Here is a 115,343-nt window from a genome sequence, read left to right on the forward strand (position 1 = left end):
CGCGGGCGGGTGGTCCGGCCCCCCGCGGCCGGTGTGCGGCGATCGCCGGACCGGAGGCTGCCGTGCGGGGGCGGGGGGGCGAACCGCTACGGCCGGTCGCCGCCATGGCCGCAGGCCCGGTGCCGTCCGCCGTGCACCGCCGCGTACGCCGCCGGGCGCGGCGCGGCGGTGGCCCGGTCGAGCCGCGCGACCGCGGCCCGTCCCGCCGACGAGTGCGCGTCATGAACGACCCGGCCGCCCACCAGGGTCAGCTGGACACGGGTGTCGCTGATGTCGGCCACGGGGCATTGCGTCACGTCACGGTCGAGGACGATCAGATCCGCCGCCAGCCCGGGGCGGACGGTTCCCGTGAGCCGGTCCATGCCCAGCTGCCATGCCGTGCCGTGCGTGTGCATGCGCAGCGCCGACGTGCGGCTGAGCCCCTCCGACTCCCGGTACAGCGGCCCCTCGCCCTCCGCGCCCGTGCGGTCGATCGCCGTACGGATCTGGTTCCACACCTGGAGCGGGTCCACCGGCCAGTCCGAGCCGCCCGAGAGCCGCGCCCCGTGCCGCTCCAGGGAGCGGGCGGGGTACATCCACCGGTGCCGCTCGGGCCCGATGTACGGCAGGAGCGCCTCCATCGTCCAGGTGTCCTGTGCGGCCCACTGGAGCTGCATGCACGCCACCACGTCCAGCGCGGCGAACCGCCGCAGGTCCGCCGGGTCCACCAGCTGGAGGTGGGCGATGGTGTTCCGGGCGCCGCGCAGCCCGGTCGCGCGCCGGGCGTACGCGTACCCGTCGAGCGCCGTGCGCACCGCGCGGTCGCCGAGCCCATGCGCGTGCATGCGCCAGCCGGCCCGGTTGAGCACGGCGGTCAGCCGCCCGTAGTCCTCTCCGGAAACGTACAGCTCACCGCGGTTGTCGGTCGGGTTCCCCGAACCGTCCAGATACGGCGTCAGGAGCGCCGCCGTCTGCGCCGGGTACTCGATCACTCCGTCGAGGAACACCTTGACCGTTCCGAACCGCAGCCCGGGAACGTTCCCGAAGGAGCGCCGCAGCCCGCGCGCATGGGCGAGGGCTGCCTCCGGGTCCTTGGCCAGGTCCGAGTCGATCCTGATCGCGGGCACGATCCGCTGCGGCAGTGCCCCCGCGTTCGCCAGGGCCTGGTAGAGCGCCAGCTCGCCGTGCCCGACGAGCGCGTCCATCATGGTGGTCACCCCGCAGGCCGCTGCCTGGGCGAGAACCCGGGAGCAGGCGGAGACCAATTCGGCCTCGCCGGGCTCAGGAATGTGACGGGTCACCAGTGGCTGGGCGTCGTCCTTGAGTACCCCGCTGGGCCGGCCGTCCGGCCCCTTCACGATCTTTCCCCCCACCGGATCGGGGGTCGCCGCGGTGATGCCGGCGATCTCCAGGGCGCGGGCGTTGACCCAGATGTTGTGTCCGTCGCCCCCGACGAGCGCGACCGGGCGGCGCGTGGGAAGGGCGTCGAGCAGGGAGTGGTGCGGGAGGGTGCCGTGCGGCAGCAGCCCGATCGGGTTCCAGTCCGAGACCACCAGCCAGCCGTCGGGCTCCTGGCCCGGCGTGTCCTGGAGGAAACCGGTGAGGATCGCGAGGAGTTCGTCGGCGGTCGTCTCGGCGCCCTCCAGGGAGGGGCGCAGTGAGCGCTCGCCCGCGGAGAGCGGGTGCACATGGCCGTCGTGGACGCCGCTCATCACGGTCGCCCCGTGCGCGTCGACGACCTCGGTGCCCCGTCCGGCGAGACGGCGCAGGTCGCGGCCGCGGCCGGTGGCGAGGATCCGGCCGTCGTGCCCGACGGCCACGGCCTCGGCGGGGCGGGCGCCGGGGAGTCCGGTGAACACCCGTGCGTTGTGGACGACGAGGGCCGCGGCACTCCGGTGCGCGGCGGCCGCCGGGCCGGCCGCCGCACCCACGAGTCCGGCCGCGCCCGCGGCCAGTACGGACCGCCGGGCGAGAGAGGAAGTCATGACCACTCCAGGGGTTGGGCTGCTTTTCGCTGTGGCCGGACCCTCTTTGATCAACGTCGTAACCAGAACCCCTCCCGGACGACGGAATCCGTAGGATGACGCCATGTCAGGGCCAACTCTCGTGGATGTGGCACGCGCCGCAGAGGTCTCCACCGCCACCGTCTCGCACGCCCTCAACGGAACGGGCAGGCTCTCCGACTCCACGCGCCGCCGGGTCCGCGAGGTGGCCACCGCGCTCGGCTACGGCTCGCGGCGAACCCCGCGGGCCGGGAAGATCCTGGGCGTGGCCGTCACCACCTATGCCGGATCGGCCTGGAACTTCCTCGACGTCCCGTACTTCGCGCGGCTGCTCACTGTCGCCACCGCCACCGCGCACGCCCACGGCTACGCCCTGACGGTTCTCCCCGCCGCCTGCGGGGCCGACACGCCCTGGCACACCCTGGCCGTGGACGGCATGCTGCTCCTCGACAGCCCCAAGGACGACCCGGTGCTGCGTGCGCTGCGCGCCCGGGGCATCCCGCTCGTCTTCGACGGCCGGCCCGTCGATCCGAGGCCCGGGGACATCTGGGTCGACAACGACCACATCGCCACCACCCGCGAGGTCCTCGACCATCTGGCCGCCTCGGGCGCCCGGCGGATCGCCCTGCACGCCGGATACGGCGACGAGCACTACACCCGGGCCGTGACCCGCGCCCATCGGCAGTGGTGCCAGGAGCGCGGCCGGACTCCGCTGGTTCTCGCCTTCGACCCGCACGACGCCTCGGGTCACGGCTTCGACGCCGCTTTCGCCGCCGGCGGGTGCGACGCGGTCTACTCGGTCTACGACCCCGGCGGCCGCCAGGTCCTGGCCGCGGCGGCCCGTCACGGCCTGCGGATCCCCGACGACCTTCTTCTCGTCTGCGCCAGCGAGGACCAGTCCTACGCCGCGAACGATCCGTCGGTGAGCACCGTGACGCTGTGCCCGGAGACGATCGCCGAGATCGCGGTGACGGCCCTGGTCTCCCGCCTGTCGCCCACCGGCCCGCCACCACGGCCCGGCGCCCTGACGGTCCCGGCGGTCCTCCGTCCCCGCCGCTCCTCGCGCCGGGTCCGGCCGGGAGGCTGACACCCCGTTCCCGTCGGTCGTCGGGGACGGAAGGGCCTCGGGGCGAGGGGTCTCCTCGGCGCCGGGGACCGTGCGCCGCCTCCTCACGTCGCGTTCAGGGCCACCGTCGGGTGGAGACGGGAGGCGCGGATCGCCGGATAGAGGCCCGCGACGACGCCGATCAGGAGGGTGGCGGCCAGGCCGCCGGCCAGGGACCAGGGCGGGACCACCGCGGTCCACCCCTGCACCCGCGCGAAGCCGTACGTCGCCGCAGCTCCCAGCAGCGCGCCGGTCACCCCGCCCAGCGCCGACAGCAGCAGCGACTCCGCCAGGAACTGGAGACGGATCGCGTTGCGGGTCGCGCCCAGCGAGCGGCGCAGGCCGATCTCCTGGCGACGCTCCAGGACGGAGATGACCATGGTGTTCGCCACGCCCACCCCGCCCACCAGGAGGGCCACCGCGCCCAGGCCGAGCATCAGGGCCGTCAGGCCCTCGTCGGTGGCGGCCTTGGCGGCCAGCGCGTCCGAGGGGCGCGAGACCTTGACGCTCGCCTCGTCGCCGGGGCTGATGGTGCGGGCGAGGACCGCCCGCACGTCCTCCACCGAGGCGTCCGTGGAGCGTTCGAAGACGGTGGTGGGGTGGCCGTCGAAGCCGAAGTAGCGCTCGGCGGCGGGGAACCCGACCAACGCCACCCGGTCCAGGGTGGGCACCAGTTCGAGCGGTTTGAGGATGCCGACCACGACCACGCGAGTGTCGTTCATCATGATCGTCTCACCGGTGCGGGTGATGCCCAGGCGCTCCGCCGCCACCGCGCCGAGGACCGTCGTCGGCAGGCGTTCGCCGGCCGGGTCCAGCCAGGCGCCCCGGTCGACCTCCCCGCCGAGTGCGGAGAGCAGGTCGAGGCGGGCCGCCTGCGTGGTGACTCCGGCGGTGCGTTCCTCGGGGACGACGTCGCTGCGGCGGATCCGGGCGTCGACGTCGGCGGTGGCCGTGGCGTGCAGCACCGGGCCGACGCGCTCGACCATGGCCACCGCGTTCTTGGGGAGTTCGGCCTTCTGCCCCGTGGCGTCCTTGCCCGCCTCGGCGGTGAGGAGGTTGGTGCCGAGGCGGTCGAGCCGGGCCATCAGGTCGGCGCGGCTCGACTCGGACAGGCCGACGACCGCGACCATGGTCGCGATGCCGATGGCGATGCCCAGCGACGAGAGCACCACGCGGGCACGGCGCGCGCGAAGGCCGAGCGCGCCGACGCGCAGGATGTCGGAAAGGGAGAGGCGGGGCGGCCTGAGGTCGTTCTTCACCAGCGGGCCTCTTTCTCACGGGAGGCGGACCCCGCGCCGCGCCCGGCGCCGGACCGCGAGTCCGCGACGATCTCGCCGTCCTTGAACCGGACCCGGCGCGGCAGCGTCTCCGCGATCTCGTTGTCGTGGGTGATCAGGCAGACGGTGGTGCCGGACGCGTTCAGCTCGTGCAGCAGCTCCATGACGATCCCGCCGGAAGCGGTGTCCAGCGCCCCGGTCGGCTCGTCCGCGAGCAGCAGCCGGGGGGCTCCGACCAGGGCCCGGGCGATGGCGACGCGCTGTTTCTCGCCGCCGGACAGCTCGTTCGGCGTATGCGCGCGGCGGTGGTCCAGCCCCACCCTGGCCAGCGCCTCACGGGCACGCGCACGCCGTCGTCTCGACGGCACGCCCGCGTACAGCAGTCCGTCGGCGACGTTGTCCACCGCGTCGCGTCCCGCCGCCAGGTGGAAGTGCTGGAACACGAAGCCGATGTGGCGGGCGCGCAGCGAGGAGAGCCGGGAGTCGGAGAGCTCGGACACGTCGTACCCGGCGATCCGGACGGTGCCCGTGGTGGGCTTGTCGAGGGTGCCCATGATGTTGAGCATCGTGGACTTGCCGGAGCCGGACGGGCCGACCACGGCGAGCAGTTCTCCTTCTTCGACGGTGAGGTTCACCCCGCGCAGCGCGTGGACGCCGCCGGGGTACGACTTGGCGGCGTCGCGCACTTCGATCACCGGGCCCGATGTCATGGCTTCGCCACTCCGACCTTCATGCCCTCGCGCACGTCCGGGCCGCTGACCTCGATCAGCCCGTCGGCGGTCATGCCCGTCTCGACCCGCACCATCGTCGAGGACGCGCCCCGGACCACTTGGAGGCCGTAGCCGCCGTTCTCGCCCCGCAGCGCGACGACCGCCTCGACGGGGACCGCGAGGACCCCCTTGCGCGCCTCGCTGACGAACTTCACGCTCGCCGACACCGCGGTGTCCTCGCCGGACGCGGCCTTCACCCCGCCGTCCAGGACCACCTCGACGGTGATGCCCTCCTGCGCGCCGCCACCGCCTTCGGTTTCCTCCGGGCGCACCGTCCCGGCCACGTTGCCGGCCACGGTCTTCCCGCTCGGCAGGGTGACCTCGACCCGGGTCCCGCGCGCGGTGAGCGGGCCGTCGGTCTGGTCGAGCTGCGCTCGTACGACGGGCTTGGTGGAGGCGACCGTCAGGACCGGCGTGTCCGGGCCCACCTGGTCGGCGAGCGCCGCGTCGGCGGAGACCACCTTGACCGGGCCGGGCTGGAAGACGACGTCGCCCCGGCCGACCCTGCCGGTGGTGTCACGGTTCAGGGACTTCTGCCACCGCTTGACGGCGGCCTCGGTGTCCGCGTCGTACCGCGTGTCGACGTACAGGTTCGCCCCGTATCCCAGGTCGCGCAGACCGCGCTCCAGTTGGAGGACGTCGCTGCCCCGGTCGCCCGCCTTCATCTCGCGGAACATCGGGACGGGTCCGTAGAGCAGGGTGACGGGCTTGTCGTTCAGCTCGTACAGGGCCTGTCCGGCGGTCAGCGTCTTGCCTTCGGAAGCGGCCACCGTGACGGTGCCCTCGACCGCGGACTTGACCGCACGGCGCCGCGCGAAGTCGAGCTTACCGTCGACCGTCTTGGACCGCACGAGGTCGGTGCGCACCACGGCCGCCGTGGCGGGCGGCAGGTCGCCGCCCCTGCCGGAGGCGCCCGCGTCGCCCCCGTCGAGGGGGAGCAGGAAGCCCGCGGCGACGGCGGCGACGACCACCGCGCCGAGTGTGATCGAGAGGGTGCGGCGCCTCACTGCATGCCGTCCAGACCGTCGAGCAGCTTCGACTCGCACGCCTCGCGGGCCTTCTTGTACGCCGGCGAGTTCGAGTCGATGGAGGGGGACATGGGGTTCGGGTCGCCGCCCGGCTGGGCGTTGCCGCCGCTCATGGTCGGGTTGGTGAACCTGGAGACGCCGTTGTCCCGCATGCACTGGGCGTGCGCGAGCATCGACTCGTAGTCCTTCTGCTGGTCGCGCTCGGGCTCGGCCGCCATGGCGGCCCGCAACTCGTCGACGCAGGCGCCTCCCTTGCCGCCCTTGATGCCCTCGTTGGCACCGGGCTGGGCGCCGATCTCGTTGATCTTGTCCCAGTCGAGGTATCCGCTGAGCTTGGGATCGGGGAAGTCCTTGTAGCCGCCCTTGGCGCGCATGCACTGGACGTACGTCATCTGGGCGTCGTAGAAAGCGCTCTTGCCCGCGGCCGGGCCGCCCGGGTTCTTCTCGTCCTTCGCGCCGCTCCCGGTCGGCGTGCCCGGCGCGTCGGGCACGTCGACGACCGTGTCGCTCTTCTTCGTCCCGCCCGCGCTGTCGTCCCCGCCGCCGCAGGCGACGCAGAGGGCGAGCACGGGCGCTGCCACGAGGGCGGCCGTCCGCCACCGGGCGGCGGCGCGGGGTTTCGTCCTGAGGAAGTTCATGCACCCCACGTTCGCCACCGCCGGTGATGGCCCGTCCATGGGCACGTGATGGGAACGTAACAATGCCCCCGACCTGCGGCTCCGTCCCCGTTCGGACTAGGGGGTGTCTGATGGATGAGTGCGGGAGAAGGAGCGGGGGCCGGTGCGTGCGATCGCAAGGCGCCGGAGCGTCTGCGTGGCGGAGCCACGTGGGCGGTTCGGCAACGCCGCGAGCGTGCGTGCCGGACCCCGCGACGCCGCAGGTATTGTCAGACCCCCCTAGGGCGGAAGGGGCCCGGGCGTGCTCATAATCGGCCCCATGCCGCATGTGCTGCTCATCGAGGACGACGTGTCCGTACGGGACGGAATGGAGCTCGTGCTGCGCCGGCACGGGTACGGCGTGGACACCGCCGCCACCGGCGAGCAGGCGCTCGCCCTGCTGGCCGGGGAGCAGGGCGCGCGCGTCGAGCTGGCCGTCGTGGACCTGATGCTGCCCGGCATGGACGGCTTCGAGGTGTGCCGCCGCATCCGCGCCCGCTCGGCGACCCTGCCGGTCATCATGCTGACCGCGCGCGGCGACGACCACGACATCGTGACCGGGCTGGAGGCGGGCGCCGACGACTACGTCGTCAAGCCCGTCACCGCGCCCGTGCTGCAGGCCCGTATCCGGGCCGCGCTGCGGCGCGCGGAACCGTCGGCACGGCAGGGGCCGGGCGCCGACCTCGCCGGTCTGGTGATCGACCGCGCCGGGCTGACCGTCACCAGGAACGGCGCCCCCGTCCCGCTTCCGCCCACCGAACTGCGGCTGCTGCTGGAGCTGTCGGCCTCCCCGGGCCGGGTCCTCAGCCGCGAGCAGCTCCTCGAATCCGTCTGGGACCACAGCTTCCTGGGCGACTCCCGGCTGGTGGACGCGGCGGTCGGGCGGCTGCGGGCCAAGATCGAGGAGGTTCCGGCCAAGCCCCGGTACATCCAGACGGTGCGGGGCTTCGGCTACCGTTTCGGTCCCCTGTGAACCGTGGGGACCGGAAGGACGGGACGGGCCCCCGCGAGGGCGGGCGCCGCGCCGCCGCGCCGAGACGCCCGTGGCGGCCCCTGGGCGGGCTGCGCGCCCGGCTCGTCGTCACCTTCGTCTGCGTCGCCCTCGTCAGCGCGGTGACCGCGACCGCCCTGGCCTACCGGGACGCCCGCACCGCCGTCCTCCGGCGCACCCAGGACACCGCCGTGGACGGCCTCCGGGAGCGGGCCACCGCGGTCGCCGCCGACTTCGACCTGCCGCCCGACCAGGAGTCGCTGTCCCGGTTCGCCGCGAAGGTCTCCGACGGTCTCGGCGCCCGCATCGTGGTCGCCCGCTACCAGGACCTGGTCGCGGTCTCCGACTCGTTCGCCGACACGAAGGAACGGATCACGGTCGAACTGCGCGCCGCCGTCACGACCGGGGGCGGCGCCCGGTTCCAGCGGGTGACGTGGCGGGACGAGCCCTACCTGGTCGTGGGCATGCCCGTGACATACGCCGACGGGGACCGCGGCGCCTCGGGTCTGGAGGTCTACGCGATCACGGATCTGCGGGCCGAGCGCGACGACACCGCCGCCCTGCTGGACTCCGTACGGGCGGGCACCGTGCCGGTGGTGCTGCTGGCGGCGGTCCTGGCGCTGCTGGCCGCGAGGACGGTCCTTCGGCCGGTACGGAAGCTGGGCCGGGCCACCCGGGAGCTCGCGTGGGGAGATCTCGGCAGCCGGGTCGCCGTCTCCGGGCACGACGAACTCGCCGACCTGGCCCGGACGTTCAACGAGACCGCCGACGCGCTCCAGGCCTCCGACGCGGAACTGCGGGGGCAGGAGGCGAAGGCACGCCGCTTCGTGGCGGACGTGTCGCACGAACTGCGCACGCCCCTCGCGGCGATGACGATGGTGGCGACCGTGCTGGAGGAGGACGCCGACCAGCTGCCGCCGGACACCGCGCGGGCGGCCCGCACCGTGGGCACGGAGACGGCCCGGCTGTCCCGGCTGGTCGAGGATCTGATGGAGATCTCCCGCTTCGACGCCGGGGCGGTACGGCTCAACGCGTCCGAGACGGACCTGGCCGACACCGTGCGGGCGTCCCTCGCGCTGCGCGGCTGGACGGACCGGGTGGAGACGCGCCTGCCCGAGGGGCTGCGGGCGGTGGTGGACCGGCGCCGCGTCGACGTGATCGTCGCGAACCTGGTGGGCAACGCGCTGCGGCACGGCGGCCCGCCGGTCACCGTGACCCTCGGAACGGCCCGCGCGGCGGACGGGGGCGGCGGGGAGTGGGTGACGCTGGAGGTCGCCGACCGCGGCCCCGGGCTGCCGCCGGGGGCCCGGGAACGAGTCTTCGACCGGTTCTACAAGGCGGACACGGCCCGTACCCGCGGCGCGGCCGACGACAGCGGGCAGGGCAGCGGGCTCGGTACGGCGATCGCGCTGGAGAACGCGCGGCTGCACGGCGGCACGATCGACGTGGCCGACGGGCCGCGGCGCGGCGCGGTGTTCACGCTGCGGCTGCCGCTGCGGCGCGGGGAGGAGGAGACGGGATGAGGGGCCGGTCGGCGGGCGTGGTCGCCGCGCTGGGAATCGTCCTCGCCGGCTGCGGCGTCCAGCCGACCGGGGTGGTGGGCGCGGGCGAACCCGCGTCCGGGCTGACGCACGGGGCGCGGCTGTACTTCGCGTCCGCCGGTGGACTGCGCGCGGTGCCCGTGGGCGACAGGGAGATCAAGAATCTCAGCGCGGTGGTGAAGCTGCTTCTGCTGGGGCCGCCGCCCGGCGACCGGGCCGACGGTCTCACCTCGTTCGTCGAACTGCCCGGCTTCTCCGCGACCGGAACGGGGACCCGGGTGACACTGCGCCTCGACGGCGTCTACGCGGGGACGGGGCGGGACCAGGGCACGGGTCAGCTGGTGTGCACGCTGGCCCGCGCCCAGTCCGTGCTCGCTCCGGACGTCAGGACCGATGACGTGGAGGTCACGCTGCGGCCGTCCGGAAGCCCCGCGCTGGGCCCGTACCGGTGCGCGGAGTTCCTCAGCAGGTGAGGGCGCGTTCTCCGGGGCCGCCCGCCGCCCGACGAGCACCGGGCGTTCCGCTGCACCCGGCCCGGCCCTGCCCGGTCCACGCGTCCGCGCCGGGCCGGCTCGTGCGGAGCGTCAGCCGGCCCGGTGCTCCCATCCCCGCGTCATACGGGACAGCACCTGGAAGCCGTACCGGCTCAGCCGCTCGATCTCCTCGGCGTCGTCCGCGGAGGCGTACGCCAGCAACCGGTCCGTCCCGGCCATCCGCAGCCACTGCGCGACGTGCGCGAGGAGCCGTTCCTCCAGCCCGGAACCCTGGTACGGCTCGGCGACGTGGAGTTCGGACAGGTCGGCCAGGCCGCCGTTGCGGGCGTGCCGCTCGGGCCGGTCGAGAGACGTGTCCACCTCGGCGAATCCGACCACGTCCGTGCCCAGCCGGGCGGAGAACCGGGTCCCGCACTCGCCGAGGGTGCGCCGGATGACCGGGCCCGGGGCGGCGGCCCCGACGGCCTGCCGGAGGTCGGCCACCGTGGCCATCAGCAGCACTTCCGTGTGCCCGGTCCGTGCGAAGCCGGCCCGTTCGTAGGAGGCGCGGATGTGCGGCCACTGGTCCGGGAGACCGCAGATGCCGGGCGCGGGGAGCTGTCCGTCGGCATGGCACCGCGACACCCCCCAGCGCGTCAGCTGCGCGAGGCAGGCCGCCATCAGGAGGTCGGCGGCCTGTTCGGAGTCCGGCCAGAAGGGGGCCGGGGGCCGGAAGAGGAACCACTCGATCACGCCGGCGTTCCGGTAATCCGCCCCGGTCGTGTCGTCGGCGCGGTAGCGCAGCAGGTGGGCGGCGGCGGCGATGTGCTGCCTCTGCTCGGCCACGAGCGTGACGCGCTCGGCCACCCACGGATCGGTGATGAACTCGTCGGGACGCCGCTGCAGCTGGTTCAGCACCGTGTTCACGGACACGGAGAGGCCGGGGACGACGGCTGAGATGTGGGCGTTGACCAGCTCCGTCAGCTGATCGCGGTCGTCGCGGTGAAAGGAGCGCACCTTCAGAGAGGACGACATGACAAACCTCCGAGTTGTGGGTTTCGGGAGGCCGCCAAGAGGTGCGGTACGCCGCGACTGTAGCAGAGGCGCGCCGCGGGACCCGGGGGACGATCGTGTGCTGCTGGATCCCGTGGTCGTTCCACGGTCGGGCCGGAGAAGTCGTCGGTCATACGACTGACACAATTCCGCGCGCCGCCTGATGCGCGGCCACAACTGCCCGGATGCGCTCCCCGCCGAGGGTGAGGGGGTGTGCGCGGCCCGTCGCGCACGTGTCCTGGAGGGGTGGTCGCCGGTGAGTGCGCGTGAGACGAGTGCGCGGGGGTCGGGCGCACGCGAGGTGAGTGCGCGGGAGGTACGCGGTACCGGGGCCGAGGGGGTGCGCCGCCGGGGGCGGTCCCGGGTCGGCAGGGTGTGCGCTGCGGCCGCGGCGCTGATCGCCGTCGGAAGCGGAATCGCCGTCGGGGTCGGGGGCTGCCTCGCCGGGAGCGGCGCGGACGAGGACGGAGCCGCGTCCGTGTCCTCGCGGGCGATGGATCTGCTCGGGCCCTCGCTGCCGTGGCCGCGCGAGGGCCAGACGAGCATCGCGGTGGAGGGGCTGGGCCGACTCGGAAGCGAGGGCGGGCGGCGGCCGGTTCCGATCGCGAGTCTGATGTGGGCCGCCGAGGCGGGTTCCGGTGCGAAGCGGCGTCTGGTGCTCGGCGTCGTCCTCGGGCAGCGGGCCGGCACCACGCCCGAGGCGGGTCTGCAGGCGGCGCTGGACCGGAGCGGTGCGCTGATCAAGGCGGTGCGCGAGGCGCTGCCCGCGGTGCTCGACGGCCGGGGAGAGGTGCGGGCATGACCACGAGCCTCGCGCGTACGACCAGCGCTCCCGGGCACGCGCAGGGGCGCGGCCCCGGACACAAGGACGGCCACGGCCACGAACACGGGCACGGTGGCGAGGAGGGCGGCGGGGCCGGGACGCGGCGCGGGCGCCGGACCGCGGCGGTGGCCGTGGTGACGGGGGTCGTCATGCTCGCCGCCGCCCGGCTGCCGTCCGGACCCGGCCATCTCGTCGGCCTGGCGCAGACCTTCCTGCCCTGGCTCGGCCTGAGCGTGCCCCTTCTGCTCGTCCTGGCCGTCGTCCGGAGCGCGCGGGTCGCCGCCGTCGCCGTCCTGGTTCCCGCGGTCGCCTGGTGTTCCCTGTTCGGCGGCCTGCTCGTCGACGGACGCGGCGACGGCGGGGACCTCACCGTGGTCAGCCACAACGTCCGCGAGGCGAACCCCGACCCGCGCGGGACCGCCCGCGCACTCGCCGCGTCCGGCGCCGGTCTGCTGGCGTTGCAGGAGCTGACGCCGCAGGCCGCCCCCGTGTACGAGAGGGCGCTGGCCGGCGCGTATCCGTACCATGCGGTGCGCGGCTCGGTCGGGCTGTGGAGCGCCTATCCGCTGCGGGACGCGGAACCCGTTCCGATCATGCCGTGGACCCGCGCGCTGCGGGCCGTCGTCGACACCCCGAAGGGACCGCTCGCCGTGTACGTCGTCCATCTCGCGTCCGTGCGCGTGAGCCTCGAAGGGGGCTTCGCCACGGGACGCCGCGACGAGGCGGCCGCCAGGCTCGCCGAGGCGGTACGGGCCGAGCGGCTGCCCCGCGTGCTCGTGGCCGGCGACTTCAACGGCGCGCCGGACGACACGTCGCTGCGCCCCCTGACCGGGCAGCTGCGGTCGGCGCAGCGCGTGGCGGGACGGGGGTTCGGCTTCACCTGGCCGGCCGCCTTCCCGCTGGCCCGGATCGATCAGATCCTCATGAAGGGCGTCACGCCGACGGCGTCCTCGACCCTGCCGCGCACCGGCAGCGACCACCTCCCGGTCGCGGCCTCCCTGCGCCTGTGAACACCGGGACGACGGCGGTTACGATCGCCCTGCGACAGGGTCCGGCAGACGGCCGGGCCACCAGGAAGGCAACCCCTCAGTGAGCGTGCACATCCTCCTCGTCGAGGACGACGAGGCCATCCGCAGATCCGTCGGGCTGGCCCTGGAGCGGTACGGCTACCGGACCTCGGCCGCCGCCGACGGGCTGACCGGCCTGGAGATGTTCCGCGAAGGGGCGCACGATCTGCTCCTGCTGGACGTCATGCTCCCGCACCTCGACGGGATCGGTCTGTGCCGCCGGGTCCGTGAGACCAGTCAGGCCCCCGTCCTGATGATGTCGGCCCGGGGCGACGCGCTCGATGTGATCGGCGGTCTTGAAGCCGGGGCCGACGACTACGTCGTCAAGCCCGTCGACACCGCCGAGCTGGTGGCCCGTATCCGCACCCTGCTGCGCCGCGCCGGCCCTCCCGTCTCCGGCGGCGGGGCGTCCGGCCCGGACAGCGGCCTGCTCGTCTTCCGGAACCTGACCGTCGACACGCGCGGTCTGGAGGTCCGCAGGGACGGCGAACCGCTCGGACTCACCCCCACGGAACTGCGTCTCCTCCTGGAGTTCGTGGCCGCTCCCGGCATCGCCCTGCAACGGCAGACCCTGCTGCGCAAGGTCTGGGACTACGGGTGGAACGGCGACAGCCGGGTCGTCGACCTGGCGGTGCAGCGGCTGCGCAAGAAGATCGGCGCCGACCACATCGACACCGTGCGCGGCTTCGGCTACCGGTTCCGCCGTTGAGGACCGCCACGACCCCCGCCGTCGGTCCGGCCCGCCGCTCCTTGTGGCGCCTGGCCGATCCGAGGTCCTTCCGCTGGAAGGTCGCCGCCGCGGTCGCCGCCGCCGCCTGCGCGATGGCCCTGGGCATCGGGATCCTGGTGCACCGTTCCACCGAGACCCGCTCGCTGAGTCTGGGCCGCGCCACCGCGGTACGCGATCTCAAGGAGGCCGAAGCCGAATTCCGCATCGAGCACGCCCCGTCGCAGGGGGGCTCGTATCTGATCGGCGACGAGGCGCCGGACGAGCTGCTGAAGCGGCTCGGCTCCGGGCCGGGCCCCGTCACCTGGTACGACACCACCAAACCGGCACAGGGCGCAGCCATGTGGGCGGCGACGCGGACCGACGGCACGGTGATCGCCGTGCGCACGGACATGCTCATCGATCAGCTGAGCCGCCAGGCCCTCGACCGGCACATGCGCTACGCGGCCGTCGCCACGCTCGCCGTCGTCGTGCCCCTCACGCTGCTCGCCGCCGAACTGCCGCTGCGGCGGCTGCGCCGCGTCACGGACACCGCCCGCCGCATCCGCCACGGCGATCTGGACGCGCGCACCGACGACCCGGCCCGCGACGAGATCGGCGAGATCTCCTCGGCGGTCGACCACATGGCGGACGCGCTCCGGGACCGGCTGCACAGCGAGCAGCGCTTCACCGCCGACGTCGCCCATGAACTGCGCACGCCCATCGCGGGGCTGGTCACCTCCGCCTCCCTGCTGCCGGAGAGCGAGCCGACCGACCTCGTCCGCGACCGCGTGCGCGTCCTGCGCGCCCTGGTGGACGACCTCCTGGAGATCTCCCGCCTCGACACGGGCACGGAACGGGCCGACACCCAGCCGGTGCCGCTGGGCGAACTGGCCGAGGAGTCCGTGCGGCGCACGGGACTGGAGGCGCGGCTCACCGTGACCGGACGGCCGGTCGCCGGGACGGATCCCCGCAGACTCGACCGCATCATCACCAACCTGATCGTCAACGCCCACCGCCATGGGGAACCTCCGGTCGAGGTCGTCGTCGCGGGCGCCACGATCGTCGTGCGTGACCACGGCCCCGGCTTCCCCCGGGACCTGCTGGACCAGGGGCCGCGGCGTTTCCGTACCGGGTCGGCGGAACGGGGCCACGGCCACGGGCTGGGCCTGACCATCGCCATGGGCCAGGCGCAGGTGATCGGCGCGCGGCTCACCCTCGCGAACGCCTCCCCGCACGGCGCCGTCGCGACGCTCGACCTGAAGCACGTCGCGGCGGCCCCCGGCCCCGGCCACCCCTGACGCCACGAGGAACGCGGCGGTGCGGGGGTGTGTGAGCGGGGTCGGGGACGCCGACGGTGTCGGGCTCAGGGCCTGAGGTCCCCCGGCCACAGATAGGCGTCTTCGGGAACCGTGTCGCCGCGGAACCAGGCCTGGAAGAATCCGCCGAGATCCTGCCCGGAGATCTCCTCGGTCAGCTTCTCGAAATCGTCCCAGGAGCGGCTGGTCCCGGCGTAGCGCTGCGGCCACTGGCGTATCACCTGGGAGAAGGCGGTGTCACCGATCGTGCGGCGCAGCGCGTGGAGCGCCAGCGGTCCTCTGTCGTACGCGCCCATCGCCGAGGTCTCGTGTTTCTTCCACCAGTCCTCGTCTTCCTCGGTCTTCTCGATCCGGTCCCGGTATTTCGCGTCCGTGTCCTGCCCTTGGGCGTGCTCCAGCCAAAGCCACTGCGTGTACGAGGGAACACACTCGTCGGCGCACATGTCGGCCGCGCCGACGGAATTCCCGTACCACTGGTGGGCGAGCTCGTGCACGAGTACGTCCGTCCGAAGCCCGCCGTTGCCGGCCATCAGGACGACTCTGCCCTGACCGGCGTAGTTCGGCACGTCTTCTCCGGCCGCTTCGACGACGACGGCGCCGACGGAAGCGTAGGGATACGCGCCGAACTTCTCGCGTTCGTACGCCATCACCTCGGGAAGTCTCTCCGTCATCGGCTCGGCCTTTTCCTTCAGGCCGGCGCCGAAGACGTTCACGACCTGGGTTCCGTCGTCGAGCCGGGAGCGTTCCACGTCCCATTTGCCCACTCCGAGGACGGCCGCGTTGCTCCGCAGCGGCTCGGTGGTCTGCCAGCGGAAGGTCGTCGAGTCGTTCCCCTGCCGGGGGGGTTGTTCCAGGCCGTTGGAGACGGCCACCCAGCCCGGGGGGACACTGGCGCTGACCCGCAGGTTCGCGCTGTCGCTCACATCGGTGTTCGTGGGGAACCAGGTGCCCGCGGACGCTCCCGTGACGGCGACCGCGCCGCCGTCCTCGGTCGGCACCCACGCGGGGCTCTCCTTGCCGGGGTCACCGGCGTAGCGAATGCGTATGCGGGCGGTCTCTCCCGAGCCGATGCTCTTTGCCGGCACCACCGTCAGAGCTTGGTCGGAACTCGTGAACGACTTCGCCGGCGTGCCGTCGATTTCCACGGATTGGGCGGGCAGGACGAGCGTGAAGGAGAGTTCCCGGAGATCGGCGCGGGCGGTCAGCTCGATGGTCGTGTCACCGGTCAGTTTCGTGCCCTGCGGGGTGTAGCTCACATGGACGTCATAACGATTGACGTGGTAGCCGGAATATCCATCGACGTGGTAGCCGGAATCATTCTTATTCTTGTTCGCCTTGAAGTCGTTCGTGTTCGTCTTGGATACGTCGCTTCCGGCCTGCGGTTCCGCCATGACCGGCGTCGTGTGGAGCCCCAGTGCGGTCAAGACGGTGAGCGCGCCTATGGAGGCGTTCCTGGTCCACATTTTTTCCTCCTCCTGTGAAACCAGCACGACCGTAGGATCCGGAATTGATGGAACACACACTGTCGTGTGACCGTCGTATGACAGGTCCGGAGTCCCGGGGGCTCCCGGGGGCTCCCGCCTTCTCCTCTCCCCCTCCCCCGCCGTTCCCCTCCCCCGCCTACTGGCCCTGTTCCGGACGGGGGACGGCCGTGCCGTTGGGGCCGCAGCGGATGGTCCAGGGGTTCCGGGAGGGCGTGAGGTTCTCGTGGACGCGGATGTCGACCTCGGTGGCGGGGCGACCGCCGGGGACATCGGCGTGGGCGGCGGTGCAGGTGAGCTGTGAGACGGCGGTGATGTCCAGCTCGCCGCTGCTGACGCTGCCCGGCACGAAGACGTCGACGGCTCCGTCGGCGGCGGTGGCGGTGAGCCGGCCGGCCATCGGGGGGACCTGGGTGACCAGACCGCGGGCGCGTTCGGCGGCGGTGGGCCCTTCCAGCAGGAGGTCGAGGGACTGCTGGGGGTTGAGCGGGCGGTCCGTGGGCCGGGTGACCGCGCGGATGCCGTACGGGCCGGAGAAGTAGAGCTGGACGGTACGGGCCTTCGTGCCGGGCCGCGCGATGCCCGAGGCGGGCGCTCCGGCGGAGGCGGGGCCTTCGGGCGTGATGCCGCAGCCGGCCGCGGCCGGTGCGGCGAGAACGGCGAGCAGGAGGGCTGTGGCGGCGCGGGCGGGGAAGCGGGGTGTCATCGCGGTTCCGGCGGGGTGGGGGCGGCGAGCGGGAGGGTGAGAGTGAAGACGGCTCCGGCGCCGGGGGCGTTGGCGACGGTCAGGGTGCCCTCGTGCAGCAGTGCGTTCTCCAGGGCGAGGGCGAGCCCGAGGCCGCTGCCCTCGGAGCGGGTGCGGGCCGTGTCGGCTTTGTAGAAGCGGTCGAATACGTGGGGCAGGGCGTCGTCGGGGATGCCGACGCCGTGGTCGGTCACGGTGAGGACCGCCCGGTCCTGCTCGGCCCGCACGCGGACGGTGACGGGCGGGCGGCCGTGGCGCAGGGCGTTGCTGACGAGGTTGGCGAGGACGACGTCGAGGCGGCGCGGGTCGGCGTGGACGGGCACGGGCTCGGCGAGGTCGACGGCGACCCGTTCGTCGTCGCTCCAGCCGCGCAGCCGCAGGGTCTTGCCGACCAGCGTGCGCAGGTCGACGTGGTCGGGCCGGAGCCGGGCGGTCTTCGCGTCGAAGCGGGAGACCTCCATGAGGTCCTCGACCATGCGGGCGAGGGCGCGGGTCTCGTCGCTGATGAGGCGTACGGACTCGGCGACGTCGGGCGGCATGGTCCCGGCGGCGGCGTCCTCGTCGAGGAGTTCGGTGACGGCGGTCATCGCCGCGAGGGGGGTGCGGAGTTCGTGGGCGACGTCGGCGGCGAAGCGGCGTGCGCCCGCCTCCATCCGGCGCAGTTCGGCGTCGTCCCGTTGCAGGGTGGCCGCCATGCCGTTGAACGTGCGGGTGAGGTCGGCGAGTTCGTCGTGGCCCTCCGCTTCGAGCCGGGTGCCGAGTTCGCCTGCGGCGATCCGCTCCGCGCCGTCGTGGAGCCGGCGTACGGGGCGCAGGACGCGGCGGGCGGCGAACAGGGCGGGCACCAGCGCGAGGGCGAGCGCGGGGACGGCTCCCGCCTGGGCGGCGGTGAGCAGGGCCGCGATGTCGGCCTGGTCGTCGTCGAGCGGGAGGGAGGCGTAGACGGTGAGGCCGGAGGGCGCGGGGCTCGCGGCGGGTGCGAAAGAGCCGGTGGCGGCGCCCGAAGCCCGCGGTTCGGCGGGCTCGTCGGCGTACGCGACGGGCATCGCGATCGTCAGCCAGGGCCGGCCCCGGTGCTCGACGCGCTGGTACGCGGCCTCGGCGCCCGCCCGCACCGCCCGGCGGAGCTCCTGCGGGACGGCCGGATGGTCGAAGGAGGTGGAGGCGGAGACGAGGGGGCCGTCCTGGTAGGAGGCGGCGGACCGCCAGGTGCGGGCGCCGCCGGCGCGGTCGAGCTGGAGGGCCAGCTCGCGCAGGTCCCCCGCGTTGGGCGGGAAGGGCAGGCCGGGGGCGAGGGAGTCGAGCTGGGCGCGCAGGTCGGCGACGGCGTTGTGCCGGCCGCGGTCGAGGATCGCGGAGCGGGCCTGCTGGAAGGTGAGTCCCGCGGTGAGCAGCGAGCCGAAGGCCACGGCGAGGAGGAACGCGACCACGAGGCGCGTCCTGAGGCCGCGCGGGGCGCGGAGCCGGAGGGTCATCCGAGGGGTCCGAAGCGGTAGCCGAAGCCGCGTACGGTCTGCACGTACACCGGTGCGCGCGGGTCGTCCTCGATCTTGGCCCGCAGGCGCATCACGCAGGCGTCGACCAGGCGGGCGTCGCCGTAGAAGGAGTGCTCCCACACCTGCTCCAGGAGCTGCTGGCGGGTGTAGACCTGCCCCGGCGTGGCGGAGAGGAACAGCAGCAGCTTCAACTCCGAAGGCGTGAGGGCGAGTTCGGTTCCGTTCCGGGTGACGATGAGGGTGGTGCGGTCCACGGCGAGGGCGCCGTGCGGTTCGGCGCCGGTGCGTGCGGGCTCGGGCCGTTCGCCGTCCTGGGCCGGGGCGACCCGCCGCAGGACCGCCTTGATGCGCGCTTCGAGGATCTCTCCGCCGGCCGGTTTGACGATGTAGTCGTCGGCGCCGGCCTCCAGCCCGACGACCACGTCGATGTCGTCGCCCCGGGCGGAGAGGATGATGATCGGGACCTGTTTGCTCTCCCGGATGCGGCGGCACACCTCCAGGCCGCTCATCCCCGGCAGCATGAGGTCGAGCAGCACCAGATCGGGGCGGTGGCGTTCCAGCGCGAAGAGGCCGGTCTCGCCGCTGCCCGCGACCTCCACCTCGTGGCCCCGGCGCCTGAGTGCGAGGGTCACGCCCTTCTGCACGGCGAGGTCGTCTTCGATCAGCAGGACTCTTGGCATGGAGGGTGCGCTCTTCTCCGGTGGGTTTTCGGCAATCTTCGACCAGGGTGCCCGAAACGTGCGACGGGCGGATCCGCTTCTGGTGATGAAACGATGACAGCACTCGGCTTCCGGCGGGCGGAGCGGTTCCGTCGAGGGCATGAGCGACGTACAGCACAGCGATGCACGGCACGGCGACGGGACCGGCCGCCGGACGACGGCCCGCCGGATCGGATCCGTCCGCCGAGAGTTGATGGCGGTGGGCGGTCTGGCCCTGGTGGGGACCGTGGTCCTCGCCCTTCTCGTAGGACACTCCGCGAACGGGACGGACGCCTCGGGCGCGTGGGCCGGGGCCGACTCCTCCCTGCCGCGGCCCCTGGTGGACCCGGCCATCGTCCGGGAGTCCGAGGACGCGGGGAAGACGGTGAACCTCACCCTCGACGACGGCCCGGACCCCCGCTGGACCCCGAAGGCCCTCGAAATCCTCCGGCGGCACGGGGCGAAGGCCGTGTTCTGTCTGACGGGTCCGAACGCCGCGGCCCACCCCGACCTGGTCCGGCGGATCGTGGCCGAGGGCCACCGCCTGTGCGACCACACGGTCGGCCATGACACCGCGATGGACGGGAAGCCGGTCGCGTACCAGCGGAAGGAGATCCTGGACGCCAAGCGGATGATCGACGAGGCGTCCGGCGGCGCACGCGTCTGGTACTACCGCGCGCCCGGCGGCGCCTTCACCCCCGAGAGCCGCCGGCTCGCGGCCGCCCACGGCATGCGCAGCCTGGGCTGGAACGTCGACCCGAGCGACTACGAGCGGCCCGGCGCCGACCGGATCGTCCGTGCCGTGCAGCGGCAGATCGCGAAGGGCCCGACCGTCCTCCTGCACGACGGCGGGGGCAACCGGGCCCAGTCGATGGAGGCCCTGGAGCGGCTGCTGCCCTGGTTCGCCGCGTCGGGGTACACGTTCAGCTTTCCCCGGGCCGGCTGAGCCCGTCCCGCCCGTCCGGGGCCGGTGGGGGCCGGGTCCCGGAGCTCGCCCTCACCGCTCCCCGGTGTGCGCGGCGACGCCGTCGTCCGGCCCGGCGCGTCCGGCCGACCGCCCGGCGCGTCCGGTGTCCGGTGTCCGGTGTCGGAACCTTCGCTGAACGGTCCGGCGCGTCCGGTGTCCGGCCCGGGGCGCCCGTCGGAGGCCTTGGCGGTGGGCGTGGTCGCGCCCACCGCCGGACTCTTCGGCGGACTCGGCGTGGCGGCCGCACTGCGGGCGATCACCGGGGCGCTCGGCGAACACGGGACGGCCGTGGCCCTCCCCCTCACCGCGCGGACGGCCGCGACGGCCCTGACGGTCGGAGTGCTGGTGACCCTGCTCGCCGCGTGCTTCCGGCCCGGGCCGCGACCCGCGTCGCACCCGTCCAGGCGATGCGCGCCTCGTCGGAGGGGGCGTCCGCCCGCGTCGGACGCCCACGGAAGGCGTCCGCGCTCGCGCTGTCGGCGGTGGGGGCCGGCGCCGCCGTGCGCCCGGCTCGACAGCGTCGCCGATCTCGAGGAGCGGTTCTCGGGGCCGCTGCGGGACGCCCCGGACCTGCTGTGGGCGCTGACCGCGCTGGCCGTTCTGATCGCGTTCGCCGGCATCGCCAACACGCTCTCGCTGTCCGTCCTGGAGCGGACGCGTGAGTCGGCCCTCCCGCGCGCGCTCGGGCTCACCAGGGGAGGGCTGAGCGCCGCCCTCGCCGTGGAGGCGGTGTTCGTGGCGCTGCTGGGCGCGGTGGGCGGCCTGTTCCTGGGGGTCGGCGCGGCGTGGCTGATCACGAAGGTGGCGTCGACCGCCGCCGAACCCGTGCTGTTCGCCCTGCCCTGGGGCCGGCTGGGGGTGTTGCTGGGGGCGGCGCTCCTCATGGCGCCGCTCGCCGCCGTGGCCCCGGCCCGCCGCGCGGCCGGGGAGCCGCTCACCGTCGGTATGACGGAACGCTGACGGCGGGCTGACCGGGCCGGGCCGGACGGCGGCATGGCGAGCCGGGCGATGGCCTCGGGGTCTGCCGGGGGCGGCCGGGGCGGGCCGGGGCCGCTGAGGTTTCCGGAGGAAGCCTCGTACGGTGCCCGGCGGCAGCGGGCCGCGGCATCCGTACCCGGTGCCGCGCCCGGTGCCGCGCCCGGATCCGGACCCCACCGGGGCGCGAACCGGACCCGAACCGTCAGCGCCGCAGGCGGGCGTTGAGCCTGGCGGCCCGGAGCGTGAGGTGATTGCGCTCGGCCAGGTTGGACGCCTTGTGGGCGGCCTCGGCGTAGAGCCGTGCCGCCGTCGCCAGGTCTCCGGCGCGCTCATGGAGGTACGCCGCCACCGCGGTGTGACGGGGCAGTGCGTCGTTCAGCGCCGCGAGCGCCGCCAGCCCGGCGCGCGGTCCGTCGGCCTCACCGACGGCCACGGCGCGGTTCAGCCGGACGACCGGGCTGTCGGTCAGTCGCGCGAGCTCGTCGTACCACTCGACGATCTGCGCCCAGTCGGTCTCCTCGGAGGTGGGCGCGTCGGCGTGGAGGGCCGCGATGGCGGCCTGGGCCTGGAACTCGCCCGGCCGGTCGCGGGCGAGGGCCGCCTGCAGGATCCCGACGCCCTCGGCGATCGACGCGGTGTCCCACCGGCCGCGGTCCTGCTCGGCGAGCGGCACGAGGCCGCCGTCGGGCGCGGTCCGGGTGGCGCGCCGGGCGTGGTGGAGCAGCATGAGGGCGAGCAGCCCCGCCACCTCGGGGTGGTCGATCGCGGCCGCGAGCTGCCGGGTGAGCCGGATGGCCTCGGCGGCGAGGTCGACGTCACCGGAGTAGCCCTCGTTGAAGACCAGGTAGAGGACGCGGAGCACGGTGGCGACGTCGCCGGGCCGGTCGAACCGCACACGGGAGACGGTGCGCTTGGCACGGCTGATGCGCTGCGCCATGGTCGCCTCGGGCACGAGATGGGCCCGGGCGATCTGACGTGTGGTCAGCCCGCCGACGGCGCGCAGGGTGAGCGCCACGGCGGACGACGGCGTCAGCGACGGATGGGCGCACAGGAAGTAGAGCTGGAGCGTGTCGTCCAGCGAGGGCGCGGGCCCGGGTGCCGGCTCCTCGTCGACGAGTTCCTCGCGCCGGCGGCGGGCGGCGTCCGCCCGGGTCGCGTCGAGGAACCGGCGCCAGGCCACGGTGACCAGCCACCCCTTGGGGTCCCGCACGGGGTGTCCCCCGCTCGCGGCGCTCGGGGAGGGGTCTGCCCGCCAGACGCGTACCGCCTCGACCAGCGCGTCCTGCACGGCGTCCTCGGCCGCCGCGAAGTCGGCTCCGCGGCGGACGAGGATCCCGAGCACGCTCGGCACGAGGCTCCTGAGCAGGGCCTCGTCCATCGGCGAGGTCACTCCGTGATGGTGGGCGGCTCGGCCAGGAACGGTCGCACTTCGAGCCACTCGTGGATCGGCCTCCCGCCTGCTCCCGGGGCGGCCGACAGCTCCCCGGCCAGCTCGATCGCGCGCTCGTGGCTGTCCACGTCGATCACCATCCAGCCGGCGACGAGGTCCTTGGTCTCGGCGAACGGGCCGTCGGTCACGGGCGGGCGCCCCTCGCCGTCGTACCGGACGAACATCCCCTCGGGGGCGAGTGCCTGAGCGTCGACGAACTCGCCGGTCTCCTCCAGCCGGGCCGCGAAATCGTTCATGTACCGCACGTGCGCCGAGATCTCCTCCGGCGTCCACTGGTCCATGGGCACGTCGTTGACCGGAGCCGGAGCGCCGCGGTAGTGCTTGAGCAGCAAGTACTTGGCCATGGTGTTTCTCCTCGGTGCTGTGCGACCCATTCTCGTCACGTTCACCACGGGGACGGAGACGATCACGGATTCTCGACATCGCCGCCGATCCGGTTTTCCCGGCTCCTCGACCCGCGCGGCGGCGATCGGCGCGAGAGCCCACCACGCCCACCACGCCCACCACGCCCGTCCGCCCGTCCGTCCGGCTGGAGCATGGCCGCCGCGCCGGGTGCGCCGACCAGGGCGTCGTCCCCTCAACGGGGACGGCGGCCGTCGACCGCCTCGTCGTCGTTCCGGCCGCCGTCCCGGTCGTCGTTCCAGAGGACGGGCATGGCGCCGACGGGCTCGAAGCGGATGTGCGGGTCGTCGCTGTGGACCAGGCAGACCAGGCGGCGACGGAGCACGGCCGCCCGGCGGGCCTGGTCGGCGATGATGTCCAGGACCGTCTGCGCCGCTCCGGGGCAGGCCGTGGCGAACCGGTCGTAGTCGGTGAAGGCGAGGACCAGTCCCGTGCTGCCCTGCCCCGAGCCCTTGGGAGTCCCGTCGTAACCGCCGTAGCAGGCCACGTCGCCGAGGCAGTCGTTGAGCGCGTCCAGGTTGTGGCCGTAGTAATCGGGAAAGTCCAGCGCGGCGGCGATCGCGCGGTGCATGTCCCGCTCCGTGGTCCACTCGGCCGCTGCGAGGCGGGCAGTGCAAAAGCCCTGTTCCTCAAGTCGGAGCACGGCTCGCGCGAGGAGTCGCCGGCGCCGGAAAAGGGTGACGAAGGTGTCGAGCATGTAATCGATGCCGGGGCGCCGGGCCGTCACCGTCTCCCGCGCAGGGTCGCAGGTCCCCTCGCGCCGGTAGTCGTCGAGGAGGCGGAAGAACTCGTCGAGTGGCGTGGAATCAGGGGGTGTCCGGCGCTCGATCTCCGCGCACCAGGTCAGAGCGCCGGAGATGCCGTAACGCTCGCGGAGCCACTGGGTGAAGCCCCCCTCGGGCCGGAAGGGGAACGGCTCGTCGACGGCGTGGACCCCCAGCGCGACCCCGTATCCGGTGAGCACGGACTCCAGATGCCGAAGTGAGCGGCCGGGCAGCCAGCTGCCGGGCCGAAGCCGTACCCGGTCCAGGAGGTCGTACACGTCCGTGCAGTCCTGCCAGTGCTCTGCAGCGCCCCGGGGGCTGTTCTCGGTCGGCATGCGCCGAGCCTACGGCGCGGGCGGGAACGGCACCGTCACCGGCCGGTCAGACCCTGTCCGGAACCGTCGGGGCCCTGGCCGGTGCCCTCGGGTCCTGGCCGGGTGGCGTAGCCGAGAGCGGTGTCGCTCAGCATCTCCTCGACCACGTCCAGGAGTTCGAGGACCGCCGAGGCGACGGTGTCCGGGTCCTCGCCCAGCACGATACGGCGGCCGATCTCGCCGTAGACCAGGGAGTGGAACCAGCCGATCTGACCGGCGACCACGCGGGGCGTCTGATCGTCCGGCGCGGCCTCGGTCTCCTCGGCCAGGACGGCGCCGAGCTCGTCGGTCATCCGGCGGCCGAGGTCTTCCAGGCGTGCGGTGAGGGTGGGGGCGGCCCGCATCATCTGGAAGACCTTGCCGAACCCCGAGGTGAGGCCCACCGCCCGGTCGCGGCGGCGCAGTTCGGCCCGGAGACGGGCGAGGACGGCCCGGGCGGCGGACTCACCGGGCGCGCGCTCCCGGACGATGTCGGCGAGCCGCTGCGGGGACGCCTGGTCCGGCGGCAGGACCAGGTCCTCCTTGGACTCGTAGTAGTTGTAGAGGGTGTTGACGGAGACCTCCGCGGCCGCCGCGACCTCGGCGATGGTGACCTGGTCGAAACCGCGCGCCACGAAGAGGTCGACGGCCACCTCGGAGATGCGTTGCCGGGTCTGCCGCTTCTTGCGTTCCCGCAGTCCTTCACCCATGCCGCAAACCTACGGGTTGTCCTCGAACCGGCGTCGTCAGCCCGAAGGCAGGGGCGGGAGCCAGCGGGCGGAGTCCCGCGCGCGGGCGTCGAGGTGGGTGACGTAGGCGTCGCGGACCGCCTGGGCGGAGGCGAACCCCGGTTCGTCTGCGAGCCAGGCGTCCGACACGGCGGAGACGACCTCGCGGAGCAGCCGCACGGTCGATCCCCGGCACGGAACCGCCGTTCCGCGGCGGCTGGACGTACCGCGTGGCGGTCACCGTCCGCAGCACCCCCGACGCCGACACCGCCGCCATCGCTCCCGTCCTCCCGTCCTTCCATGAGACTGCGAGTCCGCGGGTGGGAGCAGCCGAACGCGCCCCGCCGCCCGCCCCTCATTCAAAAGTGAATCCTACTGAAAAAATGCAGTCCACTACACTTTTACTTGGCTTGTCGATGCGCCCGGCCCTCCGGCCGTTCGGCGCGCGCGATCGGGCAGGAGCTGATCTGCTGGAGAGCAGTGGACGTCGCGCGCTTTCGGGAGTGGTCCGGATGAGTACATACCGAGTCGCCCAGGTCGCCACGGCGGGCGGACCGTTCGAGCTCGTCGAGCGCGAGGTGCCGCAGCCGGGGCCCTGCCACGTGCGGATCGCCGTGGACGCCTGCGGGATCTGCCACAGCGACGCCCTCATCGTGGACGCCGGACTGCCCGGCCTACGGTTCCCGCTGGTGCCCGGCCACGAGATCGCCGGCCACATCGAGGCGCTGGGGGAAGCGGCGCAGGACAGCGGCTGGCAGGTCGGCGACCGGGTGGCCGTCGGCTGGTTCGGCGGCAGCTGCGGCCACTGCACGGCCTGCCGGCAGGGCGATTTCATCGTGTGCCAGAACCTCAAGGTCCCCGGATGGGCCTACGACGGGGGCTTCGCCGAATCCGTGATCGTGCCGATCGACGCCTTGGCCCGGATCCCCGACGCGCTGGCGGCGACCGACGCTGCGCCCATGGCGTGCGCGGGGGTGACCACGTTCAACGGCCTGCGGCGCAGCTCCGCCCGGCCGGGCGATCTCGTCGCCGTCCTCGGCATCGGCGGCCTCGGCCACCTCGGGGTGAAGTACGCGGTCGCGATGGGCTTCGAGACCGTGGCCATCGCGCGCGGAGCCGACAAGGCCGACTTCGCCAAGCAGCTCGGCGCCCACCACTACATCGACAGCACCGGGAGCACCGGCGTCGCGGACGCGTTGCGGGCTCTGGGCGGCGCCAAGGTCGTCCTGGCCACCGCTGCCAACGCCGCCGCCATCACGGCGACCGTGGACGGGCTGACGCACCGGGGGGAGCTGGTGGTGATCGGCGTGAGTCCGGAGCCGCTGGGAATCAGTCCGGTGCAGCTGCTCATGAGCGGCAGGATCGTACGCGGCCATCCGTCCGGCACCGCGCAGGACGTGCAGGACACCATGGCGTTCAGCGCCCTGCACGGCATCCGTCCGATGATCGAGGTCGTGCCGCTGAGCCAGGTCGCGGAGGGGTACCGGAAGATGCTCTCGGGTGCCGCCCGTTTCCGTATGGTGCTCGCCGGACGCTGACGGATCCGGCTCCCATGACCACATCACGGGATCTGTTGATCACCAGCCTGGACCGGACGTCGAGCGGGCCGGTGGAGCAGGGCAACCTGTCGCTGGCCCTGGCGGGGGCCGAGATGATCGATCTGCTCGGCGCCGAGGTCGTCGCTCTGGACGGCGATCGGATCGTGCCGGGCCTCCTCCCTGCCCTGGCCGACCCCCTGCTGGATCGGGCCGCGTCGTCGCTGGTGCGTGACGCCCCCTACGAGTCGGTCGGCGACTGGCTGTGGCGCAGGGGGCGGGGCCTGTCCGCGGCCTATCTGGCCGCCCTGGAGGCGGAGGGGAAGCTCAGCCGGCGACACCGTCGCGGGATGCCTTTCGGGGCGGGCCGGATCGTACTGGCCGAGTCATCGGACCGTCGCGACGCGGCGAACCGCTGGGCGTCGAACGAACCCGTCCTGGCCGCCCTCGCGTCGGCCCTCGGCATCCCCCGCGAGGACGGGCACGACCACGAGGACGGGCACGGCCACGAAGGCGACGCCGTCGGCCCGACCGACTCCCCGAGCGCGGACGACGACGTCGTGGACACCGTGCTCGCCGCCGTCCACGACGCGCTGACGGAACTGGAGGCCATACGGCTGCGACGCGCCGTCGAGCAGGCCGCCTTCGACAACATCTGGCGCGGCGGCTGACACGAGCCCTGCGGTCGGCCGGGGCGAACAACCGGGCTGATCGGTCGAGTTGATCGGTTGGTTTGATCGGTTGGGTTGGTTTGATCGGTCGAGTTGACCGGTTGGGTCGACCGGCCGGACCGGGCCGGTCGCGGAGGGGCCCGGGAGGAGAAGGCCGGGGGCAAGCGGCCGGAGGCAAGTCCCCTCACGCTCACCGGACAACGCTTCAGAAGAACGACGAAGCCCTTCCCCCGGCGAGGGAAGGGCTTCGTGAGCGAGCGCTGGGCAGGCCTTGCACCTGCATCTCCCCGCAGGAAGCGGGGCGCCTTTCCTTGGACCACCAACGCATGTGCAGTCGGCGCGAGTTGCGACGAACTGACAAGATCAACTATAGCGCATGTTCACCGTCGGCCCGACCAGAGCCCGAGGAGAGCGGCACGCGGCGATCCGGAGCGGTACGGAACGGCCCGGAGCAATGCGGAACGGTCCGCGGCCTTGGCCGTTCGCCGCCCCCGGGCCGAAGCTCGTCCGCGCGCCGAGGGCCGGGGAACGCCGTCGGCCCTGAAGACGACAGCCGGTTGCCGCGTCCGCCGGCCATCAGCCGTTGTCAGTGCTCGCTGGCAGGATCACCGGCATGACGCCGTTGCTTCTCACCGACATCGAACGAGCCATTCGCAGCAGTTGGAGTGCCGAGACGTGCACGCCCGAGTACCGATCGCGCTGGACCGAGGACAATCCGGCCCGGGACCAGTGCGGAGTGACCGCCATGGTGCTCAACGACCTGGTGGGAGGGGAACTGATCCGGGGAGAGGTCCACGTCGACGGAGAGCGTGTGGACTACCACTGGTGGAACCGCCTGGGCATGGGCCTGGAGATCGACCTCACTCGTGAGCAGTTCGGGCCGGAGGAGATCGTCGTCGGAGGCACGGTGATTCCCCGCCCGCCCGTGACGGAGTGGCGCAGGCTCCGGCAGGAGTACGAGCTTCTCCGCGACCGCGTCCTGGAGAAGCTGAACGAACAGCAGGCGTCGGCCTCTGCCCCCGCGTCTCGTCAGCCGGCCTGAACCTGCTCGACCGGTGCCCGGGGGGGCGGGGAGGCTTCGGCGGCACCGCCATCACACGATCAGCAGTCCCTCGCCCGTCGCAGAGCCGAACGCCCGGCGAGGGAGGAGAGGCGGGTCGCCAGGGGGCGAGTGCGGGACCGAAGGACGCGCCCCCCACCGTCAGCCCCCGCCCGGACGTCGGGATCACCGCCGGCCGCTACGGCGACCAGTCGACCGTGGTGACCTTCGGGCCGGGCCACCCGGTGCACTTCGACATCCAGGTCCCCAACGGCGGTCGCCCCGTCGCCGCCGACGAGGCATCGTTCACGCTCCGGGCCCCGGACGGCGACATCCCCGGCACCTCCGTCGCCGAGGGCAGGCTCCAGGTGGCCGCCGGCACCCTCATCGGTCCGGTGCGGCGCGGCGCCTGACCTCGCCCGCTCCGCCGCGACCGCCCGGCGCCGATGGCGACGTCGGCGCCGGTGTGTTCCAGCGGTCAGAGACCCGCGAGCAGGCCGTCGAGCGGGGCGGGCACGCGGTCGGGGGTGAGGGCCTCGACGAGGACGCGGCCGTAGTGGATCTTGCGTCCCTTCTTCGTGCCGAGGAAGCGCCGCAGCTGCTGTTGCGCGGGACGGCCCTGCTGCGCGGGCTGGCGCTGGAAGGTCTCCAGTGCGCGCAGGTCGCCCTCCGCCCGGACGAGTTCCGTCACCGCGCTCACGCCCAGCGCGCGGATGAGCTCGTCCTCCAGGTCCGCCTCGCAGACGAAGAAGCGCTGCTCCGCGACGCCGGCCCGCTCCCAGCCCCGGGCGTAGTAGCCGCGTTCCCTCGCGTCGCACAGTCCTGTCAGGTGCAGACCCAGGCCGAGCGGCCCGAGGAAGGGGGCGAAGCGGCCGACGCTCATGGCGCCGCCCATCGGCAGTACGCAGACGCCCTCGGTCGCCAGATCCCGGCCGCGGCGTGCGGCCAGTGCGCTGACCGCGGCGACGTCGCTCGGACCTTCGAGCAGGACGACCGCCCGGACGGACAGCCGTGCGGCCAGTTCGCGCGCGGGGTCGTCGGGGCCGCCGGCCGCCCACGCGGTGACCGACTCCTGGAACGCCCGCATGTCAGCCATGAGACTCCTCCGCCGTGGACAGCCATGACCGCGCCGCTGCGGCCTTGCAAGGCGCGGCGCGGGGGCCGCGCTCCTGACTGTACGTCATGGTCATCGGCCCCGAAGGGCACCGCCTCGACGCCAACGTCTGCACCGGTGGCAGGGGTTGCCCTCGGCCTTCGCCCAACCCGCCGACGGACAACGACGTTGACTACCGGTGACGGTCGTCCGCGCCGGTACGTCTCGCGTACGCCGTGGGACCGGAGCATGGGACCTCTGACGTACACGCACGGTACTGCCAGGCGATGATGACGCGACGTCAGTCGGGGTGGGAGTGTGGCCGGTGTGACGAGAACGCCCGGGACGGAGGGGGCCGAGGAAACGTTCCACGTTCCCTCTGGCCGACCGTCGGCCTTTCCGCCGCCCAGCCCCGTCGGCCTTCCGCCGCCGCCCGTCGGCCCGGTTCCGCCCATCGCGGACGGGCCCGGTGCGCCGGTGCGCGGGCACACGGCCCGGCCGCGGCCGCGGGTCCTCGGGGTCGCCGCTCCGGTGCGGCCCCGGCCGGACCGGGCCGGGACGGCCGCCCCGCTGTTCTCCGCCTTCCGTACCACTGCACCACTGCCTCATGCACTGACCCGAGGAGACCGTGTGACCACCATCAGCGCTGCCGTGCGCCGCGCCTCGGCCGTGGGCCTCGCCCTCACCGCCTGTTTCACCGTGCTGCCCGGCGCGACCGCGTCCGCCGCGCACCGTGACGGCGGAGGAGCGGCGGCGGCCGGGAAGAACCTGGACCGCTACTACCACCAGCGTCTCGACTGGCGCAGTTGCGTCCTGGGCCCGGACGACGCCTCGGGCCAGGACCTGGAGAAGGCGGGGGCGCGCTGCGCCGACGTGACCGTCCCGCTCGACTACGCCGACCCCGGGGGACGTACGCTCAAGATCGCGGTCTCCCGGCTCGCCGCCACCGACACCCGTCACCGCATCGGCTCGCTGCTGTTCAACCCCGGAGGGCCGGGCGGGCCCGGCCTCGGTTACTCTCCGCTCGTTCGCCAGATGATGGGGAAGACCGGTGCGCGCTACGACGTCATCGGCTTCGACCCGCGATTCGTCGGGCGCAGCGCCCCGCTCGACTGCGAGTGGCCGGTCGGATCCTCCGTGCTCTCGGCCGGCCGGAGCCGGGCCGCCTTCGATCGGCAGGTCGCCCTGCAGAAGAGCCTGGCCGACAAGTGCCGGGCCACCAACGGGTCCGTACTGCCGTATGTCACCACCCGTAACACCGCTCGCGACATGGACGTCATCCGGGGCGCGCTCGGCGAGCGCAAGGTCTCGTACCTGGGCTGGTCCTACGGCACCTATCTGGGCACGGCCTACACCCAGATGTTCCCCGGCCGCTACGACCGGGTGGTCCTCGACGGGGCGCTGGATCCGCGCCGCTACAACCCGCAGCTGATGCACGGCGTGGAGCGCGAGAACGAGCGGGCCCTCGCCGAGTGGGCGAACTGGGCGGCGCAACGCCACGATGTCTACGGTCTGGGCCGCACACGCGGACAGGTGCTCGCGACGGTCGAGCGCGTCGTCGCGGCCTCCGCGCGCCGGCCGCTGACCGTCGGCACCGGCGCGGACGCGTTCCGGCTCGACGACACCCAGGTGCCGTTCGTGATCTTCGCCGGGACCGCGGACGATACCGAAGAGGCACGAGCGACGGCAGCGGAGCATGTGTCGGTGCTGGCCAGGGCCGCGGCGGGGCGGCCGGCCCCGCTGTCGCCTGAGTTCGAAGCGATGCTGCGGTCCGCGCTCACCGAGGAGGGATCGCGCAACGGCAGTGTGCAGTCCGCGATCCTCTGCGGCGACGTCCCCGTGTCACACGACCCCGAGAGCTACTGGCGGGACATCGAGAACAGCCGCGCCGCGCATCCGGTGTTCGGGGCCCTCACCAACAACATCGGCCCGTGCGCCTTCTGGGACCGGCCCCGCGAGGAGCCCACCCAGGTGCGTCACGACACCCCGGCGCTGATCGTGGCCGCCACCGGCGACCCGCGCACCCCGTACACGGGCAGCGTGGCCCTGCACGGCCTGCTGCCGAGCTCCAGGATGCTCACCCTTGAGGGGGCCTACCGGCACGCGCTGTACGGCCAGTACGGCAACGCCTGCGTGGACGACGAGGTCAACCGCTACCTGGCGACCGGGAAGCTGCCCGCCCGGGACCGGACCTGCACCGTCCGGAACCACTGACCCCCGACGCGGAGCCACTGACCCCCGACGCGGAGCCACCGACGCCCGACGCGGGCCCCGACCGCCCGATGCGGTCGGGGCCCCGCGCGGCCGGGCCCGAAGTCGCCTGCCGCGACCGTGCGCCATTCTTCGCACATGGCATGAATCCTTCCCCGAGCGTTCGCCACCGCCCGGACTTCATCATGCAGATCGTCCACAGCGGTCCGTATGACCTGCCCTCGGATACGGACTCGGCAGTCCGCCTCCCACTCGCCCCTTGCCACTCGCCACTCGCCGCTCACCACTCGCCGCTTGCCGCTTGCCGCTTGCCGCGGAGACGACACCGATCACGTGCAGGCTCCCATCGAGGCGGTCAACCAGGTACGGCCCGTTCCCGGCCAGCCCGAAGCGCGGATTCCGGGTGCGCAGGTACTCCTCGGACGTCCACGAGACGATCCACACCAATTCGTGCTGCTCCACATGCGCCACAGCCATGCGCATCGGGACCAGCCCCACCGACGACTGCCTCTGAATAGTCGCGTTCCAGCCCTTCCTCGACGATTCGCACTGCGGCGGCTCGCTCAATCACGCGTGCAGCATCCCCTACGGACTCGGACGAACGGCCACCAGGTTTCGCGCCCGCCGCGAGGCTGGGGAAGACCACACCACCGCTCTCGAAGGGCGCCCATGTGCCGCTGATCCGCTGAACGCCAGAACAAGGGCGGTCACTCACGGCAGCCGCGCCGCGGAAGTCGCGCCGGAGCCGCACGCCGAGGTTCACCCGGGCACGACGTGACCTGCGGGCCGCAGCCGCGCAGCGGAAGTGGGCCGCGCGCATGGGAAGTCGGGGCGAGCCCTGGGCGCATCCGGGGCGAGCCCAGGACGCGCCCGGGGCGCATCCGGGGCGCGTCCGCCCCGGTGCCCGTCTCAGGCCGGCGCGACCGAACGCAGGATCAGCGACAGCCCGTATTCGAAACGCTCCTCGAAGGCGATGTCCTCCAAGTGCGGGGCGACCCGGCGCAGCGACGGGTAGTCGTCCTCCGCGAGAGCGGTGGCGAGGCCGTGCTCCCGCGCGTCGTGCAGGGCCTGTTCCTCCTGGGTGAGGCCGAGCGTCAGGTACAGCACGGTCCAGAAGGTCCAGGCCGCGTCGCGTTCCGTCAGGCCCCCGTCGAGCAGCGCTTCCAGCATGGTGTCCGCGTAGCGCAGGGTGGCCGGTTCGGCCGCGTAGGTGCCCGTCACCAGCACGGCGCCGTCACGGTGAGCGAGCAAGGCGTTCCGGTAGCGATGGGCGAGTTCGCGCACCCGCTCGCGCCAGTCCTCGGGCAGTTCGTCCAGTGACACCTCGGCGGCGATCGCGTCCGCCACCAGCTCCAGCAGCCGCGATTTGGTCTTGGCGTGCCACAGCACGGTGTTCATCCGCACGCCGAGCCGGTCGGCGGTGCCGCGCACCGAGACGGCCTCGGCGCCTCGCTCGTCGAGCACGCCGAGAGCGGCGCGCACGACGGATTCCAGGTCGAGCCTCGTTCGGGTGATCGCCCCGTCCGCCTCTTGCTTCTTGGTCACCGACCTAGTGTACTGGATCTGCAAAATTGGTCACCGACCAAGAAGGTCGGCCGCTGCCCTCAGGGGGAACCATGGAGAACGTCATCGTCGTCGGAGGCGGCCCGGTCGGGCTGTGGCTCGCCGCGGAACTGCGGCTTCGCGCAGTGCCGGTGACCGTGCTGGAGGCCAGGTCCCGGCGCGGCCCGCACTCTCGCGCGCACACGGTGCACCCGCGCACCCTGGAGGTCCTGGACTGCCGGGGAGTCGTCGAACGGTTCCTCGCCGAGGGTCTGCGCATCCCCAGTGGCCACTTCGCCGCGCTGACCGAGCGGATGGACTTCCGGCCGCTGGACACCCCGTTCCCGTTCACCCTCTCGCTCCCTCAGGCCCGCACGGAGGAACTGCTGGAGCAGCACGCGATACGGTCCGGCGCCGAGGTCCTGCGCGGGCACCGGGTCACCGGCCTCGCGTCGCGCCCGGACGCGGTGGAGCTGACCGTCGAGGGCCCCGACGGCGCCTATCGGACCCGTGCCGCCTACGTCGTGGGCTGCGACGGAACGCGCAGCGTGGTGCGGCAGGCCGCGGGCATCGCGTTCCCCGGGACCCCGGCGACGCTGTGGGCCTGGATGGGCGACGTGATGCTGGACGCGCCGCCGACCGATCCGGCAGTGTCCGGTCCGCGCGGGCAGATGATGGTCTTCCCGTTGCCGGACGGCATGCACCGGGTCGTGGGCAACGACCCGGCCACCCTGCGAGTCGAGCAGCCGGGCGCGCCGACCTTCGACGAGCTGCGGAGGCGAGTGACGGCCGTGGCCGGCACCGACTTGGGCATGCGAGACCCGCGCTGGCTCTCCCGCTTCGGCAACGCCACCCGCCAGGCGCAGACCTACCGCCGAGGACGGGTGTTACTGGCGGGGGACGCGGCCCACATGCACTTCCCCGCAGGGGGACCCGGCCTCAACGTCGGACTGCAGGACGCCACCAACCTGGGCTGGAAGCTGGCCGCCGTCGTCCGGGGCACCGCCCCCGACAGCCTCCTCGACAGCTATCACACCGAACGCCATCCGGTCGGCGCCGAACTCCTGCTCAGCACACGGGCGCAGACGGCGCTCATGACCACCTACTCCCCCGAGGGCCAGGCGTTGCGTCGGCTGCTGGGCGAACTCATCGCCACGGTGCCGGAGTTCAGCAGGACCCTGGCCGGGCGCATGTCGGGGCTCTCCGTGGTCTATCCCCCGGCCGAGGGCGACTCCGCCCACCCACTGGTCGGCCACCGGGCACCCGATCTCCGATTCGACAGCGGACGGCGACTGTTCGAACTGCTCCGCGGGGGCGGCCACCTCTTCCTGGACCTGACCGGCACGGCCGCCAAGCGGATATCTGCGCAGGCTCCGGGTACGGCGGTGCAGGCCGAACCCCTCGCCCCACACGGGCGGGCCGCCTGGTCCCGGGTGAGCGCGGCGCTGATCCGCCCAGACGGCCATGTGGCCTGGGCAAGCGACGAGACCGACCCGGACGCCGTCGGCCGGGCCGCCACGACAGCGCTCGGCGGGATGTACCACTGACCCGCATGCCCTCCGCGGTTCGGGAACCATGAGCGACTGGGCGGCTCGTGCCGCCGATGTCCGTGCCGCGAACCCGGCTCGCCGCCGAACGTCACCCCCGTCCCGGCCGGGGTGGCACCGGGCTCGAAGGCCCCGGGCCTGGGCGGCACCTGACCGTACGACGCCGGACCGAACGGCACCGGGCCGGGCAGCACCTGACCGAACGGCACCGGACCGGGCGGCATCGGGCCGATGCGTCCCCGGGCCGGAAGGCCCCCGTCCAGTCGGTGCCGGCCGGGCGGACCCGGGAGTCAGGGGCGTGGAAAGTCCTTGCCCTTGATCTTCGCCATCCGGCCGTCGGGGTGGTGCCAGAATCCTCTTGGGTGGCCGGGGTGTGTCAGGGAGATGGTGCCTGGGCGCGGGCGGAGTTCTCCCGGAATTGGCGGCGGGCCCGGGCTCGCGGCCCCGGGCGCGGAAGGTCACCGCCGGCTCCCCCGGGCGGACAGGCGTCATCGGCGGGCGCGAACGCGGCCCACGCCTCGGCGAGCCGGTCGACGGCGGCCCCGAGGTCCTCGGGGCCGGCCACGTAGGAGATGCGGAGGTGGTCGGCGAAGCCCCGGCCGACGGAGGCTCTCGCGCCCGGGAGCACCCGCACCCCGTACCGCAGGGCGAGCTGGGCGAATGCCTCGCCGTCACCGTACGGGAGCCGGGCCCACAGAAAGGGGCCGCCCGCCGGGCGGGTCCACGACCACGAAGGGAGTCGCGAGCGCAGATGGGTGCTCAACAGGTCGAGGCGGACGGTGAGTTGCCGCCGCCGGGCCGCGGCCATGTCCTCGGTCGCCGGGAGCAGGCGTACGGCCAGCAGTTGCCCGGCCTCCGATGAGCCGAGGTCGGCCACGGCCTTCAGCCGGGCGAGCCTGGTCATCAGCCTCGCCGGGGCCCGCAACCAGCCGATCCGCAGCCCCGGCCAGAACAGCTTGCTCAGCGATCCGACGACGACCCCGGAGGCGGCGTTCGGCAGGGGGTGCCAGCGTCCCTCGAAGACCAGTTCCGCGAGCGTCGTGTCGTCGACGACCGTGACCCCGACGCGTTCGGCGAGCCGGGCGACCTCGGCACGGCGCTCGGCGCTCATCACCGCGCCCGTCGGATTCTGGCAGGTGGTCATCAGATAGAGCATCGAGACGGGGTACCGGTCGAGCGTCTCGCGCAGCGGGCGCACCCTGATGCCCTCGGCGTCGGTGGGCAGCGCCAGCACCGACGCGCCCGCGGCGCGGGCCGCGTCCAGGGCGCCCGCGTAGCCGGGGTCCTCGGTGACGACGGGGCCGCCGTTGCGGCCGAACAGCGTGAAAAGCAGGTGGAGCGCCTGCTGCGCCCCGCTGGTGACGAGCACCTCGTCGGCCGTGGTCGGCAGCCCGAGCCGGGTGTAACGGGCGGCGATCTGTTCCCGCAGCGAGGGAAGGCCCAGCGGCCGGTAGGCGGGGGCGGCGGCCAGTTCTCGCAGGTCCGGGGCGACCGGTTCGAGGCGGGGCAGGCCGTCGAGTCCGGCGACGACGGATCCGGACAGGTCCAGGACGCCCGGCGGCGGCTCGTCCGGAAGCTTGGCGGACGGCAGGGTCGCGGCGGGGACCTCCGGCCCGACCCAGCGGCCGGAGGCGACGACCCGGGTGCCGCTGCCGCGCCCGCTCTCCAGCAGCCCTTCCTCGCGCAGCAGCCGGTAGGCGCCGACGACGGTGGTCCGGCTGACCCCGAGCGACCGCGCGAGAACGCGCTCGGCGGGGAGGCGGGAACCCGCGCCGACCTCGCCCCGGCGGACGGCGTCGTGAAGCCCCTCGGCCAGCCGCCGGTAGAGCGGGCCGGGCGAGGCGCTGATGAGACCGGTCGAGAGGGAAGAGACATCCATGACGTCCATAAGATCCATGCGGTCCAATCTGTCCATGCGGTCCAATCTGCTCACGATTGGCCATCGAACGCAATGCCAATCAGCGGGCATGCTCGCGCCATGGACTTTCTGGCCCTTGACACACTGCTCGCACACGCCGACGCCGATCCCGGCGAGCCGAGCCTCGCACCTCCCCTCCATCAGACGGTGAACTGCTCGGCCCGCACGGCGGAGGACTTCGACGTACTCAATGAACAGCCCAGGCCGGAGCAGTACTACCGGCGCTACGGCAACCCGACGCAGGCCCGGCTGGAGCGCGTCGCGGCGGCCGCCGAGGGGGCCGAGGCGGCCCTGGCCACGGCGTCCGGCATGGGCGCGATCAGCACCGTGCTGCTCTCCCTGCTGTCCCGGGGCGAGCACGTCGTCGCCCAACGGAGCATGTACGGCGGCACGCTGAGCCTGCTCCAGGACATCGCGCCCCGGTTCGGCGTCGAGGTGACCTTCGTGGACCAGACCGACACCGACGCCTTCGCCCGGGCCCTCACGCCGGAAACCGGGCTGATCATGATGGAGACGCCCAGCAATCCGTTGCTGCGCCTGACCGATGTCGAAGCGGTCGCCGCACTGGCCCGCGCCCGTGGCATCCTCACCTTCGCCGACAACACCGTCGCGACACCCGTCAACCAGCGACCGCTGGAGCAGGGTGTGGACCTGGTGATGCACAGCGTCACCAAGGCCATGTCGGGCCACGCGGACGTGCAGGCCGGGATCGTGCTCGGGAAGGCCGGGCTGATCGAACGGATCTGGCGGACCCACACCATGGTGGGGGCGGTCGTCAGCCCGTTCGACGCCTGGCTCGCGCTGCGCGGGCTGCGGACGCTGTCGATGCGGGTGGAACGGCAGAACCGCTGTGCGCAGGCGGTGGCGGAGTACCTGGCCGAGCACCCCGCGGTGCGCGTGGTGAACTATCCCGGGCTCACCGGTCACCCGCAACACGGACTGGCGAAGCGGCAGATGCGCGGTTTCGGCGGGCTGCTGAGCTTCGAGCTCCGGGGCGGCCGTGCGACGGCCGAGCGGTTCATCTCGGCGCTGCGGCTCGCGGTGCGCTCCCCCAGCCTCGGCGGTACTCGGTCGACGCTGGTGCGGCCCGCCGCGATGTGGGCGAACGAGCTGACCGAGGAACAGCTCGTCGAGGCGGGAGTCCCCAGCGGTCTGGTCCGGTTCGCGGTCGGCCTCGAACATGAAGCCGACCTGATCGCCGACCTCGGTCAGGCCCTCGCCGCGTCGGCCCCGGAGCACGGCGAGTAGAGGGCGAGCGGAGGCGGCAGGCGGTGGGACGGCAGGCGGCAGGCGGATGACGGCGGACGGCCCGTATCCCGGGCGGGGTCGGGCGGGACCAGCCGGGACCAGCCAGGACCGGCCAGGATCGGCCGGGACCAGCCAGGACCGGCCAGGATCGGCCGGGATACGGCGTCCATGGCCTTCGGCGGGGACGCTGGTCGGCCGGTCGTCACGGTCCCCCTGGGCGACCGGTCGTCACGGCCCCGTTCCCGGGCGGCGGTCCTGCCGTCGGCCCTGCCGCCCGTTCTGCCGCATGTCCTGCCGTCGGCCCGGTCGCTCCCGGTGGCGGTAGTCCCTCGGCGTCATGCCGTACGCGGCGCGGAACAGGCGGCTGAAGTCGGCGGGGTCGGTGAGCCCCCAGCGGGCGGCGACGGTCTGGATCGGGTACCCGGCCAGGCGGGGGTCGGCCAGGTCCGCGCGGCAGCGTTCGAGGCGGCGGTGGCGGATCCAGGCGGCGGGTGAGGTGTCGTCCTCCGCGAACAGCTGCTGGAGAAGGCGCAGGGAGATGTGGTGTGCGTCCGCCACGGCCTGCCGGGTCAGCCGGGGGTCGGCGAGGTTCCGCTCGACGAACGTCCTGGTCTCCGCGCGCAGAGCGCTCATGCGGTTCTCCGGGGGCACGGCGTGCTCGGCGGCCAGGCAGCGGCCGATCACGGATGTGAGGAGATCGGCCGTGACCGAAGCCAGGGTGGGTACGTCCCGGGGCGTGAACTCGTAGGCACGGCGGTGCAGATCGGTGATCCAGCGGCCGAAGACGGCCGCCCCGCCCGCGCCGCTGGGGATCGGCACGCCGACCAGCGGGCGGACGATCCGCTCCGGCAGGGGCAGCAGGGCGCGGGGCACCGTGGCGACGACGGAGGACCACTCCTCCGGACTGGCTCGTATGGTGACGTCGATGGGCCGGCTGCTGTCCGCCACCACGAGGTGGCCCGAACCGTACCCAGGGGTGCGCCCTCCATGAGTGAGCCGTCCGCTCCCGGCGATCACGCACTGGACCTGGTAGACCTCCGGGTCGTACTGTCCCGAATCGGGCGCCAGTCAGAGGAGTCGACCGATGAACAAGCGCTGTCTGGGTCTGTTGGCCGCCGCCGGTGTCACCGCCGCGGGCCTGATCGTCCCGATCACCGCCGAGGCGACCGCTCCGGCGGTCAAGGCCAGGGACTGCCGGTACCATCCGCACTCGGCCAAGGACAACGTGACCCGGGGCAAGCCGACGAAGTCCAGCATCCCGATCCGCAACGAAGGCCCCTACGCGGACTGCGAGATCGACGGGTAGTACGTGGACAACAACACGACACTCGTCTACCACTGCACCACCACGAACGACCTGGGCAACAAGTGGACCTATGTGCGGATCTCCGGCTCCTACGGCGGATGGGTCCACAACCCGAACCTCAGGCCGAGCGGGTCCGGCAAGACCTGCTGACGGGAAGGGCGGAACCCCCGCCGCCGCCCGTCGGAGACCTGCCCGGCACGACGGGTTGCGGCCCGGCCGGTACGGAGGCCCGGTGGGCGAGGAGACCCGGCGGGACGCGGAGGCCCGGCGGGACGCGGAGGTCTCCGCAGGTGCGTCGCGTACGGGGGACGTGGCGCACCCGGAACCCCGGCGTGTTCGCGACCCCCGCGCCCCGTACTCGCAGGCTCCGCGTCCAACGCTCACGGACCCCGGCGGCCACCCCTCACGGCCTGTCCTCGCGCGGCGGCGCGACGAGGCCGGCCAGTTTCCTGATGAGCTCGATCCCCTGTCCGGCCACGGCACGGGGGAACTCCAGCCGGGCGACCTCGCCGGTGTCGAGGCCGATGTCGAATCGCGACGGCGAGAGCGGCCCGGTCGGCGGTTGCGGCATGGTGAGCCACGCGATCCGGTCGAGCGGCAGGTCCTGGAGCATTTTCGTCGGCCGTGCCAGCGGAAATCCGCCCAGCTTGTAGACGATCAGCCGACCGGTCGTCAGGGCGAGGAAGTTGCGTTCCGCGACGGGCAGATCGGGGCCGGCGGTGCGGTCCAGGGCCGCGTCGCGTCGCTTGTTGAGGCTCCTGGCGACGGACACCCCGGTGATCAGACCGCCCATGTTCCCGGTGGCGCCGCCCAGGACGTCACCGGCGGTCCTGGTCATGATCTGTTGTATTTTGCCGGCCCGGTAGGCGCCCACCACGGCCAGGACGGTCTCGTCCTCGGCGCCGACGGCCGCGAGGTGTTTCCTGACGTGCGCCTCGTACGACGGCTTCACTCCGGACCCCGTGCGTTCCCTGCTCATTCCGTCCCTCCCCGACCGCGCGGTCGTCACCGCTGCGCAGCGGAGCCTACGACAGCGCGCCGCGTTGCCGGGAGACGTCATCGCGACGGTGTGCGACGGCGCCCGGCGGCGGGAGCCGGTCGCCACGGCCCGGCGGGCGCAACCGGTGGCGGAGCCTCCGCATCCGCGGCACGGCGGGGTGTCCCCGGCGGGCCGGCGGTGTCCGTCGGCGCGTTCGGCGCGGGGGTCGACAAGCGGGGTGGGGCGGATCAGTATGGGGCCGTTGAGGCGGCAGGGCACAGGGCCACGCGGTCGTTTTCTTCGGCCTGTCGCCCGCTGTGCGACGTCGGTGTGAAGACACGACCTTGGGGGAGGGCCGTTGCACGGCGTGGGATCTGACCTGGTCGCGATCGTCGGCATGGCGGGACGGTTCCCGCAGGCGCCGGATCCGGACGCTCTGTGGGAGCTGCTGATCGACGGCGGCGACGCCATCGGCCCGGTGCCGCCGGAACGTTGGGATTCCACCGACGTGCTCGACCCGACGCGCGAGATCCAGTCGGTCGGGGGGTTCATCGACGGAGTCGACCTGTTCGACGCGGAGTTCTTCGGAATCTCGCCCCGCGAGGCCGAAGTCCTCGACCCGCAGCAGCGGTTGATGCTGGAGACGGTCTGGCGGGCGCTGGAGGACGCCGGTGAGACGGCCCGCGCACTGCGCGGTTCGCGTACCGGGGTGTACGTCGGCGGGCTGTGGCACGACTACGAGCTGCTGCGCAAGGACGCGGGCGCGGGGGCGACGCAGCACAGCATCGTCGGCAACTCGCTCGACATCGTCTCGTCCCGGATCTCCTATGTGCTCGGCCTGACCGGGCCCAGTCTGACCATCGAGAGCAGCTGTTCGTCGTCCCTGGTCGCCCTGCACCAGGCGTGTCAGGCGCTGCGGCACGGCGAGATCGACGGGGCGCTGGTGGGCGGGGCGAACCTGATGCTGACGCCGGAGGTGACGGTCGGGCTCACCCACTTCGGCGGGCTCTCGCCGACCGGGCGCTGTCATGCCTTCGGCGCCGGGGCGGACGGGTTCGTACGCGGTGAGGGCGTCGTCGTCGTGTATCTCAAGCCCCTGCGCGCGGCGTTGCGCGACGGCGACCGGGTGCGCGCGGTGGTGGTGGCCAGTGCCGTGAACAACGACGGCGGCGGGGACAGTCTCGTCACCCCGAACCCGGCCGCCCAGCGGGACCTGCTGCGGCGGGTGTACGGGTCGGGCGCGGTGCCGCTGGAGAAGCTCGCGTACGTCGAGGCGCACGGCACCGGGACCGTGCGGGGGGACACCGCCGAGGCCGGGGCGATCGGCGAGGTGCTGGGCCGGGCCGTCGACGGGCGCCGGCTGTACATCGGCTCGGTGAAGACCAACATCGGTCATCTCGAACCGGCGGCGGGGCTGGCCGGGGTCGTCAAGTCGGTGCTGGCCCTGGAGCACGGTGTCGTGCCGCCGAGCCTGCACGCCGAGGAGCTCAGTCCGGCGATCGACTTCGACGGGCTGAACCTGGCGGTCGCCCGGGATCCCCTGGTCCTGGCGCCGGGCAGCCATATCGGCGTCAACTCGTTCGGCTGGGGCGGGACGAACGCGCACGCCGTGCTCGCCGGTCCGCCCTCATCCGCCGCCCCGTCGCCCGGCCCCGGCCCCTCCGGCCCCGGCTTCTCCGACTCCGGCCCCACCGGCTCCGATCCCGGCCACACCAACCCCGGCTCCGGCTCCAACCCCGGCTCCGGCTCCGGCTCCGACGTGCCGTTCCTGCTGCCGCTGAGCGCGCGTTCCGCCGAGGCGCTGGAGCAACGCGCCGAGGACATCCGGCGGTCGGTCGAGGAGGGGGCGTCCGCCCGGGAGACGGCGCACGCGCTGGCCTGGCACCGGGACCACTTCCCGGAACGGCGGGCGCTGATCGGCCCCGAGCCGACCGAGTCGGTGTCGGGGCGGGCGCGGGAGGTCGGCTCGGTCGCCCTGGTCTTTCCCGGGCAGGGCGCGCAGTGGACGGGCATGGGCGCGGGCCTGTACGGGCGTGACGCGGCCTTCACCGACGCCATGGACCGATGCGCGCGGGCCCTGTCGGAGCACGTTCCCTGGGATGTGCGCGACCTCGTCACGGGCCGGGTGACGCCGTCCGGGGTGGAGCAGGTGCAGCCGACCTCATGGGCCATGTCGGTGTCACTCGCGGCGGCGTGGGCGGCCGCGGGGGTGACACCCGACGTGGTGGTGGGCCACAGTCAGGGCGAGATCGCGGCCGCGACGGTGGCCGGGGCGCTGTCCCTGGAGGACGCCGCCCTCGTGGTCAGCAGGCGCAGCGCGATCCTCCGGGAGGTCACCGGGCGCGGCCGGATGCTGGCCGTCGACCTCGGTCCGGAGCGTGCGGCCGAGGCCCTGGAGGGTTTCGAGGGGCTGGTCGAACTGGCGGTGCACAACGGGCCGCGGTCCTGTGTGCTGTCCGGTGACGAGGACTCGGTGCTGCTGCTCCAGGAGATCCTCGGGGCCGACGACGTGTTCTGCCGTCTGGTCGACGTCGACTACGGTTCGCACAGTCCGCAGATCGACGCCATCGTGCCGGCGATCCGGGAGGCGCTGGCGCCGGTGACCGCGCGCCGGGGGCGCACTCCCCTGCTGTCCACGGTGGATCTGCGCCGGCTCGACGGCACGGAGCTGGACGCCGGGTACTGGGCGGCCAATCTGCGCGGCCGGGTGCGTTTCGCCGAGGCGGTGGGTCTGCTGCTGGACGACGGCGTGACGCATCTGGTCGAGGTCAGTCCGCATCCGGGGCTGGGCGCCGCGCTCCGCCAGATCGGCGAGGAACGTGGCGAACCGCCGGTCGTGCTGGGCACGTTGCGCCGGGGCGAGGGGACGCACCGGGACCTGTTCCGGGCCTTCGGCGAGGCGTACGTCTCCGGGCTGGACGCCTGGGGTCCGCGTCCGGCGCGGCGCCCCTCGGTGGCGGTGCCGCCGTATCCGTTCCGGCGCGAGCGCCACTGGGTCGCGCCCCGGCGGGGCGGGGCGTCGGGCGGCGGCCGGCCGACGGTGTCGCTGACGCCGTCGACGGCGGCGGGCGTGTGGGAGGGCGGCGTCAAGGTGTCCGTCGGGGCACACCCGTGGCTGGCCGATCACCGGGTGCACGACGCCGCCGTCTTCCCGGCGGGCGGTCATCTCGCCCTGGCCCAACACGCGTTGTACGGGCGTGGCGACGGGCCGCCGGTGCTGCGGGACGTCGTGCTGCCGACGGCGCTGACGGTCGGCGAGGAGCCGTCGAGGCTCGCGGTGACCTGGCGTCCGGCGGCGGGCGCGGCGGGTGTGCTGTCCGTCCTCTCGCGCGGCGAGGGCGGCGGGGGCGGCGGGGGCGCCGACGGGGGGTGGACGCGGTACTTCGGCGCGGTGGCGTCCTGGGGGGCTCCTGCGGACTTCGGCGCGTTCCCGGAGCGTCTGCTCGCCGGGCAGGCTCTGGACGCCGACGACTTCTACCGGGACTGCGCACGGCGGAATCTCCCGTACGGCCCGGCCTTCCGGTCGGTGACCGGCGGATACACGGCCGGGGGCGAGGCCCTGGTCCGGCTGGAGCTGCCGCCCGGGAGCCGGTCCGGGAAGATGGCGGGGGCGCTGCATCCGGTGTTGTGGGACGGCGTTCTGCAGGCCGCGCTCGCGGTGGGCGAGGGTCCGTCGGTTCCGGTCGCCGTCGGCTGCGCGGCGATGACCGCGACCGGTGCCCGGCGGTTGTGGGTGCACGCGGTGCGCACGGCGGACGGGGACGGTTTCGACCTCACGGTGTTCGACGAGGACCGTGCGCCGGTGGGCCGGCTGGCGGGGGTGGTGCTGGCCGAGGTGCCGGGGGCCGGGGAGCCGGACGGCCGGCAGCCGGACGACATCGGGCGGAACGTGTACCGGATGGTCTACGAGCCCCGCGCGCGGCGGCCCGGAGCGGGGTGGGGCCCGATGGATCCGGTGAGTTCGGCGGGCTCGGGCGGCGCGGCGGGTTCGGCGGGTTCGGCGGGTTCGGCGGGTTCGTTGAGCGCAGCGGATTCGGGGAACGCAACGCGTTCGGCGGGTTCGGCGGATTCAGCCGTTCCGGCGGGCTCGACGAGTGCGGCGGACCCGGGCGACCCGATCGGGGTGGGAAACCCTGCCGGTACGGGCAACCCTGCCGGTACGGGCAACCCTGCCGGTACGGGCAACCCCGCTGATATGGGAAACCCGGCCGGTACGGGCAGCCCTGCCGGTACGGCCGGTCGCGTCGTCGTCCGGGGGCGGGCGGGCGCGCTGGCGGGGGTGTTGCCGGACGCGCTCGGTCCGGAGGATCTCGGCAAGGCGGACACCGTGGTCTTCGTCGCGCCCGAGCGCGGGTGGGCGGGGCTGGTGGAGCTGACGGAGCTGATCCGCCGGTGCCTGGACGAGAACCCCTCGGCGGGACTGGCGGTGGTGGTCCGGGAGGGCGCCGAGGCCGCCGGGCTGTACGCGGGCTTCGTGGCCGTGGTGCAGGCGGAGTACCCGCAGTTCGGCGCGCGGCTCATCGAGACGGACACGTTCTCGGCCGAGCTGGTGGACGAGCTGTCGGCCGGTGAGGACCGGGTGGTGCTGCGCGGCGGTGAACGCCTGGTCGGGCTGCGGGTGCGGGGCGGTTCGCCCGGCACGCCCGCGCCCTGGCGCACCGGCGGGGGCGCGCAGCCGTTCCGGCAGGGGATCGCGCGGCCGGGTGCGCTCGACTCGTTGTGCCGGTGGCCGCTGGACCGGTCCGAACCCGGCGAGGGGCGGGTGGAGGTCGCCGTCGAGGCGGCGTCGCTGAACTTCATCGACGTGATGAAGGCCATGGGCGTCTACCCGGACGATTCGCCGGACCGGGAGCTGCTGGGGCTGGACTGCGCGGGCGAGGTCACCGCCGTCGGCCCCGGGGTGGCCGGGGTCGCCGTCGGGGACCGGGTGGTCGCCTGCGGTTTCGGGGCGCTCGCCAGTCATGTCACCGTCGACGCCCGTCATGTCGTGCCGGTGCCCGCCCCGTTGGACGCCGTCGAGGCGGCGGCCCTGCCCATGGTGCTGGTCACCGCGTACTACGCGCTCGTCGAGGTGGCGAGGACCGGGCCCGGGGAGACGGTGCTCGTGCACTCCGCCACCGGGGGCCTCGGTCTCGCCGCGCTCCAGGTGGCGCGGCGGGCGGGGGCGACCGTGATCGCCACGGCGGGCACCGAGGAGAAGCGCCGCCTGCTGCGGGAGATGGGCGTGACGCATGTCTTCGACTCGCGCGGTCTCGACTGGGCCGCGCGGGTGCGGGAGGCGACGGGCGGGCGGGGCGTGGACGTGGTGCTCAACTCCCTGTCCGGCGCGGCCCTGCCGCTGGGCATGGAGGTGCTGGCCGAGGACGGCCGCTTCGTGGAGGTCGGCAAGCGGGACATCCACGCCGGGACCTCCGTCGGCCTCGGGGCGTTCAAGAAGGCGATCTCCGTGACCGCCGTCGACGTCGCCGGTCTGCTGCGCCGCCGCCCGGAGCGGTTCGCGTCGGTGCTCAGGACCGTGTGGGGTCTGGTGGAGGACGGGGAACTCGGTCCCCTCCCGGTGTCCACCCGGGACTTCGCCGACGTCGAGGAGGCGGTGCGCGCCATGGCGCGCGGCGAGCACATCGGCAAGATCGTGCTCACCGGGGCGGACCGGCCCGGTCCAGTGCGGCCGCTGCCGCTGCCGGGCGGGCGGCTGCGCGCCGGGGGCAGCTATCTGATCACCGGTGGGCTCGGTGCGCTGGGCCTGTCGCTCGCGGAGTTCCTCGCGGCCTCGGGGGCCGGGGCGATCGCGCTGCTCGGACGGTCCGCGCCGGACGACCCCGGCCGGATCGAGGCGCTGCGGGCCACCGGGACCCGGGTCGGCGTGTGGTCCGCCGATGTGGCGGACGAACGGCGCATGCGGGCGGTGCTGGACGAGATCCGCGGGGAGTTCCCTCCGCTGCGGGGGGTGTTCCACGCGGCGGGCGTGCTGGACGACGCCACGCTGCTCGCTCTCGACGCCGACCGGATCGAGCGGGTGCTGCGCCCGAAGGCGCACGGCGCCCGGGTGCTGCACGAACTCACCGCCGACGACGGCCTCGACCTGTTCATGCTGTTCTCGTCGGCGGCCGCGTACGTCGGCACGGCCGGCCCGGCGGCGTACGCGGCCGCCAACAGCGCGCTGGACGCCCTGGCGCTGGAACGGCGCCGGGCCGGGCTGCCGGGGCTGAGCGTGCAGTGGGGTCCGGTGTCCGGGATCGGGCTCGCGGCGCGGTCGGCCGATCGCGGCGAGCGGCTGGCGGGCCGGGGGCTGGGCGGAGTCGACGCCGGGGCGTGCTGGCGGGCGTTGCGCAGGTTCGTCGAGACGGACGAGGCGGTCGTCGCGTATGCCGCGCTCGATCCCGAGCGGTGGCGGGAGACGTATCCGGCCACGGCCTCGCAGGCGAGTTGGCAGTCGCTGACGGCCGCCGACCGGGCGGAGGCGGCCGACGCGGGGCTGCGGGACGTGCCCGCGCACCGGCGCCGGGAGCTGGTGGAGGAGGTGGTGCGCCGCGACGCCGCGTTCGTGCTGCGCGTGGACGGGGGCAAGCTGGCCCGGGACGTGCCGCTCAGGTCGCTGGGGCTGGATTCGCTGATGTCGGTGGAGCTGCGCAACCGGCTGGAGGCGTCGCTGGGGTTGCGGCTGAGTCCGACGCTGCTGTGGAAGCACGGCACCCTGGCGCGGCTCGGCGCCGCGCTGTCCGGTCTGTTCGACACGGAGGAGTCCGTCGCGCATGGGTGATCGCCCGGTTCTGAGCGTCGAGGAGACGCGTCTGCTGCTGGCGGAGTATCTGCCGGGCGAGGACGGGCTGGACGTGGTCGAGGTGTCGGACGGCGGTCTGGTGCTCACGGCGTGCGCGTCGCGGCTGCCGGTGCGGCCGGGCGGCACGGTGTCCGGGCCGGCCCTGTTCGCGTTCGCGGACGTGGCCGGGTATGTCGCCGTCAGCGCCTATCTGGGCCGGACCCCGTCGGCGGTGCTGACGTCGAGCAGCATCAGCTTTCTGGAGGCGGTGGAGCCGGGGGTGCTGCGGGCGCGGGTCGAGGCCGTGCGCATCGGCCGCCGGACGGCCGTGTTCACGGCGCGGGTGGAGGACGGTCCGGGACGCGCGGTGGCCCTGGCCACGCTGCACTTCTCCTTCCCCGGCGGCAGGAGGCGCGCGTCCGGGGAGCGTGTCGGGTGACGCCTGACGGGGCGTGACCGCCCGGCCGGACGCCACGCGGCGGGCTTACGGGGCTCAGGCGCCGTCGAGCGGGCGGATGGAGTGGGTGGTCCGTTCCCACGGATAGAGGGGCAGCGAGCGCACGGTGCGCGGCGCCGGTCCGGCCGGGGCGGTCTCCGTCTCGTGGAGCGTCCGCAGCCGGGGATCGTCGGCGCCGCGACCGAGGGCGGTCAGCGCCTCGCGGGCTTCGGCGGCGCTGTCCGCCGTGATCCAGGCGGCGTGCCGCAGCCGGGTGCGGCCGTGGGTCGCGGTGTACGCGAAGGCGGCGTAGCCGGCCTCGGCGGTGGGCGCGGACAGCGCCGAGGCGTAGCGCAGGGCGAGGGCGCGCAGTGCCGTCGCGGTGTGCGCGGAGACGAGGAGCCCGCGCGGGGCGGAGGCGCCGGTCCCGGCGGAGGTGTCCGTCCTGTCCCAGGCGTCCGCCCCGGCAGAAGCGTCCGTCCCGGCGGAGGGGTTCGAGGGGACGCAGGGGTTCGACGGGCCGGAGAGGTTCGACGGGACGCAGGGCTTCGGCGGGGCCGGTGGGGTCTTCGGGGTGGGGGCGGCCGAGAGCACGGCGTGGGCGTTGGTGCCGCTCATGCCGAAGGAGCTGACCGCGGCGCACCGGCCCGAGGCCGTCGGGTCCCAGGGGAGCGTCCGCGTCGGCACGGTCATCCCGCTGCCGTCGAGCGCGATCCGCGGGTTGAGCCGCTCGAACAGGGCCTGCCGGGGGATCTGCCGCCTCTCCAGGCAGAGCAGGGCCTTGAGGAGTCCGAGTACGCCGGCGGCGGCCTCGGTGTGTCCGATGTTCGCCTTCACCGATCCGACGTACCAGGTCCGGCCGGTGCCGCCCAGCGCTTCGCGGGCGGCCTCCAGTTCGATGGGGTCGCCCAGCGGGGTGCCGGTGCCGTGCGCCTCCAGGTAGCCGATGTCGTCGGGGGCGAGTCCGGTGGAGGCCAGCACGGAGGTGATGAGCCGGGTCTGGGCCGTGGCGTTCGGGGCGGTGAAGCCGGCGGACCGGCCGTCCTGGTTGACGCCGGTCCCCTCGATCACGGCGAGCACGCGGTCCCCGTCGCGTTCGGCGTCGGCGAGCCGTTTGAGCACCACCGCGCCGCAGCCCTCGCCCCGCACGAAGCCGTTGGCCCGGGCGTCGAAGGGGCGGCAGCGGCCGTCCGGCGACAGCGCCTCGGTGCGCTGGATCTCCGCCGTGGACCGGGGCGCGAGGACGAGGCTCACCCCGGCGGCCACGGCGGTGTCGCAGTCCCCCGCGGTCAGGGCCCGGCACGCCGTGTGCACCGCGACCAGGGAGGACGAGCAGGCGGTGTCGACGGCCATCGTCGGCCCCTGGAGGCCGAGGGTGTAGGCGATCCGGCCCGCGGCGAAGCAGTGGCCGTTGCCGATCAGCCATGCGGCGTTCGGTTCGGGTTCGGCCCAGTGCCGGTGGTCCTGCCCGGTGATGCCGACGAAGACGCCGGTGGACTCGGCGACTGTCGCGGGCGGGATCGCCGCGTCCTCGAACGCCTCCCAGACCACCTGGAGCAGCAGGCGGTGCTGGGGGTCCAGGTTCCTCGCCTCGCGGGGGGAGATGCCGAAGAACTTCGCGTCGAAGCCGAACACGTCGTCCAGGTATCCGCCGCGGGTCAGCAGCCCGTCCCAGCCGGGGCCGAAGGCGCCGCGGCGGTGCCCGGGGAGTTCGCCGGTGAGGTCGCGGCCGTCGGCCAGGGCGCGCCAGTACGTCTCCCGGTCGCCGATGCCGCCGGGCGCGCGCAGTCCGGCGCCGACGACGGCGATGCGTCGTTCGCCGCGCGCGGCGTCCAGCTCGGCGCGCAGCGACCTGATCGTCTCCATGGCCCGGCGCAGCGGACCGGCGGCGGTGGCGGTGTCCGAAGTCGATGGCATCGCCGGTGAGGTTAACAGCTCCACTCCATGATCACCCCTTGCAGCAAAGGACTTTGACCCGACTTGATCATCAACTCCCTGAACTGCGAAGGGAGTTGTCGATCACGCCACCCGGCCGGCCGACGCCGTCGGTCACATGCGGACCCATCAACTCCCCTTCTTCATACATCCGTTGGCGAAAAACAACGGGTGGGAATGAAGCCTGGTGCTGTCCGTCCCCGGTGTGACAATGTGTCGATCCGTGGGTCCGGGGCTTGGTGCCGCACGGTCGGGGGGCCGGACCGCTCCCCGGTGCGCGCCGTGCCCCCGCCGCCTCTCGTCCTGGTCTGTACGTCCGTGAGAAGGTGAGGTCGCCGATGACGTTCGCGGTACTGGACGACGAAGAGGTCGTGGTGCGCACACCGGAGGAGTTCCACCGGATGCCCCGCGACTACCAGAAGATGCTGATCAGCCAGATCACCATCAACACCGAGGGCGAGCTGTCCGGCGGCGACGACTACGCGCTGATGTTCCTGCCGCTCGCGCCGTCCTCGGAGGAGCGCCAGGTGTGCGCGGAGCGGGCCGCCGAGGAGTACGACCACTACAAGATCGGCAAGCGCGTTCTCGCGGACATCGGCGTCGACACCACCTACATGGAGACGCAGCCGCTGTCCGAGCGCATGCTGTTCGCGGACGAGCGCATGCACAACTGCACCACCTGGGCCGAGCGCGGGGTCTACTCGTACATCGGCGAGGAGACCGCGATGGTGATGCTCCGGGAGTTCGCCGAGAGCAGCTACCGGCCGTGGGCCGAGGCGGTGCGCACGATCATCCTGGACGAGAAGATCCACATCGCCCACGGCGCCCGGGTCTGCCGCAACCTCGCGGCCACCGACGAGGGCCGCGAGCAGCTCCAGACCGCGCTGGACCGGCTGTGGCCGATGTTCGTCGGGATCTTCGGCAGCGCCAACACCAAGCGCTCCCGGCAGGCCGTGCGTTACGGCCTGCGCCGCACCACCAACGGCGAGGCCGTCGCGCTGTGGCACGAGAAGGTCGCCCCGCGCATCACCAACCTGGGCCTGCGCGTCCCCGAATAAGCCGCGGAGGCAAACCATGGCCATACCCGTGCTCATCACTCCGCGCCCGCCCTCCCGGGCCGAGGCCAAGGCCCGGCTGCGGGAGCTGCTGGCCGGCCGGCCCGACCTGGCCTCGCGCCTGAAGACGCTGCGCGGCATGGGCCGCCGGGTGCGCGGCTGCGAGGTGCACCTCACCACGGCCTGCAACATCCGCTGCAAGGGATGCTGGTACTTCGAGGGCGGCTTCGACACCGCGGTGAAGGAGGTCTCGGATCCCGGGCGGATCCGGGCGTTCGCCGAGAAGCTGGCGGCGGACGGCGTCACCCAGGCCACCCTCATCGGCGGCGAGCCCACCATCGTCCTCGACCGGGTCCGCCCGTTCGTCGAGACGCTGCCCTACATCACCCTCTCCAGCAACGGCCTGCGCCCGCTGCCCCGCGACGGGTACGAGAACGTCGCCATCGGCATCAGCCTGTTCGGCGGCGGCCCGCTCGACGACGCGCTGCGCGCGCACCGCCCCAACGGCTCCTCGTTCACGGGGCTGTTCGAGAAGGCGCTGGGGCACTACCGCGAGGACCCGCGCGTCACCTTCGTCTTCGCCCTGTCCGAGGAGGGGCTCCCGCACATCGAGCCGACGGTGCGGGCGATCCGCGACAACGGCAACCAGGTGACGTTCAACTTCTACAGCGAGCACGGCTCCGACCACCCGCTGCGGATCGAGAACGAGAAACGCACCCTGGACGAGGCGCTGCGGGTCAAGGAGCTCTACCCGGACACCGTGGTCAGCCACCCGTACTTCATCGAGGCCCTGATCACCGGGCGCGGCCACTGGGGCGGGCGGTTCGGCTACGACGTCTGCCCCAGCATCAGCGTCGAGATGCCCGAGCACGAGCAGCGGGTGAACAACGGCAACCCGGTCCTCGACGGCTTCGCCGTCTACGGCGCCGACTACGAGACGCTCCAGTTCTGCTGCACCTCCGGCGACTGCGGCGGCTGCCGCGACAGCCAGGCCGTCTACAGCTGGCTGATGGTCGGTCTGAACTGGTTCCTCGACAGCGAGCGGCGGCTGGAGACCTGGATGGACCTGGCCGAGAGCTACTGGCGCCAGTGGTACTGGTCGCAGCGCCAGTCCCCGAACTTCAGTCGCTGAAACCCGACTTCAGCCGCTGGAACCCGAGCCCCTCCGGACACACAAGGAGCGATCATGCCCGCGACCGTCACCGCCGAGGCCGTGCTGGACCTCATCCGGGCCGAACTCATCGACTCGGGCGTCGAGGAGGACACCATCGAGCCCGACGCCAAGTTCGACGACCTCGACATCGACTCGCTGGACGCGGCCGAGCTGATGGCCACGATCAAGCGCACCTACGGGGTCACCGTCCCGCGCGCCGAGCTCGCCGACGTCACGGTCGGTCAGCTCGCCTCCGACGTCGCCCAGAAGGCGGGCCTTTGACGGATCCGGTCGCGGTCACCGGCGTCGGCGCGGTCACCCCCCTCGGCGTCGGCGCGGACGTGCTGGTCGCGCGGCTCGTCGCGGGCGAGTCGGGGCCGGCGGACGGGGACCGGCGCTGCGCGGACTTCGACGCGGGGGACTTCCTCACCCGCCGGGAGAGCAGGCGCAACGCCCGGTTCGCCCGGCTGGCGCTCGTCGCGGCCGCGGAGGCGCTGGACCAGGCGGGGTGGTCCGAGGGGCTGCCCTGCCCCGCCGACGAGATCATGTGCGTCGTGGGCACCGGTCTGGGCGGCGTCCCGGAGAGCCCGGGGGCGGCGGAGGCCACCCCCCTGACGGTGCCGCTGATGATGGCCAACGCCGCCGCGGCGAGCGTGAGCCGGCGCCACGGGCTGCGCGGGGAGTCCTACGCGACGGCGGGCGCCTGCGCCGCCGGGGCCCAGGCCATCGGCACGGCCCTGGCGGCCATCCGGCGCGGCGCGGCGGCGGCCGCGGTCGTGGGCGGGGCCGAGGCCGCGTCGGTGCCGCTCGTCCGCGCGTCGTTCGCGCAGGCCGGAGCCCTCTCCCCCACGGGCAGGTGCGCGCCGTTCGACGCGGACCGCGACGGCTTCGTGATGGGCGAGGGCGCGGGCATCCTCGTCCTGGAGAGCCTGGACGGCGCCCGCGCGCGGGGCGCCCGGATCCTCGGGCTGGTACGGGGCTACGGCGCGAGCTCCGACGCCCACCACCTCACCGCGCCCTCACCGGACGGGCTCCCCGCGGCGCGGGCCGTCCGCCGTGCGCTGGCCGACGCTGGGGCCGCGCCGGAGGACCTCCGCTACATCAACGCGCACGGGACCGGGACCCCGCTGAACGACGAGGCGGAGATCCGCGCGCTGCGGCTGGCCCTGAGCGACGCCCTGGAGTCGGTGCCGCTGTCCTCCACCAAGGCGGCGACCGGGCACCTGTTCGGCGCGGGCGGCGCGGTGGAGGCCATCGTCACCCTCGCCGCGCTGCGCGACCGGCTCGCCCCGCCGACGCACGGACTGGCCCGGCCGGACGAGCGGCTGGGCGCGCTCGACCATGTCCGCACCGCCCGCCGGCTGGCCCCCGGCCCCGGCGGGGCGATCGGGCTGTCCGACTCGCTCGGCTTCGGCGGGCACAACGCCGTTCTCGTGCTGGGGGCGCCACCGTGACCCGGCCGGAGACACGAAGACCCGGCCGGAGGCACCGTGACCCGGCCGGAGACACCATGACCGGACTGGAGGAGGCAGCGTGAACGGAGTCGGGAGCGCCGTGACCGGGCTGGAGGTGCCGTGACCGGAGGCGGGAGCGCCGTGATCGGATTCGACTTCCAGGGCCGTCGCTATCTCGTCACCGGGGTGATGAACCGGGAGTCGATCGCCTGGCACGTCGCCGCCGCGCTCCAGGAGGCGGGCGCCGAGGTCGTCCTCAGCTCGTACGGGCGGGCGGCGCGGATCACCCGCAAGGCGGCGGCGCTGCTGCCGTCCCCGCCGGACGTGCTGGAGCTCGACGTGACGGACGAGGCGGGCTTCGCCGGGATCGCCGAGGAACTGGGGCGGCGGTGGGGCGCGCTCGACGGCGTGCTGCACAGCGTCGCCCACGCGCCGCCCGACGCGGTGGGCGGCAGGTTCCTCGACACGCCCGCCCCCAGCGCGCTGCGCGGGTTCGAGATCTCCGCGTACTCGCTCCAGCGTCTGGCGGCCTCGCTTGCGCCGCTGCTGACCGCGGGCGGGCGGGGCGGCAGCGTCGTGGGCATCACCGTCGACAGCGCCCGCGGTCTTCCCGGTTACGACTGGATGGGCGTCTTCAAGGCGTCGCTGGAGGCGGTCGCCCGTTATCTGGCGCTCCATCTGGGGCCGTCGGGCGTACGGGTCAACCTGGTCGCGGCGGGGCCGCTGGAGACGCTGTCGGCGCGCGGGATCAGCACCTTCGACGCGCTGGCCGACCACTACGAGCGCTGGGCGCCGCTGGGCTGGGACCGCGCCGACCCCCGGCAGGTGGTGGGCGCGGTGCTGTTCCTGCTGTCCGACCTGGCGCGGCACACCACCGGTCAGGTGGTGCACGCCGATGGCGGACTGCACGCCGTCGTGGGCGGAATCGGCGAGCCCCCGAACCGGTCCTCCCCGGGGTAACGGCCATTAACATGGGGCCCTACCCGGTGGGCGGCATCTGCACCCGCTGAAGGACCGCTTCGGCGTAAGGAATTGGCTATGAGCACTGGCTTCCCCCTGTCCCGGAACGCGAATCCCACGCCCGCGGCCGAGCGTGAGAAGATCCTCGCCGCCCCGGGATTCGGCCGTCACTTCACCGACCACATGGCGTCGGCCGTGTGGACGCGGGAAGCCGGCTGGCACGACCGCAAGGTGGGCCCGCTGGAGCCGTTCTCGCTCCACCCCAGCGCCGCCGTGCTGCACTACGCGCAGGAGATCTTCGAGGGGCTGAAGGCCTACCGGCACGCGGACGGCAGCGTCTGGCTGTTCCGCCCAGAGGCCAACGCGCGGCGCTTCGCCCGCTCGGCCGCGCGCCTGGTGCTGCCGGAGCTCTCGGAGGAGGACTTCCTCACGAGCGTGGCGGAGTTGGTCCGCGCGGACGAGGCGTGGGTCCCGGCGTCGTCCGGCGAGGAGAGCCTGTACCTGCGGCCGTTCATGTTCGCCTCGGAGGCGTTCCTCGGTGTGCGGCCGGCAGCCCGGGTCGTCTACTCGGTGATCGCGAGCCCGGCGGGTCCCTACTTCGCGTCCGGTGTCACGGGGGTCACCCTGTGGGTGAGCGAGCGGTTCACCCGGGCCGCGGACGGCGGCACGGGGGCCGCCAAGTGCGGCGGCAACTACGCCGCGAGCCTGGCCGCGCAGATCGAGGCCGAGGAGCACGGCTGCGACCAGGTCATGTACCTGGACAGCGCGGGCAACGGCAACCTGGAGGAGTCCGGGACGATGAACCTGTGCCTGGTCACCTCGGACGGGCACCTGGTGACCCCGGCGCTGGGCACGATCCTGGAGGGCGTCACCCGCGACACCGTCCTGGCCCTGGCGTCCGAGTTCGGCCTGACCCCGCAGGAGCGGTCGGTCGGCCTGGACGAGCTGCGCTCGGGCGCCGAGGACGGCTCCATCACGGAGGTGTTCGCCGCGGGCACGGCGGCGGTCATCACCCCGATCGTCGGCTTCAAGGGCAACGGCTACGAGTTCACCGTCGGGAACGGCGAACCGGGCAAGCAGACCGTGGCCCTGCGCAAGCACGTGCTGGACATCCAGTACGGGCGCGTCGAGGACAAGCACGGCTGGCTGCGCCGGGTCCTCTGAGCCGGATCCCCCGGGGCCGGCTCCTCCCCCGAACCGGCGTGCGCCGACGCCGAGTCGCGTACGGGGGCGGCCGGGACGGGGCGGGCCGGTGGCGGGGTGCGCCGGGCGGGCGGGACCGGTGACGAGGGCGAACACCGGGGCCGGCCGACGCGGCCGGGCGGGCTGTGACGGCCGGTCAGCCGGTGGCGGCCCGGGGACGCGCCTCCTCGGCACGGGCGGCGGGCCTGCCGGGCAGCAGCGAACCGGGCAGCACCCCGAGGGCGGCGACGGCGGCGAGGAGCGGCAGCGCGGACGGGGTCGTCGGCGCGGACAGCTCGCCGGCGCCCGTCGCCACGGCGATGCCCAGGGCCGGGCCGACGTTCACGGCGGTCTGCTTGAGCCCGCCGACCGTTCCGGCGTCGCCGGGCGGCGCGTCTCCCACGACGGTCCCGGTGGCGGTGACCATCACGGCGGCGAACCCGGCGCCGAGCACGGCGCAGGCCGCGGCCATGACCGGCCACGAGCCGGCCGCACCGGGCCGGGACAGCACCGCGATGCCGAGCACGACGAGAGCCGTGCCGGTGACGGCGGTACGGCGCGGGCCGTACCGGCGCAGCGCGACGGCGGCGACGGGCGCGCCGAGGACCATGAGCACGGTGAGCGGAAGCACTCGCAGGCCGCCGGCGAGCGGATCGAGGCGCAGGACGTCCTGGAGGCGGAACGTCATCGTGAACAGGGCGCCGAACAGACCGGCGGTGGTGACCAGCAGAAGTGCCATCGACGCGGTCACCGGGACGGACCGGGCGACGGCGCGTGGCACGACCGGGTGTTCGGTGCGGCGTTCGTGTCGGACGAACAGCGCCGTCAGGGCAGCGGCGGCGGCGAGGCCGAGCGCCGTCGGCGGGGCGGTCCATCCGCCCGCGGGCACCGCGGCCAGGGCGTGGACCAGCGCCGTCAGGGCGGCCGCCAGCAGGGCCGCGCCGACGAGGTCGAGCCGTCGGGAGCCGGTGCGCACGGGCGGCCGAGGCCGGACCGCGAGCGCGAGCACGGCGATCACGAGGGCGATGGGGACGTTGATCCAGAACACGGCGCGCCAGCCCAGGTGTGCTACCAGGACGCCGCCGAGGACCGGCCCGCCCGCCGCCGCCAGCGCGACCGCACCGGTGCGGACGGCGATCGGCGTGCCGAGCCGGTCGGCGGGATACGCCTGTCGCAGCAGGGCGAGCGTCGCCGGCTGGAAGAGCGCGCCGGACACCCCCTGGGCGACGCGGAAGGCGATGACCCAGCCGGCTGTCGACGCGAGCGCGACGCCCGCCGAGGCAGCCCCGAAGCCGAGCACACCGAGGAACAGCGACAACCGGTGACCGTACCGGTCGCCGAGGCGTCCGGCGACGACGAGCAGTCCCGCCACCGCGATCAGATAGCCGGTGCTGGTCCACTGAAGCTGGGCCGCGCTCGCGCCGAGGTCGCGGCGCAGGCCGGGTTGCGCCATCAGCAGGACGGTGCCGTCGAGCGCGACGATCATCGCTCCGGCCACGCTGACCAGGAGCACCAGATGTCTCCGGGCGGATCCGGTCACGGGACCACCGGGCCGAGATGGGCGTCCAGCGCGGCCGAGACGAGCCGGTCGACGTGGTCGCCGCCCTGGGGCAGGTCCCCGAGGGCGAGCCCGAGGCTGCCCCAGGCGGCCAGCTGGACGATGCCGTGCAGGTTCGCCCACAGGGCGGCGGCCGTCGTCTCCGGCGGCACGGGGGTCCCCCCGGGCCCGCCCCGCCGGGCGGCGTCGGCGGACTCCGCCCGGCACAGCTCCACGAGTTCGACGATGCGCCGGAACAGCGGCAGGGTCGACGCTCGCAGCGGCGGCTGCCCCGCCTCTTCCCGCTGCCCGCCGTCCAGCAGGTCATGACGGAACATCAGCTCGAACATGCCCCGGCGCTCCCGCGCGTACCCGACATACGCGCGTGCCAGGGCGGCGAGTCGGTCACGCGGCGCCGGAACGGCCGCGGTCGCGGCCGCGAACCGTGCGCCGAGGTCGTCGAAGCCGCGCCGGGCGATCGCCGACAGCAAGGCCTGGTGGGTGGGGAAATGGCGGCGCGGCGCCCCGTGCGACACCCCGGCCCGGCGGGCGATCTCCCGCAGTCCCACGGAGGCGGTGCCTTCGGTCAGCACCAGGTCGGCTCCGACGTCGATCAGCCGCTCGCGAAGCGAGCGCTCCTCAGCCACAGATGTCATAGACACTGTCTACCATCGGCCGTAGACAGTGTCTACCGGCTGAAGAGCGAACTGGTGGCCCACGTCGCCCGCTTGCCGGCGCCGGGCGTACCGGCACTCGCGTGCGCGGAGCCGAGGAGGCAACCGCCGGCCGACGCCACACGCCACTCGGCGTCGGGCTCGTCGCCCGCCTCGGCCGCAGCGAGTTCCGCCGCCGGCTCCGGCGCCCCGTACCGGGCGGCGTCCAGCGCCGGCAACTGCCGTCGCACCCCAGGAGCCGCGTACTTGTGCACGCGCATCGACGCCCGGTACACCGCGGCCACCAGCGCCTCTTCAGCGCCGACGGCACGGTCCAACTCGGCCCGCACCTGGGCTGGTTCGGCATTCACCAGCCGCCCCGGACTCAGCGGGCGGCCGCCGGGGCGGCAGCTCGGTCGGCGATCAGCCGGACGATCTCGCGCTGGTGCTCCGTCAGATAGAAGTGGCCGCCCCGGAAGACGCGGAACTCGAAGGCCCCGTCGGTGTGCTGGGACCAGGCCCTGGCCTCGTCGAGGGTGACCTTGGGGTCGTTGTCGCCGACCAGGCTCCACACGGGGCAGCTCAGTCGCGGGCCCGGCCGGTACGCGTAGGTCTCGACGGCCCGGTAGTCGGCGCGGATCGCGGGCATGGCCATGCGGATCAGCTCGGTGTCGTCGAGGACGGCCGCCTCGGTCCCGCTCAGCAGCCGCATCTCCGCGATGATCCCGTCGTCGTCGCGCAGATGGACGGTCTCCGTGCGCGAGGTGGCGGGGGCCCGGCGGGCGGAGGCGAACAGGGCGTGCGGGACGATGCCGTGGTCCTGCTCCAGGCGGCGTGCGACCTCGAAGCCGAGGGTCGCGCCCATGCTGTGGCCGAACAGCACCAGCGGGCGGTCCGCCCAGGCCAGGAGGACGGAGGTGACCTGGTCGGCGAGTTCCTGGATCGTGGGGACGCAGGGTTCGGCACGCCGGTCCTGGCGGCCCGGGTACTGCACGGAGAGCACGTCGGCGAGGACCGGCAGGGCCGCCGACAGCGGACGGTAGAAGGTCGCCGAGCCGCCCGCGTGCGGCAGGCACACCACTCTGACCGCCGCGTCGGGGCGGGGGTGGTAGCGGCGAATCCACAGGCGGTCCTGCTCGGCGGGCGTGGTCATGGGGCGCGGGTTCCCTTCGTGGCGGCACGGCACCGGGGGCACGGGGTGTGCCCCCGGCAGTCTCACCGGACGGTCGCACGGGTCACAACCCCTACCGACCCTTCGGCCCCGCCCGCGGCCTGCGGGCGGGGCTCGTGCCCGGGTCCGGCGGCGGGCGGGGCCGGGCGTCGAGGTCAGGCGTTGAGGTACGCCAGGACCGCCAGCACGCGGCGGTTGTTGTCGCTCGACGGGGGGAGCATCAGCTTGGTGAAGATGCTGGAGATGTGTTTCGCCGCCGCGCCCTCGGTGACGGTGAGGCGCTGCGCGATGGCGGTGTTGGAGCATCCCTCCGCCATGAGCTCCAGGACCTGGCGTTCGCGGGCGGTGAGCGCGGCCAGCGGTTCGTCGCGGGAGTGGGAGACCATCAGCTGGGCCACGACGGCCGGGTCCATGGCGGTGCCGCCGGCGGCGACCCGGCGCACCGCGTCGATGAACTGCTCGTCGTCGAGGACGCTGTCCTTGAGCAGATAGCCGATGCCGCCGGTGCCGTCGGCCAGCAGTTCGCGGGCGTACATCTGCTCGACGTGCTGGGAGAGCACGAGGATCGGCAGGCCGGGCTGTTCCTGGCGGGCGCGGAGGGCCGCCTGGAGTCCCTCGGTGGTGAAGGTGGGCGGTAATCGGACGTCCACCACGGCCACGTCCGGCCGGTGTTCGGCGAGGGCGGCTCGCAGGTCCGCGCCGTTGTCGACGGCGGCGACGACCTCGCAGTCGTACGCCTCCAGCAGCTGGATGATTCCCTGCCTCAGAAGGAAGAGGTCTTCGGCGAGGACAACGCGCACGGTAGCTCCATTTTCATCACGGTGGGACCGCCTCGGGGGCTGTCGATCTCCAGCACCCCGTCAAAGGATGCCAGCCGTCGGCGGATGCCCTCCAGACCGCTCCCGGCCGACGTCTCCGCGCCGCCGCGGCCGTCGTCGGTGACGCGTCCGTGCAGGGTGTCGTCGGCGTACCAGACGACCACCTCCACGTGCTGGGCCTCGGCGTGCTTGAGGGCGTTGGTCAGCAGTTCCGACACGGAGAAGTAGACGGCGGACTCGACCGGGTCGGGCAGGCCGGCGGGCAGGTCCGCGACGACCGTGACGGGCAGCGGGCTGGCCAGGCCCAGGGCTCGCAGGGCGTCCGCGAGGCCCCGCTCGGCCAGGACCGGGGGGTGGATCCCCCGGACCAGGTCGCGCAGTTCGCGCAGGGCCAGCACCGAGGAGCTGCGGGCCTGGCGCAGCAGTCGGCGTGCCTCCTCGGTGTCCTGGTCCAGTTTCCGGTCGACGGCGCCGAGTTCGAGGCCGAGGCTGACCAGCCGGGCCTGGGCGCCGTCGTGCAGGTCGCGTTCGATGCGGCGGAGTTCGGCGGCCTGGATGTCGAGCGCCCCGGAGCGGGTCTCGGACAGGTGCCTGACCCGGGAGGCCAGGCGGGCGCGCTGGGTCGGGCCCAGCAGGAAGAGGACGAAGTAGGCGTGGCCCTTGAGCAGCCAGCGGCTGAGGAACAGCCAGCCGGCGAGCACGGCGAGCGCCACCAGGCCGGCGGCGAGGGCGGCGGGCCAGCTGTCGACCGTGAGGGAGGCGTACAACCGGCCGGTGCCGTCGGCGGCGAGCGGCAGCCACAGCCCGCAGGCCAGGGCCAGTCCCTCGCCCGCGTAGTAGAGCAGGCCGGCCGGGGCGAAGCCGAGGAGCAGGCCGACGGCGGAGTTGAGGAGGAGCCAGGCCAGGTCGCGCCAGGTCGCGGGGTCGGCGAGGATCCACTTGCAGCGGCGCACCCAGCCGACGATGTCCCGTTCGATCTCCTCCGGTGCGGGCCGGTACGGCCGTTCCACGTGGACGCCGCAGCGGGCGGCGGCCCGGCGGTTGAGGTCGCAGAGCCAACGGACCGCCGTGGTCAGGTAGGGCAGGGCGAGGAAGCCGATCCCTATGAGGCACAGGATGATGAAGTAGCCGGTGGTGAGGAAGAGGACGACCGAGGTCAGGGCCCCGGCGGCGATGAGCACGCCGGTCAGGGTGTCCAGGGCGGCGCGGCGCAGCAGTCGCATGCGCCCATGATCCCATCCCGGGGCGGTGGTTGGGGGGCCGTCCCCGCACGGGGGCGTCGGGGACGGCCCGGCGTCGGCAGGGCTCACGCGGCCTTCACGGTCTCGACGGCGGGGGTGCGCATGCCGCGCCACGAGGGCAGCAGGGTGGCGCCGAAGACCAGCAGCAGGGATCCGCCGACGACGGCGAGGTAGACGCCGATGGATCCGGAGGGCAGGTAGGAGTCGGCCTTGACCATGCTGTAGGGCACGATGGTGGTGGCGGACGCGAGCGTGCCGAGGACGGTCGCGATGACTCCGATGAGCACGCCCTCGACGGTCAGCATGCCGAGCACCTGGCGGCGGGTCGCCCCGGTGAGCTGCTGGAGGCCGAACTCGGCGCGCCGTTTGCGGGTGACGGCCACCAGGGTGTTGACGACGGTGATGGCGGCGTATCCGACGATCATGGCGACGATGGTGTAGTTGGCGGCGACCAGGATCTGCTGGATCTGGTTGTTGCGGCCGGCCAGTGAGGAGCTGTCGTCGAACTCGGCGCCGGGCACGCCGGCCGCCAGCCGGGCCAGCTGGTCGCGGGCCTCGGCCGAGGCGCCGGGGGCGGACCGGACGAGGATCTGGTGCGGGAGCCCGTCGCCGGTGTGCCGGGCGAGTTCCGTCGCGGGCAGGGTGAGGTACTGCTGCTTGGGGTTGTCGGTGTAGAGGGCGACGACGGTGGGGCGTGCGGCGCTGCCGTCGCCGAGGTGCATCGGCAGCCGGTCGCCGACGCCGACGCCGTACTCCCGGGCCTTCTTCTCGGAGAGGGCGACGGTGTCGCCGCGCAGGTCGGTCAGCGAGCCGGCGACGACGGGCAGGTCGAGGTTCTGCCCTGCGCCGTCGGCGGACACGCCGCGCAGGTCGACGTCGGCGCGCCCGTCGGGGGCGTCGACGAAGCCGCGGCTGGTGACGAACTCGGAGGCGGCGGCGACGCCGGGGGTGGCGCGGACCCGGTCGAGGACGTCGGGGGCGAAGCCGCCGGTGGAGGAGTCGAGGACGTAGTCGGCCAGGATGTTGCGGTCGTAGGAGCTCTGGGAGACGTGGTCCTCGGTGGTCTGCATGTAGAGGGTGCCGGTGGCGATGCCGATGAGCAGGACGATGGGGGCGACGGCGCCCGCCATGCGGACGTGGGCGGTGACCGCGTTGCGCAGGGCGAGTTGGCCGGAGACCCCGGTCAGGCCGCGGACCGGCAGCCACAGCAGGGCGGTCATCGCCTTGACGATGCCGGGGGCGAGCAGGGCCAGGCCGACGCAGAACAGCACGGAGGCGGGTCCGGCGGTGCTGGCGAGGGTGGGGCCGTCCTCCATGACGGTGGCGGTGGTGATCGCGAGGCCGAGGCCGCCCGCCAGGAAGAACACCGCGAGCAGCAGGCGCGGCACGCTGAACCAGCGGGCGCCGGCGGCGGCCTCGGCCAGCGCGGCGACGGGCTCGGTGCGGGCGGCCCTGCGGCCGGCGAAGCGGGTGGCCCCGGCGGCGGCGAGCACGGTGACGACGGCGCCGACGGCCATCGGCAGCCAGCCGGCGTGGTACACGATCGCGGAGGACACCACGCCGCTGGAGGTGAGCACGCCGAACAGCAGCCGGCCGAGCAACTGGCCGGGGTACAGGGCCAGCAGCACCGAGCTGACGGAGAGCACGGCGGTCTCGCACAGGATCATGCGGCGCAGCTGGCGGGGGGTGGAGCCGACGGCGCGCAGCAGGGCCATCTCGCGGGAGCGCTGCTGGAGCGAGAGTCCGAGGGTGGAGGCGACGCCGAACATCACGATGAGCACCACGGAGGAGCCGAAGATGGCCGCGAGGATCACGACGGTGCGCTGGCTGGCGAGGGTGCCGGGCAGCTCGGCCAGGCCGCGGCGCTCGCCGGTGAGCACCTCGGCCCGGTCGCCGACGGCCGACCGCACGGCGGCGGCGACGGCGGACGTGGTGGCGCCCCGCTCGGGCAGCACGCCGATGGAGTCGATCCGTCCGCCGGCCAGGGCGCGGGCCTCGTCGTCGCTGAAGAACACCGCGGCGGCGGGGTCGCGGTCACCGCGCTGCGCGGCGGTGCCGCTGACCCGGTAGCGCCTGGTCTCGCCGCGGACGACGACGTCGACGAAGGAGCCGGGGCGGGCGCCGGCGCGTTCCGCGAGCCGGGTGTCGAGGGCGATCTCGCCGCCGGTGACGGGGGAGGCACCGGCGGCGAGGGCATAGGGGGTGAGGCGGGCCGCGGCCCAGCCGTGGCCGTAGGAGGCGTCCTCACCGGTCAGGGGCCTGCCGTCCTTGAGGACGGTGGCGGGGAACGACACGTCGGCGACAGCCTCGCGGACGCCCTCGGCGCGGGCGACCTCGTCGACCAGGCCGGGGTCGATGCGGCGGCGTTCCGTCAGGGCGGTGGAGTCGTAGGTCTGTTCACCGGTGACGACGACCGGGGCGTCGTTCAGGCGCTGCGGTTCGGCGGCCATCCGCACGCCGGTCTCCATCAGGCCGCCGCAGCCGATGACGATCGCGGCGCCGAGGAACATGGCGAGGAAGGTGGCGACGAAGCTGGTCCGCCGGAACTTCAGGGTGCGCAGGGCGAGCCGCCACATCAGTACATCCCTCCGGCGGCGAGCGTCGCGGTCTGCCCGCGGGTCTCGTCCTCCCAGGCGCCGAGCCGGGTCATCCGGGCCGCGACGGCGTCGGCCGTCGGCCGGTGCAGTTCGCCCGCGAGGCGTCCGTCGGCGAGGAAGACGACGCGGTCGGCGTACGAGGCGGCCACCGGGTCGTGGGTGACCATGACCAGGGTCTGGCCGGCCGTGTCGACGGACTCGCGCAGCAGGGCCAGCACGGCGGCGGCGGTGCGGGTGTCGAGCGCCCCGGTGGGCTCGTCGGCGAAGACCACGGCGGGCCGGGTGACCAGGGCGCGTGCGATGGCGACGCGCTGCTGCTGGCCGCCGGAGAGTTCGGACGGCAGGTGGTTGAGACGCTCGCCCAGGCCGACCCGCTGCACCACGGAGCGGATGAGGGCCTTGTCGGGCCGCCGGCCGGCGAGTTGCAGCGGCAGCATGATGTTCTGCATCACGGTCAGCGCGGGCAGCAGGTTGAAGGACTGGAAGATGAAGCCGACGCGGTCGCGGCGGAGTTCGGTCAGCTGGGTGTCGTCGAGCCCGCCGAGGTCGGCGCCGCCGACGGTGACGGTGCCGGAGGTGGGCCGGACGAGTCCCGCGGCGCAGTGCAGGAAGGTGCTCTTGCCGGATCCGGACGGTCCCATCACGGCGGTGAAGGTGGCGTCGGCGAAGCTCATGGAGAGTTCCCCGAGCGCGGTCACCTGGCTGCCGGCTCGGCCGTAGACCTTCGACACGGCGTCCAGCCGTACCGCCTCCGAGCGGTGTAGGTCGTGTGATGTGTGCACTGGGGCTCCCCCATGAGACGACGCGCTTGCCACGCGGTTTCTGCGGACCAGATTAGGAGCGGCGGGGGGCCGTGCACATTGGCCTTATCCCGCCGATTCGAGGTAGAGGTTTCTCTACCTCGATACGGCACGGAAGTGGAGCCGTCCGGCGATTCCCACCCCGGAACGGCAAATGCCTTCGAATGTTGTACTGGTGACCTGTCAAGCGGGCAGAAATGCGCATCGGGCAACTCCATGTGGCACCACCTTGTCCGAATCATTTCCCCCCTCGGAAAGTGCAGCCTCCGCCAGTGCCCCGGGGCATGAGAACGGGTAACGTCGAAGCGTCCGACGAACCCTCTAGGGATGGGATTCTCTGTGTCCAGGACAGCCGGCCCCCTCGGGGCCGACAGGCATCGCCGCACGTCATGCATGGGATCGGTGCGGTATGGGGCATGAGCAGGGGCTGATCGCGAGCGTGCGGCCCGACGGATACCTGGAACTGTTCTCACCCCGTACCGGAAAACGCCACAGGTGCGGTCCGCGCGGCACCACGATGTGGCTGGCCCTGCAACGGTGCGATTGGCGATCGGAATTGGCCGCCGAAGAAGTGGCCTTTCGGCTGGGTGTGGATCCGGACAGCATTCGGTGCGATATAGATGCCTGGATTTCGCATTTTCGTGAGGCCGGGGAGTGAAGAAGCCGCGGGGTCGCGGCAGTCTTTCGACCGCCGCGACCCCGCGGCCAAGGGCTGCCCGGGTAATCCTCCGGGCCCGCGGGCCTTCTCCGGCCCGCCGCCGCGTCAGTCGGCCGCGGCGCCGGGCAGCCACCGCTCGACCGCCTCGGCGGTGGAGCCCGCGTGGTCCTCGATGAGGGTGAAGTGGGTGCCCGGCACCTCGGCGCGTTCGTGCGCGCCGTTCCAGACGGCCTGCCAGTCGTCGAGGCCGGGGGCGAAGGGGTCCCTGGGCCGGACGAACAGCACCGGGGCGGCGAGCGCGCCCGGCAGGCAGTACGGGATCAGGTCGCTGTAGCGGCTCATGGCGGCGAGGCGGGCGGTGCCGAATCCGCCCACCGACGACTCGCGGTCGAGCAGGCCGTCGAACATCGCGCGGCGGAGGTGTTCCGTGTCGCCGTCGCCCAGGAGATAGGTGTCCAGCAGCACCACGCCGGAGGCCGGGCGTCCGGCCTTCTCCATCATCTCGGCCGCCGCGTGGGCGAGTTGTCCGCCGGAGGAGTACCCGAGGAGCACATAGGGCCGGTCGTCCCCGGCGACGGCCCGGCGGACGCCCTCGGTCACGACCTCCACCACCGCGTCCACGGACCGGGGCAGCGGCTCGCCGGGCACGAAGCCGGGCACGTCCGGCACCAGGACGTCGCGCCGCCCCTGGAAGTGCCGGGCGAACCGGGCGTACTGGTGGGCGCCGCCCAGCGCCATCGGCGAGGGCAGGCAGAGCAGGCGGGGGCCCGCGTCGCCGGTGGCCAGGCGCACCGGGTCCTTCGCCTCGCCGAACTCGGCCGCGGAGGAGAAGCCGGGCAGGATCTCGGCCACGGCGTGCAGCAGCGTCAGGGCGCGCTCCCAGCGGCCGTCGGCGGCGGCGCGGCGCACCAGCCCGCCGACCGACTGGAGGTCGTCGGCGCCGGCCGGTGCCGCCCCGCCGCCGTCGCCGCCGAGGCGTTCGCGCAGGTGCCCGGCGAGGGCGAGCGGGGTGCGGTGGTCGAACACGGCGCCGGCCGGGACGTCGAGGCCGAGCGCGGCGCCCAGCGCGGCGCGCAGTTCGGCGGCGGAGACCGAGTCCATGCCGATCTCCAGGAAGGGAGCGTCGGGTTCGACGTCCTCCGGTCCCCGGTGTCCGAGGATCGCGGCGGCCTGGGCGCGCACCAGGTCGGTCAGCAGGGCCTCCCGCCCGGCCGGCGGGGCCTGCGCCAGTCGCTGCCGGAGGGCGTGCGCGCCGGTGGGGCCGACGGCGCCGGCGTCCGCGGGTCCGACGGCGTCCGCGGGTCCGGCGGCGTCCGCGGGTCCGGCGGCGTCCGCGGGTCCGGCGGCGTCCGCGAGGGCCCGCTGGTCCGGGCGGTCGGGGACGAGCGGGACGTCGGCGTTCAGCCAGTACCGTTCGCGCTGGAACGCGTACGTGGGCGGCTCGGCGCGGAGCGTGCCGGGGAGGAGCGCGGGCCAGTCCAGCCGCAGTCCGTCGGCGTGCAGCCGGGCGAGACCGGTCAGCAGGGTCTCCGGCTCGCCGCCGCGGCGGCGGCCGAGGGCGACGAAGGCGGCGCCGTCCTCGCCCGCGGTCTCCCGCGCGAGGCCGGTCAGGACGGCGTCGGGGCCGATCTCGACGTAGCGGGTGACGCCCGAAGAGGCGAGGGCGGTGACGGCGTCGGCGAAGCGCACGGTGCGGCGCACGTGCCGCACCCAGTACTCCGGGTCGCGCAACTGCTCCCCGGTGGCGGGGCGGCCGGTGAGCGCCGACACCACCTCGACGCGCGGTTCGCGGAGGGCGAGCCGCCCGGCGACCGCGCGGAAGTCGTCGAGCATGCCGTCCATCAGCGGCGAGTGGAAGGCGTGCGAGACGCTGAGCCGCTTGGTCCTGGGGAACCGGGCGGCGGCGGCGAGCACCGCCTCGCGTTCCCCGGACAGCACCACCGACTCCGGTCCGTTGACCGCCGCGAGTCCCACCCGGTCGTCCAGCAGCGGCCGCACCTCGTCCTCGCCCGCCTGTACGGCGACCATCGCGCCGCCCTCGGGGAGCGCCTGCATGAGCCGGCCCCGGGCGCCGACCAGGGCGCACGCGTCGGCCAGGTCCAGCACTCCGGCGACATGGGCGGCGGCGAGCTCGCCGACGGAGTGCCCGGTCAGCACGTCGGGCCGTACGCCGAACGACTCCAGCAGCCGGAACAGGGCGACCTCGTAGGCGAACAGGGCGGCCTGCGCGTGCTGGGTACGGTGCACCGCCGCCGGGTCGTCGCCGCCCAGCACGCCCACCAGGTCCAGGCCGAGCAGGGCGTCGATCTCGTCGAAGGCCGCCGCGAACACCGGGTATGCCGCGCGGAGTTCGAGACCCATGCCGGGGCGCTGGGCGCCCTGCCCGGTGAAGAGGAACGCGGTGCGCCCGCCGGTGCGGGCCCGCCCGGTGACGACGCCCGGCGCGGGGCTGCCGTCGGCGAGGGCCCGGAGGCCGGCCAGCAGCCGGTCGCGGTCGGCGCCGACGACGGCGGCCCGGTGGCCGAGCGCGGCGCGGCGGGTGCCCAGGGCGCGCGCGACGGCGGACGGCGGCAGTTCGGGGTGGTCCCGCAGAAAGGCGTGCAGCCGTTCGGCCTGCGCGGGAAGCGCGCGTGCGGAGCGGGCGGACAGCGGCAACGCCACGGCCGGGGCTGCGGGTTCGGGTTCGGCGCCGGGCAGGTCCTCGTCGGGGGCCTCCTCCAGGATCACATGCGCGTTGGTCCCGCTGATCCCGAACGACGACACCCCCGCACGCCGGGGACGATCCCCCCGCACCCACTCCCGCCCCTCCGTCAACAACCGCACCCGCCCCGCACCCCAGTCCACCTTCCGCGACGGCTCATCCACATGCAACGTCGCCGGCAACCACCCCTCCCCCATCGCCAACACCATCTTCATCACACCCGCCACACCCGCAGCCGCCTGCGCATGCCCCACATTCGACTTCACCGAACCCAACCACAACGGATCCCCACCCTCACGATCCCGCCCGTACGTCGCCAACAACGCCTGCGCCTCGATCGGATCCCCCAACACCGTCCCCGTCCCATGCGCCTCCACCACATCCACCCCACCACCCGACACACCCGCAACCGCCAGAGCCTGACGAATCACCCGCTGCTGCGCCGGACCATTCGGCGCCGTCAACCCATTCGACGCACCATCCTGATTCACCGCCGAACCCCGCACCACCCCCCACACCCGATGCCCCCACCGCCGCGCATCCGACAACCGCTCCAACACCAGCACACCGAGTCCTTCCGAGAACCCGGTGCCGTCGGCGTCGTCGGAGAAGGACCGGCACCGGCCGTCCGGGGAGAGCCCGCCCTGGCGGCTGAACTCGACGTAGGTGCCCGGCGAGGCCATCACCGTCACCCCGCCCGCCAGGGCCAGGGTGCACTCCCCCCGCCGCAGCGCCTGCGCCGCCAGATGCAGCGCCACCAGCGACGACGAGCACGCCGTGTCCACGGTGAGCGCCGGACCCTCCAGACCCAGGGTGTAGGCGACCCGGCCGGAGACCACGCTGCCGGAGCCGAAGCTGCCGAAGTAGTCGTGGTACATGAGGCCCGCGAACACCCCGGTGCGGCTGCCGCGCAGCGACGTCGGGTCGATGCCCGCGTGCTCCAGCGCCTCCCAGGAGCCCTCCAGCAGCAGCCGCTGCTGCGGGTCCATGACCCGTGCCTCGTGCGGGCCGATGCCGAAGAACGCGGCGTCGAAGTCCCCCGCGTCGTACAGGAATCCGCCCTGCCGGGTGACGGAGCGGCCCGGGGTCCCGGGAACGGGGTCGTACAGCTCCGGGTCCCAGCCCCGGTCGTCGGGGAACGCGCCGATGCCGTCCACGCCGTCCCGGACGAGCCGCCACAGGTCCTGGGGCGAGCGGACGCCGCCCGGGTAGCGGCAGGCCATGCCGACGATCGCGACGGGTTCCCGGGCGGCGGCGGTCAGGGCGCGGTTGCGCTCCCGCAGCCGTTCGGTCTCCTTCAGCGAGGCGCGCAACGCCTCGACCAGCCTGGTGTCCGGCTTCTGGGGCTCGGCCATGATCCTCTTCCTTGTCACAGGGCGTCGTCGTCGCCGAGGTCGTCGAGCGCGAGGGTGATGAGGCTCTCGGCGTCCATCGCGTCGATCGAGGGGCGGCCGGGCTCGTCGTCCGCGGTCCGCGTCGGCGCGGGGCGTACTCCGGCGAGTTCGAGCAGCCCGTCGAGCAGTCCGGCCTCGCGGAGCCTCGCCACCGGAAGGGCTGCCAGCGCCGCCCGGACGGCGGCCTCCTCGTCATCCCGCCCGCCCGGTCCTCCGGCCGGTTCCCCGCCCGCGGGCGGGGCGAGTTCGGCGGCGAGGTGGTCGGTGAGCGCGAGGGGGCTGGGGTGGTCGAAGACGAGGGTGGCGGAGAGCCGGAGACCGGTCGCCTCGTTGAGCCGGTTGCGGAACTCGACGGCGGTCAGCGAGTCGAAGCCGAGGTCCTTGAAGGGCAGGTCCGCGTCGAACTCCTCGGTCCCGAGCACCTGCCGGGCCTCGTCCCGTACGAGTTCCAGCAGGCGGGCGGCCCGTTCCGCCGGCGTGCGCGCGGCCAGCTCGCCGCGGAGCGCGGCGGAGGCGGCCGTCGTGGCGGCTCCGGCGCGGCGCGGGGTGCGCACCAGGCCGCGCAGCAGCGGGGCGACCCGGTGGGCGTCCGGCGCGTTCAGGTCGAGGCGGGCGGGCAGCAGGACCGGTTCCTCGCGTCCCACCGCCGTGTCGAACAGGTCCAGGCCCGCCCGCGCGTCGAGGGCGCGTACGCCGCCGGAGGCCATCCGGTGGGTGTCGGCGGTGTCGAGCCGGTCCGCCATGCCGCCGCTGCCCGCCCACGCGCCCCAGGCGAGGGAGACGGCGGGCAGTCCCAGGGACCTGCGGTACGCGGCGAGGGCGTCGAGGAAGGCGTTGCCGGCGGCGTACCCGGACTGGCCCGGGCTGCCGAGCAGGCCAGCCGCGGACGAGAACAGCACGAACGCCGTCAGGGGCCGGTCCGCGGTGAGTTCGTGCAGGTGCCAGGCGGCGTCCAGCTTGGGCCGCAGCACGGTGTCCAGCCGTTCGGGCGTGACCGAGGTGAGGACGGCGTCGGCGAGGACGCCCGCGGTGTGCACCACGGCGGTGACCGGGTGGTCGTCGAGGACCCGGGCGAGGGCGGCGCGGTCGGCGGCGTCGCAGGCGGCGACGGTCACCCGGGCGCCGAGGGCGGTCAGCTCCTCGCGCAGTTCGGCGGCGCCCGGCGCGTCGGCGCCGGTGCGGCTGAGCAGGACCAGCCGGGTGGCGCCGTGCGCGGTGACCAGGTGGCGGGCCACCAGTCGGCCGAGGGCGCCGGTGCCGCCGGTGATCAGGACGCCGCCCGACCAGTCGACCGGTTCCGGGGCGGCGCGGCGCGGCGCGCGCACCAGCCTCGGGACGCTCACCGTTCCCTCGCGCAGAGCGAGTTGAGGTTCGCCGGAGGCGACGGCGGAGGGCAGCAGGCGGCGGGAGGCGTCGGTGTCGTCGAGGTCGGCGAGGACGATCCGGTCGGGGTGCTCGGACTGGGCGGAGCGGAGCAGGCCCCATGCGGCGGCGGCGCCGGGGTCGGTGGTCCCGGCGGGGCCGGTGGCGCCCCGGGTGGTGACGACCAGGCCGGTGCCGTCGAACCGTTCGTCGGCCAGCCAGTCCTGCACCGTGGCCAGCAGCCGCCCGGTCGCGGCCCGGATCTCCTCGGGGCGCTCGCCGCCGGAGTGCGGGACGACCAGGACGTCGGGGGCCTGGGCGGCGGCCTCCGCCGGCCCGGCGGCGACGGTGACCTCGGCGGTCTCCCCAGCCAGCGCGGCGGCCAGGGTCTCGTGGCCCGCGCCGAGCACGGTCCACCGGCCCGCCTGGGGGGCGGCCGGTACGGGGGCGGGCGCCCAGTCGAGGGCGAACAGGTCGTCGTGGCCGTCGGCGGCGGCCGCGGCGATCCGCGCGGGGTCGGCCTCCCGCAGCGTCAGCGACGCGACGCGGGCCACCGGCCGCCCGGCGGCGTCGGCGGCGTCGACGCGCACCGCGCCCGGCTCCAGCGGGGCGATCCGCACCCGCAGGGCCTTCGGGGCATCGGCGTACAGGGCGACGCCGTTCCAGGAGAACGGCAGCGCCATCCGCTCCGGGGCCCCGGCGCGCAGCCCGACGGCGTGCAGCGCGGAGTCGAGCAGGGCCGGGTGCAGGGCGAACGGGGCGTCGCCGGTGTCGACGGCGACCTCGGCGTACACCTCGTCGCCGGAGCGCCAGGCGGCGCGCAGCCCCCGGAAGCGGGGCCCGTACTCGGCGCCGAGTGCGGCGAGCCGGTCGTAGACGCCGTCCACGTCGACCGGTTCGGCGCCGGGGGGCGGCCAGGCGGTCAGGTCGTGGGCGGGCTCCGGGGCGGCGGGGCGCAGGGTGCCGGTGGCGTGGGCGGTCCAGGGCTCGCCGTCGCCGCGCGCGGCGTACACCTGGAAGGCGCGGGCACCGGTGGTGTCCGGTTCGCCGACGGTGCACTGGAGGCGGACGGCGCCGTTCCCGGGCAGCGGCAGGGGTTCCGCGAGGGTCAGTTCGTCGACCACGGGGCAGTCCAGCCGGGCCCCGGCGGCGAGCGCCATCTCGACGAACGCCGTGCCCGGCAGCAGCGGTACGCCGCCGACGGCGTGGTCGGCCAGCCACGGCTGGGCGGCGAGGGAGAGCCGCGCGGTGTACAACGTGGCGTCGGCGTCGGCGCGTTCGACGGCGGCGCCGAGCAGCGGGTGGCCGGCGGCGGGGGCCGTCGCGGCCGGGTCGCCGGCCATCCAGTAGGAGCGGCGCTGGAAGGCGTAGGTGGGCAGGTCGGAGCCGTCGCGATGGGGCAGCAGTCCGGCCCAGTCGACGGCGGCCCCGTGCACGTGCAGGGCGGCGAGCCCGGCGACGAGTGCCTCGGGCTCCGGCCGGTCCTTGCGCTGGAGCGCGACGACGGCGCAGTCCTCGGGCAGGCAGTCCCCGGCGGCGGAGGTGAGCGCGGCGCCGGGCCCGACCTCGGCGAAGTGCCGTGCGCCCGCGTCGTGCAGGCGGGTCACGGCGTCCGCGAAGCGGACCGCCTCGCGGGCGTGCCGCACCCAGTGGTCGGGGGCGGCCAGTTCGCCCGCGGTGGCCGGGGCCCCGGTGAGGGTGGACACCAGCGGGATGCGCGGCGGGCCGTACGTCACCGACTCGGCGACCTCGCGGAACTCCTGGAGCATCGGTTCCATCAGGGCGGAGTGGAAGGCGTGGCTGACGGTCAGTTCCCTGGTGCGCTCGAAGCGGGCGGCGAGCGCGCGGGCCGGTCCGGCGGGGCCGGAGACCACGACGGACGCGGGCCCGTTGACGGCGGCGATGCCGACGCCGTCCGCGAGCAGCGGCGCGACCTCGTCCTCCGCGGCGCGTACGGCGATCATCACGCCGCCCTCGGGGAGCGCCTGCATCAGGCGGCCCCGGGCGGCGACGAGCCGGCAGGCGTCCTGGAGCCCGAGGACGCCGGCGGCGTGGGCGGCGGCGAACTCGCCGACGGAGTGCCCGGCCAGCAGGTCGGGCCGTACGCCGAACGACTCCAGCAGCCGGAACAGGGCCACCTCGAAGGCGAACAGGGCGGGCTGGGTGTACTCGGTGCGCTCCAGCAGCGCGGCGGAGCCGAGGGCGTCGGCGAGCGGCCGGTCCAGCAGCGGGTCCAGCTGGGCGCGGACCTCGTCGAGGGCGGCGGCGAAGACGGGGAAGGCGGCGGCGAGTCCGGCGCCCATGCCGGGCAGTTGGGAGCCCTGGCCGGAGAAGAGCAGGGCCAGCTTGCCGTCGGCGGCGGCGCCGGTGGCGCCGGTGGGCGGGGTGCGGCCCTCGGCGAGCGCCCGCAGTCCGGCGGCCAGGTCCTCGCGGGTGCGTCCGACGACGGCGGCGCGGTGGCCGAGCGCGGTGCGGGCGTGGGCGAGGGCGCCGGCGATCCGGTGCGGGTCGGCGTCCGGGGCGCCGGTCAGATGGTCCAGCAGCCGGCCGGCCTGGGCGCGCAGCGCCTGCGGGGTGTGCCCGGACAGCAGCCAGGGCACGGTCCCGGCGGGCGGCTCCGGGGCCGAAGCGGCCTGTGCCGCGGCGGGCACGGCCCGGGCGTCGGACGGGGCGGCCCGCGTCCCGGGGGGCGTGGCCGGCTCCTCGGAGGGTGCGGCCTCGACGATGACGTGGGCGTTGGTGCCGGAGATGCCGAAGGAGGAGACGCCCGCGCGGCGCGGCCGGCCCGGGTCCGGCCAGGGGCGGGACTCGGTGAGCAGCCGCACGTTGGCGCCCTCCCACTCCACGTGCCGGGAGGGCCGGTCGACGCCGAGGCTGGCCGGCAGGGTCTCGTTGCGGATCGCCTGCACCATCTTGATGACGCCCGCGACCCCGGCGGCGGCCTGGGTGTGGCCCAGGTTGGACTTGACCGAGCCCAGCCACAGGGGCCGTTGCTCGGTGTGCTCGGCGCCGTAGGTGGCGATGAGGGCCTGGGCCTCGATGGGGTCGCCGAGGGTGGTGCCGGTGCCGTGCGCCTCGACCACGTCGACGTCGGCGGCGGCGACCCCGGCGGTTTCGAGGGCGCGGCGGATGACGCGTTGCTGGGCGGGGCCGTTGGGGGCGGTGATGCCGTTGGAGGCGCCGTCCTGGTTGACGGCGGTGCCGCGCAGCACGGCGAGGATCCGGCGGCCGTTGCGGCGGGCGTCGGAGAGCCGTTCCAGCAGCAGGACGCCCGCGCCCTCGCCGAAGCCGGTGCCGTCGGCGGCGTCCGCGAAGGGGCGGCAGCGGCCGTCGCGGGACAGGCCGCGGTGGCGGCTGAACTCCACGAACGTGCCCGGGGTGGCCATGACGGTCACGCCGCCGGCCAGGGCGAGGGAGCAGTCGCCCTGCCGCAGCGCCTGGGCGGCCAGGTGCAGGGCCACCAGCGAGGAGGAGCAGGCGGTGTCGACGGAGAGCGTCGGCCCCTCCAGGCCGAGGGTGTAGGCCACCCGGCCGGAGACCACGCTGCCGGAGCCGAAGCTGCCGAAGTAGTCGTGGTACATCACCCCGGCGAAGACGCCGGTGTCGGAGCCGCGCAGGGCGGCCGGGTCGATGGAGGCGCGTTCCAGGGCCTCCCAGGAGGTCTCCAGCAGCAGTCGCTGCTGCGGGTCGGTGACCAGCGCCTCCTCCTCGTCCATGCCGAAGAAGGCGGGGTCGAAGTCCGCCGCTTCGTGGAGGAAGGCGCCGTGCCGGGTGTAGCTGGTGCCGGGCCGGTCCAGGGTCGGGTCGTACAGGGTCTCGATGTCCCAGCCCCGGTCGGCGGGGAACTCCCCGACGGCGTCGCGGCCCTCGGCCACCAGCCGCCACAGGTCCTCCGGCGAGGCGATGTCGCCGGGGAAGCGGCAGGCCATGCCGACGATGGCGACGGGTTCGTCGTCGGCGGCGGCCCGGGCGGGGCCTCCGGGGGCGGTTGCGGGGGCGTCGAGGGCGCCGGTCAGTTCGCCGAGCAGATAGCGGGCGAGCTCCGCCGGGGTGGGGTGGTCGAAGACCAGCGTGGCGGGCAGTCGCAGCCCGGTCGCGGCGGCGAGGCCGTTGCGCAGCTCCACCGCGGCCAGCGAGTCGAAGCCGAGTTCCCGGAAGGCGAGGGTGCGGCCGACGTCCTGGGCGGAGCGGTAGCCGAGGAGGGTGGCGACGCGGCTTTGGACGAGTTCGGTGAGGAACGGTTCGCGCTCGGGTTCCAGCAGCGCGGCGAGCCGGTCGCGCAGCGGGGCCGCGCCGGACGCCCCGGCGGGACCGGCGGCGGAGGCGCGCCGTGCCGGCACCAGGCCGCGGAACAGCGGGGCGAGGGCGTCGGCCTGGGCGCGCAGCGCGGCGGTGTCGAGGCGCACCGGCAGGACGGCGGGGTCGTCGCCGCGCAGGGCCGCGTCGAACAGGGCCAGCCCGTCCTCGGTCGCCAGCGGGGCGACCCCGCCCCGGGCGATGCGTGCCCGGTCGTTGTCGTCGAGGGCGCCGGTCATGCCGCTCGCCCGGTCCCACAGGCCCCAGGCCAGGGAGTGCGCGGGCAGGCCCCGGTGCCGCCGGTACCCGGCGAGGGCGTCGAGGTAGGCGTTGGCGGCGGCGTAGTTGGCCTGGCCCGGGGAGCCGAGGGTCGCGGCGGACGAGGAGAACAGCACGAACGCCGACAGGCCGAGGTCCGCGGTGAGTTCGTGCAGGTTCCAGGCCGCGTCGACCTTGGGCCGGAAGACCGCGTCGACGCGTTCGGGGGTGAGGGAGGCGAGTACGCCGTCGGCCAGCACGCCGGCCGCGTGGATCACGGCGGTCAGCGGGCGGTCGGCGGGGATCGCGGCGAGGACGGCGGCGAGCGCGTCCCGGTCAGCGACGTCGCAGGCGGCGGTGGTGACCTCGGCGCCCAGCGCGGTCAGTTCGGAGACGAGCGCCTCGGGGGCGCCGCTCCGGCTGAGCAGCAGCAGATGCCGCACGCCCCGCTCGCCCACCAGGTGACGGGCGACGACGCCGCCGAGGGCGCCGGTCGCGCCGGTCAGCAGGACGGTGCCGGCGCCGAGCCCGGAATCGATGACGGCCGGTTCGGTGAGCGCGGGTTCGGCGGGGGCGACGGCGTCGCGGCGGCCGGTGGCCCCCGCGCCGGGCGTCGGCCCGGGCCGCTCCGGCCCGGGGGCCGCGACCCGGGCCAGGCGCGGCACGTGCCAGGCGCCGTCGCGCAGCGCGAGGTGCGGCTCGCCGGTGGCGACGGCCTCGGCGATGCGGGCGGGGTCGGGGGCGGTGTCCGTCGCCTCCCCGGCGCCGGTCCCGTCCCCGGAGCCGGTCTCGATCAGGACGATGCGGCCGGGGTTCTCCGACTGGGCCGAGCGGACCAGGCCGCCGACCGCGGCTCCCGCCGGGTCGGCGCCGGTGACGACGACCAGGGTGCGGTCGCCGCCGTGTCCGCCGGTACCTTCTTCCCCACCGGGCCGTTCGCCGTCGGGCCGTTCGTCGGTAAGCCGGGCGCGCAGCTCGTCGAGCACGGCGGTGACGGCCGCGCGCGTCCCGGCGGCGTCGGCCCCCGCCGGGGCGCGCAGCACCACCAGGTCCTCGGCCGCGGGCGCCGGCCCGGCCGGGGCTGGCGCGGGCGTCCAGTCGACCCGGTACAGCGCGCCGGAGCGGGCGGACCGGGCGGCGGCGTCGACCGTGTCGGCGCGCAGCGGGCGCAGGGTGAGGGAGTCGACCGTGGCGACCGGGTCGCCGGCGGGGTCGGTGAGCGTGAGCGAGACGGCGCCCTCGCCCAGAATACGGACCTTCACGCGCAGCGCGGTGGCGCCGGAGGCGTGCAGCCGTACGCCGGACCAGGCGAACGGCAGCAGCGCCTGGTCGCCCGCGGCGTCGGTGAGGCCGAGGGTGTGCAGGGCGGCGTCCGACAGGGCCGGGTGCAGGCCGAAGCCGTCGGCGGGGGCGTCGGTGGCGACCTCGGCGTAGAGGGCGTCCTCGGTGCGCCAGGCGGCGCGCAGCCCCTGGAACAGCGGGCCGTAGCCGAGGCCGAGGGCGGCGAGTTCGTCGTACAGGCCGTCCAGCGGGACCGGGGCGGCGCCCTGCGGGGGCCAGGAGGTGAGCGGTTCGACGACGGCGGGCAGGCTGCCGGTGGCGGCGAGCAGGCCGTCGGCGTGCCGGGTCCAGGGCAGTTCCTCGTCGGTGCTCTCCGGGCGGGACCAGAGGGACAGCGGGCGGGTGACCCCGTCGGGCGGGCCGACGACGGCCTGGAGCTGGACCGCGCCGTGGTCGGGCAGGACCAGCGGGGCGTGCAGAGTGAGTTCGGCGAGGTCGCCGCAGCCGACCTGGTCGCCCGCGCGCAGGGCGAGTTCGAGGTGTCCGGTGCCGGGGAACAGCAGTCGGCCGGCGACCCGGTGGTCGTTCAGCCAGGGGTGGGTGCCGGCGGAGATCCGGCCGGTGAGGACGGCTTCGCCGCTGTCGGCCCGGACCACGGCGGCGCCGAGGAGCGCGTGGTCGGTGGCCGCCAGACCGGCGGCGGTGACGTCGGCGCCGCCGGCGGTGCTGTCCAGCCAGTACCACTCGCGCTGGAAGGCGTACGGCGGCAGCGGGACGCGGCGGGGGCGGCGGCCCTCGGCGACGGTGGCCCAGTCCACGGCGGCGCCGTGGGTGAACGCCTCGCCCAGGGCGGTGAGCAGCCGGTCCCGGCCGCCCTCGTCGCGGCGCAGCGAGCCGACGGCGGCCACCGCGTCGTCGGTCTCCTGGATGCCGACGGTGAGCACCGGGTGCGGGCTGCACTCGATGAACAGGGCGTGTCCCTCGGCGACGGCGCCGCGTACCGCCTGCTCGAACAGCACGGTGCCGCGGAGGTTGGTGTACCAGTACGCGGCCCCGAGCTCGGCGGTATCGAGCGCCGTGCCGGTGACGGTGGAATAGAAGGGGACGTCGGCGGAGCGCGGACGGATGCCGTCGAGCGCCTGGGCGAGGCGTTCGCGGAGGGTCTCCACATGGGCGCTGTGGGAGGCGTAGTCCACCGGCAGCCGCTTGGCACGGACGTGCTCGGCGCGCAACCGGGCGAGGAGTTCGTCGAGGGCGTCGGAGTCGCCGGAGACGACGGTGGAGGCGGTGCCGTTGACGGCGGCGACGGAGAGCCGGCCGTCCCACGCGGCGATCCGGGCGCGGACCCGATCGGCCCCCTCGCCGACGGACATCATGCCGCCGGAGCCGGAGAGCAGTTCGGCGATGGCCCGGGAGCGCAGCGCGACCACGCGCGCGCCGTCGTCCAGGGAGAGCGCGCCCACCGCGCAGGCGGCGGCGATCTCGCCCTGGGAGTGGCCGATGACCGCGGCCGGGGTGACGCCGTGGGCGCGCCAGGTGTGGGCCAGCGACACCATGACCGCCCACAGCAGCGGCTGGACGACGTCGACCCGGTCGAGCCGGCCGCGCAGTTCGGCGGTGAAGTCCCAGTCGGTGTGCGGCTTCAGGGCGTCGGCGCACTCGGCCATGCGGGCGGCGAACACCGGGGACTCCGCGAGGAGCCGGGTGGCCATGCCGGACCACTGGGAGCCCTGGCCGGGGAAGACGAAGACCGGCCGGGCGCGTCCGGCGGCGGTGCCCTGGTGGAGGTCGCGAGCGGTGTCCCCGGTGGTCAGCGCGGTGAGCGCGGCGCGCAGTCCGGCGGGGTCGGCGCCGGTGACCGCGGCCCGGTGGGGGTGATGGGCGCGGGTGGTCGCCAGCGACCACCCGACGTCGGAGGGGTCGAGGCCGGGGTGGGCGTCGAGGTGGGCGAGGAGCGCGGCGGCCTGCCCGGCGAGCGCGGCGGGCGACTTCGCGGTGAGCAGCCAGGGAACGGCGAGTTCCGGCACGGAGTCTTCCGGGGCGGCGAGTTCCGGCACGGCGGATTCCGAAACGGTGGATTCCGGGGCGGGGCCTCGCGGAGTGGCGGCTTCCAGGGCCGCCGGGGCGGGGTTGGCCACCGGTTCGCCGGTCCGCGCAGCCGGTTCCGCCTCCGGGGCCTGTTCGAGGACGACATGGGCGTTGGTGCCACTGATCCCGAAGGACGACACCCCGGCGCGGCGCGGACGTCCGGCGTCCGGCCAGGGCCGCTCCTCCGTCAGCAGGCGTACCTGCCCGGCCTCCCAGTCCACCTTGGTGGACGGCCGGTCGACATGCAGGGTCCTGGGCAGGGTGCCGTGGCGCATCGCCTGCACCATCTTGATGACACCCGCGACCCCGGCGGCGGCCTGGGTGTGCCCGATGTTGGACTTGACGGAGCCCAGCCACAGCGGCCGGTCCTCGGGCCGGTCCTGACCGTACGTGGCCAGCAGCGCCTGCGCCTCGATCGGGTCGCCGAGGGTGGTGCCGGTGCCGTGCGCCTCCACCGCGTCGACGTCGGCGGGGGTCAGCCGGGCGTTCTCCAGGGCCTGGTGGATGACGCGTTCCTGGGAGGGGCCGTTGGGGGCGGTCAGCCCGTTGGACGCGCCGTCCTGGTTGACGGCGGTGCCGCGGACGACGGCGAGCACCGGGTGGCCGTGGCGGCGGGCCTCCGAGAGGAGCTCCACCACCAGCACGCCGACGCCCTCGCCCCACACCGTGCCGCCGGCCGCGTCCGCGAAGGCGCGGGTGCGGGCGTCGGGGGCCAGCGCGCCCTGCCGGCTGAACTCGACGAAGGTCTCCGGGGTCGCCATCACCGCGACGCCGCCGACCAGCGCGAGCGAGGACTCGCCCTGGCGCAGCGACTGTCCGGCCAGGTGGAGCGCCACCAGCGAGGAGGAGCAGGCGGTGTCGACGGACAGCGACGGCCCCTCCAGGCCGAGGGTGTAGGCGACCCGGCCGGAGATGATGCTGCCGGATCCGAAGCTGCCGAAGTAGTCGTGGTACTGCACGCCCGCGAACACGCCGGTGGGGCTGCCCTTGAGGGAGAGCGGGTCGATGCCGGCGTTCTCCAGCGCCTCCCAGGAGGTCTCCAGCAGCAGCCGCTGCTGCGGGTCGGTGACCAGCGCCTCCTTGGGGCTGATGCCGAAGAACGCGGCGTCGAACTCGCCCGCGTCGTAGAGGAATCCGCCCTCGCCGACGTAGGAGGTGTCGGGGCGCCGCCGGGTGGGGTCGACGACGCGGTCCACGTCCCAGCCCCGGTTGGCGGGGAAGCCGCCGATGCCGTCGGCGCCGTCGGCGACCAGCCGCCACAGGTCCTGCGGGGAGCGGACGCCGCCCGGGTAGCGGCAGGCCATGCCGACGATCGCCAGCGGCTCGTCGGCGCGGGCCCGGCGGGTGCGGCGGGTGCGGCGGTCGGCGGCGCCCGTCCCCGTACCGGCGATCAGGGTGCCGAGGTGCGCGGCGAGCGCCTCGGGCGAGGGGTGGTCGAAGACGAGGGTGGCGGGCAGCCGCTGCCCGGTCTCCGCGGAGAGGGAGTTGCGCAGCTCGATCGCGGCGAGCGAGTCGAAGCCGAGTTCCTTGAAGGCGCGGTCGGTCTCCACGGTGTCGGCCCCGGCGTGTCCGAGGACGGCGGCGACATGGACGCGGACGGTGTGCAGCAGCGCGTCGGCGCGCTCGGTCCCGCCGAGGGCGGCCATGCGCTCGGCGAAGGTGGATCCGGCGCCCTCGGCGGCGGCCGTCCTGCGTACCGTGCGGCCCGCCAGCGCCTGGAGCACCGGGGCGAGTTCGCCGCCCTGCGCGCGCAGCGCGGACGGGTCGAGGCGCACCGGGGCCAGGGCCGCGCGGCCGGTGCGCAGGGCCCGGTCGAACAGGGCGGTGCCGTCCTCGGCGGACAGCGGGGTCATGCCGCCGCGGGACATGCGGGCGAGGTCGGCCTCGCCCAGCGCGCCGGTCATGCCGCCCGTCGGGGCCCAGGGACCCCAGGCCAGGGAGAGGGCGGGCGAGCCGTGGGCGCGGCGGTGGGCGGCGAGCGCGTCCAGGACGGCGTTGGCGGCGGCGTAGTTGCCCTGGCCGGGGGCGCCGAGGGTCCCGGCGACGGAGGAGAACAGCACGAACGCGGACAGGTTCCGCCGAGCCGTCAGTTCGTGGAGGTGGAGGGCGCCGAGCGCCTTGGGCGCGAGAACGGCGTCGATCCGCTCGGGGGTCAGGGCGGAGACCACGCCGTCGTCGAGGACGCCCGCCGCGTGCACGACGGCGGTGAGCGGCCGGTCCCCGGGGATGGCGGCGAGGACGGCGGCGAGGGCGTCGCGGTCCGCGACGTCGCAGGCGTGCGCGGTGGCGTCGGCGCCGAGCGCGGCGAGTTCGGCGATCAGTTCGCCGGCGGCGCCGCTCCGGCTGACCAGGGCGAGGTGGCGTACGCCGTGGGCGCGGACCAGGTGCCGGGCGAGCACCGGGCCGAGTCCGCCGGTGGCGCCGGTGATCAGCACGGTGCCGTCGGGGTCGAGGGCGGGCGCCGGGCCGTCGCCGGGCGTGCCGGCGCGTACGAGCCGGGCCGCGCGGGCGGCGCCGGAGCGGACCGCGATCTGCGGTTCGCCGGAGGCCAGGACGGCGGGCAGCAGGGTCTCGGCGTCGACGCCGGGTTCGAGGTCGAGCAGCACGCACCGGCCGGGGTTCTCGGACTGGGCGGAGCGCACCAGGCCCCATACGGCTGCGCCGGCCAGGTCGGGCGCGTCCTCGCCGTCGGTGGAGACGGCGCCCCGGGTGACGACGGCGAGCGGGCGCGGGTCGTCGTCCTGGAGGGCGGCGAGCGCGGTGCGCAGCGCGGCGCGCACCGCGTCGGCGTCGGCGCCGGGCGCGGTCTCCAGCAGCCGGTGGCCGGGGGCGGGGGCGTCGGCGTCCAGGGTCAGCGGCTGCCAGACGAGGGCGAACAGGGCGTCGGCGGCGGGGTCGTGGCCGTCGTCCGGCCGGGTCAGCGGGCGGGAGGCCAGGGAGGCGACGGTGGCGACCGGGGTGCCCGTGGGGTCGGCCAGGTCGACGGCGAAGGTGTGGTCGCCGGTGGGCGTCATGCGGGCGCGCAGGGCGGAGGCGCCGACGGCGTGCAGGGTGACGCCGGTGAAGGCGAACGGCAGCCGGGCGGTCTCGTCGCCGGAGCCATCGCCGAGCAGGGCCAGGGCGTGCAGGGCGGCGTCGAAGGCGGCCGGGTGCAGGCCGAAGCGGGGGGCGTCGGCGGCGGGCCGTTCCGGGAGCCGGACCTCGGCGTACAGCGTGTCGCCGTCCCGCCAGGCGGCGGTCAGGGCGCGGAAGACGGGGCCGTACTCCAGGCCGGCGGCGGCGTGCCGCTCGTACAGGCCGGTGAGGTCGAGTTCCTCGGCGTCCTGCGGGGGCCAGGCGTCCAGCCGGGCGCCGGGGGCGGCGGTGGGGTCGGTGAGCAGGCCGGAGGCGTGCAGGGTCCAGGGGGCGTCGGCGGGCAGTCCCTCGGCGCGCGCGTGGATCTGGACGGTGCGGGCCCCGGCGGGGTCGGGGGCGCCGACGGCGACCTGGACGCGGACGCCGTCGTCGGGCGGCAGCGCCAGCGGCACTTCCAGGGTCAGTTCCTCCAGCCGGCCGTAGCCGACCTGGTCGCCGGCCCGGACCGCGAGTTCCACCACGGCGGTGCCGGGCACCACGACCGAGCCGCCGACGACGTGGTCGGCGAGCCAGGGGTGGGTGCGCACCGAAAGCCGGCCGGTGAGCACGGCCGCGTCGGAGTCGGCGAGCACGGTGGCGGCGCCGAGCAGCGGGTGGTCGGCGGGGTCGAGTCCGGCGGCGCCGACGTCGCCGACCGGGGCGGCGGTCTCGGGCCAGAACCGTTCGCGCCGGAAGGCGGTGGTGGGCAGGTCGACGGTGCGGGCGCCGCTGAACAGCGCCTCCCAGCGCGGGCCGTGGCCGGCGACGTGCAGCCGGGCGAGGGCGGTGAGCAGGGTCTCGGTCTCGCCCCGTTCGCGGCGGGCGGCGGCGGCCAGGACGGCGTCGCGGCCGGAACCGGAGCCGGTGGCTCGGGCGTCGGCGTCGTCGGCGGCCAGGCATTCGCGGGCCATGGCGGTCAGCACCGCGTCGGGGCCGATCTCCAGGTAGCGGGTGACGCCCTGGGCGGCGAGGGTGCGGATCCCGTCGTGGAAGCGGACGGTCTCGCGCACGTGCCGCACCCAGTGGTCGGGGGTGGTGACGTCCGGGCCGGCGAGCGCGCCGGTGAGGTGGGAGACGAGGGGGACGGCCGGCCGGTGGAAGGTCAGGGTCTCCACCACGGACCGGAACTCGTCCAGCATGGGTTCCATCAGCGGCGAGTGGAAGGCGTGCGACACCTTCAGCCGGCGGCTCCGCTCGAACCGGGCGGCGATCGCCTCGGCCTCGGCGGCGTCGCCGGAGATCACGACGGAGCCGGGCCCGTTGACGGCGGCCAGCCCGACCCGGTCGGTGAGCAGCGGCCGGACCTCGTCCTCGGAGGCGCGCAGGGCGATCATGGCGCCGCCCTCGGGAAGGGCCTGCATCAGCCGGCCGCGGGCCGCCACCAGGGCGGTGGCGTCCGCCAGGTCCAGTACGCCCGCGACATGGGCGGCGGTGATCTCGCCGACGGAGTGCCCGGCGAGGTAGTCGGGTTCCAGGCCCCAGGACTCCACCAGCCGGTACAGGGCGGTCTCGAAGGCGAACAGCGCGGTCTGGGTGCGGGCGGTGCGGTTGAGCGGCTCGGGGTCGTCGCCGAGGACCAGGGCGCGCAGTTCGTCGTCGCCGGACCGATCGCAGATCTCGTCGAAGGCGCGGGCGAAGACCGGGAAGCGCGCGTACAGTTCGCGGCCCATGCCGGGGCGCTGGGAGCCCTGCCCGCTGAACAGGAAGGCGGTCTGTCCCTTGCGCACGCGTCCCAGCGCGGCGGCCGGGCCGCCCTCGGCGAGCCGGGTCGCGGCGTCGAGCAGCGCGGCCCGGTCGGCGCCGAAGAGCACGGCCCGGTGCGGGTGGGCGGTGCGGGTGGCGGCCAGGGAGTGCGCCACGTCGACGGGGTCCTGGTCGGTGACGGCGGCGGCCAGGCGGGCGGCCTGTTCGCGCAGGGCCTGTTCGGTGCGGCCGGAGAGCACCCACGGCACCAGCGGCGGCGCGGTGCGCGGGGCGGGCGGCTCGGCCGGCGGCTCGTCGGCCGGGGCCTCCTCCAGGATGGTGTGGGCGTTGGTGCCGCTGGCGCCGAACGAGGAGACGGCGGCACGGCGGGGCCGTCCCGGGTCGGTCCAGGGGCGGTTGGCGGTGAGCAGGCGGACGTCGCCCCGCGCCCAGTCGACCTTGGTGGACGCCTCCTCGGCGTGCAGGGTCCGGGGCAGTACGGCGTGCCGCATCGCCATGACGGCCTTGATGATCCCGGCGACGCCTGCGGCGGCCTGGGTGTGCCCGATGTTGGACTTGACGGAGCCCAGCCACAGCGGCCGGTCCTCGGGCCGGTCCTGACCGTACGTGGCCAGCAGCGCCTGGGCCTCGATCGGGTCGCCGAGGGTGGTGCCGGTGCCGTGCGCCTCCAGGAGGTCGACGTCGGCGGGGGTGAGGCGGGCGGAGGCCAGCGCCGCGCGGATGACGCGTTGCTGGGAGGGGCCGTTGGGGGCGGTCAGCCCGTTGGAGGCGCCGTCCTGGTTGACGGCGGAGCCCCGGATGAGGGCGAGCACCTGGTGGCCGTTGCGGCGGGCGTCGGAGAGCCGTTCCAGCAGCAGCATGCCCGCGCCCTCGCCCCAGCCGGTGCCGTCGGCGGCGTCCGCGAAGGACTTGCAGCGGCCGTCCGGGGCGAGCCCACGCTGGCGGCTGAAGGCGATGAAGGCGTTGGGGGTGGACATGACGGTGGCGCCGCCCGCGAGCGCGAGGGTGCACTCCTGGCCGCGCAGGGCCTGCACGGCCAGGTGCACGGCGACCAGCGCGGAGGAGCAGGCGGTGTCGACGGTGACGGCCGGGCCCTCCAGCCCGAGGGTGTAGGAGATGCGGCCGGAGATCACCGCGGCCAGGGCGCCGGTGCCGAGCGCGGCCTCCGTGTCCTGCTCCATCCTCGCCAGCAGGTCGCGGTAGTCCTGGCCGTTGGTGCCGGCGAACACCCCGACGCGGGCGCCGTGCACGGAGTCGGGGGCGATGCGGGCGCGTTCCAGCGCCTCCCACGACACCTCCAGCAGCAGCCGCTGCTGGGGGTCCATGGCGACCGCCTCGCGCGGGCTGATGCCGAAGAACTCCGGGTCGAAGCCCGCCGCGTCGGCCAGGAAGCCGCCGCGCCGGGTGTACGTCTTCCCGGTGGCGTCCGGGTCCGGGTCGTAGAGGGCGTCGGCGTCCCAGCCCCGGTCGGCGGGGAAGTCGCCTATGGCGTCGGCTCCGTCGTGGACGAGCCGCCAGAACTCCTCGGGCGTGGTGACCCCGCCGGGGAAGCGGCAGCTCATCGCGACGACGGCGATGGGTTCCCGGTCCTGCGTCTCCGCCTCGCGCAGCCGCTGACGGGTCTGGTGCAGATCGGCGGAGACCCGCTTGAGGTAGGACAGCAGCTTTTCGTCGTTGGTCATCGGGTGTCGCCACTCCTGTGCAGAGAGGTGGACCGCGGGCGGGCGGGAGCGCGGTGGGGCCGCCGGGTCACGCCGGGCCGAGTTCGTTGTCGATGAAGGCGAAGACGTCGTCGGCGGACGCCTCTTCGAGCCGGCCGGTGACGGCGTCGGCGTCCTGGCCGAGGGTCTTGTCGAGGTCGTTGAGCAGGGTCCTCAGGCGCGCGGTGACCTGGCTCCGCTCGATGTCCTCGGCGGTGAGGGCGCCGAGCCGGGCGGCGATCCGGTCGACTTCGGCGGCGACGGCGTCCACGGAGGTGTCCGCGCCGGCGAGTTCGGCGCCCAGGTGTTTGACGAGGGCGGCGGGGGTGGCGTAGTCGAAGACGAGGGTGGCGGGCAGCGGCACCCCGGCGGCGGCGCTGATCCGGTTGCGCAGGTCGACGGAGGTGAGCGAGTCGAAGCCGAGGTCGCGGAAGGCGGCGGTGGGTTCGACGGCTCCGGCGTCGCCGTAGCCGAGGACGGCGGCGGCCTGCCCGCAGACCAGGTCCTGGAGGGCGCGTTCGCGTTCCCCGCCGGTGAGTCCGGCGAGCTTCTCCGCGAAGCCGGCGGCCCGGTCGGCGCCGTCCGGGCCGCCGGTGGCGGGCCGCGCCCCGGGCAGGGCGTCCAGCAGCGGGGCGGGGCGGCCCGCGGTGAACGCGGGGGCGAACACCGACCAGTCGACGTCCGCGACGGTGACGGTGGTGTCGCCGCCGTCGAGGGCCCGGCGCAGCGCGGTGAGCGCGGCGTCGGGGTCGAGCGGGGAGATGCCCATGGCCCGGGTGGCGGAGCGGACCGTGCCGTGCGCCGCCATGCCGTCGCCGTCCCACGGCCCCCAGGCGACCGAGGTGGCGGGCAGGCCGGCGGCGCGCCGGTGTTCGGCCAGGGCGTCCAGGAGGGCGTTGGCGGCGGCGTAGTTGGCCTGGCCGGCGCCGCCGACGGTGGCGGTGAGGGAGGAGAACAGCACGAACGCCGACAGGTCGAGGTCCGCGGTCAGTTCGTGCAGGTGCAGGGCGGCGTCCGCCTTGGGGGCGAGGACCCTGGCGAACCGGTCGGGGGTCAGCGCGTCCAGGACCCCGTCGTCGAGGACCCCGGCCAGGTGCACGACCGCGGTCAGGGGGTGTTCGTCCGGTACGGAGCCGAGGAGCGCGGCCAGGGCGGCGCGGTCGGAGACGTCGCAGGCGGCGAGGGTGACCGCGGTGCCGGCGTCGGTGAGCTCCCGGGCCAGGGCGGCGGCGCCGGGGGCGTCGGGGCCGCGGCGGGAGACGAGCAGCAGGTGGTCGGCGCCGTCGGCGGCGAGCCGGCGGGCGACGGCGGTGCCGACCGCCCCGGTGGCGCCGGTGACCAGCACGGTGCCCGTCGGCTGCCAGGGCGTGCCGGCGCGGGCCGGGGCGGGCTCCAACCGCCGTCCGTGGGCGCCGGATTCGCGGATGACGATCTGGTCCTCGCCGCCCGCGTCGCCGAGCAGTTCGGCCAGCCGGGCGAGGGTGCGCGGACCGGGTGCGGCGGGCAGGTCGATCAGGCCGCCCCACCGGTCGGGGTGTTCCAGGGCGGCGACCCGGCCCAGGCCCCACAGCCCGGCCTGGGCGAATCCGGTGACGGCGTCGCCCGGTCCGTGGGCGACGGCGTCCCGGGTGACGCACCACAGCGACGCGTCCGGTCCGGCGTCCCCCAGGGCCTGGAGGAGGGCGGCGGCGGTGGCCGTCGGCGTCGCCGGGCCCGGCAGGAGGAGCACGCCGTCGGCGGTCCGGCCGGTGAGCGCGGCCGCCAGCGCGGCGCGGTCGGCGGTGTCCGGCACGGTCAGGGCGCCGACGTCCAGTCCGTGGCCGGCGAGTCCGTCGAGGACGGCGTGGGTCCACGGGTCGTCGGCGGCGGACTCGGGGACGACGGCCGTCCAGGTCCCGCCGCGCGCCGGTGCTGCGGCGGGGGCCAGCGGCTGCCAGGCGACGCGGTGGCGCAGCGCGTCGGCGGCGGCGTGGGCCCGCCGCCGGCCGTGCCAGGCGGCGAGGGCGGGCACGACGGAGGCGACGGAGGTCTCGTCGTCGAGGCCGAGGGCGGCGGCGACGGCGGGGACGTCCTGCTCGCGCACCAGCTCCCAGAACGGGTCGTCGGCGTCGCCGCCCGAGCGGCCCGCGGCCGAGCGCTCGGCCTGGAGGATGGGGGCGTCCTCCCAGTGCCGGTCCCGGCGGAACGGGTAGGTGGGCAGGTCGACGGTGCGGCCGCCGGCGAACACGGTCCGCCAGTCGGGGCCGGCGCCGGTGAGGTGGAGGCGGGCGAGGGCGTCGGCGAGGGCGGCGTCCTCGGGCCGGTCGCGCCGCTGGGCGGCGATGGCGTCGGGGACCGTGTCCTGCGCCATGTTGCTGAGCACGGCGTCGGGGCCGATCTCCAGGAAGCGGGTGGCGCCCTCGGCCACGAGGGTGGTGATCCCGTCGTGGAAGCGGACCGCCTCGCGCACGTGCCGCACCCAGTAGTCTGCGGAGGTCAGGTCGTCGGCGATCCGGCCGGTGACGTTGGAGACGACCGGCAGCGCGGGTTCGTGGAACGTGAGACCGGCCAGCACCTTCCGGAAGGGTTCCAGCATCGGCTCCATGCGGTGCGAGTGGAAGGCGTGCGACACCTTCAGCCGGGTGCTCTTCCCGGCCTTCGCGGCGACCGCGAGGACGGCGTCCTCGTCGCCGGAGACCACCACCGAGCGGGCGCCGTTGACGGCGGCGATGTCGACGCCGTCGGTGAGGAGCGCGGTGACCTCGTCCTCGGCGGCGAGCAGGGACACCATCGCGCCGCCGCCCGGCAGGTCCTGCATGAGCCGGCCGCGGGCGGCGACCAGGGCGACCGCGTCCGCCAGGTCCAGCACCCCGGCGACGTGGGCGGCGACGACCTCGCCGATGGAGTGTCCGGCGAGCAGGTCGGGGCGGACGCCCCAGTGCTCCAGCAGCCGGTACAGGGCGGTCTCGAAGGCGAACAGCGCCGCCTGGGTGTGGACGGTGCGGTGCAGCGGCGCGTCGGCGGCCCCGGCGCCCTCGTCGGGGATCTCGAACATGACGTCGCGCAGCGGCCGGTCCAGGTGCGCGTCGAACGCGGCGCAGATCTCGTCGAGGGCGGCGGCGAACACCGGGAACGCGGCGTGCAGGGTGCGGCCCATGCCGGGGCGCTGCGAGCCCTGTCCGGAGAACAGCACGGCCAGCCTGCCGGGTTCGGGGACGGCGGCGGGCGCGCGGGTGCCGTCGGCGATCTCGCGGAGGGCGTCGAGGAGTTCGTCCCGGTCGCGTCCGGTGACGGCGGCACGGTGTCCGAACGCGGTGCGGGCGGTGGCGAGCGTGTGCCCCACGTCGTACGGGTCGAGGCCGTCGGCGGCGGCCAGCAGCCGCTCCGCCTGTCGGCGCACGGCGTCGGAGCCCTTGCCGGACAGCAGCCACGGCACGACGGGCAGCGCGGCGCGCGGCGGGGCGTCGTCGCCGTCCGGGGCGGGCGGGGCCTCCTCCAGGATGGTGTGCGCGTTGGTGCCGGAGATGCCGAACGAGGAGATTCCGGCGCGGCGCGGCCGGCCCTCGTGCTTCCAGGGGCGGGGCTCGGTGAGGAGTTCGACGGCGCCGGCGGACCAGTCGACGGCGGTGGTGGGGGTCTCGACGTGCAGGGTGCGGGGCAGGGTGTCGTGGCGCAGCGCCATGACCATCTTGATGACGGCGCCGACGCCCGCGGCGGCCTGGGCGTGGCCCATGTTGGACTTGATGGAGCCCAGCCACAGCGGCCGGCCGTCGGGGCGGTCCTGCCCGTACGCGGCGATGACGGCCTGGGCCTCGATGGGGTCGCCGAGGGTGGTGCCGGTGCCGTGCGCCTCGACCGCGTCGACGTGGTGCGGGGCCAGTTGGGCGTCGGCGAGCGCCTGCCGGATGACGCGGACCTGGGCGGGTCCGCTGGGCGCGGTCAGTCCGTTGGACGCGCCGTCCTGGTTGACGGCGGAGCCGCGGACGACGGCGAGCACCGGGTGGCCGTTGCGGCGGGCGTCGGAGAGCCGTTCCACCAGCAGCATGCCCGCGCCCTCGGCCCAGGCGGCGCCGGCGGCGTCGTCGGAGAAGGAGTGGCAGCGGCCGTCGGGGGACAGCGCCCGGCGCTCGCTGAACTCGATGAACATCTCGGGGCTGGCCATGACGGCGGCGCCGCCCGCGAGCGCGAGGGAGCACTCGCCCTTGCGCAGCGACTGGATCGCGGTGTGGAGGGCGACCAGGGAGGAGGAGCAGGCGGTGTCCATGGTGATCGCCGGGCCCTCCAGTCCGAGGGTGTAGGCGATGCGGCCGGAGACGATGCTGCCGGAGATGGTGCCGCCGAGGTAGTCGTGGTGCATCAGTCCGACGAAGACGCCGGTGGGGGTGCCCTTCACGGCCGTGGGGTCGATGCCGGCCCGTTCGAACGCCTCCCAGCTGACCTCCAGCAGCAGCCGCTGCTGGGGGTCGGTGCCGGGCGCGTCCTTGGGGCTGATGCCGAAGAAGGCGGGGTCGCATTCGGCCGCGTCGTACAGGAATCCGCCGTGGCGCACGTAGGTGCGGCCCGGGGAGCCGGGTTCGGGGTCGTAGATGGCGTCGACGTCCCAGCCCCGGTCGGTGGGGAAGTCGGAGACGACGTCGCGGCCCTCGTCGACGACGCGCCACAGGTCCTCGGGGGTGCGGATCCCGCCGGGGTAGCGGCAGCCCATGCCGATGACGGCGACGGGTTCGTGGTCCTGCTCCTCCAGCTCCCGTACGCGGCGGCGGCTGCGCTCCAGCTCCGTCGTGGCCCGCTTCAGGTAGTCGCGGAGCTTGTCGGCCGTGGCCGGGGCTTCCATCACAGGGCTCCCAGTTCGTTGTCGATCCTCGCGAAGAGTTCTTCGTCGCTGGCTTCGCCGAGGTCCCCCGGCGGTACGGGCGCGGCGTCGCGGCCGTGGGCGTCACGGGCGTCGTACCAGCCGCGCAGCAGCGCTTCGAGGCGCGCGGTGACGCGGCCGTGGCTGCCGTCGCGGTCGGGCAGGGCGAGCAGTGCCGCCTCCAGCCGGTCCACGTCGGCCAGGGCGGACCGGGCGAGGTCGGCCGGTCCGGGCACGAGTTCGGTCTTGAGGTGGGCGGCGAGCGCGTGGGGCGAGGGCTGGTCGAAGACCAGCGTCGCCGGGAGGGTGAGGCCGGTGGCGCGCGCGAGGAGGTTGCGCAGTTCGACGGCGGCCAGCGAGTCGAAGCCCATCTCCTGGAAGGCGCGCCCGGGGTCGACCGCCTCCGGCGAGGGGTGGCCGAGCACCGCGGCGACATGGGTGCGGACCAGCTCGACCAGGGCGCGGTCGCGTTCCGGGTCGGGCAGGGGCGCGAGCCGTTCGCGCCAGTCGGCGGCCGGGGCGGCGGCGGTGGCGGCCCGGCGGCCGGGTGCGGGGCGGACGAGGCCGCGCAGCAGGGCGGGCACCCCGTCGGGGCGGACCCGTACGGCGGCGGCGTCCAGCCGGACGGGGACCAGGACCGCGTCCTCGGCGCCGGGCGCGGCGTCGAACACGCGCAGCCCCTGGGCGGTGGTCAGCGGCGGCAGCCCGAGGCGGCGCAGGCGTTCCAGGTCGGCGTCGCCGATGCCGGCGCTCATGCCGCCGCCCGCGCCGTCGCCCGGGGCCCACAGCCCGTAGGCGAGGGAGACGGCGGGCAGGCCGAGGGCGCGGCGATGGGCGGCGAGGCCGTCGAGGAAGGTGTTGGCGGCGGCGTAGTTGGCCTGGCCGCCGCCGACGAGGTGGCCCGCGGCGGAGGACAGCAGCACGAACGCCGTCAGGTCCAGGTGCGCGGTCAGTTCGTGCAGATGCCAGGCCGCGTCCACCTTGGGGCGCAGCACCCGCGCGACCCGGTCGGCGTCGAGGGCGGTGAGGACGCCGTTGTCGACGACGCCCGCGGCGTGCACCACGGCCCGCACCGGGTGCCGGCCGAGCAGGGCGGCGAGGTCGTCGCGGTCGGCGACGTCGCAGCGGGCGAGGACGGCCTCGGCCCCGAGCGCGGCGAGTTCGTCGCGCAGGGCGGTGGCGCCGGGCGCGTCCGCGCCGCGCCGTCCGGCCAGCAGCAGGCGGCGCACCCCGTGCTCGGTGACGAGGTGACGGGCGATCAGGGCGCCGAGGCCGCCGGTGCCGCCGGTGACGAGGACGGTGCCGTCCGGGTCCCAGACGGGCGGGCCGCCGGGCTTGGCGCGGGCCAGGCGCGGCACCCGCACCTCGCCGTCGTGCAGGGCGATCTCCGGCTCGTCCGCGGCGAGGGCCGTGGCGAGAGCCGTCGCGAGGACGGAGACAAAGGCGGAGGGAGCCGTTCCGGGCGCGGCGGTGCGAGCGGCGCCGGGCGCGGCGGCCGGGGCCGTGCCGGGCGCACCGGTCCCGTCGGAGCCGATCAGCAGGAAGCGGCCGGGGTTCTCGGCGGCGGCGGCGCGCACCAGGCCGAACAGCGGGGCGTGGGCGAGGTGGTCGCCGCGCAGCAGCACGGCGAGCCGGCGGCCGGTGAAGCGCGCGTCGGCCAGCCAGTGGCGCAGGGCGTCCAGCGTGGCGCCGACCAGCTCCCGGGCCCGGGCCGGCAGGTCGCCGCCGGCGCCGGGGTCGGGCGGCACGGCCAGCACGACCGTGCCGGGGATCGCGTCCTTGTCGTCGTACGCCGCGGCGAGGGCGGCCAGGTCGCGATGGCGGGGGCCGCCGAGTCCGAGGTCGGCGCCGCACACGGCGAGGTCCGACGGCAGCGGGTTCGGCGTGCTCCCCGCTGTCGGCGCCGGGACGAACTCGACCCGGTACAGCGGGTCGTCGGCGTCCCCGGCGAGCTGGTCGGCGGAGACGGGCCGGGCCACCAGGCCCCGGACGGTGGCGACGGGCGCGCCGTCGCCGTCCGCGAGGTCGAGGCGTACGGCGTCGTCCCCGGCCGGGGAGAGCCGCAGGCGCAGCCGGTCGGCGCCCGCGCCGTGCAGGGTGACGCCGCTCCAGGCGAACGGGAGCACGGCCTGGCCGCCGGGCAGGTCCAGCAGGTTGACGTGCAGGGCGGCGTCCAGCAGCGCCGGGTGGACGCCGAAGGCCGCGGCGGTGGTGCGCGCGCCGTCGGGCAGGGCGGCCTCGGCGTACAGTTCGGCGCCCCGGCGCCACATGGCGCGCAGTCCCTGGAAGGCCTCGCCGTATCCGTAGCCGGTGCGGGCGAGTCCGGGGTAGAGCCCGGTCAGGTCGACGGGTTCGGCGTCGGCGGGGGGCCAGGCGTCCGGGACGGCCGGGGGCGCCTCGTCGGGGGCCTCGGCGGTCAGGACGCCGCCCGCGTTGCGGGTCCAGGGGCCGTCGGGGGTGTCGGCGCGCCGGGACCAGACGGTCAGTTCGCGGCGTCCGTCGCGTTCGCCGTCGACGGCGACCTGGACGGCCACGGCCCCCTGTTCGGGCAGGGTCAGCGGGGCGTGCAGGGTGAGTTCGGCCACCGTGGAGCAGCCGGTGAACTCGGCCGCGCGCAGGGCCATGTCGACGAAGGCGGTGCCGGGCAGCAGGACGGTGCCGTGGACGGCGTGGTCGCGGAGCCAGGGGTGCGAGGAGAGCGACAGCCGTCCGGTGAGGAGCGCGCCCCGGGTGTCGGGCAGTTCGGTGGCGGCGGTCAGCAGCGGGTGCCCGGTGGCGTTCTGTCCGAGGCCGTCGGCGTCGCCGGAGCCGCCCGCGGCGCCCTCCAGCCACAGCCGGGTCCGCCGGAAGGCGTAGGTGGGCAGCGCGACGGGACGGGCACGGTGGGGGGCGTGGAACGCCGGCCAGTCCACGGAACGGCCGGAGGAACCGGCGGAGCCGGAGGCGTCCAGCCGGGCCACCGCGGTGACCAGGTCGTACGCCTCGTCGCCGGCGCGGCGCAGGGTGGGCAGGCACACGCTGTCGGCGGGGAGGCAGTCGCCGGCCAGGGCGGTGAGCGCCGCGTCCGGGCCGACTTCGAGGAACGCCCGCACGCCCAGGTCGTGCAGGGCGTCGAGGGCGGGGGCGAAGCGGACCGGGCGGCGGACGTGCTCCACCCAGTAGTCGGGGGTGGCGAGGTGGGCGGGGTCGGCGGGGGCGCCGGTGAGGGTGGAGACGAGCGGTATCCGCGGCGTCCCGTACGCGCACCGGGCCGCGGCCTTCGCGAACTCGGCCAGCATGGGGTCCATCAGCGGCGAGTGGAAGGCGTGCGACACCTTCAGCCGCTTGCTCCGCCCGAAGCGGGCGGCCAGCGCGTCGACGGCCTCGGCCTCGCCCGAGATCACCACCGAGCGGGGGCCGTTGACGGCGGCGAGACCGACCCGCCCGTCCAGGTATGGGGCGATCTCCTCCTCGGTCGCCCGGAGCGCGGCCATGGCGCCGCCCGGGGGCAGGGCCGCCATCAGCCGGCCGCGGGCGAGCACGAGGTCCACGGCGTCCGGGAGGGACAGCACGTCCGCGACGTGGGCGGCGGCCAGTTCGCCCACGGAGTGCCCGGCCAGGTGGTCGGGGGCCGGCCCCCAGGACTCCAGGAGCCGGTAGAGGGCCACCTCGGTGGCGAAGATCGCGATCTGCGCGTGGTCGGTGCGGGTCAGCGACGCGGCGTCGCCGTCGATCAGCTCGCCCAGCGGGCGTTCGAGGCGGGGGTCGGCGAGCGCGCACACCGCGTCGAACGCCTCGGCGTAGACCGGGTACGCCCGGTACAGGGCGCGGCCCATGCCGACGCGCTGGGACCCCTGACCGGTGAACAGGAAGGCGGTCTTGCCGCCGACCGGGGCGAGGGGGGCCGCAGCGGCCAGCGCGTCCAGGAGTTCGCCGGTGTCGCGGCCGACCGCGACGGCGCGGTGCTCGAAGCGGGTGCGGGCGGTGGCCAGGGACAGCCCGATGTCCGCCGGTCCGACGCCCGCGTGCCGGGCGGCGGAGTGTCCGGTGAGGTGGTCGCGCAGCCGGGCGATCTGGGCGGCCAGGGCCTCGGGGCTGCGGCCGGTGACGATCCACGGCACGGGGGTGGCGGTGCGCGCCCCCCGGGCCGGACCCGCGCCGGGCGCGTCCGCACCGGCGGCCGGCAGGCCCGTGCCGTCGGCGGGGCCGGGCGTGTCCGCATCGGCGGCGGCCGGCGCGTCCATGCCGTCGGCGGCCCCCGTCGTATCCGCGGCGGACGTGTCCGGGCCGGGGGCCGGGGGCCGGTCCGGGCCGTCGGCGGGCGTCGGCCCGGTGTCGGCCGGCGCCTGTTCCAGCACGACGTGCGCGTTGGTGCCGCTGATGCCGAAGGAGGAGACGGCGGCGCGGCGGGGTCGGCCGGTGTCGGGCCAGGGGGTGCGCTCCAGGGCCAGTTCGACGGCTCCCGAGTCCCAGTCGACCCGGTCCGTGGGGGCGTCGACGTGCAGGGTGGGCGGCACCTCGCCGTGGCGCATGGCCATGATCATCTTGATGAGCCCCGCGGCGCCCGCGGCGGCCTGGGTGTGCCCGAGGTTGGACTTCACGGACCCCAGCAGCAGCGGGCGGTCGGCGGGGTGTTCGCGGCCGTACGTGGCCAGCAGCGCCTGCGCCTCGATCGGGTCGCCGAGGGAGGTGCCGGTGCCGTGCGCCTCGACCACGTCGACGCCGTCGGCGGTGACCCCGGCGGCGGCCAGCGCCTGGCGGATGACGCGTTGCTGGGAGGGGCCGTTGGGCGCGGTGAGCCGGCTGCTGGCGCCGTCGGAGTTGACCGCGCTGCCCCGGACGACGGCGAGCACCGGGTGGCCGTTGCGCCGGGCGTCGGCCAGGCGTTCCACGAGGAGCATGCCGACGCCCTCGCCCCAGCCGGTGCCGTCGGCGGAGGCGGAGAACGCCTTGCAGCGGCCGTCCGGGGCCAGCCCGCGCTGGCGGCTGAAGTCGACGAACGTCTCCGGGGTGGACATCACGGTGACCCCGCCCGCCAGGGCGAGCGAGCACTCGCCCGACTGGAGCGCGCGCACCGCCCAGTGCAGGGCGACCAGCGAGGAGGAGCAGGCGGTGTCGACGGTGACGACCGGGCCCTCCAGCCCGAAGGCGTAGGCCACGCGCCCGGAGGCGACGCTCGCCGCGCTGCCGTTGGCGAGGTAGCCGTCGAGGTCCTCGGGGACGGCGTCGAGCCGGGTGGCGTAGTCGTTGTACATCACGCCGACGAACACGCCGGTACGGCTGCCGCGCAGCGAGGCGGGGACGATCCCGGCCCGCTCGAACGCCTCCCAGGAGGTCTCCAGCAGCAGCCGCTGCTGCGGGTCCATGGCGAGGGCCTCGCGGGGGCCGATGCCGAAGAAGTCGTAGTCGAAGTCGGCGGCGTCGTGGAGGAATCCGCCGGTGCGGGCGTAGGTCCTGCCGGGCCGGCCCGGCTCGGGGTCGTACAGGGCGTCCACGTCCCAGCCGCGGTCGCCGGGGAAGTCCGACACCGCGTCGGTTCCCGTCGACACCAGGTCCCACAGCTCCTCGGGCGAGGTGACGCCGCCCGGGTAGCGGCAGCCGATGCCGACGACGGCGATGGGCCCGTGGGCGCGTTGCTCGTTCTCGCGCAGCCGGCGCCGCGCCTCCCGCAGGTCCGCGGTCGTCCGCCTGAGATAGTCGAGCAGTTGCTCTTCGGTGTTCACCAGCGCGCCGTCCGATCGAGATCGAAAGTGGGCCTCGGTCCTGCGGGCTGCCCCCGGACCGTCTCCGGGGCGGGCTCCCTGTCCCCGCTTCCCGCTCCGCCGCCGGAGGCCGGGGCCGTCCCGTCATCCGCGGTGGACCGGCGCCCGGCGTCGGCCGCGAGGGATCGCGAGGCGGGGGGAAGCCCGCACACCGGGTGCATGCGGGCGGTTCCGACAACGCGGCGAGACGCCGCGGCCGTCGTCGGGCGCTCGCCGGGGATTACGGGAGCGACATTAGGCAGGGGGGCTCGGCGCCTGATACCCCTACGGCCCCCAGGTGCCCCCCCAACCGGTACGGGTACGGAGCCGGACTCCGTACCGGCACGGGGCCGGCCGGAGTCAGGAGGCCGCCGGAGTCAGGAGCGGGGCGGGACAGCGCCGGGCGGGATCGGGAGCCGGGCTCGACGCGGGAACTGGAACCCGGCCCCGAGCGGGGACGCCGAAACGGAACCCGGCCCGGCGCGGGCGCCGGAACAGGACACGGGCCCGACGGGCTCCGGGACGGCGGCGGGAGCGCCCGGACGTGACCTGATTCACGCGCGCCGCGGCGTGTTTCCATTCTTCACCTCCCCGTAAATTCATCGGCCGAGTAAAACCCTCGCCAAGCAGGCACTATGGGCACGGAGGGCCCGCAAGGGCCTGGTTGACAACGTTGGCATCGCTCTATAGCGTCTCTGGCCTCCATGCCCGAGAAGCCGTAAAACTGTCCCGGAATGCCCCGACGAGCCGGATCGATTCACGCCATAACCGGCTTGAGATGGGGCTTTTCCGGACCTGGACTCCGCACCACCGAGGAGAACCGGAGCACGAAAGGGCCGTCCACGGCGACGACGGTCCTCGCACCACTGCGAGAAAGGCAGGACGCCGGACCAGGGCCGGTTCCGGTGGACCACTCCTGCCCCGGCACCAGCGATTCCGCAGGCGTAGTTGGACACAGGGGGGAACACCATGCGCCTTTTCGACCGCTCCAATGATTTGCACATACTTAACGAGGCGTTTACCGAGAGCGCGCACGGAAACGGCCGACTGGTGATCATCACGGGTGGCCCGGGCTCCGGGAAGACGCGACTCCTGCATGAATTCCTCGACACTCCGGACCGATTAGGAGCCCGCATACTGCAGGGCACGGTGTGCCCCACCGAACAAAACCAGCCGATGAGCCTGTTGCGGAAATTGCTGCGCAGCCACGGGGTGGAGCCCGCGCCCTCGGCCCTGGTACGCCCGGCGGGGCGGCCCCGGGAGACCGTCCCGCCGTCCGGGGGGCACCGGCGCAGGGCGGCGCGCGCGGATCCGGAACAGAGGACGGCCGAGGCGCTGCTGCGGCTCGCCGAGGGCGAACGCCCCCTGGTGGTCGCCGTGGACGACGCCCACCTCATGGACCGGGTCTCGCTGCGCGCCGTCGTCCATCTGCTGCACCGAAGCCGTTTCCGGCGGATCCTGGTGGTGTGCGCGGCGTCCGGCCAGCCCGACGCCGCCCGCTCGGTCGCGTACACCGAGCTGATCCGCCAGCCGCACCGCCGGGTGCGCCTCGGTCCTCTGTCGGAACGGGGAGTCGGCGAGCTGATCGCCGCTCAGACCGGTTCGCCCCGGCCCGCCGAGGTGGGCCGGGCGTTCCACCGGGCGACCGCCGGCAACCCGCTACTGGTGCACGCGCTGCTCGACGACAGTGCTCGTTTCGGCCATCAGCTCGAACGGCCCGTCGCCAGCACCGCGTACCGTCAGGCGGTGCTGTCCCTGGTGCACCGCGGCGAGCCGCGCCACATACGGGTGATCCGGACGCTCGCCGCGCTGGCCGCCCCGACCTCGGTCGCGATCGTCGCCCAGCTCGCGGACACCCCGCCGGCCGGCGTCGAGGAGGCGGTCGAGGCCCTCAACTCGGTCGGGCTGCTGAACGGCCCTGTCTTCCGCCACCCGATCGCGGCGACCGCCGTGCTGGAGGACATGGACCCCGCCGCCCGGGCCGAGCTGCACGCGCGGATCGCCCGGCTGCTGTACCGCTGCGGCGCGCCCGCCCGTGACGTGGCCCGTCATCTGCGCGCCGCCGACCGGGTCCCGAACCCCTGGGGCGCGGGGGTGCTGCGCACCGCGGCGGAACAGGCCCTGGCGGCGGACGACGTGGAGCTGTGCAGCGGGTACCTCCAGCTGGTGCTGCGGGACTGCGCCGACGAGCGGGAGCGCAACGTGCTGTCGGCCGCCCTCGCGCGGGCGGAGTGGCGCACCAACCCGGCCGCGGCGGGCACCCATCTGGAGCCGCTGCGGCGGGCCGCGCTGGACGGCGCCCTGAGCACGCGCGACACCGCCAGCGTGCTGCGGCACATGCTGTGGCAGGGCGACACGGAACTGGCCGCCGAGACCGTGGCCGCGCTGGTGCCCGCGCGTTCCCCGGACGACGCCCGGATCCTGGCCGAGGTGGAGTTCGTACGGCAGTGGTTCTACGGTGTCGCGCTGCCCACCAGAACCGCGCACCCGGCCGGGCTCGACCCGCGTGGACACGTGTCGGCCTGCCGGAGCGGCGGACTGGCCGCCCAGGTCGCCATGCTGGTCGGCGGAACCGCCACCGACGAATCCGCGGCGGCGGTGGCCCAGGCGCTCCAGGGCCATCAACTCGACCATCTCAACCTGGAGTTGGTGGCGATGGCGCTGCTCGCGATCGCCCACGCGGACCGGCCCGCGGTGGCCGCGGAGGCGTGCGACGCGCTGCTGGAGTGCGCCGCGGAGCGGCGGGCGACCACCTGGCAGGCGCTGCTCGGCAGCGTCCGGGCGGAGATCGCCCTGCTGCGGGGGGACATGACGACCGCGGCACAGGGGGCCCGGCGGGCGCTGGGCAGCCTGCACGACCAGAGCTGGGGGGTGCTCGCCGGTCTCCCGCTGTCCACGGCGATCTTCGCGCACACCGCGATGGGCTCCTACGACGAGGCGGAGGAACTGCTCAGGCGGGACGTTCCGGAGCCGATGTTCCGTACCGTCTTCGGCATCCAGTATCTGCGGGCCCGGGGCCACCACTATCTCGCCACCGACCGGCCGTTCGCGGCCCTGAACGACTTCGAGACGTGCAGCCAGCTGATGCGGCAGGGGAATTCGAGCCTGCAGAAGGGCATCCCCTGGCGGTCCGACCTGGCCCTGGCCCATCTGCGGATCGGCAAGGCCGGAACGGCGCGGAAGTGGGCGGAGGAGCAGCTGAGGCTGCCCGGCGGCCACAGCTCCCGGGCCCGGGCGATGGGGCTGCGCATGCTGGCGGCGACCAGCAAGCCGCATCGCCGGACCACGTTGCTGCGCGAGACGGTCGACCTGCTCAAGGCGTGCGGCGACCAGCACACGCTGGCCCAGGCGTACGCCGATCTCTCCGCGGCCCACTATGAGCTGGGCGAGTACGCGCGGGCCCGCCTGGTCGCCCGTCAGGCGGCCCGCGAGGCGGAGGCGTGCAGCGTCGAGTCCCCGGTCGACGCGCATCTGCTGGAGGACCCCGCCGCGCAGTCGGAGGCGTCCGCGGCGAAGGGCGACCCCGCCCTGCTGAGCGACGCGGAGTGCCGGGTCGCGGGCCTGGCCGCGCTGGGCTACACCAACCGCGAGATCAGCGGCCGGCTGCACGTCACGATCAGCACGGTGGAGCAGCACCTCACCCGCGTCTACCGCAAGCTCAACGTGGCCAGCCGGTCCGAGCTGCCGTCGAAGATGCTGGAGCACCGCATCCCGAAGCTGTCCGACCGCTGGGCCACCACCCACTCCCCCGCCGGCTGACCACGGGCCGTACGCGGTGGGGCCACCGGCGGCTCGGACCGCGTACGACCGGATGGGCTGGCCGGGTACGACCGGGCGGAGCGGAGCGGCCGCGCGCCCGGGGGCGGGGCTGCCGCGCGGCCCGACCGGGGGATCACGTTCCCCGGCCGGGCCGCCCGTCGGACTACCCGGCCCGTCGGGCCGACAGGCCCGTCGAGGCGCGGGCCAGCGCCACGGTGGCCTGCCGCAATTGCGCACGGGTCCGCCTCAACTCGTCCTCGACCCGCACCAGTTCGCTACGCACCGCCGCCACCGGGCGGAGTTCGCCCCGGCGGCAGGCGTCCGCCCGCTCCCAGGCGTCCGCCCAGCCCTGAAGCTGCTTCCCGGTGGCGTTCCCGCAGTGCCGGACGAAGTTCAGCAACAGGTCCTTGGCGGGCATCCGTCCGCGCAGCACCGCGCCGACGGTGCTCCTCGGCAGCAGGCTCACCCTGGTTCCGGCGTCCACATAGGCCCTCTCTTCCAGTTCCCGCAGCGTGGGATTGCCGTTCTCCCGACGCAGATGCTCCATCACGCGGATGAGCTGCGAGGGCTCGGTGATGAACTGCGGCGGCACCACCACGCGCGGCGCCCCGCCTGCGCGGCCGGACACCTGGCGGTCGGCCCGGACGCCAGCAGACCCGCGGCGATCAGCAGGACGACGACCACCACGACCACGGCCGGCCCCGGCAGCGGTTGGCCACCGGTCACCGCCGGGGTCTCGACGCAGTTCGCCCGCGCGGGCTCGCTCTTCTTCAATTCGCATGCCTCCTCGGCTCGTTGCCACTCGACACCGAGGCTCCCGAGCGTCGTCCGCCGGCCTTGCAGAGCCGAGGGACAGGGAGCCCCGCCTTACCTTCGAGCCCTTCAACGAGCGCCGACAAGGCCATTCTCCCGCGCCGTTTCATCCTGTCCCGGCTCTTCTGAAACGCGCCGTGACCGTTTCCGCAGGCCGTTCCCGGCCGCTCGCCCGGAGGGGCGGGGGTCGTGGGTCCCGTGTCCCGCTTCGGCGGATCATCGAGCCTTGAGCCCGGGGCCGCTCCCTGCTGAAGTGGATCCCACGAATCCCGGCGGGTGGTCGGCCAAGGGTTCAGGTGCCACGGGGCAACTTCGCGCCCCCGCGGTGCTTCGTGCTCCTGCGGTATTTCGCCTCCCGGGGATACGGCCGCGGTCGTCCGGCGCCTTTCCGCGCCCCCGTGTGCCCTGGGCGCCGGCCGGGGGCGATCAGCGGTCTGCTCGGGCTGAGCCTTTCCGATCTGCGGCTTCCCCGGCCGTTGCCACTCGACACAACAGGGGAATCGGTCGTATGCCGTTGCAGCGGCGGACGGCCATGGGCGGGGTCCGGCGGCCCGGACCCCGCCCGTTCATCGCCTCGTCCCGCGCCCGGACGGAAGCCAGGCCCCGGCGGATCGGGGCTCAGTCGAAGCTGCCGAGTTCCTCGTCGAGGATGCCGAAGAGTTCGTCGGCGGTGGCCGCTTCCAGCCCGGCCCCGTCGTCCGCCGCGCCACCGGTCGCGGGGTCGTGCCAGGCGGCGGCGCCGTCCCAGCGGGCGCTGAGGGCCCGGAGGCGGGCCGCCACCCGGGCGCGCTGTTCCTCGTCGTGGCCGGTGGACTCAAGGGCGGCGCCCAGCAGCGTCTCCAGGCGCGCCACTTCGGCCTCGACGTCGACGGGGTCGCCGTCGCCCTCCCCGGCCCCGGGTGCGCCCAGTTCCTCGTACAGATGGCGGGCGAGGGCCTCGGAGGTGGGGTAGTCGAAGGTGAGCGTGGTGGACAGGCGCAGCCCGGTCTCGGCGCCGAGCCGGTTGCGCAGTTCGAGGGCGGCGAGGGAGTCCACGCCGAGGTCGCCGAGGGGGCGTTCGGGGTCGACGGCGCTGCCGGAGCCGTGTCCGAGGACGTCGGCCACATGGCCGCACACCGTGTCGACCAGCAGCCGCCGCGCGTCCGCGACGCCGAGGCCGGCCAGGCGCCGGGGCAGTGACTGCGCCGTGTCCGGTGCGGCGTCGGCCGTCCGGGCGGTGCGGCGGGCGGGGGCCCGGGTCGGCGCCAGGGCGCGGACCAGGGCGGGCGCGTCCTCGGTGATCTGGACGCGGACCGGCAGGACCAGCGGGCCGTCGGTGGTCAGGGCCTGGTCGAACAGGGAGAGCGCCCGGTCTGCGGGGAGCGGCAGGATGCCGTCCCGGGCCAGTCGGCGCAGCTCGGTCGCGCCGAGCCCGGCCGCCATGCCCTCGCCGGTGTCCCACAGCCCCCAGCCCAGGGACAGAGCGGGCAGGCCCCGGGCCCGCCGGTGGGCGGCGAGGGCGTCCAGGAAGGCGTTGCCCGCCGCGTAGTTGGCCTGCCCGGCGGCCCCGAGGGTCCCCGCCGCGGACGAGAAGAGGACGAAGGCGTCCAGGTCGAGCTCGCGGGTCAGTTCATGGAGGTGCCACGCGGCGTCGGTCTTGGGCCGCATCACCGTCTCGACGCGGTCGGGGGTGAGGTCGGTGAGCAGTCCGTCGTCCAGGACTCCCGCGGCGTGCACCACGGCGGTCAGCGGGTGCGCGTCCGGTACGGAGGCCAGCAACTCGGCCAGGGCGGCGCGGTCGGTGGTGTCGCAGGCCGCGACCGTCACCCGTGCGCCCGACGCGACGAGCTCCTCGTACGCGCCCGGGTCCGTTTCCGGGGTCCGGCCGCCGCGCCCGACCAGCAGCAGATGGCGGACGCCGTGGTGTTCGGCCAGGTGCCGGGCGAGCAGGCGGCCGAGGCTGCCGGTGCCTCCGGTGATGAGGACGGTGCCCTCGGGGTTGAGCGGTGTCGGGGGCGGGGTCCCCGGTATCGAGGTGCGGGCGAGTTCCGGCACGTGCGCCGTGCCGCCGCGCAGGGCGAGTTCGGGCCTGCCGGTGGCGACGGCGGCGGGCAGTGCGGCGACCGAGGCGGGGTCGCCGTCGGTGTCGGCCAGCACGAACCGTCCGGGGTGTTCGACGGCGGCGGCCCGTACCAGGCCCCAGACCACGGCCTGGGCCGGGTCCGGCGGCCCGTCGACGGCGACCGCGCGCCGGGTGACGACCACCAGCGGCTCGTCGTCCGGCCGCTCGGCGAGATGCTCCTGGAGCGCGGCGAGGGTGCGTACGGCGGTCTCGCGGGCGAGGGCCGGCAGGTCGCCGCCTTCCGGGGCGGTGTCCGCCGCCGCGGACAGGATCCGGGGTGCGGCGGCGGTCGCCCCGGCGGGGACGTCCAACCGGTTCCAGCGCAGGGTGAACAGGTCGCCGGGCGCGGGCGCCGCCGCGTTCAGCTGCTCGGCCGTGACCTGGCGGACGCGCAGCGACGCCGCCTCGGCGACCGGTGCGCCCGTGCCGTCGTAGAGGCGCAGGGTCATGTGGTCGGCGCCGTGCGGGGTGAGCCGGAGCCGCAGGACGGTGGCTCCGGTGGCGTACAGGGTGACGCCCTCCCAGGAGAAGGGCAGGGTCATCACGGTCGGGTCCTGGCCGTCGAGCAGGTCGATGGCGTGCAGCGCGGAGTCCAGCAGCGCCGGGTGCAGTCCGAAGCCGCCGGCCGGGTCGGGACCGGGGTCCGTGCCGGAGTCGGGGCCGGCGCCGGGCAGGGCGAGTTCGGCGCAGACCTCGTCGCCGATCCGCCAGGCGGCGCGCAGGCAGCGGAACGTGGGGCCGTAGTCGTAGCCCTGTTCGGCGAGGTGGTCGTAGGTGCCGGTGACGTCGACGGGGACGGCGCCCCGGGGCGGCCAGGCCGTCTCGGGGGCCGGTTCGGGCACGGTCCGGGGGGTGAGGACGCCGGTGGCGTGCCGAGTCCAGTCCGCGTCGGCGGCCTCCGGGCGGGCGTGCACCGTCAGCCGCCTGCGCCCGTCGGCGTCGGGGGCCTCGGCGGCGACCTGGATCTGGACGAACCCGTGCCCGGGCAGGGTCAGGGGGCGTTCCAGGGTGAGTTCCTCCAGCTGCGGGCAGCCGGCGCGGTCGCCCGCCTGGAGGGCGAGTTCGACGAAGGCGCTGCCGGGGACGAGGATGACGCCCGCGACCGCGTGGTCGGCCAGCCAGGGGTGCGTGGACAGGGAGAGACGGCCGGTCAGCGCGACGGTTCCGGCGGCGGCCAGGGTGACGGCGGCGCCGAGCATCGGGTGCCCGGCCGAAGCCCCGTCCGTCCCGTCGGCGCGGACCGCGCCGGGGCCGTCGGTGAGCCACAGCCGCCGCCGCTGGAAGGCGTACGTCGGCAGCTCGACGCGGCGGACCGCGACGCCGGCGAAGGTCCGCCGCCAGTCGACGGTCAGGCCGCGGACATGGGCGGTGCCGAGGAGCGCGGCGAACGCGGCCTCCTCGTCGCGGTCGCGGCGCAGGGCCGGGACGAAGGCCGACCGCTCCGGGTCGGCGACGGCCTGCGCGCCCATGGCCGACAGGACGGCGTCGGGGCCGAGTTCGAGGAAGGTGCGCACGCCGTCGGCCTCCAGGGCGCGGACCGCGTCGCCGAACCGGACGGCCTCGCGGGCGTGGCGCACCCAGTACTCGGGCGAGCACAGCTCGTCCTCGGTGGCGTGGGCGCCGGTGACGTTCGAGACGAGCGGGATCGCGGGCGCGGCGTAGCGCAGTTCGCGGGCGGTCTTCTCGAACTCGGCGAGCATCGGGTCCATCAGCGGCGAGTGGAAGGCGTGGCTGACCCGCAGCCGCTTGACGCGGCGGCCGGGGAAGGCGGCGGCGACGGCGTCCACGGCGGCCCGGGCGCCGGAGACGACGACGGCCCGGGGGCCGTTGACGGCGGCCACGGACACCTCGGGGCCCAGGTGCGGCAGCACCTCGTCCTCGGTCGCGTCCACGGCGAGCATCGCGCCGCCGGCGGGCAGGGACTGCATGAGCCGGCCGCGCGCGGTGACCAGCCGGGCGGCGTCCGCGAGGTCCCAGACGCCGGCGGCGTGGGCGGCGGCCAGTTCCCCGATGGAGTGGCCGGCCAGCCGGTCGGGCCGGAGGCCGTACGCCGTCAGCAGGCGGTGGAGGGCGGTCTCCACGGCGAACAGGGCGCTCTGCGTGTAGAGGGTGCGGTCGAGGCACTCCGCGTCCTCGGTGCCGGGCGCGGCCCACATCACCTCGCGCAGCGGGCGGTCCAGGTGGGCGTCGAGGGCCGCGCACACCTCGTCCAGGGCCTCCCGGAAAACGGGGTGGGCGTCGTACAGGCCGCGGCCCATGCCGGGGCGCTGGGCGCCCTGCCCGGTGAAGAGGAACGCGGTCCGGCCGGCGACGGGACGGCCGCGTACGACGGTGTCGGCGCGACGGCCTCCGGCCAACGCGTCCAGTCCGGCGAGGAGTTCGTCCCGGTCGCGGGCGACGACGGCGGCGCGGTGGGTGAGGGCGGCGCGTTCGGTGGCCAGTGCGCGGGCGAGGTCGGTGATCCGCTCGTCGGCGGCGGTGCGCAGCCGGGCGGCCTGTGCGGCCAGGGCCTCGGGGGTGGCCCCGGAGACGACCAGGGGCAGCAGCGGGGCGTGGTGCTCGGACCCCGGGTCGCCCGGCGGGTCCTCGTCGGGGGCCTCCTCCAGGATCACATGCGCGTTGGTCCCGCTGATCCCGAACGACGACACCCCCGCACGCCGGGGACGATCCCCCCGCACCCACTCCCGCCCCTCCGTCAACAACCGCACCCGCCCCGCACCCCAGTCCACCTTCCGCGACGGCTCATCCACATGCAACGTCGCCGGCAACCACCCCTCCCCCATCGCCAACACCATCTTCATCACACCCGCCACACCCGCAGCCGCCTGCGCATGCCCCACATTCGACTTCACCGAACCCAACCACAACGGATCCCCACCCTCACGATCCCGCCCGTACGTCGCCAACAACGCCTGCGCCTCGATCGGATCCCCCAACACCGTCCCCGTCCCATGCGCCTCCACCACATCCACCCCACCACCCGACACACCCGCAACCGCCAGAGCCTGACGAATCACCCGCTGCTGCGCCGGACCATTCGGCGCCGTCAACCCATTCGACGCACCATCCTGATTCACCGCCGAACCCCGCACCACCCCCCACACCCGATGCCCCCACCGCCGCGCATCCGACAACCGCTCCAACACCAGCACACCGGCGCCCTCGGACAGCGCCGTGCCGTCCGCCGCCTCGGCGAAGGACTTGGCACGGCCGTCGGCGGCGAGGTTGCGCTGCCTGCTGAAGTCCACGAACGTGTCGACGGTCGACATCACGGACACGCCTCCGGCCAGGGCCAGGGTGCACTCCCCCCGCCGCAGCGCCTGCGCCGCCAGATGCAGCGCCACCAGCGACGACGAGCACGCCGTGTCCACGGTGAGCGCCGGGCCCTCCAGACCCAGGGTGTAGGCGACCCGGCCGGAGACCACGCTGCCGAGGCTGCCGTTGCCGAGGTAGTCGCGTACGGACTCGGGGACGTCGCGCAGCCTGCTGCCGTAGTCGTGGTACATGACCCCGGCGAAGACGCCGGTGCGGCTGCCGCGCACGGAGTGCGGGTCGATGCCTGCCCGTTCCAGCGCCTCCCAGGAGGTCTCCAGCAGCAGTCGCTGCTGCGGGTCCATGGCGAGGGCCTCGCGGGGGCCGATGCCGAAGAAGTCGTGGTCGAAGTCGGCGGCGTCGTGGAGGAATCCGCCCGCGCGGGTGGAGCAGTGGCCGGGCTTGCCGGGCTCCGGGTCGTAGAGGGCGTCGAGGTTCCAGCCCCGGTCGTCGGGGAACGCGCCGATGGCGTCCACGCCGTCGGCCAGCAGCCGCCACAGCTCCTCGGGCGTGGTGACGCCGCCCGGGTAGCGGCAGGCCATGCCGACGATCGCCACCGGCTCGTCCGGTTCGTGCGCGGCCCCGGGGACGACGGCGCCGGTCCCGGTGGCGTTCTCGGCCTCCTCGGCGTCCGCGCCGAAGAGTTCCGCCTTCAGGTACCTCACCAGGGCGTCGGCGTCGGGGTGGTCGAAGACGAGGGTGGCGGGCAGCCGCAGATCGACGGCGTTGCCGATGCGGTTGCGCAGCTCGACCGCGGTCAGCGAGTCGAAACCGGCCTCGCGGAACGAGCGGCGCGGGTCCAGCACCATGTCCGCGCCGTGCCCGAGGACGGCCGCGACATGGGTGCGGACCAGTTCCATGAGCGCCGCGTCGCGTTCGGCGGCGCCGAGGGCGGCCAGCCGTTCGGCGGCGGAGACGGCGGTGGCGCGGGAGGCCGCGGCACGCCGGGCGGGCGCGGGCACCAGGCCGCGCAGCACGGCCGGGAGGCCGTCGGCGCCGCGCAGGGCGCGCGGGTCCAGGCCGACGGGCAGCAGCAGCGGTGCGTCGGCGCCGAGCGCGGCGTCCAGCAGCCGCAGCGCCTCCTCGGTGGGCAGGGGCCGGACCCCGGCGCGCGCCATGCGTTCCACGTCGGCGTCGCCGAGGTGGGCGGTCATTCCGGTGCGCTGTTCCCAGAAGCCCCAGGCGAGGGAGAGCCCGGGCAGGCCCTGGGCCCGCCGGTGGGCGGCGAGGGCGTCGAGGAAGGCGTTGGCGGCGGCGTAGCCGGACTGGCCCGCGCCGTCGACCGTGCCCGCGGCCGAGGAGAACAGGACGAACGCCGACAGGTCCAGGTGCGCGGTCAGTTCGTGCAGGTGCCAGGCGGCGTCCGCCTTGGGCCGCAGGACGGCGTCCAGGCGCTCGGGGGTCTGGTCGGTCAGCAGTCCGTCGTCCAGCACGCCGGCGAGGTGGACCACGGCGGTCAGCGGGCGCTCGTCGGGCAGGCCGGCCAGCAGCGCGGCCAACTGGTCGCGTTCGGCGGCGTCGCAGCGGGCCACGACGACCTCCGTGCCGCGCTCGGCGAGGTCGCCGAAGTCGTCGGAGGCGGTGCCGCTGCGCCCGGCCAGGACGAGGCGGCGCACCCCGTGCCGGGTCGCCAGGTGCCGGGCGACCACCGCGCCGAGCACGCCGGTTCCGCCGGTGATGAGCACGGTGCCCTCGGGGTCGAAGGAGCCGCCGGGGACGGTGGGTGACACGCCGTCGGAGCCGGGCGCGGCGGCATCGGGGCCGGACGCGGCCGCGTCGGAGACGGACGTGGCGGCTCGCGCCGGTACGGCGGCGTGGGTCAGCCGGGGAACCCGTACGACGCCGTCGCGCAGGGCCAGTTGGGGTTCGCCGCCGGCCGCGGCGGCGCGCACGGCCGCGGCGACCCGGTCGTCGGTGCCGGTGCGGTCGGCATGGTCCGTGCGGTCGACGTGCTCGACGTGGTCCGTGCGGTCGGCATGATCCGTGTGGTCGACGGAGTCCACCAGGACGAAGCGGTCGGGATGTTCCCCCTGGGCGGCGCGGACGAGACCCCACACGGCGGCGCCCGCCAGGTCGGTGACGTCCTCCGCGCCGGTGGCGACCGCGCCGTCGGTGAGCACCAGCAGCCGCGCCCCGGCCGTACGGTCGTCCGCCAGCCAGTCGCGCAGGGCGGCGAGGACCCGTCCGGTCGCCGCGCGCACCCCGGTCACCGGGTCGGCCCCGCCGCCGGTGACCGGCAGGACCGCCCAGTCGGGCACCGTGTCCAGCGCGGCCGTGCCCCGCTCGTCCAGTACGGCGTACGCGGGTGTGTCGGCCGCCGGTACGGGCAGTGCCGGCCAGTCCAGCCGGTACAGGTCGTCGTCGCGGACCGGGGCGGCCAGGGCCGCCGGGTCGACCGGCCGGGAGACCAGGGCCTCCACGGCGGCGACCGGGGCGCCGGTCGGGTCGGCCAGGTCCAGGGAGAGCGTGTCGCCGCCCCGGATGCGGACCCGCAGCGCGGTGGCGCCGGACGCGTACAGCGACACTCCGGTCCAGGCGAACGGCAGCCGGGTCGCCCCCTGCCCGCGCGCGCCGAGGCCGTCGGCGTGCAGCGCGGCGTCGAACAGGGCCGGGTGCAGGCCGAAGGAGCCTGCCTCGACGGGGAGTTCGACCTCGGCGAAGGTCTCGTCCCCGCGCCGCCAGGCCGCGCGCAGGCCCTGGAAGGCGGGCCCGTAGTCGTAACCGAGACCGGCCAGGTCGGCGTAGGCCTCGTCCACCGGCACCGGCTCCGCGCCCCGGGGCGGCCACTCCGCGAGGTCGAAGCCGGGCGGGGCGGTCTGCGGGGCGAGCAGTCCGGTGGCGTGCGCGGTCCACGCGGTGTCGTCGGCGCCCTCGGGGCGGGAGTGGACGGTCAGCGCGCGGTGTCCGTCCTCGTCGGCGGCGGCCACGTGCACCTGGAACTGCGCCGCCGCCCGGCCGGGCAGCACCAGCGGCGTCTGGAGGGTGAGTTCGGCGACATGGCCGTGCCCGAGCTCGTGGCCGGCGCTCAGCGCCAGCTCCACCAGTGCGGTGCCGGGCAGCAGGACGGCGCCCGCGACCGCGTGGTCGGCCAGCCAGGGCGTGGTGGACGCGGAGAGCCTGCCGGTGAACAGGGTGCCGCCCCCGGCGACCGGGACCGCCGCGCCCAGCAGCGGATGCGTGACGGTCTGGAGCCCGGCGGCGGTGACGTCTCCGGAGGCGGCGGACCGGCCCAGCCAGAGGCGCTCGCGCTGGAACGGGTACGTGGGCAGGTCGGCGGCGCGCACCGGCATTCCGGCGAACACCTCCGACCAGTCGACCGGGACGCCCGCCACGAACGCCTCGCCGAGCGAGGTGAGCAGCCGCCCGGCCCCGCCGTCGTCGCGGCGCAGCGAGCCCAGCCCGGTGACGGCGGTCCCGGCGGCGTCGGCGGTCTCCTCGACGCTGTGCAGCAGCACCGGGTGCGGGCTGCACTCGACGAAGACCCCGTAGCCGTTGTCGAGCAGGGACCGGGTGGCCGGCTCGAACAGCACGCTCTGGCGCAGATTGGTGTACCAGTAGTCGGCGGTCAGCGCGGTGGTGTCCAGCACGGCGCCGGTGACGGTGGAGTAGAACGGCACGTCGGCGGCTCGGGCCCGGACGCCCGCGAGGTCGGCGAGCAGCCGCTCGCGGATCGACTCGACGTGGGCGCAGTGCGATGCGTAGTCCACCGGCAGCCGCTTGGCCCGGCCGCCGTCCGCGACGATCGTCTCGCGCAGCGCGTCGAGCACGTCGGCGTCGCCGGAGAGCACCACCGACGAGGCGCCGTTGACCGCGGCCACGGCGACCCGTCCGTCGTGGGCGGCGACGAGTTCACGCGCCCGGGACTCGGGCAGTGCCACCGACATCATGCCGCCGCGGCCGGAGACGCCGTTCCCGGCGGCGGGCCCGGAACCGGTGGGCCCGGAGCCGTCGGTCCCGGAAGGACCGTTCCCGGCGGCGGGCCCGGAGAGCACCTCCGCGATGGCCCGGCTGCGCAGGGCCACCACGCGGGCCCCGTCGGACAGGCTCAGCGCGCCCGCCACGCAGGCGGCGGCGATCTCGCCCTGGGAGTGGCCGATGACGGCGGCGGGGCGCACCCCGTGCGCGCGCCACACCTCGGCCAGCGAGACCATGATCGCCCAGAGCGCGGGCTGGACCACGTCCACCCGTTCCATGGGACGGCGCTCCCGTACGGTCCCGAGCAGGTCCCAGTCGGTGAAGGGGGCGAGCGCCTCGGCGCAGTCGGCCATGCGGGCCGCGAACACCGGTGAGGCGTCGAGCAGTTCGGCGGCCATGCCGGTCCACTGGGAGCCCTGTCCGGGGAAGACGAACGCGATCCGGGACTCCCCCGCCGGTGCGCCGCGCACCACGTCGGACGTCTGGTCGCCCTCGGCCAGGGCGGTGAGGCCCGCGGTGACGGCGGGCAGGTCGGCGCCGGTGACGACGGCCCGCCGGTCCAGGGCGGCGCGGGTGGTGGCCAGGGCGTAGGCGACGTCGGGGACGGGGTCGGCGCCGGGGCTCTCCAAGTGGTCCAGGACGCGGCGCGCCTGGGCGGCCAGGGCCGGTTCGTCCCGGGCGGACAGCACCAGCGGCAGCGGCCGGTCCCAGACGGGTTCCGCGGCGCGCGGCTCGGGTTCGGGGGCCGCCTCGACGATGACGTGGGCGTTGGTGCCGGAGATGCCGAAGGAGGACACGGCGGCGCGGCGGGGTTCCCCGGCGTCGGGCCAGTCGCGGGCCTCGCCGAGGAGTTCGACGGCGCCGGACTCCCAGTCGACCTGGGTGGTGGGGTGTTCGGCGTGCAGGGTCTTCGGCAGCCGGCCGTGCCGTATGGCCATCACCATCTTGATGACGCCCGCGACGCCCGCGGCGGCCTGGGTGTGGCCGAGGTTGGACTTGACCGAGCCCAGCCAGAGCGGTTCGCCGGCGGACCGGTCCTGCCCGTAGGTGGCGAGCAGGGCCTGGGCCTCGATGGGGTCGCCGAGCGGGGTGCCGGTGCCGTGCGCCTCCACGGCGTGCACCTGGTGGGGTTCCAGGCGGGCGTCGGCGAGCGCGGCACGGATGACGCGTTGCTGGGAGGGGCCGTTGGGGGCGGTCAGCCCGTTGGAGGCGCCGTCCTGGTTGACGGCGGAGCCGCGTACGAGCGCCAGGACGCGGTGGCCGTTGCGGCGGGCGTCGGAGAGCCGTTCCAGCAGCAGCATGCCCGCGCCCTCGCCCCAGCCGGTGCCGTCCGCGCCCTCCGCGAAGGACTTGCAGCGGCCGTCCAGGGCGAGCCCGCGCTGGCGGGAGAAGTCGATGAAGGTGTCCGGGGTGGACATCACGGTGACGCCGCCGGCCAGGGCGAGGGAGCATTCGCCGGTGCGCAGGGCCTGTACGGCCAGGTGGAGGGCGACCAGCGAGGAGGAGCAGGCGGTGTCGACGGTGACGGCCGGGCCCTCCAGGCCGAGGGTGTAGGAGACGCGGCCGGAGGCGACGCTGCCGAGGTTTCCGTTGCCGAGGTAGCCCTCGACGCCCTCGGGCACGTCGGTGAGCCAGCTGCCGTAGTCGTGGTACATGACCCCGGCGTAGACGCCGGTGCGGCTGCCGCGCAGGGTGTGCGGGTCGATGCCGGCGCGTTCGAACGCCTCCCAGGCGGTCTCCAGCAGCAGCCGCTGCTGCGGGTCCATGGCGAGGGCCTCGCGCGGGCTGATGCCGAAGAACCCGGGGTCGAAGCGCGGGGCGTCGTAGAGGAATCCGCCCTCGCGGACGTGGGTCCGGCCCGGGGCGTCGGGGTCGGGGTCGTAGATGGCCTCGACGTCCCAGTCGCGGTCCTCGGGGAAGTCGCCCACGGCGTCCACGCCGGCGTCGACCAGCCGCCACAGCTGTTCGGGGGTGCTGACGCCGCCGGGGTAGCGGCAGCTCATGGCGACGACGGCGACGGGTTCGTGCGCTGCTTCGGCGATCCGGTCGTTCTGCCGGCGCAGCCGCTCGTTCTCGAGCATGGCCTCGCGCAGCGCCTCGACGATCTGCTCGACGGATGTGTCCACGGTCGGTGTCGCTCCCTGCTGGCTCGGCGGCGCCGGGTGATGCGGTGAAGGCGCGGTTGACGGCGGTGGTGCGGCGGCGGAGGTACGCCGGTGGGGCGGGGTGGTGGGGAGTCCGGCGCCGGACGCGGGGCGCGGTCCGGAGCCGGAACGGGTCACTGGGGGCTGGTGCGGTTGAGCGCGGCGCGCACCAGGTCGGCGACGCCCATGGACTTGATGTCCATGACCGGGTCGGCGGGGGCCGCGGACGGGGCCGGTTCGGACAGCTTCAGCAGCCCGTCGAGCAGTCCGGCCTCGCGGATGCGGGCGATGGGGATGCGGTCGAGGAGGGCCCGCACCTCGTCGTCGCCCCGGCGGTCGGGCAGGCCGGTGCCGTGGTCCGCTCCGGCGTCCGGGGCGGCGGCGGGGCCGGGGTCCGGCGCGAGCCGTTCGAGCAGATGGCCGGCGAGCGCGGCCGGGGTGGCGTAGTCGAAGATGAGCGTCGACGGCAGGCGCAGTCCGCTGACGGCGTTGAGCCGGTTGCGCAGTTCGACCGCGGCGAGCGAGTCGAAGCCCAGCTCGGTGAAGGCGCGCCGCGGCCCGACGGCGGCGGGCCCGTCGTGGCCGAGGACGGCGGCGACCTCGGTGCGGACGGCCTCCAGCACGGTGTGCTCGTGGTCGGCGGGCGGCAGGGCGGCCAGGCGCTCGCCGAGGCCGCGGGCCCGGTCGTCCCGGGCGGCGGTGGCGGTGACCCCGGCCAGGGTCCGCAGCACCGGGGGCACGTCGTCGCCCCGGCGGCGCAGCGCGGCGGTGTCCAGCCGGACCGGTACGAGGGCGGGGCGGCCGGACGCCAGGGCGGCGTCGAAGAGTTCCAGGCCCTCGTCCGGGTCGAGGGCGCCGATGCCGGACCGTTCGACGCGCCGGGCGCCGCTCTCGTCGAGGGCGGCCCCCATGCCGCCGCCGGCCCACAGGCCCCAGGCGAGCGAGGCGGCGGGCAGGCCCCGGGCGGCGCGGTGGGCGGCGAGGGCGTCGAGGAAGACGTTGGCGGCGGCGTAGTTGCCCTGCCCCGAGGCGTCGACGGTGCCGGCGGCCGAGGAGAACAGCACGAAGTGCGACAGCTGCCGGTCCCGGGTCAGTTCGTGCAGATGCCAGGCGGCGTCCGCCTTGGGGCGCAGCACCGTGTCCAGGCGCTCGGGGGTGAGCGAGGTGACCAGTCCGTCGTCCAGGACGCCCGCGGTGTGCACGACGCTGTCGACGGGGTGGGCGGCCAGCAGCGCGGCGAGTGCCGTGCGGTCGGCGACGTCGCAGGCGACGACGTCGGCGTGGGCGCCCAGGGCGGCCAGGTCCGCGCGCAGTCCGTCGGCGCCGGGGGCGGCGGGGCCGCGACGCCCGGCCAGGACCAGGCGGGTGACGCCGTGCCGGGTCACCAGGTGCCGGGCCAGCAGGGCGCCGAGGCCGCCGGTGCCGCCGGTGATCAGGACGGTGCCCCAGGGGCGGCCGGTGTGCGGGGCCGCCGGGTCCCCGGCGCGCACCAGGCGCGGGGCGTGCGCCCGGCCGTCCCGCCACCGGACCTCCGGTTCGCCGGAGTCCAGGACGGCGGCCAACGCGGCGCGGTCGGGGACGGGGCCGCCGGGCCCGGTCCGGCCGACGAGCACGATCCGTCCGGGGTGCTCGGCCTGCGCGGCCCGCACCAGTCCGTGCACGGGGGCGTCGGCGAGGGCGCCGGCGGTGAGCACCAGCAGGGTGGAACCGGCCCACCGTTCGTCGTCCAGCCAGGCTCGGACGGTGCCGAGGGCGGTGGCCAGCGCGGTGCGCACGTCCGCCGGCAGCCGTTCGCCGGCGTCGCCGCTTCCGCCGTCGCCGCCGTCCGGGGCGGGCACCGGGAGGACGACGACGTCGGGCACGGAGTCGCCGATCGCGGCCAGGCCCGGGTGGGCGGGGGCGCCGAGGCCGAGGTCGTCCGGGCCGAGCACGGCCCAGGTGCGGCGGCCGGGCCGCCCGGCGGTCTCGGGGAGCGCCGTGTCCTCGACGACGTACAGGGAACGCTGCCGTCCGGTGAGCCGGTCGGGGGTGACGGGGCGGGTGGCATAGGAGGCGACGGTGGCCAGCGGCCGACCCTCGGCGTCCGTCAGGTCGAGCCGGGCGCCCGCCTCGCCCCGGGTGACGCGGACCCGGGCGGTGTGGGCCCCGGCGGTGCGGTCCGGGGCGGTGCGGGACGGCGGTCCGTGCACGGTGACGCCGGCCCAGGCGAAGGGCAGGGCGATCGCGCCGTCCGACGCCTCGTCGAAAGCGCTGCCGCGAACGTCGTCACGGGCGTCGTCGGGGGCCTCCGCGCCGGTGAGCGCGGTGGCGTGCAGGGCGGAGTCCAGCAGTGCGGGGTGCAGGACGTGCCGGGCGGCGTCCTGCCGGGCGGCGTCGGGGAGTTCGAGTTCGGCGAGGACGGCGTCGCCGTGCCGCCAGGCGGCCCGCACGCCCCGGAAGACGGGACCGTAGTCGTAGCCCTCGCCGCGCAGTCGCGGATAGAGGCCGTCGGCGTCGAGCGGAACGGCGCCGGGGGGCGGCCAGGCGCCGGCCGGGGCGGCGGGGGCGGGCGGCGCGGAGTCGGGGGCGGTGAGGGTGCCGGTGGCGTGCCGGGTCCAGTCCTCGTCCTCGGGCGCGTCGGCGGGCCGGGAGTGGATCTCCACGGTGCCGTCGGGCCGGGCGGCGACCTGGATCCGTGCCGCGCCGTCCCCGGGCAGGGCCAGCGGGGCCTGGAGGGTGAGCTCCTCCAGGACCGGACGGCCCGTCGACCGCCCCGCGTACAGAGCGAGGTCGACGAGGGCGGCGCCGGGCACCAGCACCGTGCCGAGCACGGCGTGCTGGGCCAGCACCGGGTGGGTGGCGGTGGAGATCCGGCCGGTGAAGAGCGTCCCGCCGTCGCCCGGCAGGTCGAGGCGGGCGCTGACGAAGGGGTGGTCGACGGCGGCGAGGCCGTGTCCGGCGGCGTCGCCCTTGGCGGTGGCCGTGGGCAGCCAGTACCGGCGGTGCTGGAAGGCGTAGGTGGGCAGTTCGGTGCGGCGGCCGCGGTAGCCGTCGTAGAGGACCGGCCAGTCGACGTCCGCGCCGCGGGTGTGCACGGCGGCCAGGGCGGCGAGCAGACCGGGCACCTGGGCGGCGTCCTTGCGGGCGACCGGGATGAACGCGGTCTCCTCGGCGTCCGGGAGGCAGTCCGGGCCCAGGGCAGTCAGCACGGGTGCGGCGCCGAGTTCCAGGAAGGTGTCGGCGCCCTCGGCCGCCAGGGCGCCCACGGCGTCGGCGAACCGGACGGTCTCCCTGATGTGCCGCACCCAGTAGTCGGCGGAGCCCAGTTCGGCGGCGGTGGCCCGGACGCCGGTGAGGGTGGAGACGATCGGCAGGGCCGGTTCCCCGGCCGGAATGGCCGCCATGACCCGGCGGAACTCCTCCAGCACGGGTTCCATGCGCGGTGAGTGGAAGGCGTGCGAGACGCGGAGCCGGCGGCCGGTGGCGAAGCGCGCGGCGACGGCGGCGACGGCGTCCTCGTCGCCGGAGACGACCACGGCGCGCGGGCCGTTGACCGCGGCGATGCCGCACCGCTCGCCCAGCAGCGGCCGCACCTCGTCCTCCGACGCCGGTACGGCGACCATCGCGCCGCCGTCGGGCAGCGCCTGCATGAGCCGGCCGCGCGCGGCGACGGCGGTGACGGCGTCCTGGAGCGACCACACCCCGGCGACGTGCGCGGCGGCGAACTCGCCGATGGAATGGCCGGCCAGCCAGGCGGGCCGCAGTCCGAAGGACTCCAGCAGCCGGTAGAGGGCGACCTGGGTGGTGAAGAGGGCGGCCTGGGTGTAGGCGGTCCGCTCCAGTTCCTCGGGACGGTCCCCGAGGACCACCTCGGCGAGCGGCCGTTCCAGGTGCTTGGCGAAGAGCTCGGCGGTGCGGTCGAAGTGCTCGGCGTAGACCGGGAAGGCGTCGTACCAGTCGCGGCCCATGCCGGGCCGCTGGGCGCCCTGCCCGGAGAACAGATAGGCCAGGGCGCCGTCGGTGGCGGAGCCGGTGACGAGCAGTCCGGGCGCCTCGTGCCCGTGCGCGAGGGCGTCCAGGCCCTCGGCGGCCTGCCGTTCGTCGGCGGCGAGCACGACGGCGCGGTACGGGTGGGCGGTGCGGGTGGTGGCCAGGGCCAGGCCGAGGTCGGCGGGCGCGGCGCCGGTCAGTTCCCGCAGGCGGGCCGCCTGGCCGCGCAGCGCCTCGGGCGAGCGGGCGGAGACCGGGAGGGCGAGCACGGGCGGCGGGGTGACCCGGTCCGGGCCTGCGGTCCGGGGTCCGGCGGCCTTCGGGCCCGTGGCGTCCGGCCCGGTCCCGGCGGGCGCCCCCGCGAACTCCCCCGCGACCCCCTCGGCGAACTCCTCGGCGAACTCCTCAAGGATGACATGGGCGTTGGTGCCGCTGATCCCGAAGGAGGAGACGCCGGCCCGGCGCGGACGGCCCGCCGGGGCCCAGGGCCGGGATTCCGTCAGCAGGCGCACCCGTCCGGCCTCCCAGT

General features: G+C 75.0%; 67 protein-coding genes (1 of these 67 running past the window's edge). 29 read left to right on the forward strand and 38 right to left on the reverse strand.

The genetic code is table 11. The annotated features are described in order from the left end of the window. Nucleotides 1–86 precede the first annotated feature (86 nt). The gene (locus WA762_RS15935; RefSeq protein WP_335936372.1) at nucleotides 87–1,964 is read right to left on the reverse strand and encodes an amidohydrolase; all 1,878 of its coding nucleotides are present in this window, start codon (nucleotides 1,962–1,964) and stop codon (nucleotides 87–89) included. Nucleotides 1,965–2,067: 103 nt separating this feature from the next. Between WA762_RS15935 and WA762_RS15940 the strand changes: the two genes are divergently transcribed. Beyond that, entirely contained in the window at nucleotides 2,068–3,069 is a 1,002-nt protein-coding gene (locus tag WA762_RS15940) for a LacI family DNA-binding transcriptional regulator (protein ID WP_335936373.1), read from the forward strand. An 83-nt stretch (nucleotides 3,070–3,152) separates the two neighbouring features. Here WA762_RS15940 and WA762_RS15945 read toward each other — a convergent pair whose 3' ends face one another. Genes WA762_RS15945 through WA762_RS15960 form a run of 4 tightly spaced genes read right to left on the reverse strand, consistent with a single transcriptional unit; the run spans nucleotide 3,153 to nucleotide 6,800 of the window. Further along, entirely contained in the window at nucleotides 3,153–4,346 is a 1,194-nt protein-coding gene (locus WA762_RS15945) for an ABC transporter permease (RefSeq protein WP_335936374.1), read from the reverse strand. Further along, nucleotides 4,343–5,074, reverse strand: a complete 732-nt coding sequence (locus tag WA762_RS15950; protein ID WP_335936375.1) for an ABC transporter ATP-binding protein — start codon at nucleotides 5,072–5,074, stop codon at nucleotides 4,343–4,345. The genes WA762_RS15945 and WA762_RS15950 overlap by 4 nt, the downstream gene beginning before the upstream one ends. After that, entirely contained in the window at nucleotides 5,071–6,141 is a 1,071-nt protein-coding gene (locus WA762_RS15955) for a peptidoglycan-binding protein (protein WP_443080601.1), read from the reverse strand. Before WA762_RS15955 ends, WA762_RS15950 begins: the two co-directional genes overlap by 4 nt. Next, complete coding sequence (locus WA762_RS15960; protein WP_335936376.1) at nucleotides 6,138–6,800, reverse strand: hypothetical protein; 663 nt, start codon at nucleotides 6,798–6,800, stop codon at nucleotides 6,138–6,140. Before WA762_RS15960 ends, WA762_RS15955 begins: the two co-directional genes overlap by 4 nt. A gap of 298 nt (nucleotides 6,801–7,098) precedes the next feature. On the opposite strand from WA762_RS15960, the gene WA762_RS15965 reads away from it, so the two are divergent. The 3 genes from WA762_RS15965 (at nucleotide 7,099) to WA762_RS15975 (ending at nucleotide 9,823) form a co-directional block, all read left to right on the forward strand. Beyond that, complete coding sequence (locus tag WA762_RS15965) at nucleotides 7,099–7,791, forward strand: response regulator transcription factor (RefSeq protein WP_335936377.1); 693 nt, start codon at nucleotides 7,099–7,101, stop codon at nucleotides 7,789–7,791. Between the two features lie 89 nt (nucleotides 7,792–7,880). Continuing rightward, nucleotides 7,881–9,332 (forward strand): ATP-binding protein, encoded by a 1,452-nt coding sequence (locus WA762_RS15970; RefSeq protein ID WP_443080607.1) that lies wholly within the window; start codon nucleotides 7,881–7,883, stop codon nucleotides 9,330–9,332. Continuing rightward, nucleotides 9,329–9,823: a hypothetical protein gene (locus tag WA762_RS15975; protein WP_335936378.1), complete on the forward strand. Its 495-nt coding sequence runs from the start codon at nucleotides 9,329–9,331 to the stop codon at nucleotides 9,821–9,823. Before WA762_RS15970 ends, WA762_RS15975 begins: the two co-directional genes overlap by 4 nt. Nucleotides 9,824–9,934: 111 nt before the next feature. On the opposite strand, the gene WA762_RS15980 is transcribed toward WA762_RS15975, so the two are convergent. Continuing rightward, nucleotides 9,935–10,858, reverse strand: a complete 924-nt coding sequence (locus WA762_RS15980; protein WP_335936379.1) for a GNAT family N-acetyltransferase — start codon at nucleotides 10,856–10,858, stop codon at nucleotides 9,935–9,937. Between the two features lie 391 nt (nucleotides 10,859–11,249). On the opposite strand from WA762_RS15980, the gene WA762_RS15985 reads away from it, so the two are divergent. The 4 genes from WA762_RS15985 (at nucleotide 11,250) to WA762_RS16000 (ending at nucleotide 14,773) form a co-directional block, all read left to right on the forward strand. Continuing rightward, nucleotides 11,250–11,678, forward strand: coding sequence for a hypothetical protein (locus tag WA762_RS15985; RefSeq protein ID WP_335936380.1), 429 nt, complete (start codon nucleotides 11,250–11,252; stop codon nucleotides 11,676–11,678). Then, nucleotides 11,675–12,709: an endonuclease/exonuclease/phosphatase family protein gene (locus WA762_RS15990; protein WP_335936381.1), complete on the forward strand. Its 1,035-nt coding sequence runs from the start codon at nucleotides 11,675–11,677 to the stop codon at nucleotides 12,707–12,709. Before WA762_RS15985 ends, WA762_RS15990 begins: the two co-directional genes overlap by 4 nt. A gap of 79 nt (nucleotides 12,710–12,788) precedes the next feature. Then, nucleotides 12,789–13,475: a two-component system response regulator CseB gene (gene cseB / locus WA762_RS15995; protein ID WP_335936382.1), complete on the forward strand. Its 687-nt coding sequence runs from the start codon at nucleotides 12,789–12,791 to the stop codon at nucleotides 13,473–13,475. Further along, nucleotides 13,472–14,773 (forward strand): sensor histidine kinase, encoded by a 1,302-nt coding sequence (locus WA762_RS16000; RefSeq protein WP_335936383.1) that lies wholly within the window; start codon nucleotides 13,472–13,474, stop codon nucleotides 14,771–14,773. Before cseB ends, WA762_RS16000 begins: the two co-directional genes overlap by 4 nt. A 65-nt stretch (nucleotides 14,774–14,838) precedes the next feature. Here WA762_RS16000 and WA762_RS16005 read toward each other — a convergent pair whose 3' ends face one another. The 4 genes from WA762_RS16005 to WA762_RS16020 form a co-directional block, all read right to left on the reverse strand. Further along, nucleotides 14,839–16,281, reverse strand: coding sequence for a M1 family aminopeptidase (locus tag WA762_RS16005; RefSeq protein WP_335936384.1), 1,443 nt, complete (start codon nucleotides 16,279–16,281; stop codon nucleotides 14,839–14,841). Nucleotides 16,282–16,411: 130 nt separating this feature from the next. After that, nucleotides 16,412–16,978 carry a hypothetical protein gene (locus WA762_RS16010; RefSeq protein ID WP_335936385.1) on the reverse strand — a complete coding sequence of 189 codons (567 nt, stop codon included), beginning with the start codon at nucleotides 16,976–16,978 and terminating at the stop codon, nucleotides 16,412–16,414. Further along, a complete protein-coding gene (locus tag WA762_RS16015) occupies nucleotides 16,975–18,492 on the reverse strand; it encodes a sensor histidine kinase (RefSeq protein WP_335936386.1) in 1,518 nt (505 codons plus the stop codon). The genes WA762_RS16010 and WA762_RS16015 overlap by 4 nt, the downstream gene beginning before the upstream one ends. After that, nucleotides 18,489–19,193 carry a response regulator transcription factor gene (locus tag WA762_RS16020; protein ID WP_335936387.1) on the reverse strand — a complete coding sequence of 235 codons (705 nt, stop codon included), beginning with the start codon at nucleotides 19,191–19,193 and terminating at the stop codon, nucleotides 18,489–18,491. Before WA762_RS16020 ends, WA762_RS16015 begins: the two co-directional genes overlap by 4 nt. A gap of 139 nt (nucleotides 19,194–19,332) precedes the next feature. Here WA762_RS16020 and WA762_RS16025 point away from each other — a divergent pair, with 139 nt between their 5' ends. Then, nucleotides 19,333–20,157 carry a polysaccharide deacetylase family protein gene (locus WA762_RS16025; RefSeq protein WP_335936388.1) on the forward strand — a complete coding sequence of 275 codons (825 nt, stop codon included), beginning with the start codon at nucleotides 19,333–19,335 and terminating at the stop codon, nucleotides 20,155–20,157. A 216-nt stretch (nucleotides 20,158–20,373) separates the two neighbouring features. Further along, the gene (locus tag WA762_RS16030; RefSeq protein WP_335936389.1) at nucleotides 20,374–21,138 is read left to right on the forward strand and encodes an ABC transporter permease; all 765 of its coding nucleotides are present in this window, start codon (nucleotides 20,374–20,376) and stop codon (nucleotides 21,136–21,138) included. A gap of 220 nt (nucleotides 21,139–21,358) precedes the next feature. On the opposite strand, the gene WA762_RS16035 is transcribed toward WA762_RS16030, so the two are convergent. From WA762_RS16035 to WA762_RS16055, 5 genes are all read right to left on the reverse strand, one after another. Further along, a complete protein-coding gene (locus WA762_RS16035) occupies nucleotides 21,359–22,534 on the reverse strand; it encodes an RNA polymerase sigma factor (RefSeq protein WP_335936462.1) in 1,176 nt (391 codons plus the stop codon). 8 nt (nucleotides 22,535–22,542) lie between these two features. After that, on the reverse strand, nucleotides 22,543–22,950 hold the full coding sequence (locus WA762_RS16040) for a YciI family protein (RefSeq protein WP_335936390.1): 408 nt from the start codon (nucleotides 22,948–22,950) through the stop codon (nucleotides 22,543–22,545). 233 nt (nucleotides 22,951–23,183) lie between these two features. Further along, nucleotides 23,184–24,107 (reverse strand): barstar family protein, encoded by a 924-nt coding sequence (locus WA762_RS16045; RefSeq protein WP_335936391.1) that lies wholly within the window; start codon nucleotides 24,105–24,107, stop codon nucleotides 23,184–23,186. A 35-nt stretch (nucleotides 24,108–24,142) separates the two neighbouring features. Then, nucleotides 24,143–24,835 carry a TetR/AcrR family transcriptional regulator gene (locus WA762_RS16050; protein ID WP_335936392.1) on the reverse strand — a complete coding sequence of 231 codons (693 nt, stop codon included), beginning with the start codon at nucleotides 24,833–24,835 and terminating at the stop codon, nucleotides 24,143–24,145. 36 nt (nucleotides 24,836–24,871) lie between these two features. Then, complete coding sequence (locus WA762_RS16055; protein WP_335936468.1) at nucleotides 24,872–25,033, reverse strand: hypothetical protein; 162 nt, start codon at nucleotides 25,031–25,033, stop codon at nucleotides 24,872–24,874. Between the two features lie 332 nt (nucleotides 25,034–25,365). Between WA762_RS16055 and WA762_RS16060 the strand changes: the two genes are divergently transcribed. From WA762_RS16060 to WA762_RS16075, 4 genes are all read left to right on the forward strand, one after another. Further along, the gene (locus tag WA762_RS16060; RefSeq protein WP_335936393.1) at nucleotides 25,366–26,391 is read left to right on the forward strand and encodes an alcohol dehydrogenase catalytic domain-containing protein; all 1,026 of its coding nucleotides are present in this window, start codon (nucleotides 25,366–25,368) and stop codon (nucleotides 26,389–26,391) included. A gap of 14 nt (nucleotides 26,392–26,405) precedes the next feature. Then, nucleotides 26,406–27,059: a GPP34 family phosphoprotein gene (locus tag WA762_RS16065; RefSeq protein ID WP_335936394.1), complete on the forward strand. Its 654-nt coding sequence runs from the start codon at nucleotides 26,406–26,408 to the stop codon at nucleotides 27,057–27,059. 613 nt (nucleotides 27,060–27,672) lie between these two features. Then, nucleotides 27,673–28,101, forward strand: coding sequence for a YunG family protein (locus tag WA762_RS16070; protein ID WP_335936395.1), 429 nt, complete (start codon nucleotides 27,673–27,675; stop codon nucleotides 28,099–28,101). A 215-nt stretch (nucleotides 28,102–28,316) separates the two neighbouring features. Further along, nucleotides 28,317–28,511 (forward strand): hypothetical protein, encoded by a 195-nt coding sequence (locus tag WA762_RS16075; protein ID WP_443080602.1) that lies wholly within the window; start codon nucleotides 28,317–28,319, stop codon nucleotides 28,509–28,511. Nucleotides 28,512–28,576: 65 nt separating this feature from the next. On the opposite strand, the gene WA762_RS16080 is transcribed toward WA762_RS16075, so the two are convergent. Further along, nucleotides 28,577–29,194 (reverse strand): TOPRIM nucleotidyl transferase/hydrolase domain-containing protein, encoded by a 618-nt coding sequence (locus WA762_RS16080; protein WP_335936396.1) that lies wholly within the window; start codon nucleotides 29,192–29,194, stop codon nucleotides 28,577–28,579. A gap of 627 nt (nucleotides 29,195–29,821) precedes the next feature. Between WA762_RS16080 and WA762_RS16085 the strand changes: the two genes are divergently transcribed. Next, a complete protein-coding gene (locus tag WA762_RS16085) occupies nucleotides 29,822–31,405 on the forward strand; it encodes an alpha/beta hydrolase (protein ID WP_335936397.1) in 1,584 nt (527 codons plus the stop codon). Between the two features lie 180 nt (nucleotides 31,406–31,585). Here the strand turns inward: WA762_RS16085 and WA762_RS16090 are convergent, their stop codons facing one another. Both WA762_RS16090 and WA762_RS16095 read right to left on the reverse strand, forming a co-directional pair. Further along, the gene (locus WA762_RS16090) at nucleotides 31,586–31,885 is read right to left on the reverse strand and encodes a YrhB domain-containing protein (protein WP_335936463.1); all 300 of its coding nucleotides are present in this window, start codon (nucleotides 31,883–31,885) and stop codon (nucleotides 31,586–31,588) included. A gap of 426 nt (nucleotides 31,886–32,311) precedes the next feature. Then, the gene (locus WA762_RS16095; protein WP_335936398.1) at nucleotides 32,312–32,947 is read right to left on the reverse strand and encodes a TetR/AcrR family transcriptional regulator C-terminal domain-containing protein; all 636 of its coding nucleotides are present in this window, start codon (nucleotides 32,945–32,947) and stop codon (nucleotides 32,312–32,314) included. 71 nt (nucleotides 32,948–33,018) lie between these two features. Between WA762_RS16095 and WA762_RS16100 the strand changes: the two genes are divergently transcribed. Beyond that, complete coding sequence (locus WA762_RS16100) at nucleotides 33,019–34,491, forward strand: FAD-dependent monooxygenase (protein WP_335936399.1); 1,473 nt, start codon at nucleotides 33,019–33,021, stop codon at nucleotides 34,489–34,491. 376 nt (nucleotides 34,492–34,867) lie between these two features. Here WA762_RS16100 and WA762_RS16105 read toward each other — a convergent pair whose 3' ends face one another. Further along, nucleotides 34,868–36,370, reverse strand: a complete 1,503-nt coding sequence (locus tag WA762_RS16105; RefSeq protein WP_335936400.1) for an aminotransferase-like domain-containing protein — start codon at nucleotides 36,368–36,370, stop codon at nucleotides 34,868–34,870. 99 nt (nucleotides 36,371–36,469) lie between these two features. Here WA762_RS16105 and WA762_RS16110 point away from each other — a divergent pair, with 99 nt between their 5' ends. After that, a complete protein-coding gene (locus tag WA762_RS16110) occupies nucleotides 36,470–37,657 on the forward strand; it encodes a trans-sulfuration enzyme family protein (RefSeq protein WP_335936401.1) in 1,188 nt (395 codons plus the stop codon). Between the two features lie 228 nt (nucleotides 37,658–37,885). On the opposite strand, the gene WA762_RS16115 is transcribed toward WA762_RS16110, so the two are convergent. Then, on the reverse strand, nucleotides 37,886–38,725 hold the full coding sequence (locus WA762_RS16115) for a helix-turn-helix domain-containing protein (RefSeq protein WP_335936464.1): 840 nt from the start codon (nucleotides 38,723–38,725) through the stop codon (nucleotides 37,886–37,888). A 16-nt stretch (nucleotides 38,726–38,741) separates the two neighbouring features. Here WA762_RS16115 and WA762_RS16120 point away from each other — a divergent pair, with 16 nt between their 5' ends. Both WA762_RS16120 and WA762_RS16125 read left to right on the forward strand, forming a co-directional pair. Beyond that, a complete protein-coding gene (locus WA762_RS16120) occupies nucleotides 38,742–38,963 on the forward strand; it encodes a hypothetical protein (protein ID WP_335936402.1) in 222 nt (73 codons plus the stop codon). A 3-nt stretch (nucleotides 38,964–38,966) separates the two neighbouring features. Then, nucleotides 38,967–39,113, forward strand: coding sequence for a hypothetical protein (locus tag WA762_RS16125; protein WP_335936403.1), 147 nt, complete (start codon nucleotides 38,967–38,969; stop codon nucleotides 39,111–39,113). 253 nt (nucleotides 39,114–39,366) lie between these two features. Here the strand turns inward: WA762_RS16125 and WA762_RS16130 are convergent, their stop codons facing one another. Continuing rightward, nucleotides 39,367–39,942 carry a hypothetical protein gene (locus WA762_RS16130; protein WP_335936404.1) on the reverse strand — a complete coding sequence of 192 codons (576 nt, stop codon included), beginning with the start codon at nucleotides 39,940–39,942 and terminating at the stop codon, nucleotides 39,367–39,369. 367 nt (nucleotides 39,943–40,309) lie between these two features. Between WA762_RS16130 and WA762_RS16135 the strand changes: the two genes are divergently transcribed. After that, nucleotides 40,310–46,702, forward strand: a complete 6,393-nt coding sequence (locus WA762_RS16135; protein ID WP_335936405.1) for a type I polyketide synthase — start codon at nucleotides 40,310–40,312, stop codon at nucleotides 46,700–46,702. Then, complete coding sequence (locus WA762_RS16140) at nucleotides 46,695–47,141, forward strand: PaaI family thioesterase (protein WP_335936406.1); 447 nt, start codon at nucleotides 46,695–46,697, stop codon at nucleotides 47,139–47,141. Before WA762_RS16135 ends, WA762_RS16140 begins: the two co-directional genes overlap by 8 nt. Before the next feature lie 54 nt (nucleotides 47,142–47,195). Here the strand turns inward: WA762_RS16140 and WA762_RS16145 are convergent, their stop codons facing one another. Then, entirely contained in the window at nucleotides 47,196–49,055 is a 1,860-nt protein-coding gene (locus WA762_RS16145; protein WP_335936407.1) for a polyketide synthase, read from the reverse strand. 356 nt (nucleotides 49,056–49,411) lie between these two features. Between WA762_RS16145 and WA762_RS16150 the strand changes: the two genes are divergently transcribed. From WA762_RS16150 to WA762_RS16175, 6 genes are all read left to right on the forward strand, one after another. Continuing rightward, on the forward strand, nucleotides 49,412–50,131 hold the full coding sequence (locus WA762_RS16150) for a Phenylacetic acid catabolic protein (RefSeq protein WP_335936408.1): 720 nt from the start codon (nucleotides 49,412–49,414) through the stop codon (nucleotides 50,129–50,131). A gap of 16 nt (nucleotides 50,132–50,147) precedes the next feature. After that, a complete protein-coding gene (locus WA762_RS16155) occupies nucleotides 50,148–51,260 on the forward strand; it encodes a radical SAM protein (RefSeq protein ID WP_335936409.1) in 1,113 nt (370 codons plus the stop codon). Between the two features lie 54 nt (nucleotides 51,261–51,314). Then, nucleotides 51,315–51,563: an acyl carrier protein gene (locus WA762_RS16160; protein WP_335936410.1), complete on the forward strand. Its 249-nt coding sequence runs from the start codon at nucleotides 51,315–51,317 to the stop codon at nucleotides 51,561–51,563. Continuing rightward, complete coding sequence (locus tag WA762_RS16165; protein ID WP_335936411.1) at nucleotides 51,560–52,735, forward strand: beta-ketoacyl-[acyl-carrier-protein] synthase family protein; 1,176 nt, start codon at nucleotides 51,560–51,562, stop codon at nucleotides 52,733–52,735. The genes WA762_RS16160 and WA762_RS16165 overlap by 4 nt, the downstream gene beginning before the upstream one ends. Before the next feature lie 120 nt (nucleotides 52,736–52,855). After that, nucleotides 52,856–53,695, forward strand: coding sequence for an enoyl-ACP reductase FabI (gene fabI, locus WA762_RS16170; protein ID WP_335936412.1), 840 nt, complete (start codon nucleotides 52,856–52,858; stop codon nucleotides 53,693–53,695). Between the two features lie 78 nt (nucleotides 53,696–53,773). Then, a complete protein-coding gene (locus WA762_RS16175) occupies nucleotides 53,774–54,859 on the forward strand; it encodes a branched-chain amino acid aminotransferase (RefSeq protein WP_335936413.1) in 1,086 nt (361 codons plus the stop codon). A 175-nt stretch (nucleotides 54,860–55,034) separates the two neighbouring features. Here the strand turns inward: WA762_RS16175 and WA762_RS16180 are convergent, their stop codons facing one another. The 8 genes from WA762_RS16180 to WA762_RS16215 all read right to left on the reverse strand — a co-directional run bounded on the left by WA762_RS16180 (nucleotide 55,035) and on the right by WA762_RS16215 (nucleotide 63,676). Then, complete coding sequence (locus WA762_RS16180) at nucleotides 55,035–56,417, reverse strand: MFS transporter (protein ID WP_443080603.1); 1,383 nt, start codon at nucleotides 56,415–56,417, stop codon at nucleotides 55,035–55,037. After that, nucleotides 56,414–57,061: a TetR/AcrR family transcriptional regulator gene (locus tag WA762_RS16185; protein ID WP_335936466.1), complete on the reverse strand. Its 648-nt coding sequence runs from the start codon at nucleotides 57,059–57,061 to the stop codon at nucleotides 56,414–56,416. The genes WA762_RS16180 and WA762_RS16185 overlap by 4 nt, the downstream gene beginning before the upstream one ends. Nucleotides 57,062–57,102: 41 nt before the next feature. Continuing rightward, nucleotides 57,103–57,438 (reverse strand): hypothetical protein, encoded by a 336-nt coding sequence (locus WA762_RS16190; protein WP_335936414.1) that lies wholly within the window; start codon nucleotides 57,436–57,438, stop codon nucleotides 57,103–57,105. Nucleotides 57,439–57,452: 14 nt separating this feature from the next. Beyond that, nucleotides 57,453–58,220: a thioesterase II family protein gene (locus WA762_RS16195; RefSeq protein ID WP_335936415.1), complete on the reverse strand. Its 768-nt coding sequence runs from the start codon at nucleotides 58,218–58,220 to the stop codon at nucleotides 57,453–57,455. 173 nt (nucleotides 58,221–58,393) lie between these two features. Beyond that, nucleotides 58,394–59,038 carry a response regulator transcription factor gene (locus WA762_RS16200; RefSeq protein WP_335936416.1) on the reverse strand — a complete coding sequence of 215 codons (645 nt, stop codon included), beginning with the start codon at nucleotides 59,036–59,038 and terminating at the stop codon, nucleotides 58,394–58,396. Then, nucleotides 59,002–60,279: a sensor histidine kinase gene (locus WA762_RS16205; RefSeq protein ID WP_335936417.1), complete on the reverse strand. Its 1,278-nt coding sequence runs from the start codon at nucleotides 60,277–60,279 to the stop codon at nucleotides 59,002–59,004. The genes WA762_RS16200 and WA762_RS16205 overlap by 37 nt, the downstream gene beginning before the upstream one ends. A gap of 83 nt (nucleotides 60,280–60,362) precedes the next feature. Beyond that, nucleotides 60,363–62,873 carry an FtsX-like permease family protein gene (locus WA762_RS16210; RefSeq protein WP_335936418.1) on the reverse strand — a complete coding sequence of 837 codons (2,511 nt, stop codon included), beginning with the start codon at nucleotides 62,871–62,873 and terminating at the stop codon, nucleotides 60,363–60,365. Continuing rightward, nucleotides 62,873–63,676 carry an ABC transporter ATP-binding protein gene (locus WA762_RS16215; RefSeq protein ID WP_335936419.1) on the reverse strand — a complete coding sequence of 268 codons (804 nt, stop codon included), beginning with the start codon at nucleotides 63,674–63,676 and terminating at the stop codon, nucleotides 62,873–62,875. The genes WA762_RS16210 and WA762_RS16215 overlap by 1 nt, the downstream gene beginning before the upstream one ends. Before the next feature lie 427 nt (nucleotides 63,677–64,103). Here WA762_RS16215 and WA762_RS16220 point away from each other — a divergent pair, with 427 nt between their 5' ends. Beyond that, nucleotides 64,104–64,352 carry a hypothetical protein gene (locus WA762_RS16220; RefSeq protein WP_335936420.1) on the forward strand — a complete coding sequence of 83 codons (249 nt, stop codon included), beginning with the start codon at nucleotides 64,104–64,106 and terminating at the stop codon, nucleotides 64,350–64,352. Between the two features lie 105 nt (nucleotides 64,353–64,457). Here WA762_RS16220 and WA762_RS16225 read toward each other — a convergent pair whose 3' ends face one another. The 4 genes from WA762_RS16225 to WA762_RS16240 all read right to left on the reverse strand — a co-directional run bounded on the left by WA762_RS16225 (nucleotide 64,458) and on the right by WA762_RS16240 (nucleotide 94,783). Next, nucleotides 64,458–68,408 carry a type I polyketide synthase gene (locus WA762_RS16225; RefSeq protein WP_443080604.1) on the reverse strand — a complete coding sequence of 1,317 codons (3,951 nt, stop codon included), beginning with the start codon at nucleotides 68,406–68,408 and terminating at the stop codon, nucleotides 64,458–64,460. A 14-nt stretch (nucleotides 68,409–68,422) separates the two neighbouring features. Further along, nucleotides 68,423–84,232: a type I polyketide synthase gene (locus tag WA762_RS16230; protein ID WP_335936422.1), complete on the reverse strand. Its 15,810-nt coding sequence runs from the start codon at nucleotides 84,230–84,232 to the stop codon at nucleotides 68,423–68,425. A gap of 67 nt (nucleotides 84,233–84,299) precedes the next feature. Then, a complete protein-coding gene (locus WA762_RS16235; RefSeq protein WP_335936424.1) occupies nucleotides 84,300–89,063 on the reverse strand; it encodes a type I polyketide synthase in 4,764 nt (1,587 codons plus the stop codon). Then, complete coding sequence (locus WA762_RS16240) at nucleotides 89,063–94,783, reverse strand: type I polyketide synthase (protein WP_335936426.1); 5,721 nt, start codon at nucleotides 94,781–94,783, stop codon at nucleotides 89,063–89,065. The genes WA762_RS16235 and WA762_RS16240 overlap by 1 nt, the downstream gene beginning before the upstream one ends. A gap of 987 nt (nucleotides 94,784–95,770) precedes the next feature. Between WA762_RS16240 and WA762_RS16245 the strand changes: the two genes are divergently transcribed. Beyond that, a complete protein-coding gene (locus WA762_RS16245; RefSeq protein WP_335936428.1) occupies nucleotides 95,771–98,560 on the forward strand; it encodes a helix-turn-helix transcriptional regulator in 2,790 nt (929 codons plus the stop codon). Between the two features lie 163 nt (nucleotides 98,561–98,723). On the opposite strand, the gene WA762_RS16250 is transcribed toward WA762_RS16245, so the two are convergent. The 4 genes from WA762_RS16250 to WA762_RS16265 all read right to left on the reverse strand — a co-directional run. Continuing rightward, nucleotides 98,724–99,107 carry a hypothetical protein gene (locus WA762_RS16250; RefSeq protein WP_335936429.1) on the reverse strand — a complete coding sequence of 128 codons (384 nt, stop codon included), beginning with the start codon at nucleotides 99,105–99,107 and terminating at the stop codon, nucleotides 98,724–98,726. Then, nucleotides 99,107–99,334 carry a hypothetical protein gene (locus WA762_RS16255; protein ID WP_335936430.1) on the reverse strand — a complete coding sequence of 76 codons (228 nt, stop codon included), beginning with the start codon at nucleotides 99,332–99,334 and terminating at the stop codon, nucleotides 99,107–99,109. The genes WA762_RS16250 and WA762_RS16255 overlap by 1 nt, the downstream gene beginning before the upstream one ends. Before the next feature lie 657 nt (nucleotides 99,335–99,991). Next, nucleotides 99,992–110,827 carry a type I polyketide synthase gene (locus WA762_RS16260; RefSeq protein ID WP_335936432.1) on the reverse strand — a complete coding sequence of 3,612 codons (10,836 nt, stop codon included), beginning with the start codon at nucleotides 110,825–110,827 and terminating at the stop codon, nucleotides 99,992–99,994. A gap of 152 nt (nucleotides 110,828–110,979) precedes the next feature. Beyond that, nucleotides 110,980–115,343, reverse strand: the final stretch of a protein-coding gene (locus WA762_RS16265; RefSeq protein WP_335936433.1) for a type I polyketide synthase. It continues 6,823 nt past the right edge of the window; only the last 4,364 of its 11,187 coding nucleotides appear in the window; its start codon lies off the right edge, out of view; the stop codon is at nucleotides 110,980–110,982.

This window comes from Streptomyces tyrfis (assembly GCF_037034285.1).
Taxonomy (GTDB): Bacteria; Actinomycetota; Actinomycetes; order Streptomycetales; family Streptomycetaceae; genus Streptomyces.

Coding starts and splice junctions, on each gene's coding strand:
- WA762_RS16050 (WP_335936392.1), bottom strand. CDS start 24,835: ATGGGTGAAGGACTGCGGGAACGCAAGAAGCGGCAGACCCGGCAACGC.
- WA762_RS15965 (WP_335936377.1), top strand. CDS start 7,099: ATGCCGCATGTGCTGCTCATCGAGGACGACGTGTCCGTACGGGACGGA.
- WA762_RS15990 (WP_335936381.1), top strand. CDS start 11,675: ATGACCACGAGCCTCGCGCGTACGACCAGCGCTCCCGGGCACGCGCAG.
- WA762_RS15975 (WP_335936378.1), top strand. CDS start 9,329: ATGAGGGGCCGGTCGGCGGGCGTGGTCGCCGCGCTGGGAATCGTCCTC.
- WA762_RS15960 (WP_335936376.1), bottom strand. CDS start 6,800: ATGAACTTCCTCAGGACGAAACCCCGCGCCGCCGCCCGGTGGCGGACG.
- WA762_RS16060 (WP_335936393.1), top strand. CDS start 25,366: ATGAGTACATACCGAGTCGCCCAGGTCGCCACGGCGGGCGGACCGTTC.
- WA762_RS15935 (WP_335936372.1), bottom strand. CDS start 1,964: ATGACTTCCTCTCTCGCCCGGCGGTCCGTACTGGCCGCGGGCGCGGCC.
- WA762_RS16090 (WP_335936463.1), bottom strand. CDS start 31,885: ATGCGCATGGCTGTGGCGCATGTGGAGCAGCACGAATTGGTGTGGATC.
- WA762_RS16120 (WP_335936402.1), top strand. CDS start 38,742: ATGAACAAGCGCTGTCTGGGTCTGTTGGCCGCCGCCGGTGTCACCGCC.
- WA762_RS16025 (WP_335936388.1), top strand. CDS start 19,333: ATGAGCGACGTACAGCACAGCGATGCACGGCACGGCGACGGGACCGGC.
- WA762_RS16045 (WP_335936391.1), bottom strand. CDS start 24,107: ATGCCGACCGAGAACAGCCCCCGGGGCGCTGCAGAGCACTGGCAGGAC.
- WA762_RS16220 (WP_335936420.1), top strand. CDS start 64,104: ATGGGGCATGAGCAGGGGCTGATCGCGAGCGTGCGGCCCGACGGATAC.
- WA762_RS16210 (WP_335936418.1), bottom strand. CDS start 62,873: ATGTGGCGGCTCGCCCTGCGCACCCTGAAGTTCCGGCGGACCAGCTTC.
- WA762_RS16010 (WP_335936385.1), bottom strand. CDS start 16,978: ATGACACCCCGCTTCCCCGCCCGCGCCGCCACAGCCCTCCTGCTCGCC.
- WA762_RS15980 (WP_335936379.1), bottom strand. CDS start 10,858: ATGTCGTCCTCTCTGAAGGTGCGCTCCTTTCACCGCGACGACCGCGAT.
- WA762_RS16145 (WP_335936407.1), bottom strand. CDS start 49,055: ATGCCATCGACTTCGGACACCGCCACCGCCGCCGGTCCGCTGCGCCGG.
- WA762_RS16040 (WP_335936390.1), bottom strand. CDS start 22,950: ATGGCCAAGTACTTGCTGCTCAAGCACTACCGCGGCGCTCCGGCTCCG.
- WA762_RS16140 (WP_335936406.1), top strand. CDS start 46,695: ATGGGTGATCGCCCGGTTCTGAGCGTCGAGGAGACGCGTCTGCTGCTG.
- WA762_RS16130 (WP_335936404.1), bottom strand. CDS start 39,942: ATGAGCAGGGAACGCACGGGGTCCGGAGTGAAGCCGTCGTACGAGGCG.
- WA762_RS15940 (WP_335936373.1), top strand. CDS start 2,068: ATGTCAGGGCCAACTCTCGTGGATGTGGCACGCGCCGCAGAGGTCTCC.
- WA762_RS16080 (WP_335936396.1), bottom strand. CDS start 29,194: ATGGCTGACATGCGGGCGTTCCAGGAGTCGGTCACCGCGTGGGCGGCC.
- WA762_RS16105 (WP_335936400.1), bottom strand. CDS start 36,370: ATGGATGTCTCTTCCCTCTCGACCGGTCTCATCAGCGCCTCGCCCGGC.
- WA762_RS15950 (WP_335936375.1), bottom strand. CDS start 5,074: ATGACATCGGGCCCGGTGATCGAAGTGCGCGACGCCGCCAAGTCGTAC.
- WA762_RS16020 (WP_335936387.1), bottom strand. CDS start 19,193: ATGCCAAGAGTCCTGCTGATCGAAGACGACCTCGCCGTGCAGAAGGGC.
- WA762_RS16235 (WP_335936424.1), bottom strand. CDS start 89,063: ATGGAAGCCCCGGCCACGGCCGACAAGCTCCGCGACTACCTGAAGCGG.
- WA762_RS16230 (WP_335936422.1), bottom strand. CDS start 84,232: ATGACCAACGACGAAAAGCTGCTGTCCTACCTCAAGCGGGTCTCCGCC.
- WA762_RS16155 (WP_335936409.1), top strand. CDS start 50,148: ATGGCCATACCCGTGCTCATCACTCCGCGCCCGCCCTCCCGGGCCGAG.
- WA762_RS16225 (WP_443080604.1), bottom strand. CDS start 68,408: ATGGCCGAGCCCCAGAAGCCGGACACCAGGCTGGTCGAGGCGTTGCGC.
- WA762_RS16150 (WP_335936408.1), top strand. CDS start 49,412: ATGACGTTCGCGGTACTGGACGACGAAGAGGTCGTGGTGCGCACACCG.
- WA762_RS16100 (WP_335936399.1), top strand. CDS start 33,019: ATGGAGAACGTCATCGTCGTCGGAGGCGGCCCGGTCGGGCTGTGGCTC.
- WA762_RS16245 (WP_335936428.1), top strand. CDS start 95,771: ATGCGCCTTTTCGACCGCTCCAATGATTTGCACATACTTAACGAGGCG.
- WA762_RS16070 (WP_335936395.1), top strand. CDS start 27,673: ATGACGCCGTTGCTTCTCACCGACATCGAACGAGCCATTCGCAGCAGT.
- WA762_RS16015 (WP_335936386.1), bottom strand. CDS start 18,492: ATGACCCTCCGGCTCCGCGCCCCGCGCGGCCTCAGGACGCGCCTCGTG.
- WA762_RS16160 (WP_335936410.1), top strand. CDS start 51,315: ATGCCCGCGACCGTCACCGCCGAGGCCGTGCTGGACCTCATCCGGGCC.
- WA762_RS16175 (WP_335936413.1), top strand. CDS start 53,774: ATGAGCACTGGCTTCCCCCTGTCCCGGAACGCGAATCCCACGCCCGCG.
- WA762_RS16110 (WP_335936401.1), top strand. CDS start 36,470: ATGGACTTTCTGGCCCTTGACACACTGCTCGCACACGCCGACGCCGAT.
- WA762_RS16065 (WP_335936394.1), top strand. CDS start 26,406: ATGACCACATCACGGGATCTGTTGATCACCAGCCTGGACCGGACGTCG.
- WA762_RS16035 (WP_335936462.1), bottom strand. CDS start 22,534: ATGGACGAGGCCCTGCTCAGGAGCCTCGTGCCGAGCGTGCTCGGGATC.
- WA762_RS16205 (WP_335936417.1), bottom strand. CDS start 60,279: ATGCGACTGCTGCGCCGCGCCGCCCTGGACACCCTGACCGGCGTGCTC.
- WA762_RS16195 (WP_335936415.1), bottom strand. CDS start 58,220: ATGACCACGCCCGCCGAGCAGGACCGCCTGTGGATTCGCCGCTACCAC.
- WA762_RS16250 (WP_335936429.1), bottom strand. CDS start 99,107: ATGGAGCATCTGCGTCGGGAGAACGGCAATCCCACGCTGCGGGAACTG.